Source organism: Oceanobacillus kimchii X50 (genome assembly GCF_000340475.1).
Lineage (GTDB): Bacteria > Bacillota > Bacilli > Bacillales > Amphibacillaceae > Oceanobacillus > Oceanobacillus kimchii.
Map to the genome: position 1 here is coordinate 1,427,014 of NZ_CM001792.1, position 115,343 is coordinate 1,542,356.

Below are 115,343 nucleotides of genomic sequence, written 5' to 3' on the forward strand. Positions count from 1 at the left end.
GCTGCGGGTACAATTATACTTATCTCTTATGGAGCATATTTAATATTAAATGATACCATAACAGTGGGTACATTTGTTTCTTTTGCTTTTTTTCTGGGAATGTTTTGGGAACCCATATCACGTCTTGGGCAGATGTATAATCAGCTCTTAATGGCAATGGCATCATCTGAGAGAATTTTTGAATTCCTGGATGAACGCCCTAATGTAGCAGAAAAGACCAATGCGTATAACATTGACGAGATGCATGGAGAAATCGAATTTGATGAAGTTGAGTTCTCTTACAATAAAGATAGAATTGCATTGAAAAAACTATCTATTCATATTAATGCTGGCGAGACCATTGCTTTAGTTGGTCATACAGGAAGCGGCAAGTCTACAATTGCCAATCTAATAAGTAGATTCTACGACCCTACTTCTGGAGCAGTAAAAATTGATGGAAGAGATTTACGAGATGTTACGATTGATAGTCTTCGTCAAAAAATTAGTGTAGTATTACAAGATACATTTATATTCTCTGGAACAATTATGGAAAATATACGTTTTGGAAGACCGACTGCAACCGACGAAGAAGTTATCGATGCTGCTAAAGTAGTAGGAGCGGACGACTTTATTCAACGTCTGGCAGATGGGTATCAGACAGAAGTGGAAGAGAGAGGAAATATTCTTTCAGCTGGTGAAAGACAGTTATTATCGTTTGCCAGAGCTTTGTTAGCAAATCCTAGTATTATTATCCTTGATGAAGCAACTGCCAGTATTGATACAGAATCAGAAGTGAAGATACAAAAAGCTTTAAAACGATTGTTAAAAGGAAGAACTTCTATCATTATTGCGCATAGGCTTTCTACAATTCGAGAAGCAGATAAAATATTTGTTCTTGAACAAGGAGAAATTTTGGAACAAGGAAATCATCAATCGTTAATACAACAAAGAGGAAAGTATTATGAACTAGTGAAGTCACAGTTTACCATGTTAGAAGCAATGTAAAGCAAATGGGGAGCAATTTTAAAATTAGTTGCTCCTTTTTTTATGTGCTAGTATGATAGTTGTAGTTTATAATTGGAGGCTATATAATGAATAAAGATTTTGCTGTAATTGGATTAGGTCGTTTTGGAGGAAGTATTTGTCGTGAGCTTAGTAAAGAAGGAATGCATGTATTAGCGATTGATTCAGATGAAGAAAGAATTAATGAGTATAAGAATATAGCCTATCATACAGTGCTAGCTGATTCAACAGATGAAGATGCGTTAAAACAAATAGGTATTAGTAATTTTGATCATGTAGTTGTAGCGATAGGAGAAAATATTCAAGCAAGTATACTTACAGCTGTAATTTTGACGGATATGGGAGTAAATAAAATAACCGTTAAAGCACAAAATGATTATCACGAAAAAATCTTAAATAAAATTGGAGTACATCAGGTTGTTCATCCTGAAAGAGATATGGGCAAGCGATTAGCACATAATTTTATTTCAAGTAACATTTTAGACTATCTAGAATTATCGGATGATCATAGTATTGTTGAAGTAAAAGCAGGGGAAAAAATGATTGGAAAGAGTTTGATTGAGCTTGATATCCGGGCTAATTTTGGTTGCAACATAGTAGCAATTAAAAAGGGGCATGATATTAATGTATCTCCAAGTGCTGAACAAGCACTACAAGAAGGGGACGTACTAATTGTCATTGGAGCGGATAAAGATATCACAAGATTTGAAAGAGAGCTTGTTATTGATTAACGAGGCCTTTTTCACATAAAAAAGAACTATCTTCAAGAGCGGTAATTAAAAACCCTTCAGAAGATAGTTCTTGTTTTTATTATATAGGAAATCTATTATTGATTTGTCAACCCACCGTGATTCCTTTATCTCAAAGGAAAAAGAGTTTGGGACAAAAGTATTTACGCGAAAGGTGCGAATGAATAAGTTTTGAAATCCCGCTTCAGAAATATACTCCGGTTATTCTAATTCGACTGGTCAGCCTCTGGCTCCGAATTCCGGGATCTCGCCTCGGCCTTCTTTCCACATGTCGCAATCTCATTTAAAAATACAGGCGCAAGCGCTTCGTTTCTAAACGAGCGCTTGCGCCTGTGTTCTTTAAACCTCCATGATAATTGGAAGTACCATCGGACGTCTTTTTGTTTTTTCATATAAGAATGGAGCAATCGTGTCAGTAATTTCATTTTTAATTTCCGACCATTGTGTTGTTTTGCGTTCCATTACTTTTTCTAAATGATTGGATACTAATTTTTGAGCTTGATTAATCAAGTCTTCAGACTCTCTCATATATACAAAACCTCGAGAGATAATATCTGGACCAGAAGCAATCTTGAAATCACTCATGTTAATGCTGACTACAACAATTACTAATCCTTCTTCAGATAAGATACGACGATCTCTTAGTACAATATTTCCTATATCACCAATTCCACTACCATCTACGTAAACGGAACCAGAAGGTATTTTTCCAGCGATAGCTGCATGGTCTTTACTTAGTGCAAGAACATCACCATTATCCATTACAAATGAATTCTCAGCTTCTACATCACAAAGTTCTCCTAATTTAACATGTTCTTTTAACATACGGTATTCTCCGTGTATTGGCATGAAAAATTTCGGACGAATTAAACGAAGCATTAGTTTTTGTTCTTCTTGACTTCCATGACCAGAGGTATGAATGTTACTCAACTTACCATGGATAACATCTGCACCTGCTCGATATAATTTATTAATGGTTCTGCTCACGCTGACAGTATTCCCCGGGATTGGAGAGGAAGAGAATACTACAGTGTCTCCTGGAATTAATTGAATTTGTCTATGTGTACCATTGGCAATACGAGACAATGCCGCCATTGTTTCACCTTGGGAACCAGTACAGAGGATCGTTACTTCGTTAGCTGGAAGACGATTAATCTGGTTACCTTCAATAAATGTATCCTTCGGAGCTTGGATATAACCCAATTCCAAACCAATGTTTATAGCAGATTCCATACTTCTACCAAATACAGCTACTTTACGATTGTGCTTAACAGCTGCTTCCACAACTTGTTGTAAACGATAGATGTTGGAAGCAAATGTTGCGAAGATCAATCTGCCATCGACTCTGCTGAATATATCGTGAATACTTTCTCCAACGACACGTTCGGACATTGTAAAACCAGGTACTTCACTATTTGTACTGTCTGATAGAAGGCATAATACACCTTCAGAACCAATCTCTGCCATTTTTGCAAGGTTAGCCGGTTCGCCAACAGGCGTGAAATCAAATTTGAAATCACCTGTATGAACAATGTTACCTGGTGGTGTTTTTACTACGACTCCATAAGAATCAGGAATACTATGTGTCGTACGGAAAAAGCTAACGGATGTTTTTCGGAATTTAATAATATCATCTTCTTGAATTGTAATTAGTTTTGCATTTCTTAGTAAGCCATGCTCTTCTAATTTATTGCGAATTAGTCCAATTGCTAATGGACCTGCGTAAATTGGCACATTAATCTCACGCAGTAAAAATGGAATACCACCAATGTGGTCTTCGTGACCATGGGTAATAATTAACCCTTTTATCTTATCTTCGTTTTGTACTAAATACGTATAATCAGGGATAACATAGTCAATTCCCAAAAGTTCATCTTCAGGAAATTTAATCCCAGCATCAATTAAAATAATTTCATCTTGAAATTGAATGGCATACGTATTTTTACCGATTTCACCTAGTCCACCTAGAGCGAAAACAGCAGCTTGATCATTTTTAACAAATTTCATGAGCTAGAGGTTCTCCAATTCTAATTTTCCAGTGTCTTTTTCATATTGGAGGTGTGCCTCATCCAACGGTTGAACAAATTCAATATTATAGTTATGGTCACTATTGCTTATTTTTTTACGGACTTCACGTATAGTTTCAGCTTCTACGTATAAGCTCTTGGTGCGTTCTCTTACTGGAACTTCGTTTGGAAGTTCCTGATATAAAACTTTAAAAATCATTTCATCTCTCCTAACATATAAAAAATTAATTTTATCTCTATGATATTACATTCCGTTATATTAGGTAAGTTTCCGTGGGCTTACCTAGTTTTGATAAATGGCAAATTGCATTGATTGGTAAACATAAAATGGTATTATCTAAAAGTAGTTGGTACACGTCCTTCTTTGCCTAAAAAATCTTTAAACCGTTTCTTCAGCTTTTCTTTTAGGCGCTTCAGCATGAGGACTCACGTCTCCTTCCAATATTTTACGAAAAGCAACATTAACCCTCTACCGTCCAATCCTCTTATCTATAGTATAGTACGAAATCGTAAATAATTAAATAAAAATCCATAAATTATAAAAAATAGTTTCATTATTTAACCATCTATTTAGTATGATTTACCAAAGTAACAAATCTATACGTGTGATGTAAATACTATGTTAGTGCTAATATCAAGCTAATATACAATGTTACAAGTTAATATGTACAATAATGAAAAATATAAATCCGAGAAATACGATTTTTAGTTCGCTATCTCGGATTAACGTAATTAATCCCTGAGTATAGGGTAGTAACAACCCGACACTAACTTACTCAATTGGAGAAGAATTTTCAGGGATGTTAAATGGATTTTCTTTATTGATCCGATCGAAAAACATAATTCCATTAATATGATCAATCTCATGTTGGAATACAACTGCTGGATATCCCTTTAGTCGTAATTTAACCGGCTGGTCATTGATATCGGTTGCTTTAATAGTAATCCTTGCATGGCGAGGAACGTAGCCTTCTACAGGGCGATCAACGGATAAACAACCTTCTCCACTCGATAAATAAGATTGTTCTACTGAATGGCTGATTATTCTAGGGTTTACTAATCCCATACTATACAATTTTCCATCTATGTCTTCAAAATGGATAGCGATAATCTGTTTTTCAATTCCCAATTGAGGAGCTGCTAAACCCACACCAGCTCGTAATCCGTATTTTTCTGCTATCTCTTCATCTTGACTATTTTTCAAGAATTGAATCATATCTTCTAGTAATTGTTTATCATCTTTTGATAATGGTACTTCTACAACTTCTGCATTTTTCGTTAAAGACGGGTGGCCTTCACGAACAATATCTTTCATTGTAATCATGATACTAACTCCTTTTCATGTGTAAATTAGTTTATAAATGGGTATTCATATATAATAATGAAAGTTACTTCATTTTTATACCTCTATCATTTTAACATAATCATATTCATTCCTTCATAGAATATACATATGATAGAGGTGAATTAAGGAAACTATTTACTTTTTCATCTAATTATTTATGGTATAATTTACAAAAATACTGTAAACATCGAAACAGAGATATAGGAGGAGTTATTAGTGTTTAAGAGGGGACTGCTAACGGTATTATCAATTATATTTATTCTAGTTATTACAGGTTGTAACAATGAAACTACTGAGGAAAAAATACATAGTCATTTAGAAGAGGCTGTTGCATTAGAAGAGGATTTTGAGAATCAACAAGAAGAGATTACGGAGTTAGAAGAAAAGGAACAAGAGATTTACAATCAAATTATCGATTTAGGCGTAGATGAAATTGATAAAATAAATGAACTGGCAAATGAGGCAATAACAGTTATTGAAGACAGAGAAGAAAAGATTACTGCTGAGAGGGGAAGTATTGAAGCATCAGAGGAAGAATTTAGCAATATTGAAGAACTAATTAATGATATTGATAAAGAAGAATCGTTAACAAATGCAGAAAATATGGTAGAAGTAATGAATCAACGTTATGAATCTTATTATACATTGAATGATGCATATATGAATTCATTAAGCTTAGAAAAGGAATTATACGAACTATTACAACAAGAAGATCTAGAGCAAGAAAAATTAACGGAACAAATAAATGCTGTAAACGATAGTTATGAAAAAGTAATCGAAGCGAATGAAGGATTTAATGAATTTACAGTTGAGTATAATGCTTTAAAACGAGAGTTTTATGAAAGTACGGATTTAAATGTAACATATGATGAAGAACCGGAAGCAGAACAAAAAGAGTAAATTAGATTTATAAAAACACGCGATAAACAAGTTTTATCGCGTGTTTTTTTGATGGGATATTTTACTTGAGTGATAGACCTTTCAAGATTAAAAAGCTTATACGAAGAGCATAATTGGAAGAAGAACTTCTCACTGAAATCAATTTCATTTATGATATATAAACTGTTTGAGTAGAACAATATGTTCTAAATGTTCCAAATAATGTCGACGCATAATAGAGTATCTGTATCTTTTTTATTAATACAGTTCTTATTCAATAATAATACAGTTTTACTGGAATGCTTTATTTGATGTAATGGGTTTTTTGAAATCGTTATTAAATGTGTTATTCTAAGAATACAAAGTGTTTGACCATAATAGGAAAATAAGATAATATATAGGAGACAAAAAATTGTATCATTATCTTTCTGGATATTTTTGTAACAGATTTCTTATGGAGAATGACATGATTATGATATTCTCAGAAAGGGTAGACGAATAATATGTAATTTTTTGCGATCTTGGGTAGGCTAGGAAAGAAAATAATAAAGCATATATGGAAAGGAAGAGGTGAACCATTTTGAAACAAGTACTTGAAAATATTGAGAGTCAGTTCGAAATGTTCCAAATTCTAGATGAAAATGGAAAAATAGTTAACAAAGATGATATGCCCGATCTATCTGATGATGAGCTTAAGGAGATTATGAAACGTATGGTATACACACGTATACTTGATCAACGTTCAACTGCCTTAAACCGTCAAGGGAGATTAGGTTTCTATGCACCAACTGCTGGACAAGAAGCTTCTCAACTTGGAAGCCAGTTCGCACTAGAAAAAGAAGACTTTATTTTACCGGGATATCGTGATGTTCCACAATTAATTTGGCAAGGTCTTCCGCTATATCAAGCATTCTTATTCTCTAAAGGACATTTTCACGGTAACCAATACCCTGATGAATTAAGAGCTCTTAGCCCACAAATTATTATTGGTGCACAGTATGTACAAACTGCTGGTGTAGCACTTGGAATTAAAAAACGTGGTAAGAAGAATGTAGCTATTACTTACACTGGTGATGGTGGTACTTCCCAAGGTGATTTCTATGAAGGTATTAATTTTGCTGGTGCATATAAAGCTCCTGCAATTTTCGTAGTTCAAAACAACCGTTTTGCTATTTCTGTACCAGTAGAAAAACAAACAAATGCTAAAACGTTAGCACAAAAAGCAGTTGCTGCCGGAATCGAAGGAATACAAGTTGATGGTATGGATGTTTTAGCAGTATATGCTGCAACTAAATTTGCTCGTGAACGTGCAATTAACGGTGAAGGTCCAACATTAATCGAAACATTAACGTATCGTTTTGGTCCACATACTTTATCTGGGGACGATCCTACTCGTTACCGTACGGAAGATATGGACAACGAATGGGAGAAAAAAGATCCAATCGTTCGTTTCCGTACGTACCTTGAAAGCAAAAAGCTTTGGTCAGAAGAAGACGAAAATAAGGCTATTGAGCAAGCAAAAGAAGATATTAAAAAAGCAATCAAACAAGCAGAAGAGCAACCTAAACAAAAAGTTACTGATTTAATTGCTAATATGTACGAAGAGCTACCAACTCATCTACAGGAGCAAAATGAAATTTATAAAGAAAAGGAGTCGAAGTAAATCATGGCACAAATGACAATGATTCAAGCTATCACTGATGCAATGCGCGTAGAATTGAAAAATGATGAAAACGTGCTTGTTTTTGGTGAAGACGTTGGACAAAATGGCGGAGTATTCCGTGCAACAGAAGGTCTTCAAGATGAATTTGGTGAAGATCGTGTGTTTGATACACCACTTGCTGAATCTGGAATCGGCGGACTTGCGATCGGTTTAGCATTAGAAGGATTTCGTCCAGTACCAGAAATTCAATTCTTCGGCTTCGTATATGAAGTAATGGATTCTATAAGTGGACAAATGGCGCGTATGCGTTATCGTTCTGGCGGTCATTATAATGCACCGATTACTGTTCGTGCACCATTTGGTGGAGGAGTCCATACGCCAGAATTACACGCTGATTCATTAGAAGGTCTAATGGCTCAACAACCAGGTTTAAAAGTCGTTATTCCTTCAACACCGTATGAAGCAAAAGGTCTATTGATTTCTGCTATTCGTGATAACGATCCGGTAGTATTCTTGGAGCATATGAAATTATATCGTTCTTTCCGTGGTGAAGTTCCTGAAGAAGACTATACTGTTGAAATTGGGAAAGCTGATGTAAAACGCGAAGGTTCTGATGTAACATTAGTATCCTATGGTGCAATGGTACATTCATCTTTGAAAGCTGCTGAAGAATTGGAAAAAGACGGAATTCAAGCAGAAGTAATTGACTTACGTACAGTTTCTCCAATTGACTACGAAACAATCCTAGCATCTGTAAAGAAAACAAATCGTGTAGTTGTTGTACAAGAAGCACAGCGTCAAGCAGGGGTTGCAGGTCAAGTTATTTCAGAAATTCAAGAAAGAGCAATTCTAGACTTAGAGGCACCAATTCTACGAGTTAGCGCTCCTGATACAGTTTATTCGTTCTCTGATGCAGAAGAAACATGGTTGCCAAACCATAAAGATATCGTAGAGAAAGTAAACGAAGTAATTAATTTCTAAAATAGTTTAGGAGGTTTCATAGCATGGCATTTAATTTTAAGTTACCGGATATTGGTGAAGGTATCCATGAAGGTGAAATAGTAAAGTGGTTCGTAAAAGAAGGCGACGAAGTAAAAGAAGATGATGTACTTTGTGAAGTACAAAACGACAAATCAGTTGTTGAAATTCCTTCTCAAGTAGATGGAAAAGTTACAAAGATTCACGTTGCTGAAGGCGATGTTGCAGTAGTAGGAGATACACTAATTTCTTTTGATGCAGAAGGTTATGATGATGAAGGTGATAGTGCTGATGATTCATCTTCTGAGCCTGAAGAAGAAAAATCTACAGATTCTAAAGAAGAAAAAGAAGCGCCAAAAGAAGAAGAGTCAAGCGAGCAATCTGATGATACTCGTGTAATTGCAATGCCTTCTGTACGTAAATTTGCACGTGATAACGACGTTAATATCAAAGAAGTAAACGGAACTGGTAAAAATGGTCGTATTCTTAAAGAAGATGTAGAAAGCTATCTAAGTGGTGACCAGCCATCTAGTGAAGTATCCGAGGACAAAGCTGAAGCTTCTTCTGAAGATAAACAAGAATCGAAAGCTGCACCTCAAGGTCAGTATCCAGAAACACGTGAGAAAATGACTGCAATCCGTAAATCTATTGCTAAATCAATGGTTAATTCGAAATCAAAAGCACCTCATGTTACACTTATGGATGAAATTGATGTAACAGAACTTGTTGCTCACCGTAAGAAATTCAAAGCAGTTGCTGCTGAGCAAGATATTAAATTAACTTATTTACCTTATGTAGTTAAAGCATTAGTATCTGCGTCCAAGAAGTTCCCAATCTTGAATTCTTATATTGATGAAAATACGGATGAGATTGTTGAGAAGCATTATTACAACATTGGAATTGCAGCAGACACTGATAGAGGTCTATTAGTTCCAGTTGTAAAAGATTCTGATAAGAAATCTATTTTCCAAATCTCTCAAGAAATCAATGAATTGGCAGGGAAAGCTCGAGATGGTAAACTTAAACCTGATGAGATGAAAGGTGCTTCTAACACTATTTCTAATATTGGTTCTGCTGGTGGACAGTGGTTTACTCCAGTATTAAACTACCCAGAAGCAGTTATTCTTGGTATTGGACGTATCGCTGATAAACCAGTTGTTCGTGATGGTGAAATTGTAGTAGCTCCAGTTCTCGCTGTATCCTTAAGCTTTGATCATCGTATCGTTGACGGCGCAACAGCACAACTTGCACTAAATCAAATTAAACGATTATTGAATGATCCACAATTAATTATGATGGAGGCGTAAGTAATGGTAGTAGGAGATTTTCCGGTAGAAGTAGATACTCTAGTCGTTGGGGCAGGACCTGGTGGCTATGTTGCGGCAATTCGTGCTGCACAACTAGGTCAAAAAGTAACAATCGTAGATAAAGGAGCTTTAGGTGGAGTTTGCTTAAATGTAGGCTGTATCCCTTCTAAAGCACTAATTGAAGCTGGCCATAAATATGAAAATGCTCATGGATCTGAAGATCTTGGAATTAAAACAGATAAAGTAGAAGTCGACTTTTCTAAAGTTCAAGACTGGAAGGGTTCTGTTGTTAACAAACTTACTTCAGGTGTTGAGAGTTTATTAAAAGGTAATAAAGTAGATATCGTAAAAGGTGAAGCATATTTCGTAGATGCAAATACTGCTAAAATTGCTGGAGAGAGTAGTTCTCAAACGTATAAATTTAAGCATTGTATCTTAGCAACTGGTTCTTCGCCAATTGAAATTCCATCATTTAAGTTCTCTGATCGCGTTCTTGATTCTACTGGCGCATTGAACTTAAAAGAAATACCGAAGAAGATGGTAGTTATTGGTTCTGGATATGTAGGTACAGAACTTGGTACAGCATATGCTAACTTTGGAACTGAAATTACTTTCTTAGAAGGTGCAAAAGACATCTTAGGCGGATTTGAGAAACAAATGACGCAAATTGTTAAAAAAGGCCTTAAGAAAAAAGGCGCTACAATCATCACAGAAGCAATGGCTAAAGGTGTGGAAGAAACAAAAGATGGCGTAAAAGTTTCTTATGAAGTGAATGGTAAAGAAGAAACAATTGAGGCAGATTATGTACTTGTAACTGTAGGACGTCGTCCGAACACTGAAGAGCTTGGTTTAGAACAAATGGGTGTTAAGGTGACAGATAGAGGCCATATTGAAATAGATAAGCAATGTAAAACAAGCGTTGATAATATCTATGCAATTGGTGATATTGTAGAAGGACCTGCACTTGCCCACAAAGCTTCTTATGAAGGTAAGATTGCTGCTGAAGCTATTAGCGGAGAAAAATCTGAAATCGACTACGTAGGTATTCCTGCAGTAGCATTTACAGAACCTGAATTAGCTACAGTTGGTATGTCTGAACAAGATGCAAAAGATGCTGGCTATGATGTGAAAGTGGGTAAATTCCCATTTGCTGCGAATGGCCGTGCACTTTCTTTAAATAACACAGATGGTTTCTTAAAACTAATCACTCGTAAAGATGATGGTTTAGTAATCGGTGGACAAATTGCTGGTCCAAATGCTAGTGATATGATTTCTGAGATCGGTTTAGCAATCGAAGCTGGTATGACTGCTGAAGATATTTCATTAACTATCCATGCTCATCCAACATTAGGTGAGATTACAATGGAAGCAGCAGAAGTAGCTTTAGGTACACCAATTCATACTATGTAATAAATAAAATAAAAGCTGCCAAGTAAATTGCTAATCAATTACTTGGCAGCTTTTTTCTTAATTTAAAGTAACGTTTCAATTTCTTGAACTATCTCTTCTTTCGTAATATCTCCGTTTAACTCATTTTTAATTTTACCGTCTTCAAGTATATACATGCTGCTTTCTGTACTTTCATGTTCTATGTTGTATTGGTTTAAATTATTATTCTTCGTTAATTTTTCAGCTGAAAAAGCGTAAGGATGTTTTTCTCTTAATTCAAAGATAGCATCTAAATATATATCAGGATTTTTTTTGGATTGTATATAAAGAACCTCATGATTTGTTAAATCGATAGAAATGACATCATATGGATTGGATTCTTTTTGACAAGCCGTAAGCAATGTAATAATTATAATGAAGAAAATAAATATAAAATATTTTTTCATGCTTATTCACGCCTCTCATAAATTTTACCTAATTATGAGTTTATCAAAGAAATATAAGTAAAAAGTCACTGTTAATAAAAAGTAAAATAAATGATACCGCTACAACATAATACGACAATTTATTGTTAATTTGTAAACATAATGTCAAATATCTTAGAAAAAAATTGTAGATTATTATAGTCAGTCATTATAGGTAAAAGTAAAATCCAATTAGTTTAACTTTTTTAATTCATTACACATATTAGTATTACGTGATTGATGAGAACAATGTATTATCCTATAATGAAACTAGTAATCTATTAAAATTCATCTTGGAGGTACTACATAATGAAAGTATCACGCTTTAATACTTATCTATACATGACATTGTTTTTTTGTATGGTATTGATAGCATGTAGTAATGATTCGGATTCTGTCGGAAAAGAAAAACCTAGTGAAGAAAATGAAACGAATGAAAGTGCCAATGCACAAGACAAGGAACAACCTGAGAATAATGATAAGGATCAAACGGAAGAAGAGAAAGAAGAAGAATTAGAGGAGCAAGAACCGGAATATTACATATCTGAAGAAACCGCAACAGTGTTACCACTGGATAATGCAAATGAAAATATAGTCCTTCTCACGATTGATGATGTTCCTGATGCAAATGCGGTAGAGATGGCACACACTTTAAAAGACTTAGGAGTAGGAGCTATTTTTTTTGTGAATGGGCATTTTATCAATGATGATGAGGGTGCAGAAAAACTAAAAGAAATTCATGACATGGGATTTTTAATTGGAAATCATACAAATACTCACCCAGTGCTTCCAGAGCTAACAAAAGAGGAACAAACTGAGGAGATTGTTTCTGTAAATAATCGTGTAGAAGAGATAATTGGAGAACGTCCAAAATTCTTTAGAGCTCCACATGGTATGAATTCAGACCATTCAAAGAATGTTGCCAAAGAAGAGAATATGGCTATAATGAATTGGACGTATGGTTATGATTATTTTGACGCTTATACGGAACCTAAAGCATTAACTGAAGCGATGATAACCGGTAAAGGACCTGAGGCAGGCGTGGATTATTCGTTACTAAAACCTGGAGCAAATTTGCTAATGCATGATCGTGATTGGACGAATAAGGCATTGAAGGATATAGTGGAAGGGTTACAAAATCAAGGATATGAAATAGTGGATCCACATTTAATAGAAACTTCATAATATATGATGAGAGTTAATAGGTTCAGATAACCAATTAACTCTTTTTTGTTTTATTGTGTCATACTAATTTATATTGACAGATTAATTATGTCATAATATAATGTGGATAGGACGACATAAACTGTAAAAGGAGATGACTTCATGGGTACAATAATATGCCAGGATTGTCAACATGTTATCGAACACTTTGAAGGGGAGAAGGTAACGACCTTGTATAGTACTTGTCCAACCTGTTCTTCAAAAAAACAACAGAAATAATATATATTTATGCAAAGTGGCTGGGACATAACAAAAAGATTTGATCAAAATACGGATGGTAACTAGATCAGCGTAAGAAATATACGGAGACTCCTGTGGGAATAAGGCCTAGGTGAGACCCTGGATTGCGTAGCAACCGGAGGTTATCAGCTACCCACGGAAAGCGGAGTATATTTCTGAAGTGGGTTTTCAAAAGCAAATCATTCGGATTTATCTTTTGATTAAATGCTTTTGTCCAGCCTTTTTTTGTGTAGGTTATTCAAGAAAGAATTAGCGTCTGCTGGTTTTTCATGATAGGATAATTTATATTGCTTTAATAAAGAGGTGTTAAGAAATGAGTTATCAATACCCAATGGACGAAACATGGTCAACGGAAGAAATTATTGATGTAGTAAACTTTTTTTCTTTAATTGAAAAAGCATATGAAAAACAAGTGGATCGAGAAGAAGTATTAGCTTTGTACAGAAGATTTAAACAAATAGTACCTTCTAAAAGTGAGGAGAAAAAATTATTCTCTCAATTTCAAGAGGCATCAGGGTATTCAAGCTACCACGTGGTTAAGCAAGCGAGAGAAACAAATGGATCCAGTATACGTATGTAATAGTAGGAGTCGACAAAAATGATTTGCAGAATGGCCGAACGATACTTAGTTGAAGAGTAATATATGTAACATCAGTATAATCAGACTTTTCTCTGTGAGTGTATAACTGTTTTTTGCAATATATGGATGACTGAGGGAAAAGGCATAGGTGAGCCGCTCAAGGAGCTTGAGCTACTTGGAGGTTCACCAGCCATTTTTTTAATGTAATATAATTTTGAAGTGGTTATCAAAAACACTATTGTACCCAATCTCATTTTACTTATTTTCTTTTATGCATCTCTAGAATCTATTGCTAATTGATATAATGGTAATAGATGATCGAATACATCCAAGGTCATTTGATATAGTTCTTCTCCGTTGGCAAGGATAGGATCTCCTTTTTTAATGTGTTTGCCAACTAGAAACTCTGCCTTTTTTACATCTCGAAATCGCTCGAGGTGACTTTTGTTTAAATCAGTTAACGGTATAGCTTCTTTTTTTGTGTGATCGAGGGAAACGACAAAAGTTGACGGAAGTTCCTTTATTTCATTAAAATGATCAATTAAAGCACTAGCTATTTTAGATTTGTTCGGTAATTCATATATAAATGCTAACCAAATAAATACATGATCATCAAATACACCTAATTGAAAATGAGGGTGTTTTTTGTATCCACGCTTATTATCAGCTATTGCAAGCCAAGTATCATTTGGTGGATTTACTGTACGACGTGCATGCTTTGCAATATGTAAGAACAGATCATTATTCGTTTTTTTTGATAAGTCTTCAGCAAGCGATTCTCCGATTTGTTGAAACTTTGGTTGTATCCTTGTTTGAATTGCTTCCATACGTTCGTCAAGACCGTTAATATTAAAGGTTTCAAAGTCTTTATTAGTAAAGCCGTTCATTAGTAAACATTCATCCTTTCATACGTCTAGATTATAATAATTATTATTAAGTAAATAGAAGAATAAGTCAAGTAAAGTAGTTTTATTAGGTTTGATGGCGGTTATTACAGGGAATAGAAACCTAAATATTTTCATTATTTTTGTTATTATGAAGAACAAATAATCGCTATACTCATAAAATAAAACAAATAAGTGACAGGCGTATTTAAATGATATGCCGTTAGCTAGGAGTGAGGGAATGAAGTACGTTATGGATGCTCTGCGAAGAAAAGAGGCCGAGGAAAAATTACCTGTCATTCGATTGGAAATAGATTATGAATTAGCTACTTTGTTTGAAGCACTACAAGAGAATGATACGGTACTTATTATAAAAACAAAGGAACGTTTAAAACAGTTGAGAAAGCAATGGTTAGATATTGAACAAGGAAATGTTATCTAAAAGAGGACCCTAGTATGAATTGAGAATAAATTTTTAATGCGTATTAGGGTCATTATGTTCATGAAAGGTATACTTTGATACAATATGTTTAAGCACTGTTTGGAGGGATTATATGGACTTACGTCACAGAGATACAATATACCAAAATGCTAAAGCATGGGTGTATGAAGCGGGAAAGATAATAAAAGAGCAGATGAATAACCCACTTAATATCGAAACAAAATCAGACGCGAATGATTTAGTTACAATTTTGGATAAACAAACAGAAAAATATTTTGTAGAAAAGATTAAGGATAAATATCCTGATCATCAAATAATTGGTGAAGAAGGTTACGGTGATCAACCAAAAGAATTGGATGGAACGATCTGGGTAATTGATCCAATTGATGGAACAATGAATTTTGTTCATCAAAAAAAATTCTTTGCAATATCAGTTGGTATTTTACATAATGGTGTTGGTGAAATTGGACTGATTTATGATGTGATGAATGATACATTGTATCATGTGAAAAGGGGAGAAGGAGCTTTTAGAGATAACCAACAACTAGCCAATCTATCAAAGGATAAGCAATTAAGTGAATCTATTATAGGTATGAATTATTTTTGGTTATGTGAAAACCGTCTTGTTGATTATCGAGTAATGCAAGATTTTATTCGAACAATTCGTGGAGCAAGAACTTACGGTTCAGCTGCATTAGAATTAGCATTTATAGCTGAAGGAACGCTGGATGGATATTTATCAATGAGGTTATCACCTTGGGATGTTGCGGCTGGAATTATCTTGTTGCAAGAAGTAGGTGGTGTTGTTAGTGATGTTGACGGAAATAAATGGGATCCATTAAATAAATCATCTATCGTGGCAAGCAATGCAGCCCTGCATAAAACAATTTTAGAGATAATTAAAAAAGGGAGAAAGTGATAAAAATCACTGTTTCCCTTTTTTTCTTGCCATGACGATGCCGAAGATGCCGAAGCCAATAAGTATAAATAATAGAATGAACCATATATTTCGAAAAGCAATTGATAAACCGACTAAAATAAACATTAAGACAACTAAGAACGCAAGTAATAACATTGGTAAGTTTATATTTTTCATGTTGACAACCCCTTCTTTATCTCCCTAGAATAGTATATCGAAAATTGGATAATACTTCAAAAATCAGACATAAAAAAATATATATTTCAGTGGTATCCATGATTTAGATTTAGTATGATAAATATAGTGTCAGGAAGAGGGTGGGGAAGAGTATGAGTTATGTGCATGAATTTATCCTTGATACGTTTGGGGTAGAAAATATCTTTTGGATTTTTTATGTAATCAATCTATTTTTATCAGCTATAGCGTACAAATTAGGGTTTGCAAAAAAGTTACCAATTGCAAAGAATATAATTGTATACATATTATTAATGATTGGAGTTTTTGTATTAACTATTTTCTCTACGGTTATGCGAATGCCTACAGTAGAGTGTTTGATAGTTATTATAGTGGTATTAGGTATATACCGTCTTCGATTACATAATGAAAGAAAAGATTAATCAAAAAAAGCTATCAAGATAATTGCAGTCAGTAACCAATTATCTTGATAGCTTTTTATATATAATAATTTATTGAAACACTCATAAAAAATCATCTACTTTTTTAGTTTCTTTATATAATTTAAACTTACCTGTAGATAAGCGTTTCTTTGTGTTTTTTTCAATACGATCATAGCAAGGCTCACAAAGGTGCATATTTTTTCTTCGATTTCGAAGTCGTTTTGCTTGTAAGGAATAATGTTCTATTTCTTCAACTTTGTCACAAATGGTGCACTTTACCTGCATATTTTCACCTCTATTTGGGAAAATTTATATTAGTTCAATATAAATAATAGTATAACATACAACTATTTGATGAAAAGTAAACTACATTTTTATCACGCATGCAACAGAAGTACTCCACTCTCGATGCGTCTATGAGGCTTGTCAAATAAGGTAAGCGGAGGATAAACTAACTGTAAAGGTTAGCCTCTGTTAATGAACCTTTAGGGAATGTACTTGTAGTACATGAATTTTTACTATATGTTTAATCACAAGAAATAAGGGGAAGTAAGTTAATTAAGTTACATGAAAAACACGTAACATTAATGAAAGGATGATTTCATGAAGAAACGTTATGTTCTATCAGCTGTTGGTGCAGTTGGAGCTGGAATTGCTAGCTACTATTTAGTCGATAGCAATAACCGTCATAAACTTAAAAAAATAGCGAAAAATTCCGCGAAAAAAGTGAATCGTGTATTTGAAAATGCTGGTGTACCTGATCAATCATCTGAACAAGAATTAGATCAATTAGAAAATTCAAAAATGGTATCTGAGGGTTCTCAATTTGGAGTACAATATTATAATGAAAAGAAAAAAGAAAATACCTCGAACCACCAACAAAATATACAATAAAAAAAGAAGAGGTTGGGGCACTTGTATTGAATCAAGAGATAATCCGCCTCTCGAGAAGAATCTTTTATTAAATCCCCAACCTCTTCAATTATTTATACTTAATCAATTACTATTTCTTTTATATATTTTACAGGGTTATCTTGATTGGAACCATCTCCATAATAGAAGTGAACGGGACCATCTTCTTTTAATGGTTTACCATTTTTAGAAAATAAAAAGTAACCATTAATTAGATTTTTATAAGTAATAGTTTCAAAAGAATCTTCAATTCCAGTAATTAATTTAGCTGTTGCCGCTTCATGGTTAGGTTCTGCGTTATTGATAAAATCTTTTAAAGGCATTACATAACTGTTTTTTAAAAATTCTTCACCCTCCATTTTAGATATACTCCTGTTTACTGGAGGTTTTTGAAAGCCAGTATAGTCATCTTGTTTATCTGCTTTTGATTCAAAAGCTTCTTCTAATTTAATTTTACGATCATCAAATATCCATACTGTTGGATCCAATGTTATTGGGTATTGAACATTCCCTTTTATCAAGACTATCATATTAAATATATCCCCCTATCTAGGTATTACTATTTAAGAATAGCAGACATCGCTTTCATTTTCATCTATTTGAATTGTAAGTTTTTTTTACTTTTATTTGCATTTTTTGGTTGCTAGCGATAATATAATATAAAGAAAGTCTTTTTTGTGGAGGGGATTTAAATTGATGCCTGATGTAATGATAGACCATCGTGAAAAAGCCCACGCCCTTCTTAAGGCTGATGCTGATAAAATTTTACGACTTATTGAAGTTCAGATAGAAAACTTAACCATGCCACAATGTCCTGTTTATGAGGATGTACTTGATACGCAAATGTATGGCTTATCACGTGAAATTGACTTTGCAGTGCGTCTTGAATTAATCAGTGAAGTAGAGGGAAAGGCGTTACTTGAAAACTTGGAGAAGAAGCTCAACATTCTACATGAGGCTTCACAAAATACATTGTGAGCGAGGTTCATGTATTGGCGTAGCGTACAAAAGCAAAAACTTTGCCAGCATAAACGGCAAGGTTTTTTTGTTTACATATTTGGGTATCTATAAAAAAGATAAAAAAGAGAATTAAATATAACACACTAATTAACAAAAGTGTTATACTAATATTAATCTCTTAATCTATTGTAGGGAGAAGCAATGATGCTAGATAAAATAAAAGATTATGATTACACACTTATGATTACACCTTTGCTATTAACAGGGTTTGGTATGGTTATGGTATATAGCGCAAGCATGGTGGTGGCTGTTGTAGATGGGATGGCAAGTAACCATTATCTCATAAGACAGTTAATATTTTTCGCTATATCGTCTATCGCGTTTGTATCCTGTTGTTTTTTACCATATCAAATCTATCAACGATTGATGAAGATAATTATTTTATCGTGTATAGTGTTATTAATTAGTGTATTGATTTTTGGAAGTGCTGCAAACAATGCAAGGTCTTGGTTTTCCATCGGCCCTTTAAGTATGCAACCGGCTGAATTTGCCAAGTTAGGGTTAATAATATATTTGGCAGCTATTTATTCAAAAAAACAATCCTACTTAAATGAATTTAAAAAAGGAGTACTTCCTCCGCTTATACTTACCATTATTTTATTAGGATTAATTGTTTTGCAACCTGATATCGGAACAGCTGCAATTATATTTTTAATGGCTTGTTCCGTGATATTTGCATCTGGTATAAAGTGGAAACATTTAACTATACTCGTTTTAATTGGTATTAGTTTAGTTATACTTGCAGCTCCTAATATGGTTACAGAAGAAAGATTATCACGTTTTACAGGAGCTTATCAGCCGTTTGAATCACCTGATTTAAATGGATACCAACTTATTCAATCCTACGTAGCAATTGGAGTTGGTGGTCTGACAGGGGAAGGGCTTGGACAAAGTGTTCAAAAACTTGGATTCCTAGATGAAGCACATACCGATTTTATCATGGCAGTCATTGCTGAAGAATTAGGGTTTTTAGGTGTTGTAATTGTGATTGGGTTACTTGCGACAATTGTTATACGAGGTTTGTATATAGCGAAAAAGTGTAAAGACAGCTTTGGCTCATTACTAGCTATTGGGATATCATCAATGGTTGGAATTCAAACATTTATTAATTTAGGAGCTATTAGTGGCATTTTACCGATTACAGGTGTGCCATTACCATTTGTGAGTTATGGAGGATCATCAATGTTAATCATGTTAATATCGATGGGAATCCTTAATAATATTGCAAAACAAGTTAATCAACAAGAGCAGGACAGAGAAGAGTTAGCACCAAAGCCTGCAATGCATAATCAAAACTCAACTAATATGTACAGAGGTGGTAAAAGATGGCAAAGTTAAACAAGATTAACAAAGTACTAGTAGCAAACCGAGGTGAAATTGCAATTCGCGTCTTCCGAGCATGTACGGAGTTAAATATACGCACTGTTGCTATTTATTCCAAAGAGGATTCTTCGTCTTTTCATCGATTCAAGGCAGATGAAGCTTATTTAATAGGTGAAGGGAAAAAACCAATTGATGCATACTTAGATATTGAAGGTATTATAGAACTTGCAAAAGAAGTTAATGTTGATGCAATTCATCCAGGGTATGGGTTTCTTTCTGAAAATATACAGTTTGCTAGACGATGTGAAGAAGAAGGAATTACTTTTATTGGGCCAACTAGTGAACACTTAAGTATGTTTGGTGATAAGGTTAAAGCGAGAGAACAAGCCGTAGCGGCTAATTTACCAATCATACCTGGTAGCGATGGTCCAGTAAAATCTTTAGAAGAAGTTCGAGACTTCTGTCAGAAACATGGTTACCCAATTATTATTAAAGCTTCCTTAGGCGGTGGCGGTCGAGGGATGCGTGTAGTTAAAGATGCTAATGAACTAGAGAGCGCTTATGATCGTGCGAAATCAGAAGCTAAAGCCGCTTTTGGAAATGATGAAATTTATGTAGAGAAATTAATCGAAAATCCCAAACATATAGAAGTCCAAATTTTAGGGGATAACGCAGGTAATATTATTCATTTATATGAAAGAGACTGTTCCGTTCAACGTCGTCACCAAAAATTAATTGAAATAGCACCGAGTTTATCATTGAAAGATAAATTACGGGAGGATATTTGTCAGGCAGCTGTAAACTTGATGAAAAATGTAGATTACTTAAATGCTGGTACAGTTGAATTTCTTGTTACAGATGACGAGTTCTTCTTTATCGAGGTTAATCCACGTGTACAAGTAGAACACACTATTACAGAGATGATTACTGGCATTGATATTGTACAATCGCAAATTAAAATAGCTGATGGATCTCAATTACACGATGAAACAGTGGGGATTCCAACGCAAGAACACATAAATACACAGGGGTATGCGATTCAATCAAGGGTAACAACAGAAGATCCATTAAATGATTTTATGCCAGATGCAGGAAAAATTAATGCATATCGTACTGGTGGTGGTTTCGGTGTCCGACTCGATGCAGGTAACGGCTACCAAGGTGCAATCATTTCTCCGCACTATGATTCTTTATTAGTAAAAGTATCTACATGGGCATTAACATTTGAACAAGCTGCAATAAAAATGGTCAGAAACTTAAAAGAATTCCGTATTAGAGGAATAAAAACGAATATTCCATTTTTAGAAAATGTGATGGTGCATCAAAAGTTTCTTTCTGGTGAATATGATACAACCTTTATTGATAAAACACCGGAGTTATTTATATTCCCGAAAAGAAAAGACCGTGGAACAAAAATGCTTACGTATATCGCAAACACTACATTAAACGGAGGGGAAGGTATATCTAATATTGAGAAACCTGATTTTAGACCACTAGATATTCCGACAACGACGCACCTTGACTCAACGTCATCTGGTACAAAACAAATCTTGGATGAGCATGGACCAGAAGGTGTAGCTAAATGGATGAAGGAACAAAAGGAAGTATTGTTAACAGACACGACCTTTAGAGATGCACATCAATCCTTATTTGCTACACGTGTTCGTACGAATGATTTGCTTCATATTGCAGAACCAACCGCTAAATTACTGCCAAATCTTTTCTCTGTTGAAATGTGGGGGGGAGCAACGTACGATGTAGCATATCGTTTTCTTAAAGAAGATCCTTGGACTAGACTGTTAAAATTACGTGAAGAAATGCCTAACGTTCTGTTCCAAATGTTATTACGAGCAAGTAATGCAGTAGGATATAAAAACTATCCAGATAATCTTATTGAAGAATTTGTAAAGAAAAGCGGTGAGGCGGGCATTGATGTATTCCGCATATTTGATAGTCTGAACTGGGTAGAAGGAATGAAATTGACAATCGATGCGGTACGAAATTCTAATAAAATTGCTGAAGCGGCTATTTGTTATACAGGTGATATTTTAGATACGGGTAGAAGTAAGTATGATGTATCTTACTATCAAATGATGGCAAAAGAATTAGAATCTGCAGGTGCGCATATTTTAGGAATTAAGGATATGGCTGGTTTATTAAAACCTGAGGCCGCTTATCAATTGATTCATAAATTAAAAGAGACGATTGATATACCAATTCATTTACACACCCATGATACGAGTGGAAATGGTGTATTCACATATGCTCGTGCTATTGAAGCTGGTGTAGATGCAGTAGATGTTGCTGTAGGATCAATGGCAGGTATGACTTCACAACCTAGTGCACAATCGCTTTATCATGCATTAGAAGGAACGCCATTCCAACCAAATATTAATATGGAAAACTATGAACGTATAGGTCATTATTGGGAAGGTATTCGTGATTATTACCAGGAGTTTGAAAGTGGTATGAAGGCACCTCATACTGAGATTTATCATCATGAAATGCCTGGAGGACAATATAGTAACCTTCAACAACAAGCAAAAGCGGTTGGACTAGGTAATCGTTGGAACGAAGTCAAAACCATGTTCCGTACGGTAAATGATATGTTTGGTGATATAGTCAAAGTAACTCCGTCATCTAAAGTTATCGGTGATATGACGTTATTTATGGTACAAAATGATTTAACAGAAGAAGATATCTATGAAAAAGGTGAATCTATTGATTTTCCAGATTCAGTAATAGAATTTGCTCAAGGTTACATTGGGCAGCCTTATCAAGGATTCCCAGAAAAACTTCAAAAAATCATTTTAAAAGATAAAAAACCGATAACCGTTCGTCCTGGTGAGCTATTAGAGCCAATAGACTTTAAGGTAATAAGAGATGAATTATATGAAAAGTTAAACCGTCCGGTTACTAGCTTTGATTTAATTTCATATGCATTGTATCCAAAAGTGTTTATGGATTATCAAGCATTTACAGAAGCATATGGTGATATTTCTGTACTTGATACACCAACTTTCTTCTACGGTATGAAATTAGGAGAAGTAATCGAAGTTGAAATCGAAAAAGGGAAGACGCTTATTGTTAAATTGGTGTCTATATCAGAGCCAAAAGAGGATGGTACACGGGTGGTTTACTTCGATTTAAACGGTCAGTCAAGAGAAATTACTATAAAGGATGAGAGTATTGAATCCTTGGTTGCTGTCAAACCACAAGTGGATAAAAATAATAAAAATCACTTAGGAGCAACTATGCCTGGTACTGTTTTAGAAGTAAATTGTAGTAAAGGTGATAAAGTCGTAAAAGGCCAGCACTTAATGACAAATGAAGCGATGAAAATGGAAACTTCGGTACAAGCACCATTTGACGGTGTTATAAAAGAGATTTATGTATCAAACGGCGATACGATTGCGGTTAATGATTTATTAGTAGAATTTGAATAATAGGAAGAAAAGCGTAAGCGCTCGTTTAGAACGTAGCGATTGCGCTCTTTTTTTAGGGGTGGTTCCAGCATGGTCGGACATCCTTTTCCGCCTAAGATAAAGGAATCACGGTGAATTGACGAACCGATGATAGCTTATACTCTAGAGTATAAGAGCGACTAAGCCTCATAAAATCTTCTTTATCGTTGGACGATTTCGTGAAATCGCCCTAGTTTCTGGGCGCTAGAGTTAGACGTAGCCGTTTCTGTCTATGAAAGATTGTAATACCAAATCTTTATATTTTCTTATCTTCAAAAAAAGGTTGAAGTGAAACAGTTTTTCACTTCAACCTTTTTATATAAAACAGGTGCTATTTGAATGTTTTAGTACGACTAATTTGTTTTTTTTCCCTACGTTTTGTTCGGAATGAAAGATGCATAAAAAATGATAACATTCCGAAATAGCAAGTAATAAATAATGCATGAAATAATGCCACCATTAGGTTAAGCGATGTAAAGATAATTAGTGCACCGAATAGGACTTGTAAAGTTATCAATCCTAAAGTAATCCACCAACTCCAATAGAATACTTTACTATTTTTATAGTGTTTCACCATACGTACCGTTAGGATGATGGTCCATATGAAAAGTAATCCAGCCGCTAGACGGTGCCCCATTTGTACCCATTGATAAAAGTTGTAATCAGAGATTCCGAATGAACTATTATTGACACACAGTGGCCAGTCACGACATGCTAAATTCGAATCTGTATGTCTTACTAATGCTCCAGAGTACACAACACACATTGTATAAATAGAGATTGCATAAATTTCAATTCTGTGATTTTTCTTAATATGTATATCTTCTGTATGTAATTTCTTATCTATTTCGAATAACTGAAGCATTAATAAAAAGACTGCTGCAAAACAAACTAATGATATTCCAAAATGAGTGGCTAAGGCAAAGTCTGATTGTCCCCATACTACAGCTGCTGCACCAATTAAGGCTTGAAGAATCATTAAAGAGAGAGCGGAAAATGCTAAAAACACGACCTCATTATTATGACGAAGTTCTTTCCATACTAGGTAAGTTAAATAAACAATTAATAACCCAACAATTCCAGTCACTCCTCGATGACTTAATTCTATAAACATCTCAAATGAAATCTCAGTCGGTAGAAATTGCCCTTCGCATAGTGGCCAACTATTTCCACAACCATCAGCAGAGCCGGTTTTGGTTACCAGAGCACCACCTAGTAACAGCGGAATCATACAGATCGTGGATATAACGGATAGAATTTTTAATTTTTTTGTCATAGAAGTAGCCTCGCTTTATATTTGTCTATCTATAAACATGATAATCGTAAAGAGATAGCGATTGCAATGAAATAGTTATGAACAAAATATGAACACTTTCATTGGACAGACAATTCTAATACTATCATGATTACGGAGTGTTTACATTAGCGTTTTCAAAAAAGACTTGCATATTTTAAATTTGTTTGCTAGAAATAGAGTAAGGAATAGCATGTTTGAAATCATGCCATAACATAGCATAGACAATTTTTGACGGATGGTACATAATAACGAGTATGTTCGGATTGTTTCACATTTTTGTCACATATTAATGTTCAATATGTTGTAAAATATTACATGGAAGTTCATTAGATTGTACGGATTATACGTGATACAATGAAAATGTAAGCAGAATAGGATAGAATAAAAAATAAATTCTTATTCTGGTTATTATTATGTCTTCTTACTGAACGTGAAGGGGGGATACAATGAAATGAATAAAGTAGAAATGACCTATTCTGAGTTAATAGGTAATACCTCTATCTCTAATAAACAAAAGGTAACCATGTTTATTTCAGAGGTGAAGGCATTAATAAAAATTGGGATTGTAAACTCAAACCTAATTACAACGATAGCAGGTTTTTTATTAGCTATATCGTTTACGAGTTCCTCCTTTATAAGTAATTGGGGCACATTTCTCCTTACAATTATAGGTAGTGCATTAGTAATTGCAGGAGGCTGTATCGTTAATAATTGGTACGATGTCGATATCGACCCGAAAATGTCGAGAACGAAAAATAGACCAACAGTAACCGGATTCTTTTCTCTAAAAACGGTTCTTACGATTGGTCTAGTAACAACAGCAATTGGGCTAGGATTGTTAATGTTTACAACATGGTATGCGACATTATTTGCTTTTATTGGATGGTTTGGCTATGTCGTTTTATACACAATGTGGTCAAAAAGACGGTATACGTTAAATACTGTCATAGGGAGCCTTTCAGGTGCGATGCCCCCATTAATTGGCTGGGCTGCAATTAGTCCTTCTTTCCATGTGGTACCATTTGTTATGTTCTTAATTATGTTCATATGGCAAACACCACACTTCTTAGCACTAGCAATGAAGAAACGAGATGAATATGAAGCGGCTGGAATACCAATGCTACCAGTAGTAAGGGGAATGGCAGTTACAAAAAGACAGATCATTGTCTATATAGCTTGTTTGCTTCCATTACCATTCTTTTTATTACCTACGATGGGTATTACATTTGCAGTAATTGCAACGCTCTTAAATCTTGGATGGTTGGCAATAGCCTTTACCGGACTATTTGTTGATGAAGATAAGAAATGGGCAAATACAATATTTATCTTCTCGCTGAATTATTTAATTATATTATTTCCGTTAATGATTATCGTTAAGTTACCTATATTTAACTAATGTTATGTTATTCCTTAAAAAACATATAAAAGGAAACAACAAGAAGAAAGAGAGGTATTCTTACATGAAAGGTTGGATGGGAAAATCGAAAGTTTTCTTCCTGATCTCAGCCATCGCACTGTTGATGGCTGGGTGTGGAAGAGAGAATCTAACTGCACTTGAACCGAAAGGATATGGGGCAGATCGTGCAATGGATTTAATCTTGCTAACAACTTTTATCATGATTGGTGTTTTTGCTGTTGTAATGGCAATCTATGTTATTACACTAGTTCGTTTCCGTAAGAAAAAGGGACAGGAAGACTATATTCCTGAACAAGTAGAAGGAAATCATAAACTAGAAGCAATTTGGACTATTATCCCAATCATACTCGTATTAGTTATTGCGGTTCCTACAGTGATGGGGACGTTTGATTTAGCAGATGATTCCAATGCAGATGAACATGTTAATATTGAAGTAACAGGAAATCAATATTGGTGGCATTTTAACTATGCAGGAGAAGAAGTAGTAACAAGTCAGGACTTATACATTCCTACTGGAGAGCGTGTGTATTTAAACATGTTATCCTCTGATGTTACGCATTCCTTCTGGATTCCATCTATCTCTGGAAAAATGGATGTTAACCCTGAAAACGTAAACACCATGTTTATAGAAGCACATGAAGAGGGCGTTTATTGGGGTAAATGTGCAGAACTTTGTGGCCCTTCCCACTCTTTAATGGACTTTAAAGTAATTGCAGTAAGTCCGGAAGAGTATGAACAGTGGATAGCGGATATGCAAAGTGTAGATCCAGAGGAAGTACCTGAAGATTCTGTAGCTCAAGAAGGTCAAGAACTTTTTGAAGCAAATAATTGCATGAACTGTCATGCTATTGGTTCTTCCCCAGCGGCAATAGGGCCTAACCTAACGAATTTTGGAGATCGTTCAACTATTGCAGGTATTTTAGAACCTACAAAAGAACATCTTGTTGAATGGTTAACAGACCCTGAATCCGTTAAACCTGGGAATAAAATGACCGATCAATATCCAGCTCTTAGTGAAGACGAAGCTGAAAGCATTGCAGAATACTTATTACAATTACAGCCTTCAGAGATTACTCCTGAAAGTGCTGGAAATTAAGACTTAGGATGGAAGACATGAAAGGGAGGTATAAGCATTGAGTGTTAACAGTGCTCAAAAGAGTGGTTTTGGTGCTACTTTATGGGATTGGCTTACTACCGTTGATCATAAGAAAATCGGTATTTTGTATCTCGCGGCAGGGGCATTTTTCTTCCTGTTAGGTGGACTAGAAGCGCTTATCATACGAATTCAGTTAATATCACCACAAAATGATTTCATTAGTGCTGGATTGTATAATGAAATGATTACTATGCATGGTACAACCATGATATTCTTTGCGGCAACGCCGTTACTCTTTGGATTAATGAACTATATTATGCCATTACAAATCGGGGCTCGCGATGTAGCGTTCCCATTCTTGAACTCTTTAGGTTTTTGGCTATTCTTCTTCGGAGGAATTATGTTGAATTTAAGTTGGTTCACCGGTGCTCCAGATGCAGGGTGGACAAACTACGCACCGCTTTCTTTACAATCACCTGGGCACGGGATAGATTTCTATGTAATGGGATTACAGCTATCCGGTGCAGGTACATTAATGAGTGGTATTAACTTCATCGTTACAATTGTACTTATGCGTGCACCAGGTATGACATACATGCGTATGCCATTATTTACTTGGACGACATTTGTAACAAGTATATTAGTATTATTTGCATTCCCAGCTTTAACAGTTGGATTATTTTTAATGATGTTTGACCGTATGTTTGGTACAGCATTTTTTGATGTTGCACTTGGTGGTAACTCCATTATCTGGCAGCATTTATTCTGGATATTTGGACACCCTGAGGTATATATCCTAATACTACCTGCCTTTGGTGTATTTAGTGAAATACTACCTACTTTTGCAAAAAAGCGTTTATTTGGATATACAGCAATGGTATTTGCTACATTTTTAATCGCTTTCTTAGGATTTATGGTATGGGCTCACCATATGTTTACTGTAGGACTTGGTCCCGTTGCTAACTCGATCTTTGCAGTTGCAACAATGGCAATCGCTGTTCCAACCGGTATAAAGATATTTAACTGGCTATTCACGCTATGGGGTGGAAGTATTACCATTAATTCAGCTATGTTATGGACACTTGCGTTTATACCTTCATTTACAATCGGTGGAATGACTGGTGTTATGCTTGCTTCTTCTGTAGCAGACTATCAGTATCATGATAGTTATTTCGTAGTTGGTCACTTCCACTATGTTATTGTCGGTGGGGTAGTATTTGCTTTACTTGCAGCAATGCATTACTGGTGGCCAAAAATGTTCGGTCGTTACTTACATGAAGGAATGGGTAAATTAGCGTTCTGGACATTCTTTATTGGTTTCCATTTAACATTCTTTATCCAACATTTCTTAGGTTTAATGGGAATGCCTCGTCGTTACTGGGTATTTTTAGAAGACCAAGGATTGGATACTGGAAATTTAATTAGTACAATTGGTGCTTTCTTTATGACATTTGGGGTATTGGTATTTGTTGTAAATATATTCTACACATGGAAAAAAGGTGAGAAAGCTCCTGCTGATGCTTGGGGTTCTGGTCGAACATTAGAATGGGCAACAGCTTCACCACCTATCCATTTTAACTTTAAGCAAATGCCACTCGTTCGTGGTTTAGATCCTCTTTGGATTGAGAAAATGGAAGGGAATAATAAGATGACTCCTGCTGAGCCTGTGGATGAAATTCACATGCCAAACGGATCTATTCTCCCACTTATTATGACAATCGGTTTCTTTATTGCATCCTACGGGTTTATTTATCAAGTTGATCATAAAGCTTGGTTGATCGCTGTTTATGTAGGTATGGCAATCGGGTTGGGCTGTATGCTAATTCGTTCTTTAAGAGACGATCACGGTTATCATATCCCTAAAGAAGAAGTAGAAAGGGAGGATGATTAATATGAGTCATCATGATCATTCCATTGATCCGAAGAATTTAACACAAGACCCATCAAAAGCAACGATGGAAGGGAAGCATAAGTTTCTTGGCTTGTGGATATTCTTAGGTGGAGAGACCGTCTTATTTGCTTGTTTATTCGGAACTTATCTTGCATTAAAAGACTCTACTGCTGGAGGACCTTCTACGCATGATTTATATGGTCTTGAGTTAGTCTTCTTAATGACAGTATTACTATTAACGAGCTCCTTAACAAGTGTATATGCTATATACCATATGAAAAATAACGACTTTAAGAAGATGCAATTATGGATGGGGATTACAGCAGTTTTAGGTCTTGCTTTCTTAGGATTTGAGATCTATGAGTTTGCACACTATATTCATGATTATGGATTTACATTCCGTTCTTCAGCATTTGGATCTGCGTTTTATGCCCTTGTTGGGTTTCACGGAGGTCACGTAGTTTTCGGACTTTCTTGGATTATTACATTAATGGTTCGAAATGCAAAACGCGGATTGAATCTTTATAATGCACCTAAATATAATACATTTGCATTATATTGGCACTTCATTGACGTTGTTTGGGTATTTATTTTTACAGTTGTTTATTTAATGGGGATGGTGAGTTAATTTATGACGGATAATATGAGTACCAGAAAAATTAATTCGTTCCAAAAAGCTAAAAATAAAGAAGAAATGAAAAAACAAATCGTTACATTTGCATTGATGATTTTCTTTACTCTAATTGCATTTTTTGCAGTAATGATGGAAATCGACAAGATGTTTGTAATTCCACTACTTCTCATATTGGCAGTGGTACAAATTGCATTTCAATTCTTTTATTTCATGCATATGAAAGATAAGGGACATGAAGTTCCATCACAAATCATTTATGGTGGAATATTCGTTACAATGTTAGTTATTTTAACTTTTACCGTTATCACTTGGTGGTAACATATTTAAAAAAGGTCGGGATGAAGTCATTTCCCGGCCTTTTTATGTTTTATCCCGCTTCTAGACGATGGGAGTAAATAAAATAGTAAAGTGGGGATATACTGTCCGATCTGTTTAACTATAATCCTCACTAAATAAAGTTTCGCTTTGTATTTATTTGTTTTAAAATCGTCACATGCAGTAGGAGAAATCTATTATAAATTAAGTTATAATAAGAAAAGTGGTACATAAATGGAGTGATATCGTATGTGGTTAGATATTCAAATTTTTGGTTTTCGTGCGCTATGGAGCCCATACTTTTTAATATTTGTTTTATTACTTGGTATTGCTTATTATCTCATTACAGGTCCATTGCGAAGTAAATTTGGGGATAATGATAAACCAACTGCAAAACAACAGATAATGTTTTATATATCATTACTGTTATTATATCTTGTAAAAGGTGCTCCTATTGATTTGCTTTCACATATAGCTCTAACTGCTCATATGATACAAATGGCTATATATTTACTTGTTTTCCCGATGCTTTTGATTAAAGGCATACCTGAGTGGATCTGGAAAAAACTGATGGCTACACCTGTAGTTGCACCTGTATTGAAGGTTTTAACAAAACCATTAATTTCACTATTATTGTTTAATGGGTTATTTTCTATTTATCATATTCCGGTAGTTTTTAACTTTGCAAAGTCATCACCTGGTATACATACGCTTATTTCGATTGTATTATTAATTTCGGCTTTTATTGTATGGATTCCATTACTAGCCCCAATTAAAGAATTGGACAGGCTTCAGCCATTGTTAAAGATCGGGTATATTTTTGCAAATAGTGTTTTGATTACTCCAGCATGCGTATTGATAATATTTGCATCTGAACCTCTATATGCAACTTATTCGCAAGGTGGAGCATGGTTACAAGCATTGAGCCTTTGTGTTCCACAAGATGTTTTACAAGGCCTTGCTCCTCAATTGTCTGGTCCAGAAACTTTTATTTCATTAAGTACAGTTTATGATCAGCAATTAGGTGGTATTATCATGAAAATCATGCAAGAAATTACTTATGGAATTTTATTAGGAACAATTATATTTTCTTGGTTTAAAGGTGAAAGTAATACCATTGATCCTTTGCCATCATCTTCAAAAACGTAACAAATCTTATTTTATTATTGGAGGATCTAAGAGATGCCGTTATTACCAACAATTAGTACATTTTTTATCATACTCAGTGCTGTTTTAGTTGCAATAGGTTGGATACTTATTGTGAAAGGAAAAGCAAGTGCACACAAAAAGGTAATGTTAGCTGCTGCAGTCAGTGCATTATTATTTTTTATCATCTATGTATCAAGAACAGTCTTCATTGGAAACACAAGTTTTGGTGGTCCAGATGAAGTAAAAACGTACTTTACTATTTTCCTTGTTTTTCATATAATTTTAGCAACCACTGGTGCTGTGTTTGGGATAGTAACATTAATTTTAGCATTAAAGCGGAATATTAATAAACACCAAAAAATTGGACCTGTTACAAGTATTATTTGGTTCTTTACAGCGATTACTGGGGTAATGGTGTATATATTCTTATATGTTATGTACGATCCAGGTGAAACTACAAGTATGATTAAAGCTATATTTGGATTTTAAAATGAAAATTATACTAGTGAGAATAATCTAGATAAAAATAAAAACCGAGCTATTCATTTGAGTCTCACTTGAATAATAGCTCGGTTTTTATATGTTCATTTTTGTTTGTTCGGAATTTTTTATACTTATTTTTTGTAGTATTGAAGCTCTTCTGAAACTTTTTTCAATAAGGTGTTTGCTCTCTCTACGATAGATTCTGGGAAGTCTTCGCCATCACCATATTCTACTCCATGAGGGTAATAATGTTTTCCGATTAGCGGTGGAAGTAATGTGACTACTGCACTTCTTTTATCAACATCGCCCTCTTTAGAGTGAGCCATAATACGAATGTAATATGTAACATTCTTTTCATTCGAACCAATTTTGTAATCATACGTTGCGCGCTCATAGTCCCACTGACCAGCACGAATAAATGCATGTTTTGCTGTAATATGGTCTAAAGATTGAATATCAATGACCGTATTTTCGATACCAGTGTTTTCTAGTTTCATCTATTTTTCACCTCATATATTAGTTCTACTTTTTTAAGCATAATACGAAAACGCTTCAGATGCAACGAAAAACCGATAGACGGATAAAAAATAAAGGTATACTATTATAAATAATAGGGTAAAGAGAATATATAGTAAATTTTTACATAGAATGTAGTAATTGTATATAGATGGGAGAATCAGTTATGCGTGTGATTCGTGGATTTTTAGCTATTACTATCTTAGCATTAGTCATTTTTGTTGTAATAGAACAAATTGATAACTCTCAAGAAGAAGTGATTACAGATGTAACCAATGTTGTAAAAGAAAGTAGTCATGTTCTCCAATCGAAAGTACAACCAGAGGAATCTCCATTGATTGAATTAGAAGGGGATATCTTTCAATGGATAGGAGAATCAGAAAACAAACTAAAAGAAGATTTGGGTGAACCAAACCGAGTCGACAAAAGTGCGTATGGCTATGAATGGCTCGTATATAATGGCTCAGAGAGTCAATATATTCAATTTGGTGTCGAAGAAGAGGAAATAATATCGGTTTATGCTACAGGTGATGATTTACAGATTGAACCTGTACAATCTGGGACAACATATGAGGAAGTTAACGATACGTTCAATTTTAATAATGAAATTAGTTATAATGAAGGGTTGTCTTCATACACTTTCCGACTAACGGAAGAAGACATGAAGACACGACCATTAGTAAAAGTGGATGATTCTGTATTTGTACAATTTTATTTTGATACATTTACTTCCTCTCTGTCATCTGTTCGAATATTAACTGCGAACACCTTATTATTACATCGGCCATATGAAATTGAGTATCGAGGAAATCTACCAGAACAACCAGAATTAACAGACGAACAATGGAATACAGTGCAGAAAGGCATGGAACAGCAGGTGTTTGATATTTCGAATGTCATTCGACATGTACATGAAAAAAGTCACTTAGAATGGGATGAGAACGTAAGTGAAGTCGCATACGAACATAGTAAAGATATGCATGATAATAATTATTTTTCTCATATTAGTTTAAATGGAGATGGACTAAAAGAAAGGTTAGAAGCTGGTGAAGTACTTTATGTATCTGCAGGTGAAAATATAGCAGCTCAGTATCCAGATGCAGCATCTGCAATGGAAGGTTGGTTAAATAGTGAAGGGCATCGTGAAGCTTTGTTAAGTGATGATTATAATCATTTGGGAGTAGGAGTTTATCGCTTTTACTATACACAAAATTTTTTAGGTAAAGCTTTATAAATAGTTCTTTTAAGAAGTGTATCCCTAATTTATTGAAAAAACTTTTTAGAATAACGTTGTCTTTGAAATCGAATGGTACATTGGATAATAATTCCAACGTATCATTCGATTTTTTGTTGGAAATTTTCTTCATTTTTTTGATATCCATTGCGAGAACAAATAGACACATATCAGTGAACTAGGCATAGGTTATAGTATGAATGAATGGGTAAGTGAGGTGATCAAAATGGGTAATCTAGATCCAAGTGTACAAGAGTTTAAAGACTTTGTTAATAAACATCCGAAGATCGTAAGAGAAATTAGGAAAAGCGGTCGTTCTTGGCAAGAGTATTATGAGAAATGGGCCTTGTTAGGAGAAAGTGATCCTTATTGGAATGAATTTACAGAAGCAGATACCACCGATAATCATAGCCAGCATAAATCTACTAATGAAAATGAAGAGAAAGATTTAATTAGCCAATTGATGAAATATACTCAAAAAATTGATGTAGATAAATTACAAGGACAAATTGATCAATTAAGTAAAGCGGTCGGTAGTGTTCAAGAAATGGTATCACAATTTAAAAGCACGGGTCCCAAAGAAAGTCCAAAAGATCCTTTCCACTGGATTAAAGACTAGAGGTGATGAAAAATGGACCCATCTGTACAAAAGTATTTAAAAGATAATCCTAAATTAGCAGAGTTTATTCGATATAATCCGATGTGGTATCGGTATTTAATGAGAGATCCAGCAAATATAGATAAAATGAAAAAAGAAGCAAAAAAATTTTACGGGAAAACATTTCCACAGCAAGTAAACACGATAAGTGGACAAATTCAAATGGCAAGGATGTTAGCGGAGATGGCGAAAGCGATGAAGGATTAGAAGTCATTCTATTTTCATTACATCAATAAAATGGTAGTATTAAAAGTGGAGGTGTAATGAATGATAGCTACGATGGAGTATGTCAATATTCTGGACGAATCCGAAAGATTAGGAAAGATGATTTTACAATCGGATATCATGCAGGATTACCAAACTACTCGTTCCATCATGGAAACGGATGATGAGGCACAGAAGTTGATTAGAGAATTCTCTGCAATGAAAGAGCATTACGATGATGTGCAGCGTTTTGGAAGATATCATCCCGATTACTATGACATCATGAAAAAAGTACGATCAACAAAAAGGGAAATGGATATGAATGATAAAGTAGCTGCATTCAAAATTGCAGAAAGAAATCTGCAAAAGCTTCTAGATGAAATTAGTAGTTTTGTTGCAAATAGTGTCAGCGAACAAGTGAAAGCTCCGAGAGACGGTGCAGCACTGACAGATAGTGGCTGTGGCTGTGGTAGCGGTGGTGCTTGTGGCTGTGCCTCCTAGACATATAAGGATTGGAGAAAGCTTCTTTAAAGAGAAGTTTTCCCCAGTCCATACATATAACTATTCAAAGGGGATAGATGAATGAGAGTGAACAGACAAGGAATCGTTGTCTGGTTTCAGCATATGAAAAACATAAAACAATTAAGAAAGCACGGTAATGTTATATATGCTTCTAAAACAAAGCGATATGCTGTGATTTATGTGAATCAGGACGAATTGGATGATGTAGAAATAAAAATAATAAATTACCCTTTCGTGTCTAAAGTGGAACGATCTCAAAAACCATTTGTCCGAACAGACTATGAAAATGCGAAACCAGATAAGGCAAAGCAATATGATTATAAAATGGGTATTTAATGATTTTGAATTATCCACTCAAGCTTTAGTGCTTAGTTTGTAAGAAGAAATTGAATATAGATAATAAAAAACCTGCAGAGATAACTCTGCAGGTCCCTCTGTTTTTCATATGAAAAACAAAAAGGCAAAGGGAGAGGAGAAACCGGAGGAAGAACTTATGGGGAAGTGTAAGTCTTCTTCCGTTTTACATCAACCAAACAATGTTTAGTTGAATCATTATGATATTATGGACATCGAAACGAATAATATACATTACTTATGAAAATGATTTTATTATTGATATTATTTATGGTAGGATAATGTCTGATAGTGGCAACTAATGAGGTGAAAGTATGCGAGTAATTGCAGGAATACATAAAGGAAGACAATTAAAGCCAGTACCTGGTCAACATACGAGACCGACAACTGACAAAGTTAAAGAAGCTATTTTTCAAGTGATCGGTCCTTTTTTTTCTGATGGACGAGTGTTGGACTTGTTTGCCGGAAGTGGCGGTTTAGGAATAGAAGCACTAAGTCGAGGTATGGATCAGGCCATTTTTGTTGATAAACATCCGAAGTCCATACATACTATTAGAGAAAATTTAAGGCAATTAAAGCTTGAAGATAGAGCAGAAGTATTTAGAACAGATGCTTTTCGAGCACTCAAAGCAGCAGCAAAGAGAGAACTATTATTTAATCTTGTTTTACTTGATCCACCGTATGGGAAGATAGATTACCTGGAACTAATGAATGAACTTGTCGATAATCACCTATTAGCGGATGATGCAATTGTCTATTGTGAACATGAAGATTCGCAGGATCTTCCTACCGAATATGGCCCATTCCAAGCAATAAAACAAGAAAACTATGGTGGACTAATTAATATCACCATTTATAAAGTTAATCGTGAAGGAGCGTAACTATGGGAAAGTTAGCAATATGTCCAGGAAGTTTTGATCCGATAACGAATGGACATTTAGATATCATCCAAAGGGGAGCAAATGTATTTGAGGAAGTAATTGTAACCGTTTTTAATAATCAATCAAAATCTCCGTTATTTTCAGTTGAAGAACGCATCGAGTTATTAAAGGAGTCAAGCAAACATATTCCGAATGTAACAGTTGATTCGTCTAGTCGATTATTAATGGATTATGCTAGAGAGAAGAAAGCACATGCGGTTATTCGTGGATTAAGGGCAGTAAGTGATTTCGAGTATGAGATGCAAATTACTTCTATGAACAGAAAATTAAATGAAGATATTGAAACATTGTTCATGATGACGAATAATCAATATTCTTTTTTGAGTTCAAGTATGGTGAAAGAAATAGCTAAATATGACGGAAATATAAGTGGTTTAGTACCTGAGCCGGTAGAAAAAGCATTAAAATCAAAATTTAATTATTTATAAGTGAATGACGAGTTGAACTTTAACTCGTCATTCTATTTTTTTCTTTTTTTATGGAGCAGAATACATGTTGCTATGAATATACTTATAATTGTAACCATCGGACCATAATCTTTCATCCAATAGAAGATAGACATCCAAATAGAACTATTTGGATCTAATTGAGAAACAGGAATTTCGTTTAAATTAATTGTTTTACGATCAAGATACAATGGTTGATATAGTATGATAGTCAAGATAACAGCAATACTTCCATGTAAAAGTCTGGCAAAGAAATATGGAGAGAAACGAATATCGGTTTTGGCAAGAATACTAGCAACTTGTGCATGAATAGATAGTCCGTTAAATCCTAATATAAAACTAACAATCACTGCTTTTTGTAATAGCGTGTCTGTAGTAACTTGAGAAATCATATTTGCACCTAGTGTAATTTCAAATAATCCAGAGATAAATGGCAGGCTAAGATCAACAGGTAAATGGAGTATTTGAAGTATGGATTGAAAAATAACTGCCACTGCTGGTGTTACATGAATTAAAAATAACAGTTTGATAAGAACAGAAAATAAGATGATGAATCCTCCAACCATAACTAGGGTCTTTATAGAGTTGATAACAGCATCTCCTAAAATTTCACCGAATGGCTTATCCTCTTTTAAACGATCTCGATGCATTTCTTGAAAAGCTTTTTTAAGTGAGAAGCGTTTAGTATCTTGCTTTCGAAATCGCTCTTGACGTGTACCATGGAATCTCATACAAATACCGACAATAGCATTACTCGTATAATGACAGACAGCCAATAAAAGTCCAAGTTTTAAGTCATGAAAAAAACCAGCTGATATAGCACCAAAGATAAATAAGGGGCTAGAATTATTCGTAAATGAAACTAACCTTTCAGCTTCTGTTTTACTTAATTGATTTTCTTCCCGTAATCTAGCTGTTATCTTTGCTCCTGTTGGATAACCACTTGCCATACCCATTATCCATCCGAAACTACCTGCTCCAGGTACATTAAACAAAGGACGCATGATTGGTTCGAATAAAACACCAATAAATTTTACAACTCCGAATGCCAATAGTAATTCTGCAGTAATAAAAAAGGGTAGCAATGATGGAAAAACAACTTCCCACCACATATTTAAGCCTCTAATTGCTGCTTCAAGTGCCTGATCAGGAAAAGCAATTAGTGATAGGGTGAGTAAGAGAGTAAGTCCAGAATAGACTAGAGTTTTCATTCTTTGATTCAATCGAATTTCCCCCTAAGTATGTGCTAGCTCTGTACAACTTATAATGTAAGTAGTAGAATTATGCTAGCTTGTCCTATTGAAAATGAGGCTAAGCTAAATAATGTATCTTAATACAATATACGCGACGACATAGGTGAAATATTCCATTCATATAATAGGATGGTGTATTAAGTGAAGTTAAAGGAGATGAAGGACTAGAATGCGGTTGTCCAAAAAGAATATTGCCATATTTATTGTTTTATTTATTGGAATTTATTTATTTGGTACATATAAAATGCCTTATTATATACAAAAGCCAGGTGGTGCAGATGCTTTAAATCCAATTGTGGAAGTTGAAGATGGTTTTGAAAGTACAGGAGATATGCATTTAGTAACCGTCAGTGGAATGCAAGCAACACCGTTGTTTTATATATTTGCCAAAATTATGCCTCATCAAGAAATTTTACCCATTGATCAAGTGTTTCCAGAAGGAATGAGCCAAGATGATTATATGCATGCGCAGTTACAGGTAATGGAAAGCTCTCAAGAAGCTGCTACTGTAGTTGCTTACGAAGCTGCTGGCGGGTCAATAGATATTTCCTATGAGGGAGTATACGTTGTTTCTGTTGTGGAGGATATGCCTGCGGAAGAGATATTACAAGCTGGAGATCGAATTATTGGCATTGATGGAAGAGATATAAAGGAATCCCAGGATTTAATTAATTATATTGATACTTTAACTGCTGGCGATACAGTAACTGTTGAAATCATAAGAGACGATGAAAATCTTTCAGAGGAGATTCAGTTACAACAGTTTTCTGATAACGATGAGAAAATAGGTTTAGGTATAAGTTTAGTAACGGATCGTGATGTAACTGTAGAGCCTAAAGTTAATTTTACAAGTGGGAATATTGGGGGACCAAGTGCTGGTTTAATGTTTTCTTTGGAAATTTATGATCAATTAACGGAAGAGGATATTACAAAAGGTAAACAAATAGGCGGTACAGGTGAAGTGGATTACGATGGAAATATCTATCGAATCGGTGGAATTGATAAAAAAGTGGTGGCATCGGATAAAGAAGGAGTAGATGTTTTCTTTGCTCCAAACGAAAACGGTTCGGAGGAATCTAATTATCAAGTTGCAGTTGATACTGCTGAAGAAATCGGCTCAACTATGGAAATTGTCCCAGTAGATACATTTGAAGATGCACTAGAGTATCTTCAACAGATGAATTAAATGCACAACAATAATATAATACAATAGCTAGTTGTAATTATTTTGACTGATTAAAAACGAACGAATAGGTGATGATGCATTCATCTAACAATCGTTCGTTTTTCAGTCTGATTCTTATAATTTATACGTGTGTAACGGAAGGTAATCACTGTACTTCAAAGCGATAAGGATAAATTGGGTAAGATAACCCGTAAATGTCCAGCTCTGTTCAGGTATGATTTAAATGATTATCGGAGGCTGTAATTCTTGTTTGAACATCCTTCTTTGTACATTAGCAGGAATAATACTGTAATATGCTTTTGTAGCTCGTTCTTCAATTGATAACATCGAATGATTCATATTAGCTAAACTAGTGATTATCGGTACATCAACATTCTTCTTATGGTGGTTAATATATTGTTGTCCTTGTTTATTCATAGCGAGTATACGAATATATGTTGGAGAGCAATCAACATAATCTTCATCTTTTTTTGTATTTGTAAGAATATGTATAAATATACGTTGTATTCTTGTCCATGTATAACGTTTGGTTTTAATTTTACGCATCCAATCTAAAAAAGATGTAGCGTCGTTTGCAGTTTGCTGAATTCGGAATTCTAATCCTTCAACAACTCCTTGAATATCTTGTAATTCTTTTATATTCATTGTTAAAACACGATAGCGAAGAAATGGGAAATACTTTTCAAAATCATGCCAAATAGATGTTTTTTCTTTGTAAGATTGTAGTTGCTCGAATGTCTCTATTGGAATTGCATTATGCACATCATTATCTATAGATTCTGATTGAAGCAACTGTTTGCGGATACTTGTCGCACTAGCTATACTGCCATTTATAGATTCATCATGAAAATCATTATTTTTTCTCTGAATCGTTAATGGTTTGATTGATGGTGCATATTCCTGGATAGCTTTAACATAACTAAAACCTAAAATATTATTTGGTTTTGATAAGTCCAAATTTCCTTTAGTTAGCCCTAAAGTTCCATAAGCAGCAGTTGCAGCATCAGGAAATGATAATCCCTCTGTTAAGTTGTGCTTTAACATTTTATCAAATGTCTGATTATTTTTCTTAATAGTTTTATGAGCAGTTAAAAAGGGGGATATGCTACCCGATTCACTTCCAAAACAGACGCTAGATACACCGAATTTATGTAATGTCTTAATTGCTCCGGAAGCAAAGCGATCACTATTTTGAACTGCAAAAGTATATGGCAATTCAATAATAATATCAGCTCCACCTTTAAGAGCAGCTTTTGCGCGATGAAATTTATCTATAATTGCGGGTTCTCCACGTTGAAGAAAGTTACCACTCATAATTGCAACAATACACGTTGACTGAGAAGCTTTTCTCGCTTGGCTAATATGATATTGATGTCCATTGTGGAACGGATTATATTCGACAATTACTCCACATGCGTCCATTTTTTTCACCCCTAATGTAATCAGTTAATGTTATTGTAGCAAATTTAACTATGTTTCACATCATATACTAGAGGTTAAACTAAAGTATAAAGGGAAGGATAACTGTAAAGAAAATATATTGACAAAAGTCCGTTTTTCTTTTAAAATAACTCTTGTTGCCTAGAGGTGATTTATATGAAATTGACAGTCAGTCAAATTAGAAAAGGTTCCGTTCATCAACCGTATTCTTTTGATGAACATGTAGATGTGAAAGAACTGGAATTAATGAATAACGACATTCGACGTATTGATCCTGTTCATGTTCATGGGCGTGTAGATGTACAAGGAGATCAATTCTTTGTAACATTTACCATCGAAGGAGAGATGATCCTTCCATGTGCTCGTACTTTATTAGATGTCCCATATCCTTTTCAAATTAACACAAATGAAGTGTTTTCTGATTCTGCTTACTATGGAAGAGAAGAAGAACTAGAAGAAATTCATCCAATAGATGGAGAAGTGCTTGACTTAATGCCATATATCAAGGAAAATATATTATTGGAAATTCCATTCCGAGTATTTTCTGATCAGGTAGATTCTGAAGAGGCAGCACCATCTGCTGGTGAAGGATGGGAATTAATTTCAGAGGAAAAGGAAGAGAAGTCTATTGATCCACGGATGAAGAAACTTGAATCTCTCCTTAAAAATAATCAGAAAGAAAAATAAGAATAGCTATTCAAGTTTTACTTTCATTTGAAGGAGGTGTAAGTCATGGCAGTACCTAAAAGAAGAACTTCCAAAAAAGTAAAGAACCAACGTCGTACGCATAAAAAACTACACGTACCTGGCATGGTAGAATGCTCCAATTGTGGAGAATTAACAAAACCACACCGTGTTTGCAAATCATGTGGACACTATGACGGGAAAGAAGTAGTAAATAGCTAATAGTGAACGAACAACAGATCACAATTTGTGATCTGTTTTATTTTTTCTAAGAAAACGATTCTAGCACCCCTATTTTTTGCATACATTGATAGCAAACATATTAGGAGGGGTGTTATGAACGAAACGAGACAAGATGCATGGACTGAGGATGAAGATAAAATACTTGCAGATACCGTTTTGAGGTTTATACGAGAAGGTCAAACACAACTTGAAGCTTTTAAGGAAGTAGCAAATACGTTATCACGTACATCTGCTGCTTGTGGTTTTCGTTGGAATGCAACCATTCGTAAACAGCATCATCAAGCCATTCAAAATGCGAAAGAACAACGAAAGAATGGATTTAAAAAACAAACCATCTTCGCTACTACTAGCCCAGGAGATTTTTCTCAATCACATACAATTGACACGGCGATAAAAATATTGGAAAGAATGCGTACTGAATATCCTCAAGAAAAGCAAAAAGAACAAGAGAAACTGTTAGAGCGAGTAATTAAAGAAAATGAACAACTCAAGTCAAAATTAGCAAAATATGATAGGGCTTGGGAAGAAGTGAATTCTGCATGGCTTCAGGTGAAGAATTGAATGTTTATAGAAGTATACTTACAAAAAAAGACATGAAGTTTTAACCCTTCATGTCCTTTTCTTTTACTCCTTCTGGTAACCATATTAACGGATTTTCTCCTAAATCTCTCTCCATTTCATAATGCGCTTTAATAAATCCCATTTTCTCCCAAAACCCATGTGAATTAATGCGTGGATTTGTTTTAATTGGTAATTCAAAGCTTTTTGCAAATTCCACTAAAACTTTTCCGTATCCTTTACCTTGATAATCAGGTAGAACTTCTAACTTCCACAATGTTAAATAGTCTTGGGATGGTTCAAAGTAATAATCATACGATTTGCTTACTTCATACAGGCTCATTCTAGCTATCAAGTTGTTCCCAAAATAAATACCATAAAATGGAGACTTACTATCATTTTCGATAATATTATTTTCTAAATCTTCCATCATAGTTAGTTCTTGATTACCATATTCACGAAACCGTTTAAACTTCTCCAAAGTCTTGTAATTTATTAGGAGATTTTCCACTTTAACATTTTCCATTCTGTTCTCCCCCTATTGAAACAAATAAAATAAATATTTATTAGAAAGATAACGCTTCCTATAAATTTAATTATAATACAAAAAAGATTATTTTGAAATTAAATATAACTTTTGATGTTCAGAAAAAGGAGCTAGTTATATAATGGAAAAAGGAACCAATAGTAAATGCGAATTCTTAACATAAATTTGTTTAATTGATATAAAGGGGGATATGATTATGAAGGATATTTTAATCTATACCTTTGCAACAGCGATTAGTTTTCCATTTATAGTAACAATAGGTATATATTGGATATCAAAATGGACAAGATCAAGTAATTGGAAGGCAATTCATGTAGCGGTTCATTGGTCCACTTTATTTTATATTATAGCGGTAAGTATTATATTAAATCTTTTATTACAACAATCATTTATTGGTTTTATTTTATTGTTCTTCTTAATCTTTTTAATGCTAATTATAATTTATCAAAGAAAAAAACAAACGGATGTAGAATTACTAAAAGCATTTAGAATTGTGTGGCGTGGAGCATTTTTATTGTTTTTTACATTATATTTTCTTTTAGGATGTATTTATATAGTAAATGGGGTTTGGGGAGGGTAACTATTTATCAATTGTATATTAATATATAAACAGATTAGTTTGATTAACGGATGTTTTTATGTACAATACTGATTGTACATAATTCGTAGAAGGAGAAATAGATTTATTATGAAGACTACTCCACTCTCTATACAAACAACAAATAAATTAGTGACACATTATAAAAACAATGATAAGTCTGTGATGAGATATTTTGATTACAGTTCTAATCAATATGAACAAAAACGATTAGAATACATAAATAATCGAACATATCAACGACAAAATTTTGTTGAAGCTGTTCATAAATTACATAAAAAATGGGGAGCTCCAGAAGCATCAATGGTACAACTAAATAAATTACTTGATGAACAAGCCGTTGCAGTAGTTGGAGGTCAACAAGCTGGTTTGTTAACAGGACCATTATATTCCATCCATAAAATTATATCCGTTATTCAGTTGGCAGAAGAACAAGAAAAGAAATTAGGAATTCCTGTAGTACCTATTTTCTGGATTGCTGGAGAAGATCATGATTTTGAAGAAATAAACCATACCTATGTACCAACAACAAATACGAAAATGAAAAAAATAAAACTACAGAATAAATCTATTGATGCAGGAAGAAAATCAGTATCGGATTTAGAATTTGAGAAAGATAAACTTCGTGAATGGATAGAGAATGTATTTCTTTCATTAAAAGAAACGGATTACACGCAAGACATATATTCTCTTGTACAAACAGTTTTATCTAATTCGAATTCTTATAGTGAATTCTTTGCTAAATTTATTTTTCAACTGTTTCCTAATCAAGGAATTATCTTGTTAGATTCACATGCTTCTGAAATCCGAGAGATTGAATCAGACTTTTTCCTAGAGATGATTCAACATCAACAGGAAATTAGTGCTTCAGTGAAAAGTACAATAGATAAGTTGAGAACAGAAGAGTATTCCATATCCTTAGATGCAACAGAGGATGACGCTCATCTATTTTATCACGATGAGCAACTAGGAAGAGTGTTATTACAGGTTGAAAAAGAGGGTGTTTGGGTTGATAAACAACATAATATAAGGTTAACTCTAGAAGAGCTTCAATCTATTGCAATAAATAGTCCGCATCTCTTGAGTAATAATGTTGTTACGCGACCAATGATGCAAGAAAAATTAATACCTACATTAGCGTTTGTAGGTGGACCGGGAGAAATAACATACTGGTCAGCATTAAAAGATGCATTTCATATACTAGAATTAGAAATGCCGCCTATTGTACCAAGAATTTCTTTTACTTATCTAGACCGTTATACGAGTAGACTTTTAGATAAGTATAACTTGGATTTACCTAAGATTTTAAATAGAGGAGTTAAAGAAGACAAGCAAAGGTTCTTAAATGAAAAAAATGATTATAATATTGACGAGGTAACCGAAGAGTTAAAAACTCAACTTAGTGATATCCATCAGCCTTTGAGAGATATAGCCGCTTCTTTGGGTGATGATATAAAAGCGTTGAGCGAGAGTAATTTGTCTTATCTCTTAAAAGATATTGAATTTTTAAGGAAACGTCTAAATAATGAAATTAAAAAAACCTATGCAATAGAGATAAGTGAATTTGACCGGCTGGAAATGATTCTAAGACCGAACAATGGATTACAAGAGCGAATTTGGAATCCGATATATGTTATGAATTGTTGTGGGGTAGATGTTTTCTCTAGATTGGTAAACAATCATTCCTTTGTTCATGAAGAACATTGGATGATCCATTTATAATCCCTCCACAATCCCCCACAAATAAATATATTGTATAGAAAAGCTGTCTAATCACTGATAAGACAGCTTTTTTATGTATGTTTTTATTCGATTGTTTTCTTGGCTAATGAAGAAATTTAATGATTTTTGATAAAAGTGGTGGAGGATAGTGGGGGAATGTGGTAATATAAAAAATATGAAAGTGGGGGGCGACTATATGTTTATGGGTGAATTCCTTCATAGCATTGATACAAAGGGAAGAATAATTGTTCCCTCCAAGTTCCGTGAAAATTTAGGGAACAGCTTTGTAGTCACCCGTGGACTAGATAAATGTCTTTTCGCCTACCCAATGGAAGAATGGAAGATTTTAGAAGATAAGTTAAAGCAACTCCCACTTACAAAGAAAGATGCACGAGCTTTTACTCGATTTTTCTTCTCAGGTGCCATTGAATGCGAAGTGGATAAACAGGGGAGAATAAATATTCCAGCAAATCTTCGTAGCTATGCAGGTCTTGAAAAAGAATGCAATGTTATCGGCGTATCTAATCGAGTGGAGATTTGGGCCAATGAAGCATGGGAAGATTATGTGGCGGAGTCTGAAGAATCATTTGCAGAAATTGCGGAAAACTTAATGGACTTTGATATTTAAAATTTCCAGTATAAGACAGAAGAATTAAAAGTGGGTGTTGATATGTTTGAGCATTACAGCGTATTAAAAGAAGAGTCGATTAAAGGACTAGCAATTAAGCCGGATGGAATTTATGTTGATTGTACAACTGGTGGTGGGGGACATTCTCTAGAAATTGCTTCTAGACTCAATGAGAATGGTCAGCTGTTCGCATTTGATCAAGATAAGGATGCGTTAGCTGCTGCGAGAGAAAGATTATCTACATATGCAGATAAAATTGTATTTGTGCAATCGAACTTTCGTGGATTAGAAGAACAGTTGAAAAAACATGGAATTGAACAAGTAGATGGTATTTTATTTGATTTAGGTGTTTCCTCGCCTCAATTGGATAGAGGAGAAAGAGGTTTCAGTTATAATCATGACGCTTTGTTAGATATGCGAATGGATCAATCACAGAATCTTTCTGCTTATGAAGTTGTCAATGAATGGCCATATGAACGTTTGGTTTCTATTTTCTTTTCATATGGGGAAGAGAAGTTTTCAAAACAAATCGCCAGAAAGATAGAAGCTTACCGTGTACAAAAAGAAATTAAAACTACACATCAATTAGTAGAAATAATAAAAGATGCTATACCAGCACCAGCTAGAAGAAAAGGGGGGCACCCTGCGAAACGCATATTTCAAGCATTGCGTATTGCTGTAAATGATGAGTTAGAGGTATTTAATAATGCCTTACATCAAGCAGCAAGGTTAACGGCGGTAAATGGCCGAATAGCTGTAATAACTTTCCACTCTTTAGAAGACCGAATATGTAAGCAAGCTTTTAAAAAATGGAGTACAGATAAACCTACACCTAGGCATTTACCAATAGTTCCTGAGTCGCATAAAGCACCATTTAAATTAGTGACAAGGAAACCTATCACAGCAGATACTTCCGAATTAGATGAAAACAGGAGATCACGTTCTGCGAAATTGAGAGTAATTGAAAAAGTAAATGAATGGGATCATGAATTTACGTATGAAGAAGGGTGGAGAAAATAATGAGTGTAAATCATGCACCGAAGTGGGAAACAAATACGCAGTATCATCCGGAAACACAGCCGAAAACCGTTGTTAAAAAAGTTAAACGAACAAGATGGATCACAAAAGGTGAAAAAGTGATTTACGCATTTGCAGGTGTTTTAATGCTCGCTTTTGCGGTTTATATGGTTTCGTTTTCTTCTTCAACGGATACCTTAAATCGTGAATTACAACAAATCGAACAAAGTGTAAACCAACAGAAGATTGCGAATGAAGGATTGAGTTTTGAAAAAGAAGAATTATCCCGCCCGGAACGTATTATTAACATTGCTGAAGAGAACGGTCTAAAAATTCAAAACACAGAAGTGAAACAAGTACAATCGTTCAACAACTAGGCAAGGGGAATACAAGATGAAAAAACATAGAACGACACATTTTATGTCTAGTATATATATGATCATTTTTGTAGCATTATTTTTAATAATTACAGGAAGATTCATGTATATTCAAGCGACTGGTGAAGTAAGTGGAGTGTCATTAGATGAATGGGCTGATAAACAACGAACTGCATCTTATACCATGAATTCAGAGAGAGGTAAGATTTATGATAAGAATGGTATGGTCCTTGCCTACGACCGCCCGACTTATCGAATGTACGCTATCCTAGATGAAGCTTATTCCGAAAATGCCGAGGAGCCATTGCATGTTTCAAACGCACAAGAAACCGCTGAGAAACTGGCTCCTCTTTTAGACGTTGAGGAGGAAGAGATACAAAAACCTTTACAAAACGGAATAGATAATAATCGATTTCAGGTAGAGTTTGGACAGATAGGCAAACAAATTTCCAAACAAACGAAAGATGAAATTGAAGATTTGAATATTCCGGGTATTAAATTTGAAGAAGAACCGATGCGCTATTATCCTAATGGAATGTTTGCATCCCATATTATCGGATTTGCACGGGAAGAAGAAAAGGAAACTGATGAAGGTATTGAGCATAACATAACAGGAGTTACTGGAATGGAAGATGTCATGAATGACATTTTAGGTGGGAAAGATGGTTATATTTCCTATCAAAGAGATATTTATAATAAAAAATTATTGGATCCTAGCGAAGTTATTCAACTACCAGAAGATGGAGACGATATTTATTTAACGATAGATCAAAAGATACAAACATTACTTGAAGATGTGATGACACAAGCAGATGAGAAGTATAATCCGACTAAAATGAATGCGATTATAATGGATCCTAAATCAGGAGAAATAGTTGCAATGAGTTCTCGGCCAAGTTATGACCCGAATAATCCAACTGATGTAGAAAATTGGTACAATGATCCAATATCTACACCGTTCGAACCAGGTTCTACCATGAAAATATTCACATGGGCAGCAGCAATCGAAGAAGGAGTATATAATGGCTCTGAAGGATTTAAATCAGGAACATACCAACCGAATGAAAAAATAAGACCAATAGGTGACCATAATAATGGTGAAGGATGGGGAACGATTTCTTATGATGAAGGATTTGAGCGTTCTTCGAATGTAGCAGCTTCGAAATTATTATGGGAAAAATTAGATACAGAATCATACTATGAATATCTTCAAGCATTTGGTTTTGAAGAACCAACTGGAATTGACCTTCCTGGGGAAGCTGTCGGAAAGATATCGTATAATTGGCCATCGGATAAACTACGTACAGCCTTTGGACAAAGTTCAACAGTAACCCCTATACAGCAAATGAAAGCAGCGTCTGCAATTGTTAATGGTGGAAAAATGGTTAAACCATACGTAGTAGATAAAGTAGTAGATTCATCATCAGGAGATACAATTTCAGAAACAGAACAAGAATATGTAGGTCAGCCTATATCTGAAGAAACAGCAGAGCAGATGAAGGAATTAATGTCATCTGTGGTAAATGGTGAACACGGAACAGGAAAACCATATCAATTAGAAGATTATATGGTTGGAGGTAAAACTGGTACTGCAGAGATTCCAAATCCTAATGGAGGTGGATATCTTCAAGGGAAAGAAAATTATGTGTTTTCTTTCCTAGGAATGGCGCCAATAGACGACCCTCAATTAATGGTTTATGTGTCTATCCAACAACCAGAATTAGAGCCGGATGAGTCTGGTTCAACACCACTCTCGTTTATATTTAAAAATGTAGTAGAGAATAGCTTGCATTACATGGATATTAATCCTGAAAAGAATGAAGCTCCAGATATAAATCAAATGGAGATGCCAGAGGTTGTTAATGAATCGACTTCCGAAGTGGAAAATGAAATGTCAGAAATCGGATTAAATACGGTTGTGATTGGGGAAGGTTCTAAAATACTCGCTAGTAGTATTGAAGCTGGATCATCCGTTCTTCCTAATGAAAAAGTTATTTTGGTAACAGATGAGCCCACTATGCCAGACATAAAAGGATGGTCTCTTCGTGAAGTAATGATTTTAGCTAATTTATTAGATTTACAAGTAGAAAGTTTTGGTTCAGGATATGTTACAACTCAAAATATCGATGTTGGAAATCCGTTGCGATCTGGAGATTATCTAGGAGTTGAATTAGAAGAGCCAAACTCTACTAGTGAAAATGAAGAACCTCAAGAAGAGGAAAATGAAGAAGAAACGGGAGAAGGCGAATCTGAGTAAACGATTGTAGGACAAACAGTGTTCTATTCAAAATTCTTTATTCATATAGTGGATACAAAGTAGCCTAAGAAGGAGTTGGCTTATGAAACGTGTATCTACTGTAACGATAAAGAAAAGAATAGTCACTGTTTTTCTTTTGGGAGCATTGATTATAGCGGTTATTATTGGTCGCTTAGCTTATGTACAATTTGTTCTCGGTGATGATTTAGCTGGACAAGCAAATGAATTATGGACAAGAGATATTACTTTTGCAGCGGAACGGGGGTATATACTTGATTCAGAAGGGGAGGTTTTGGCGGAGAATGTCACAGCCCCGACGGTGATAGTAATGCCAAGGCAAATAACAAATCCAGAACAAACAGCCACACAACTTGCAAAGATATTAGATGTACCTCAAGATCGTGTATTGGAAACAATCACCAAAAATACATCGAGTGTAATGATACGTCCAGAAGGTATTAAAATAACAGACAAACAAGAAAAAGCGATTCGTGAATTAGATTTATCTGGAGTTTATTTAGCGAAAGACTCGAAACGATATTATCCAAATGGCGATGATTTATCTCACGTACTAGGTTTTACTGGTATTGATAACCAAGGGCTAATGGGATTGGAATTGTCTTACGATGAAAAGTTAAAAGGGGAAAATGGCAGTCTATCACTTTATTCAGACGCGAAAGGAAGAAAATTAGATGATTTAGCAGATGAATATAATCCTCCTGTAGATGGGTTGAATTTACAGACTACTATTAATACTAAAGTGCAAACAATTATTGAGAGAGAGCTCGATAAAGCCACAATAAAATACAATCCGGATGGAGCATTAGCTATTGCGGTGAACCCGAAGACGGGTGGCATATTAGGAATGTCATCGAGACCAAATTTTGATCCGGAAAACTACCAAGATGTTGATGCTTCTATTTTTGGAAGAAACTTGCCAATTTGGAGCACTTATGAGCCTGGATCCACATTTAAAATTATTACATTAGCAGCAGCGTTGGAAGAAGGAGCTGTTGATTTAGAAGAAGATCGTTTTCATGATGATGGGGATATTGAAGTTGGTGGAGCTACGATTCATTGTTGGAAAAAAGGTGGACATGGCGACCAAAGTTATTTAGAAGTGGTACAAAACTCATGTAACCCAGGTTTTGTTAATCTTGGTCAAAGACTGGGGACAGAAAAATTATTTTCTTATATTGATGCTTTTGGATTTGGTAAGAAAACAGGAATAGACCTACAAGGAGAAGGAAACGGGATATTATTTCAACCTGAGAATGTAGGTCCTGTTGAGTTAGCGACTACGTCATTTGGACAAGGTGTTTCTGTTACACCGATTCAACAAGTAATGGCGGTGGCAGCTGCAGTTAATGGAGGATACTTATATAAGCCATATATTGCGGATGAATGGATAGATCCAGTGAATGGAGAAACTGTGGAAAAGTTTGAGCCACAATTACAAAATCGAGTTATTTCTAAGGATACTTCAGAAGAAATAAGATATGCATTGGAGAGCGTCGTCGCGCAAGGAACAGGACGTCCCGCATATGTTGATGGTTACCGAGTAGGTGGGAAAACTGGTACAGCCCAAAAGGTTGGCCCAAGTGGAGGTTATATGGAAAATAACTATATTGTCTCATTTATTGGTTTCGCTCCAGCAGATGATCCTGAAATTGTAGTATATGTGGCAGTTGATAATCCAAAAAATACCGTTCAATTTGGAGGTGTGGTAGCTGCTCCAATTGTAGGTACAATTATTGGTGATAGTTTGAGAGCAATGGAAGTTGAGCCTCGTACAGATGGATTAGCAAAGGAATATTCTTGGCCAGATCAACCGAAAGTAGAAGTTCCAGATTTGGTTGGAGAGTCTACACAAAAATTACCAGAGTATCTCGTTGATTTAAGTGTGGTTACTAGTGGAGAGGGAGATACGATTATAGAACAATCTCCGAAACCAGGTACCATGTTAGAATCTGGTTCCACTGTAAGAATCTATTTAAGTGATGAAAATGAATAATGAAAATCATCGTTAAACAAGAAAAAATTTGCTATAATAGGAAGGTCAATCGAAATGAAACAGGGGTATTTACATCCTCTCCCTATTAAAAAAATTGAAAATACCTAAATAGTATTAATTAGAAAAAAGGTGTATATGATGGAATTAAAAAAATTACTAGAAAGTCTTACATTTTATAATGTGAATGGTGAAGTGGAAAATTGTGAAATAACTTCACTAGAAATGGATTCGAGAAAAGTAACTAGCGGAAGTGCATTTGTATGTATTACAGGATTTACTGTAGATGGACATGATTATGTAGATCAAGCGGTGAAAAAAGGAGCATCTGCAGTTTTTACTAGTAAACCTCTAACGAAAGATTATGAGGTTCCAATCATTCAAGTGGAAGATACCAATAGAGCGTTAGCGATGCTTGCAGTGAAGTATTATGATTACCCAACAAAACATTTTCCACTTATTGGTGTAACCGGAACAAACGGAAAAACAACCGTTACTTATTTGTTAGATAAGATTTTTGAGTATCATCAAAAAAAAGCTGGAGTAATTGGGACAATTCAAGTGAAAATTGGGGAAGAAACTTTCCCTATTGTAAATACAACTCCAAACGCACTTGAACTACAAAAAACGTTTCATATGATGCGTGAAAAAGATGTAAAACAAGGTATAATGGAAGTTTCCTCTCACGCTCTAGATATGGGAAGAGTGTATGGGTGCGATTATGATATTGCAGTATTTACTAATCTATCACAAGACCATTTAGATTATCATCAAGATATCCAAGATTATTTACGTGCGAAGAGTTTGTTGTTTGCTCAACTTGGTAATGGTTATAATGGTGAAAAGGAAAAATATGCAATCATTAATGATGACGATTCATCAAGTCATTTATTAAAAAGAAGCACTGCACAACATGTAATAACATATAGCTGTAAAAAAGAAGCGACTATTATGGCAAAAGATATTGAACTCACAGCATCTGGTATTCGTTTTAAATTACATTCTCCTCTAGGTGAAATTGCGATTCAAAGTAGATTAATGGGAATGTTTAATGTTTATAATATGCTAGCGGCAAGTGCGGCAGCTATCGCATCGAAAGTTCCTTTGAAAGTAATTCAAGAAGCATTAGAGTCAATTGAGGGAGTTAATGGAAGATTTGAACCAATTGCAGAAGGACAAGATTATTCTGTAATAGTTGATTTTGCACATACGCCAGATTCTTTAGAAAACGTCCTACAGACAATAAAGGACTTTGCTAAACGAAATGTCTATGTGGTCGTTGGATGTGGTGGAGATCGAGACCGTAAGAAAAGACCACTGATGGCTGAAGTGGCTTTGAATTATGCTGATCATGCGGTGTTCACTTCGGATAATCCGCGTACAGAAGATCCTCAAGCGATTTTAGATGATATGACTGCTGAACTTGATTCAACAAGTGGTAGTTATGAAGTTGTGGTAGATCGAAAAGAAGGAATTGCTAAAGCAATTCAATCTGCTCAAAAAGATGATATTATTTTAATCGCTGGAAAAGGTCATGAGACATATCAAATTATTGGTCATACAAAATATGATTTCGATGATAGAGATGTTGCAAGGAATGCAATTAAGCAGAAAGGGGTGTAGACACCTTGTTATTCACAGCAAAGTGGTTGGCGGAATTATTTCCTAAGCATCAGGGGGAAATAAATACAACTATTTCTATCGAAGAAGTAACTCGAGATACGAGACAACCAAGTTCAAACGCCCTATATATACCTATTGTTGGAGAAAGATTTGATGGACATGATTTCATTTTTGAAGCAATCAGAAATGGTGCCGTCGCAACATTATGGGATAAGTCCATTAATTTACCAGAAGAATGGGACGATTCTTTTCCTGTATTTTTTGTAGATGATACTATTTTAGCTATTCAGCAGCTAGCTAAGTCCTATCGTCAACGTGTCAATCCTATTGTAATTGGTGTCACTGGTTCTAATGGTAAGACTACAACCAAAGATTTAATTACATCAGTGGTAAAAACAAGTTATAAAACAGCAGCTACACAAGGTAACTTAAATAACCATATAGGATTGCCGCTTACTATTTTATCGATGCAATCCGACACTCAGGCACTTGTCCTTGAGATGGGGATGAGTCAGTTTGGAGAAATTAAGTTATTAAGTAACATCGCGGAGCCGGATTACACGGTTATTACGAATATTGGCGAGTCCCATATTGAAAATTTAGGTTCTCGTCAAGGTATTGCAAAAGCAAAATTGGAAATAATTGAAGGAATGAAGTCAAAAGGTAAATTATTTATTGACGATGACGAACCTTTATTATCTAAAGAAAATATAGGTATCGATCATTCTCAAATAACCGGGATTGGTTTTACCAAACAAAGTGATATTTTTGTATCCAATGTAAAAGTGCATCCTAATCGAACTTCATTTCAAATAGCGGATGAGGCTTATTACGTTAATTTGCTTGGTAAACACCATGCAAAAAATGCAGCATTCGCTTACTCAATTGGAAAAGCATTGAATATTTCACATGAGAAGATGCAAATAGCTTTAAATAAGCTTGAAGTTACTGGAATGCGTTTTGAATTAAAACGTGGAAAAAATGGTGTCCATATCATAAATGATGCATATAATGCCTCTGCCACTTCCATGAAAGCGTCCATTCAAGTAGTAAAAGAAATGGAAGGTTTTCAAAGTAAGATATTAGTGTTGGGAGATATATTGGAATTAGGTACATATTCAGAACACTATCATCGTTCGGTTGTCGAGGTTATTGATCCCAGGATTTCAGAAATTTATACTTACGGAGAGCAAGCTTTTTATATTTATGATGAAATTGTTAAGCAACACCCTGAAGTAAATGTACATTATATAAAACAAAGAGAAGATGTCGTTCCCTTGTTACGTAAGCATTTAAATAATAAAACATTAATATTATTTAAAGCATCTCGAGGGATGAAATTTGAAATGTTTATTGAAGAATTACAGCAGTAATCGAACATCTAGTTACTTAGTTGGACGGTTTAATACGTGAGGAGGAAATGAAGTGGACTTAACTGGATTATTAATTACAATAGTTGTAGCATTTCTCATTACCGTTCTTCTATCTCCTATTTTTATACCATTTTTAAGAAGATTAAATTTTGGACAAAGCATTAGAGAAGAAGGACCACAGTCACATAAGAAAAAGACAGGGACACCTACGATGGGTGGACTGATGATTATATTTAGTATAATCATTACGTCACTTATAATGGCGAGTAGAATGGATGAAGGAATTAGTTACCAGGTATGGTTGTTAATTTTTGTGTTATTTGGGTACGGTTTATTAGGCTTCTTGGATGATTTTATAAAAGTTGCAATGAAAAGAAATCTTGGACTTACTTCTAAACAAAAATTACTTGGTCAAATAGTAATTGCACTTGTCTTTTATTTTATATTAAGAAATCAAGGGTTTTCGACGGTCATTTATGTCCCAGGGACTGAACTACAATTTGATATAGGTTGGTTTTATGCCGTATTAGTTATTTTTATGATGGTCGGAGCTTCCAATGCAGTAAACTTAACAGATGGATTAGATGGGTTATTAGCGGGAACCGCCGCTATTGCATTTGGAGCATTTGCTATCATTGCTTGGTATGGAACACCTGATCATGTAGTAGCTGTCTTTTCTTTAGCAGTAGTAGGAGCATTGCTTGGATTTTTAGTTTTCAATGCACATCCAGCAAAAGTATTTATGGGTGATACAGGCTCACTAGCCCTTGGGGGGGCAATTGCTGCCATTTCTATCTTATTGAAATTAGAAATTTTACTGATTATTATAGGCGGAGTTTTTGTAATTGAGACATTGTCAGTTATTATTCAAGTTATCTCATTTAAAACAACTGGTAAACGTGTATTCAAAATGAGCCCCTTACATCACCACTATGAACTATTAGGATGGTCAGAGTGGCGTGTAGTTACCACTTTTTGGTTAGTTGGTTTATTGTTTGCCATGCTCGGTGTTTATATTGAGGTGGGAATGTAATGAATGTACTTACAAATTTTCCTTATCAACATGTACTTGTATTAGGATTAGCTAAAAGTGGTACAGCAGCAGCAACTGTTTTATTGGAAAATCATATACAAGTTACAATTAATGATGGAATGGCAACATTAGAAGATTCATCCGTACAGAAATTACAAACAATGGGAGCGGAATTAGTATTAGGATCGCATCCACTTTCTGTGCTTGATGAAAAAGATATCATCGTGAAAAATCCTGGTATTCGTTATGATAATGTAATTGTAGAAGAAGCCGAGCGACGAGGGATACCAGTTATATCGGAGGTTGAACTAGTTCATTACTTAACAAATCAGCCTGTAATTGGGATAACCGGATCAAATGGAAAAACTACTACGACAACATTAATTACAGAAATGCTTCGCCAAAGTAATGTTTCTGTAAAGGTGGCAGGAAATATTGGAGTAGTTGCAACAGAAGTAGCTTCTTCATTACAACCTGAAGAAAAGATGGTTATGGAACTATCTTCTTTTCAGTTACAAGGGACGAATCAATTACAATTTTCAACTGCTGTCCTTTTAAATTTATTCGAAGCACATTTAGATTATCATGGTTCCTTTGATAATTACGTCCAAGCAAAATGTAATATATTTAAAAATCAAAACGAACATGATTATTTAATTTATAATGCAGATGATGATAATGTTTCTGCTGTAGTTAAAACCGCAAGAGCGACAAAAGTACCGTTTTCTAGTTCTCGTCCATTTACTGATGGCGCATGGATGGATGATGAGTTTCTGTATTTTAAGGATGAGAAAATCATTGCTATTCGAGAAATTGTACTTGTAGGTAAACATAATATGGAAAACATTTTAGCTGCAATTGCTACTGCAAAATTAAATGGTGCTTCTAATGAAGGGATTTATCAAGTGTTAACAACATTTTCAGGAGTAAAGCATCGGTTAGAGTTTGTTGGTGTAATAAATGGGCGTTATATTTATAACGATTCAAAAGCGACAAATATATTAGCTACCAAAAAAGCGTTAGCAGCTTTTAACAAGAATGTTGTATTACTGGCCGGGGGATTAGACAGAGGAAATACATTTGAAGAATTAATTCCTTATTTACATCATGTGAAAGCAATGGTCGTATTTGGCGAGACAGCAAATAAACTTAAAGATGCTGGTGTTGCTGCAAACGTACCAGTTATTGAGAAAGCATTTGATGTTCAACAAGCTGTAGAGGTAGCATTTCCTCTAACGGATGAACAGGATACCTTACTGTTGTCTCCAGCTTGTGCAAGTTGGGATCAGTACAAAACTTTTGAAGAAAGAGGAGACATGTTTATACAAGCCGTGCATAGACTGAAGTAAGGGGCTTGTACACATGAATTTCCGATTAATGTTGCACCCCTTATTCTTAAGTAAAGATTAGGGGTGTTTTTCTTTGTTTAATAAACTAAAAGAGCAGCAAAAGCCAGATTATATACTATTAATTATTTTATCATTACTACTAATAGCTGGAATTGTAATGGTCTTTAGTTCTTCTTATATATGGTCAGAGTATAAATTTAACGATGCCTTCTACTATTTAAAGCGACAAGCGCTATTCGCTGGTGCTGGAGTTGCTGCAATGATATTTTTTATGTTTATTCCATATTATACGTGGAAAAAATATGCAAAAATGATTTTATTCATTTGTTTCGTACTATTATTGCTTGTATTAATTCCAGGAGTGGGAATGGTTCGTGGTGGTGCGCAAAGCTGGATTGGCATAGGGGCATTTAGTATTCAGCCTTCTGAATTCATGAAATTAGGATTGATTATTTTCTTGGCATCTTTACTTTCGGAATATCAAAAGTATATTACTTCTTTAAAAAAAGGTTTCTTACCATGTTTATTATTAATTTTTACAGCGTTTGGATTAATTATGTTACAACCAGATTTAGGAACAGGCATGGTTCTCGTTTTAACTTGCATGATTATGTTGTTCGTAGCTGGTGCAAAGTTAAGTCATTTTTTCGGATTAGCAGGAATTGGCGTCATTGGTTTTATAGGTTTAATTGCTTCCGCACCATATCGAATTAATCGGATTACTGCCTTCTTAAATCCATGGGAAGATCCACTAGGGCATGGATTTCAGATTATACAATCTTTATATGCAATTGGTCCTGGTGGATTGATGGGGTTAGGTTTAGGAAATAGCTTACAAAAATATTTTTATTTACCTGAGCCGCAGACGGACTTTATATTTGCGATTATTGGAGAAGAATTAGGATTTATTGGAGGAGCAATGATAATTATATTGTTTTTCCTTCTGCTGTGGAGAGGAATTAAAATTTCACTTGAGGCTCCTGATTTATTTAGTCGATTATTAGTAGTGGGAATATCTTCTATGTTAGCATTGCAAGCTATGATTAATATAAGCGTAGTTATAGGATTGATCCCAGTAACTGGCATTACCTTACCCTTCTTGAGTTATGGTGGTTCATCACTTACGTTAACGCTATGTTCGGTAGGAATTCTATTAAATATAAGTAAGTACTCCAAAAGTATGGAAAGTAAATAGTCGGTAGAAAGTAGCTTTTATTGAAAAACTTCATATTCTATGTGATGTACACTACATCTAATGGTAGGTTTTGTGATATAATTTCTGTAAATAGAAGAAATGGCACATAACCTACCATTTCTATATTTAAAATGTTGATAAAGGAAGAAATGGAGATGAGTGACAAAAATGTAGTTTCAATAGAGGATCGTATTCCGAAATTGAAACATGCAAGAAAAAAGAAAGCGAATAGGCGTCTTATATTCTATCTATCTATCTTTTTTCTTCTAATAGCTATTGTTGTTTACTTGCAATCTCCATTAAGTCATATAAGGACGATTGAAGTAAATGGAAATACATTTCTAAATGAAGAAAAAATTATTAAATATAGTGAATTAACAACCGATACGAATATATGGACAATTAATACGAAATCTATTGAACAAGCTATTGCGAAAGATCCAGTCATTAAAAACATCCAAGTAAACAGAAATTTCCCCTCTACAGTAACGATGGAAGTAGAGGAACAACCAGTAATTGGTTATATTAATGTAGATTCGGATTATGTTCCAGTATTAGGAAATGGTGAGGTTTTGTCTGGTAATAATCAAGGTTTTACTGGTAATGCACCCTTTTTACATGGGTTTAATGAAGAACAATTAAAGCAATTAGCAACAGAAATGAAAGATGTCCCACAGAGTATTATGAGTCTAATTTCTGAAATTCATTGGGTCGAAACTGACGAAGATATTAATAAAATTATGCTATATATGAATGATGGGTATACCGTTTTAGGATCCTTAAGGGAAATAAGTAATAAAATTTCTGTATATCCTTCCATTGTCTCACAGTTAGAACCAGAAGATGAGGGAGTTATTCATATAGGTGTGGGTGTATATTTTGAATCATATCATGATGACGAAGATGTTACCGAACTAGAAGTTGATGAAACATCAGAGAATGATTCGGAAGATGGAGCCGAAGAGGATTAACATCAAAATAAAGTCACATAATTGTTTTTATCTACGAAAACTATATTATGTACCATTTTTTTGGTAAGTGAAAAAGGGTTATGACCTATTTATGTTGAATAACCTATATATATTTTATTTTTTCATTGAAATCTTTTAAAATAGTAGACTCTACAATGAATGGATAACGTAGTTTTAAGAAACATACTGAATGTTTCTGTAGGAGGTGCCTTTAATTGGATAATAGTGAAATTTTAGTAAGCCTAGATATTGGAACGACAATGATTAAAGTTATTATTGGAGAAGTACAATCAGATTCTCTAAATATTATTGGAGTAGGAACAGCAAAGTCAAATGGTATGAAGAAAGGTGCAATTGTTGATATTGATCAAACTGTGCATTCCATTCGAAATGCTGTAGAACAAGCAGAACGTATGGTTGGCATGCATATTGAACGAGTGGTGGTAGGTGTTAATGGCAGTCACATTCAACTACAGCCTTGTCATGGTGTAGTTGCGGTCCAAAGTGAGAATCGTGAAATTGGAGATGAAGACGTTACGAGAGTCATTGATGGCGCACAAGTAATTTCTATACCACCAGAACGTGAAATAATTGATGTCATACCTCGACAATTTATTGTAGATGGATTGGATGAAATAACAGATCCGCGAGGAATGATTGGTGTTCGTCTTGAAATGGAAGGCACGATTATTACTTGTTCTAAGACAGTTCTACATAATATATTAAAGTGTGTGGAGCGTGCTAATTTAGAGGTATCTGATATTTGTCTTCAGCCTCTAGCTGCTGGTACAATAGCACTGTCAAAAGATGAAATGAATATGGGAGCAGCTTTAATTGACATAGGCGGAGGTTGTACGACTGTATCTGTTTTTGAAAATGATCATTTAGTCTCTTCAAGTGTAATTAGTCTTGGTGGAGATAATATTACGAAAGACCTTTCCATTGGTCTACGAACCTCTACGGAGGAAGCGGAAGATATTAAGATGAATTATGGACACGCATTTTATGATGATGCTCAAGAAGATGAAACATTTGAAATATCAACAATTGGAAGTAATCAAAAACAAATATTTAATCAATTACAAATAGCAGATATGATTGAAGCGCGACTAGAAGAAATCTATGCTTATGTAGAAAGAGAAATTCGTAAAATGGGTTATAGAGAACTTCCAGGAGGGTATGTATTAACCGGTGGTACAATTGCAATGCTAGGAAGTCTAGAGTTAGCACAGGATTTATTTTACTCAAATGTACGAGTTGCAATTCCTGATTATATTGGAGTAAGAGAACCGCAATTTACTTCTGGAATTGGAATTCTTCAATTTGCTTATCGTAATGCGAAGATACAAGGTAAAGATTTATATCCATCAGTCGTCTTGGATACAGCTAGCCCACAAAAACCTAAAAAACAAGCAAAACCATCCAAAGAGAAAAAAGAAAAAAATGAAAGTAAAAAGAAAGAGTCAGGCTTTGCAAATCTATTTAAATATTTCTTTGACTAATAGATTTTAAAGTTACAAATTGATTTCGTTTAACATGTAATCTGGATATTAGGAGGAACGTACTATGTTGGATTTTGATACAAATATGGAAGAACTTGCAACGATTAAAGTAATTGGAGTAGGTGGAGGCGGAAATAACGCCGTAAACCGAATGATTGAGCATGGTGTTGAAGGCGTTGAATTTATTGCTGTAAATACAGATGCACAAGCATTAAACTTGTCAAAAGCTGAATCCAAAATTCAAATTGGAGGTAAGCTAACAAGAGGATTGGGTGCTGGAGCAAATCCAGAAGTAGGAAAAAAAGCTGCGGAAGAAAGTAAAGAACAGTTGGAAGAAGTACTAAAAGGTGCGGATATGGTATTTGTTACTGCCGGAATGGGTGGTGGAACTGGAACGGGTGCTGCCCCTGTCATTGCACAAGTAGCTAAAGACATAGGTGCATTAACAGTTGGCGTCGTTACTCGTCCGTTTAGCTTTGAAGGAAGAAGGCGTTCTACACAAGCAGTCTCTGGTATTGATACGTTAAAAGGAGCTGTAGATACACTAATCGTTATTCCTAACGATCGTTTACTTGAAATTGTTGATAAGAACACACCAATGCTCGAAGCTTTCCGTGAAGCAGATAATGTACTACGCCAAGGTGTACAAGGTATTTCTGATTTAATTGCAAAACCAGGACTTATTAATGTTGACTTTGCTGACGTGAAAACAATTATGTTTGATAAAGGTTCTGCTCTAATGGGAATTGGTATTGCTACAGGAGAAACAAGAGCAACAGAAGCAGCGAAAAAAGCTATTTCTTCCCCGCTATTAGAAACATCTATTGATGGTGCGCATGGAATTCTTATGAATATAACAGGTGGAACAAACTTAAGCTTATATGAAGTTCAAGAAGCTGCTGATCTAGTAACTTCTGCTGCTGACCAAGAAGTAAATGTTATCTTTGGTTCAGTAATCAATGAAAACTTAAACGACGAAATTGTTGTCACTGTTATTGCTACTGGTTTTGATGAAAATGCTAAAAAAGTTGATACAAGACAAAAACAGCAACGAACAAACATTGGTCAGTCACAACAAACTGCTACTAAAGATATGAATGAAGCTGCAAGTACTAGAGAATCACAACAACACCCGCAGCAGCCGCAAACTCAATCTCGTCCACGTCAGGATGAGGAAGAATTGGACATTCCAACATTCTTAAGAAATCGTAATAGAAATCGATAGGATGTAAATAAGCTAAATATAAAAATTCCAGCTATTAGATAGCTGGAATTTTTTTGTTCGTATTACAGCAAAAACGTGGGTTTTATTGGAATGAAAGATGACGGTTCCTTCTCAGGTTTGTATTTACCTGAAAAAATGTTCTTCTTTTTAAGTTAGCTAAAAACCTTGTCTTGTAAAAAGCATCCGTTTGTAATGAAAATCAAAACAGCGAACGTTCGGATTTCAAACGAAATATCTTATTAATTGAATACGATTTTCTCACCACCTATTAATATAATAAAACGAACCTTCGACATATTCTTTATAAGAATTCGTGAATTTAATTATAGTATTTATAGAACATACTCCAAATTTTACTTATATAGCTTGTGTTCCCATTGACAGGATTAGGTATAAAAAGTGTAAATTAGCTTATTTATGCATACAAGAAATGACAGACTTTGCTTAGCTCGTCATCTATACTTTTCATTAATTCCATTTCATTACTAATCTATGTTTTTCACACACTACCATTTGCATCAGGGAAGGAAGAGAGTTATTGACTATTTACCTCGATGCTGTCTGGATGCTGAATTTTTTGATTGATCTTATGTTACTTATGTTAGTAAAACTACTTGCAAGAGATTCTGTGAATATGTTGAGGCTTTTATTTGGGGCATTAATTGCATCTTTCATTGTACCGATAACCATTTTTTATCCAGAGTCTTTTATTAATGGAGCTAGTGGGAAGCTCCTTTATTCCGTATTGATTATATTTAGTGCCTTCGGATGGAAAGGTACATATCAGACATTGAAATTATGTTTATTGTTTTATTTTGTATCATTTGCTATTGGTGGAGGATTAACAGCTATACATTTTATGCTGTCAAGTCCTGTTTCTATGACAGCAAATGGTATGATCACATTCAATAAAGGATTTGGAGACCCAATTAGCTGGTTATTTATTTTTATTGGATTTCCAATTATCTGGTACTTCACAAAGAGACGTATGGACGAGCATGCTGGGGAACAAATTAAGTATGATCAAATGTGTGAAGTCTCGTTAACTCTAAATCAAAAAATACGACAAACGACCGGTTACATTGATAGTGGAAACCAATTGATTGATCCGTTGACAAAAAGACCAGTTATTATTTGTGATCGAACGTTTTTAAGTGAATGGTTCACAGAAAATGAATGGTTTCAACTGGAAAATGCAAAAAATAACTTAGAAATGGATGAAATTCCAAAACGTTGGCAGGATAAGATACAAATTATTCCCTATCAAGGTGTAGATGGTGGAAGTTCAATGATGATTGGTATTCGACCAGAAAGAGTGATAGTTAATTATAATGATCAGCAATTACTTGCTACAAATGTGATCATAGGAATTCAATTTGGAAATTTAGTGCGAGATAATAGCTATCACTGTTTATTACATCCACAAATTATGAAACAGTCAATTATACATTCAGCATAAAGGAGTGAAGGTTGTGCGCGTTTGGAAAGTTAAACTAAAATTGCGTTGGTATCAGCTGTTAATGAAATTAGGTTTAAAGTCAACTGAAATTTATTATATTGGAGGAAGTGAAGCACTACCACCGCCTCTTTCCAAACAGGAGGAACAAGAACTGTTAATTCGTTTGCCTAAAGGAGACAAGGCAGCTAGGGCGATGTTAATCGAGCGAAACTTACGATTAGTCGTTTACATTGCAAGAAAATTCGAAAATACCGGCATAAATATTGAGGATTTAATCAGTATTGGTACGATTGGATTAATAAAAGCAGTGAATACATTTAACCCCGAGAAAAAAATTAAACTAGCTACGTATGCATCACGTTGTATAGAAAACGAAATATTAATGTATTTACGTCGAAACAATAAGCTGAAATCTGAAGTTTCATTTGATGAACCATTAAATATTGACTGGGATGGAAATGAGTTACTATTATCAGACGTAATGGGTACAGAAGAGGATATAATCACGAAAAATTTGGAATCGACCGTAGATAAAACTTTATTAAAATCCGCATTAGAAAAGCTCAATGCACGAGAAAAACAAATAATGGAATTGCGCTTTGGACTCATAGGCGAAGAAGAAAAAACACAAAAAGATGTAGCTGATATGTTAGGAATTTCTCAGTCTTATATATCTCGTTTAGAGAAAAAAATAATTCGTCGATTAAAAAAAGAATTTAATAAAATGGTATAGCTTGATGTAATAAGGATTTTTCCATTTTTTATAATAGGGGGTCCATTTGTCGGTTGCATAAAAAATCCTTCCAGGGGAGATACTGTCCATGAACAGCATCATCGACTGGGAGGGTTGACTATAATGACAAGACATAAAGTAGAAATATGTGGGGTTGATACATCAAAGCTACCCGTACTTAAGAACGACGAAATGAAGAAACTATTTGTTCGAATGCAAGAAGAAGGAGACCTTACTGCACGAGAGGAATTAGTAAATGGTAATCTACGTCTCGTGTTGAGTGTTATACAACGATTTAATAATCGTGGTGAATATGTAGATGATTTGTTCCAAGTAGGTTGTATTGGCCTAATGAAATCTATTGATAACTTTGATTTATCACACAATGTGCGTTTTTCCACGTATGCTGTTCCAATGATTATTGGTGAAATAAGACGTTATCTTCGTGATAATAATCCAATTCGAGTGTCACGTTCTTTACGAGATATTGCATATAAAGCATTGCAAGTTCGTGAAAAATTAATTAGTAAAACTTCAAAAGAACCATCTCCGGCAGATATTGCGAAGGAAATGGATATACCTCAAACAGATGTTGTATTTGCTTTAGATGCTATACAAGACCCCGTTTCACTTTTTGAACCAATTTACAATGATGGAGGAGATCCAATCTTTGTTATGGACCAAATTAGTGATGAAAAAGATAAAGACTCAAGCTGGGTAGATAAACTATCTTTGAAAGAAGGTATGCATCAACTCAATGAGCGTGAAAAAATGATATTAAACAAACGTTTCTTTCAAGGAAAAACTCAGATGGAAGTAGCAGATGAAATTGGTATCTCACAAGCTCAAGTATCTCGCTTAGAAAAAGCAGCAATAAGTCAAATGAATAAGCAAATGTTCGAATAAGAAATAGGCGATGTTACAGTTAGAAAACCTGACCGCGGTAGATAGGTCAGGTTTTTTTGTATTGAAAACTTATTTTACGAAAAAATTAGGCTTGCTTGCATATATTGTATAAAGAAAGGATGATAGCTATGGTTAAATTATCGGAACTACAGATGAAAGAAATTATAGCAGTAGATGATGGGAGTAGGTTAGGTCATATAATTGATTTAGAAATAGACGGGAATAATGGGAGGATTCTTGCGATCATTGTAGAAGGCAAAGAAAAAAAACAAGGAATGTTTGCAAAAGCAGATGAACTTTTGATTGCTTGGGAAAAGATCGTTCGGATTGGTGAGGAAGTAATTTTAGTAAAAGAGATTTACGGACCTGGTATCTATGGTAGTGCATAAGGAAAATATTTCATAAATATGATACCATTATGACAAGATGAAATAGTATTTTCCGGGGGGATATGAGAGTGAAAGATATATTTATACAAAAAGAAGCGAGTTATTTTCATGTGGAAGAGTGGGAAAGAGAATATCCTGGACTATTGGTAGGCTTTACTACGAAAAATGGTGGTACAAGTATAGATGAATACAGTTCTTTAAATATGGGATTTCATGTAAATGATGACGAGAGTAATGTACTACAAAATAGAAAAGTACTGAGTAACCAATTGCAAGTAAATTTATCTAATTGGGTAGCTGGTGAACAAGTACATGATACGAAGGTGGCACTTATCCAGCCAAAAGATGTTGGTTGTGGAAGTAATACAAATAAAACATCATTATCTGGGGTAGATGGATTAATTATCCCTGCTAATGTAAATGCCTTAGCTGTATCACTATATGCTGATTGTGTTCCATTGTATTTTTTTGATCCGGTGACGAAATTTGTTGGAATTGCGCATGCAGGTTGGAAAGGTACAGTAGGGAGAATTGCAACTGAAATGGTACAGCCATTTGTAAACCTAGGATCTGATAAGAAAAATATTAAAGTAATTATTGGACCATCGATTTCAGTGGAGAATTACCAAGTGGATCTAAATGTTATTGAGCATTTAACTGAAACGGAAATGCAAATATGTACGAAACAAGTATCCGATAATCAATTTTTATTAGATTTAAAGGAGTTAAATAGAGAAATTCTTTTACAATCTGGTATTTTTCGTCATAATATAGAAGTAACCAAATATTGTACATATCGAGACGAAACGCTATTTTTCTCTCATCGTCGCGATAAAGGGAAAACAGGTAGAATGCTGGGATTTATAGGATATAATGTGTAAAAAGGGTGGAGAACGACAAAATGGTAGATGTAGCAACGAATTTATCTAATATAGAAGAGAACATTAGACAAGCTTGTGAAAATGTAAACCGTGATCCTGAAGATATTCATCTTATTGCTGTGACAAAATATGTTACAATTGAACGAACCAAGGAAGCAATCAATGCAGGAATTAACAATCTCGGTGAAAATCGAAACGAAGGTTTTTTAGAAAAATATAATGAAATTCAAAATCAAGTCCAGTGGCATTTCATTGGATCTCTACAATCACGTAAAGTTAAGGATATCATTAATCAAGTAGATTTTATACATTCTTTGGATCGATTATCATTGGCTAAAGAAATAAATAAACGAGCTGCTCATCCAGTTAACTGTTTTATTCAAGTAAATGTGAGTGGGGAAGAGTCGAAACATGGCATTTCTCCAGAAGAAGTAATTACATTTATCGAGCAGTTATCGATATACGAAAATATTAAAGTAGTTGGTCTAATGACAATGGCACCACATGTGGATGATCCAGAAAATGTGAGACCTGTATTTAAAAAATTGAAAAATCTCCGTGATGATGTAACAAAAAAAAGTTTACCACACGCACCTTGTAAATGGCTTTCAATGGGAATGAGTAATGATTATCACATTGCGATTGAAGAAGGAGCCACACATGTACGTATTGGGTCAAAACTCGTTGGATAGAATTTTTAACAAGAGAGGTGAGGGAGATGAGCTTTAAAAATAAATTAAAAGATTACTTCATGGGTGAAGAATATGAGTATGAATATGTTGATGATGATGATGATAAGACTCAAGAACCAAAACAGAAAGATTCTAAAGCGAGCACAAAAAATGTAGTTAATTTATCTAGCGTGCAGCATAGTAACTCTCGAGTAGTGTTAATTGAACCACGTAATTACAATGAAGCACAAGAAATTGCGGACAATATTGTTAATCGCCGTGCGGTAATTATTAATCTGCAAAGGGTAGATCATCAACAAGCAAAACGAATTGTTGATTTCTTAAGTGGTACTGTATATGCTGTCAATGGTGATATCCAGAAATTAGGAGCAGAAACATTTTTATGCACACCAGATAATGTAGAGGTATCAGGTACAATCTCTGAGATGTTGTACGAACAGGAAGAATATGATAAAGGATGGTAACAGCGTATGATGCAAATTTTAAATCTTATTAGTATGGGTATCACAATATATAGCTTTGCTCTATTTGTTTATATTATGATGTCTTGGTTTCCAGGAGCAAGAGAATCCTCATTTGGAGAACTGCTTACAAAAATTTGTGAACCTTATTTAGAAATATTTCGTAAGTTCATCCCACCACTAGGTATGATTGATTTATCTCCAATCGTAGCTATTATAGTACTTAATCTTGCACGTGCAGGAATTTTTGAGTTTTTCCGAATGTTTATGTATTAAAGAAAGGAATTATCATGGAAGTTTATCAACATTTTCGAAAAGAAGAACAGCCTTTTATTGATCAAGTACTTTCGTGGAAAGAACAAGTAGAACGTTCTTTTATTCCGAAGCTAACGGATTTTCTCGACCCTCGTGAGCAAGAAATAGTCATAATGTTGATGGGGGAACAAAATGAGGAGCTTCAGGTAAAAAGTTTTGGCGGTGATAATAATAGTGAGAGAAGGAGAATGCTATTAGCTCCAAAATATGAAGGAATAACAGAGGATATGTTTCAAATTGAACTACTCGAAGCAAATTTCCAACCAAAATTTGTAACGATAGACCATCCAGATGTAATGGGAGCTTTTTTATCACAAGGAATTAAGCGGAAAAAACTGGGTGATATTATCATTTCGGATGGGAAGATACAAATTATTGCGGCCTCAGAAATTTCTCCATTTGTACAAATGAATCTAACATCGATTAAAAAATCATCTGTTCATTTTGAACAGCAGGATTTACAATTACTGATAAAAAAGAATGAAAGCTGGATTGAGCATGATCGAACCGTGTCCTCACTGCGTTTGGATACGATAATTAAAGAAATTTATCCAATTTCAAGAAAAGAAGCCACTACTTTTATCCAAAAAGGATTAGTAAAAGTAAATTATAAAATAGTTGATGACAATAAATTTCAATTGCAGGAAAAGGACATGATTTCGATTCGAGGTCATGGAAGAAGTAGGCTTACTACTATAAGAGGAAAATCAAAAAAAGATAAAGTGAAAATTACAATTGCTACACTGAAATAATGGTATAATTAATGCAGGAATAATTATTTATTTGTCGAATTAATGTGTAATAAGGATTTTTAAGTATTTATATCGCTTAAGGAGGTGACGATGGTGGCATTATCACCATTGGACATTCATAATAAAGAGTTTGCAAAAGGATTTCGCGGATATGATGAAGATGATGTAAATGAATTTTTAGATCAAATTATTAAAGATTATGAGCTAGTTATTCGTGAAAAGAAAGAGTTAGAAGAGGAAGTTAGACAATTACGTGAGCGTTTAGGCCATTTTACTAATATTGAAGAAACATTAAACAAGTCTATTCTCGTTGCACAAGAAACAGCAGAAGAAGTAAAAGGAAATGCTTCAAAAGAATCGAAACTAATTATAAAAGAAGCAGAAAAGAATGCTGACCGTATTGTAAATGAGGCACTTAGCAAAGCGCGTAAAATTTCTTTAGATGTGGAAGAGTTGAAAAAGCAAGCGAAAGTATTCCGCACTCGAATGCGTATGTTAGTACAAGCGCAATTAGAAATGTTGGGTACGGATGATTGGGAAGAGTTGTTTGATACAGAGATCGATGAAGAATTAGAGCTTTTAGAACAACAATCATAGTGACTTGACGTTTATGTGAAAATTACATATAATTCTATAAAATATATAGAAATATGAACAGGTAAAAGCAATGAAAGAGACAGTATAGAAGTAGAACCGATACAGCGAATTGAGGATGGTGTGAGCTCAGTATGGTAAGCTTTTAGAAGATCACTCTTGAGTTTTCATTACGAAATAAGTAGTAATGAACGGTTCATCTCCGTTATCGGTTTTAAAGTGAATGTAATGTATCAACATTAGATTTATAAGGGTGGTACCGCGAGTCTTCTCGTCCCTTTTGGGATTAGAAGGCTTTTTTTGTTATAAATAGGAGGTTTTATTGTAATGGATTACAAACAGACATTATTAATGCCAAAAACTGCATTTCCGATGCGTGGAAATCTACCAAACAAAGAACCAGAACGACAAAAACAGTGGGAAGAAACGAATCAGTACGGAAAAAATTTAGAACGTACAAAAGGTCGACCTTTATTTATTTTACATGACGGTCCTCCTTATGCTAATGGAGATATCCATATTGGGCATGCGTTAAATAAAGTGTTAAAGGACTTTATTGTTCGATATAAATCAATGACCGGATATCATGCACCATATATTCCTGGATGGGATACACATGGTTTACCAATTGAGACGGCATTAACAAAGAAGAAAAAAGTGAAACGTAAAGAAATGGATGTAGCTGCTTTTCGTAAGTTATGTGAAGAATATGCACTTGGACAAATTGATAATCAACGCCAACAATTTAAACAATTAGGAGTTCGAGGTGATTGGGATAATCCTTATATCACACTGACAAAAGATTATGAGGCATCACAAATTAAGGTTTTTGGAGATATGGCGAGAAAAGGATATATTTATAAAGGCTTAAAACCAGTCTATTGGTCTCCTTCATCTGAGTCTGCATTGGCAGAAGCGGAGATTGAGTATCAAGATAAGCGCTCACCATCGATTTATGTAGCCTTTGAAGTGAAAGATGGGCAAGCTTTATTATCCGGTGGAGAGAAATTTATTATTTGGACTACGACACCGTGGACATTACCTGCAAACTTAGGAATCAGTCTACATGCTGATTTAACATATATCGTTGTCCAAGTAGAAGATGAAAAGTATATTATTGCAGAAGCTTTGTTTGATGATGTAAGAGAATCACTGGGTTGGGAGAACCCTCAGGTGTTACAAAGCTTTAAAGGTAAAGAAGCAGAAAGAGTAGAAGCAAAACATCCATTTTACGATCGAACATCACTAGTAATGTTAGGAGAGCATGTTACAACAGACGCTGGTACAGGATGCGTTCATACAGCACCTGGACATGGGGAAGATGACTTTTATGTCTCCCGTAGCTATAGAATAGATGCTTTCTGCCCGGTAGATGAGAAAGGTGTGTTTACCCAGGAAGCACCAGGATTTGAAGGTTTATTCTATGATGAGGCTAATAAAATAATCACAGAGAAATTAGATGCAAGCGGTGCTTTGCTCAAGTTAGAATTTATTACACACTCCTATCCGCATGACTGGCGAACGAAAAAACCGACTATTTTTCGTGCAACAGCACAATGGTTTGCCTCGATTAAAGATTTTAGAGTAGATATTCTGGAGGAAATTAAACAAGTGAATTGGTATCCTCATTGGGGCGAAACGCGATTATATAACATGGTTCGAGACCGAGAAGATTGGTGTATCTCTAGACAACGTGCTTGGGGTGTCCCTATTCCAGTGTTTTACGAAGAAGATGGCACACCAATTATTACAGATGAAACGATCAATCACGTCTCGGAATTATTCCGTGAACACGGTTCAAATATTTGGTTTGAAAAAGAAGCTAAAGACTTATTACCAGAAGGGTTTACTTCCGAGCATAGTCCAAATGGTAATTTTACGAAAGAAACAGATATTATGGATGTTTGGTTCGATTCTGGATCTTCGCACGAAGGTGTTTTGCTAAACAGAGAAGATCATCAACGTCCAGCTAATGTATATCTCGAAGGAAGTGATCAATACCGTGGCTGGTTTAACTCATCTTTATCTACCTCAGTTGCAGTAACTGGAAAAGCTCCATATAAAACAGTAATCAGCCATGGTTTTGTTTTAGATGGTAATGGTAGAAAGATGAGTAAGTCGTTAGGAAATGTCATCGTACCATCAAAAGTACAAAAACAATTAGGTTCTGATATTTTAAGACTATGGGTATCTAGTGTTGATTATCAGGCAGATGTTCGTATCTCTGATGATATTTTGAAGCAAACGTCGGAAAGCTATCGTAAAATCAGAAATACGTTTCGATTCCTATTAGCAAACCTTGCTGATTTTGATCCTAAAACTGATCGTGTAAAAGAAGAGGACCTGGAAGAAGTAGACCGTTATATGATCCACCGTTTGCAGAATGTACTAGCGGAGGCACACAAAAACTATAATCAGTATGAATTTGCTCCTGTCTTCCAACAAATTCATCATTTTTGTTCCGTTGATTTAAGTTCATTTTATCTTGATTTTGCGAAGGATATTCTTTACATTGAAGCGAAAGACCATCCTCGCAGACGTAGTATTCAAACGGGATATTATGAAGTGCTAACTAGTTTAGTGAAACTAATTGCCCCAATTATTCCGCATACTGCAGAAGAAGTTTGGGAATACATCCCAGGAGCGGAAGCAGAAAGTGTTCATTTAACGGATATTCCAGAAGCACGGCAAGTTGTAATTAATGGACAAACGGTGGATAAATGGAATCACTTTATGAAAATCCGAGATGATGTATTAAAAGCTTTAGAAGAATCTCGGAGTGAGAAAGTTATTGGTAAATCATTAGAAGCAAAGATATTTATTGCAGCTAAAGATGAAGAGACTAAAAAAGTATTAGAACAAATGGAGCACTTACATCAATATTTTATTGTCTCAGAAGCAGTAGTTGTTGATAAGTTAATAGATGCAAAAGAAGGTAACTATGTAAATGTATTGGTTGAGGTACACCCTGGAGACACGTGTGAACGCTGTTGGGTCTCTTCAGAAACAGTAGGTGAAAATAAAAACCACCCATCTTTATGTAACCGATGTGCTGATGTAGTGACCAAACATTATGCTGAATGAAAATGTATTACCATATAATATAATTTAAATTAAGGCAGATGATTTCTGTGGGAACGAATGTATAACTTGGAGAAACAATAATATTTCTAAGTTAACGTTGTTCAGCACCAGCTGTTACCCAGGAATCGCTGCCTTTTAAAATTAAAACAATGTATTTCTGTTAAGTAAGAAAAGCCCACTGCCTTGATGAATATCTTTGTATTTTTCCCTCAAAATTATTTTCTACAGTTCCATCCATTTCCTATGTTTTTCTTCACTTACTTTAATGTGATTATTGGGGTTGAAGGAAATCATTCATCCTAAAGATTTTTTCTCAATATTCTACCTATGCTTTTTGATAACTTGTATGATTTTGAACTACGTTTGTTCTTGAAAATGTTTGAGCACCGGTATAAGATAGAAAGAGTTCGATTAGAATCGAGGGATAAAATAAATGATTATGTATTATTTAATTGCTATTGTGCTCGTTATTATTGACCAGCTAACGAAATGGTTGGTAGTTTCACGTATGGAGTTAGGGGAATCAATACCTGTTATTGATAATTTCTTCTATATAACTTCACATCGAAACACAGGAGCAGCCTGGGGAATATTAGAAGGACAAATGCTCTTATTTTATATAATTACTACTATAGTCATTGTTGGGATTATTTATTTGTTACATACACATGCGAAAGGTGATCGAATATTATCCGTTGCGCTTGTGGTAATCTTAGGTGGAGCGATAGGTAATTTTATTGATCGTATATTTAGACAAGAAGTAGTTGATTTTGCAAACTTTTACATCTTTGATTATAATTTTCCGATTTTTAATGTTGCAGACTCGTCATTAACCATCGGTGTAATTATATTTATCATAGCTACAATTCTGGAAGAAAAGCGTCAGAAAGGAAAATCAAAATCATGACAAAGAGTCAACACATCGTGACAGAACAACAAGGAAAAACTAGAGTAGATAAACTATTATCGCAATTGCTTACGGATCAATCACGTTCACAAATCCAAGGATGGATTGATGAAGGATTAGTGGAAGTAAATGGTGTTTCTGTAAAAGCAAATTATAAGTGTGTAGAAGGTGATACACTTACATGGGAAATACCTGAAACGAAACCATTAATATTAGAACCGGAAAATATTCCATTAGATGTTATTTATGAAGATTCAGATGTCATTGTTATCAATAAACCAAAAGGGATGGTGGTACACCCTTCTGCCGGGCATCAATCTGGTACACTTGTACATGCTTTGTTGTATCATTGTGATGATTTATCTGGGATTAATGGTATAGAACGCCCTGGTATTGTACACCGAATAGACAAAGATACAAGTGGGTTATTAGTGGTTGCAAAAAATGATATAGCACATCAAAAACTATCTGAACAATTACAACAAAAACAATTGAAGCGTAAATATGTGGCTATTGTTCACGGTGAAATTGGACATGATACAGGCTTGATTGATGCTCCAATCGGTCGTGATCCTAAAGATAGGCAAAAAATGGCAGTTGTAGATAATGGGAAATCTGCTGTTACACATTTTCGTGTAATAGAACGATTTCCTGACTACACGATTGTGGAGTGTCAGCTAGAAACTGGAAGAACCCATCAAATTCGTGTGCATATGCAGTATATCGGTTTTCCGTTAGTAGGAGACCCAAAATATGGTCAACGTAAAACAATGAATGTAGATGGTCAAGCATTACATGCAAAAGAAATTGGTTTTTATCATCCACAAACAGGTGAGTGGCTTGAGTTTGACGCAAACCCACCAGAAATATTTACAGATGCGCTCAGCTTTATTCGTAAAATGTATTGACAGTTCGAGAATCTTTTGGAATAATACAAGAAGAATAGTTGAATAGAACCTTTAAAAAATAGTCCAGAGAGGCTAAAAAGGGAACGCATATTATTTGTATAAGTATGCCCTTTTTCCTTTCTTGGAAAAGGGCATTTTTAGATTGAGGTGAGATATGCAGATGAAAAAGAAAACGGAAATACTGGATGCAGCATCCATACAACGAGCATTAACAAGAATGTCTCATGAAATATTGGAAAAAAATAAAGGTGGAGAAAATCTTGTCTTGATTGGAATAAAAACAAGAGGTGTCCCACTAGCAAAGCGTATCCAGCAGAAAATTAAGCAAATCGAATCTATTGAAGTTCCATTAGGTGAACTAGATATTACCATGTATCGAGATGATCTTGATAAAGTATCTGAACAAGAGGGACCGAAGATTAACTCTGTTTCGATTGGAATGGATATAACTGATAAGAATGTCATTTTGATTGATGATGTATTATTTACTGGAAGAACAGTTCGAGCAGCAATGGATGCTGTTATGGACGTCGGTCGCCCATCTACAATACAGCTTGGTTCACTCGTGGATAGAGGGCATCGTGAATTACCGATTCGTGCTGATTATGTTGGTAAAAATATTCCGACATCGGATCGAGAAATTGTTGTTGTCCAATTAAGTGAGCAAGATCAAGAAGATCTTGTATCCTTATATGAAAAATAAATATGTTCAGCTTTTAATCAAATCCCGTGAGGTTTGAAAGGTTGTTTTTTGACTACGTATACTTTGGATACCTATATATTCCAGGATACGTATAGCTCTCTGCAACCTTCTTGCAGAGAGCTTTTTTTATAACTAAATCTTCGTAATTGCGGATACATGAAGGAGGAAATCGATGAGACATTTTATTTCTGTTAATCAATTGGAAGCCGATGAAATGTATCAAATAATACGAAAAGCAAATGAGTTAAGAGATCGACCAAACCAATTAAATCGCCAATTATTTGCTGGCAATCTATTTTTTGAACCGAGTACTCGAACAAAAATGAGTTTTACAGTTGCAGAACGAAAATTAGGTGTGGAGATATTGGATTTCCATATAGAAGCATCGAGTTTGGCAAAAGGTGAATCGTTATATGACACAGCAAAAACATTTGAAGCCATCGGTGCTAATTTCTTAGTAATTAGACATCCTTCAGATCAATGGATAAGTGAATTGGAACAGGAAGGAAAATTAAACATTCCAGTCATTAATGCTGGTTCTGGCAAAGAAGAACATCCAACTCAATGCATGCTCGATTTACTAACGATGTATCAAGAGTTTGGTTCCATTAAAGGATTAAAGGTTGTGATTGCTGGAGATATAAAACATAGTCGGGTAGCTAGATCGAATGCAAAGGCGCTTACTAAGTTAGGCGCAAAAGTAATCTTTAGTGCCGCACCAGGATTTGAAGACCGTTCGTTAGAGTATCCATATCTGACCATGGATGAAGCCATAGAAGAAGCTGACGTCTTAATGTTACTGAGAATCCAACATGAAAGACATCTTCATAAAGCAGAGACTTCTGATTATCTATCACTGTATGGATTAACGAAAGAAAGATATAAAAAATTACAAGACCGTGCAATTATTATGCATCCTGCTCCAATAAATCGTGGGGTAGAAATAGATACAAGTTTAGTAGAAAGTGAGAAATCAAGAATTTTTAAACAAATGGACAATGGGGTCTACGTACGAATGGCAATTATCATGCACGTATTATCAGAATGGGGGATTATTCATGAAAACAATCTTATTAAACGCAACTCGCTTACTGCCATCTAATGAATTAGAGAAAGTAGAAGTACTTATTGAAGACAATAAAATAACAAAAATTGCATCGCAGATTCCTGATGAGGCAGAAAACTATATTGATATAGAAGGAAAGTTGCTACTTCCTGGACTAATTGATGTCCATATTCATTTACGTGAACCTGGTGGAGAACATAAGGAAACAATAGAAACGGGAACGATGGCAGCTGCAAGGGGTGGATTTACAACCGTATGTGCAATGCCAAATACGAATCCAGTTCCTGATCATCAAGACGCTTTAACGAGTTTACTTTCCAAAATAGCAGATGTTGCACATATACGTGTATTACCATATGCATCAATTACCAAGGGTTTGAATGGAAAAGAAAGAACGGATATTCAATCATTGCTCGATGCTGGTGCATTTGCATTTACAGATGATGGCGTGGGTATACAGACGGCAGATCAAATGTATCAAGCAATGAAAGATGCAGCACGTCATAACACTACGATTGTGGCACATTGTGAAGATAATAGTCTTGTATATGGCGGCGTGTTGCATGAAGGAGAAGTAAGTGAACGTTTAAACTTACCAGGAATTCCTTCTTTAAGCGAGTCGGTACAGATTGCGAGAGATGTATTATTAGCAGAAGCGACAGGTTGTCACTATCATGTCTGTCATGTTAGTACAAAAGAATCGGTACGTGTGATTCGCGATGCGAAGAGAGCAGGCATTCATGTAACAGCAGAGGTTTCCCCGCATCATCTATTACTTAATGAAACGAATATTCCAGAAGATAATGCAGACTGGAAGATGAACCCTCCATTGCGTTCAAAGGAAGATCAAGAAGCACTATTCGAAGGGTTAATGGATGGAACCCTTGATTTAATTGCAACCGATCATGCGCCTCATGCAGCGGAAGAGAAAGCGCTTGGATTCAAAGAAGCACCTTTTGGCATCGTAGGATTAGAAACAGCATTCCCGCTTCTATATACACATCTGGTTTTAAAAGGAAAAATGACGCTATATCAGTTAGTAGAAAGAATGACCGAAAAACCAGCAGCGACGTTTCAACTTCCTTATGGAAAATTAGAAGAAGGTAGTGTAGCTGATGTTACTGTCATTGATTTAGAAAAAGAAGAAACAATTCATCGTGAAACTTTTTATTCAAAAGGTAAAAACACACCTTTCGATAATTGGACAGTAAAAGGAATTCCTGTACTTACAATGGTAGATGGAATAGTCGTATATGAGGAGGCTAAACAACATGAAAAAGCGTAAATTAATTCTTGAAGATGGAACAGTTTTTAATGGAACAGCTTTTGGCAGTGATTCCGAATCTAGTGGAGAGATTGTATTTAATACAGGAATGACAGGTTATCAAGAAGTCATAACCGACCCTAGTTATTGTGGTCAATTCGTTACATTAACCTATCCTCTAATTGGAAATTATGGTATTAATCGAGATGACTTTGAAACAGTGACACCATTTATTCATGGTCTTGTTGTAAAAGAGTTTTGTGAATCTCCATCTAATTTCCGAAATGAGGAGACTTTAGATACTTTTTTAAAGGCGCATAATATTCCTGGGATTGCAAATATCGATACTCGGAAGCTTACTCGAATCATTCGAAAGCATGGTACAATGCGAGCCGTCATGGTCGATGAGGAGAAAAATGAGTATAAGGTTATAGATCAATTAAGACATGCTGAAATGCCTCGAGACCAAGTGAAACGAACATCAACAAGTAAACCATATGTTGTACCAGGAAGAGGGCTACGAGTGGTAATGGTAGACTTCGGTGCAAAGCACGGAATCTTGAGAGAATTAACAAAGCGAGATTGTCATATCACTGTTGTCCCTCATAACTATAGTGCGGAAGCAATTTTACGATTAAAACCAGATGGAATAATGTTGACGAATGGACCTGGGGATCCAAAGGATGTTCCAGAAGCAATTGACATGATAAAACAACTTCTTGGCCAAATCCCTATCTTTGGTATTTGCCTTGGACATCAATTACTGGCACTTGCTTGTGGAGCAAATACGGAAAAAATGAAATTCGGACACCGGGGAGCGAATCATCCAGTAAAAGATTTAATAGCTGGAAAAACCTATTTAACATCACAAAACCATAGCTATGCAGTTAATGCCTCATCACTATTAGAAACAGAACTCGAACTAACTCAGATTGCATTAAATGATGAAACGGTAGAAGGGATTCGCCATACTACATTTCCTGCCTTTTCTGTTCAATATCATCCAGAAGCTTCACCAGGACCAGAGGATACCAATTACTTATTTGACGAGTTTTTAAACCTGATTAAGACCAGCACAGTGAAACAAGGAGGAGAAGTATATGCCTAAACGTACAGACATCAACAAAATTCTTGTAATCGGATCAGGACCAATCATTATTGGTCAAGCTGCGGAATTTGATTACTCAGGCACGCAAGCTTGTCAGGCTTTGAAAGAGGAAGGATATACTGTAATTTTAGCTAACTCTAATCCTGCGACCATTATGACCGATCATACTGTAGCAGATAAAGTGTATATGGAGCCATTAACAGAAGAGTTCTTGACTAAAATTATTCGTAAAGAACATCCTGATGCCATTTTACCTACATTAGGAGGACAAACAGGTCTGAATTTAGCAATGGAACTGTTTCACAAAGGAATCTTGGAAGACCATCAAGTTCAACTGTTGGGATCAGCACCAGCTTCGATTGAAAAAGCAGAAGACCGGGAGCTATTCCGTAAATTAATGAATGAGTTAGGCGAGCCAGTTCCGGAAAGTGAGATTGTACATACGGTAGAAGAAGCGTTCGATTTTGCTCATACTATCGGCTTCCCACTAATTGTACGTCCTGCTTACACACTGGGGGGAACTGGTGGTGGAATGTGTTATAACGAGGAAGATTTAAAAGAAATTACGAAAAATGGCTTATCCTTATCTCCAGTGAATCAGTGTTTGATCGAACGAAACATTGCGGGATTTAAAGAAATTGAATATGAAGTAATGCGGGATAAGAATGACCAAGCTATTGTAGTGTGTAATATGGAGAATATTGATCCAGTTGGAATTCATACCGGTGATTCAATTGTAGTAGCTCCATCGCAAACTTTGAGTGATCGTGAGTATCATCTGCTGAGGAATGCTTCGTTAAAAATTATTCGAGCATTAGAAATTGAAGGTGGATGTAACGTACAGTTAGCTCTAGACCCGAATAGTTTTCATTATTATATAATCGAAGTTAACCCGCGAGTGAGTAGATCGTCTGCCCTTGCATCCAAGGCAACTGGATATCCCATTGCAAAAATTGCTGCAAAAATTGCAGTCGGCTATTCCTTGGATGAAATTATTAATCCAATTACAGGTAAAACTTATTCAATGTTTGAGCCTGCGCTAGATTATGTGGTTACAAAGTTTCCACGCTTTCCATTTGATAAGTTTACGGCAGGAGATCGCCGCCTTGGAACACAAATGAAAGCAACCGGAGAAGTGATGGCAATAGGGAGGAATCTGGAAGAATCTCTATTAAAAGGGGTACGATCGTTAGAAATAGGTACAGAAGAGCTATTTTTGAAAAAAGCAGTAAATATCACGGAAGACGAGTTAGTAAAACGATTAACTCGAGCAGATGATGAACGCATCTTCCTAGTTGCAGAAGCGCTCCGTCAAGGATATTCTGTTGAGTGGATTTTCAACCATACGAAAATCGATCCTTTCTTCTTACATGCCATTGAACGAGTTGTAAATATGGAAAACGAATTGAAAAACGATGTTGGTAATTTAGAAAAATTAACAAAAGCAAAGCAATGGGGACTGTCCGATTCTGAAATTGCACGACTATGGGAAATGGCTGTCGATGATATTTATCAGATTCGCAAAGAAAATCAAATTGTGCCCGTGTTTAAGATGGTAGACACCTGTGCAGCAGAATTTGCATCAGAAACACCATATTTCTATAGTACTTATGAAGAAGAAAATGAATCGATTGTTACGGATCGAAAGAAAATATTAGTTTTAGGTTCAGGACCGATTCGAATAGGTCAGGGAATTGAATTTGATTATGCAACCGTACATTCTGTTTATGCGATTAAGGAAATGGGTTACGAAGCGATCATTATGAACAATAATCCAGAAACTGTATCTACTGATTTTACAATTTCCGATAAACTATACTTTGAACCATTAACTTTAGAAGATGTTATGCATGTTGTCGATTTAGAACAACCAGAGGGAGTTATTGTTCAATTTGGAGGACAGACAGCAATAAATCTGGCAGAAGGGTTAGAAAGAAGAGGTGTTCGCATCCTTGGAACAGGATTAGACGATATTGATCGTGCAGAGGATCGTGATAAATTTGAAGTTTTATTAGATGAATTAGATATACTTCGACCAAAAGGGAAGGCTGTACCTCGATTAGATCAAGCAATTGACACAGCAAATGCAATTGGCTACCCGGTACTTGTTCGACCTTCCTACGTAATCGGTGGAAGCAGAATGGAAATTGTATATAATGAACAAGAATTAGAAAATTATCTAAAAAAATCCAGTCATATCGATTCTGCACACCCAATTTTAATTGATAAATATTTAACGGGTATGGAAGTAGAAGTTGATGCGATTAGTGATGGTGAAACAACGATTATTCCAGGCATCATGGAGCATATCGAACGTGCAGGTGTCCATTCCGGAGATTCGATGGCGGTCTACCCACCACAACGGTTATCAACTACTGTTAAAGAAAAATGCTTAGATGCTGCGATAAAAATTTCAAAAGCGCTTCAAGTGAAAGGCTTAATAAATATTCAATTTATTATCCGCGAAGAAGACGTGTATGTTCTGGAAGTAAACCCTCGGGCAAGTCGAACGATTCCTTTCTTAAGTAAGATTACGGGGGTTACAATGGCAAATATCGCAACAAGATGTATTCTTGGTGAGAAACTAGCAGAACAAGGTTATGAAACTGGAATTCTACCAGAGCAGGATCAAGTATCAGTAAAGATACCCGTATTTTCTTTTGAAAAATTACGTAGCGTAGACACCATTCTTGGACCAGAAATGAAATCGACTGGTGAAGCGATAGGCTATGACAGAACGTTAGAAAAAGCACTTTATAAAGGATTGATTGCTGCAGGTCTGACTGTACCTCAAGAAGGAGGAGTACTTCTCACTGTAGCTGATAAAGATAAATCAGAGATGTTAGAAGTAGCGGAACATTTTCACCAACTAGGTTTTGTACTATATGCAACAGAAGGTACAGCAGAATATGTAAAACATGAAGGGAATTTACCGGTAGTTCCTGTTGCTAAGATTGGAGCAGAAGAACCAAATGTACTCTCAATAATAGAATCGGGGCAAGTCCAGTTTGTAATTAACACCTTAAATTCTGGCCAAAAACCTCGTTCTGATGGATTTTTAATCCGAAGAGAAGCAGTAGAACATGGAATTGCTTGTTTGACAAATATGGATACAGTAAACGCCATATTACGTGTTATAGATGCCACAACATTTAGTGCGAAACCGATTGGATTAGAAAAGGTGGTCATGTCATGAGAAAGCGTGAGACAATGTCTGTTCTATCAGTAACACAAATTGCTACAGACACCTTTGAGATGATAGCGGAAAATAGTAGAATTAGTGAACAGGCAAAACCAGGACAATTTGTACACATTTACATTCCTGGACATACGTTAAGACGTCCGATCTCTATTGCAGCAGTGGATCCTTCCACTGCTAGCGTATCGCTTGTATTTAAAGCAATTGGAGAAGGAACCAAACAATTATCAAACTATCAATCGGGAATGCAAATTGATGTGTTTGGACCGAATGGGAATGGTTTTTCTATAGATATTTCTGAAGATGAACGGGTACTGTTAATTGGTGGAGGGGTAGGTGTTCCGCCTATGTATCACTTGGCAAAACGGTTATCGGAAGAAACTTCTATAGATATTGTCTCGGTACTTGGCTTTCAGACAAAAAATGCTGTTTTTTACGAGGAAGAATTTAACCGGATCGGTGAAACGTATATTGTAACCGATGACGGTTCTTATGGGACACATGGTGTTGTTACGGATATAGTAGGACAATTTAAAGATCGTACACAATACTTTAGCTGTGGTCCATTACCAATGTTAAGAGCGGTGAAAAGTAAGCTCAGTCATATCCCTGGAAAGGTTTCTTTAGAGGAAAGAATGGGATGTGGAGTAGGTGCATGTATGGCCTGTGTGCTGCCTACCGTGGATAATCATTATAAGAAAATCTGTAGTGAAGGACCAGTATTTGTTGCTGAGGAGGTTGTCCTATGAATCTATCAGTAAAATTACCAGGATTAAACTTAAAAAATCCCATCATGCCAGCATCTGGTTGCTTTGGGTTTGGGAAAGAGTACAGTGAGTATTATGACTTAAGCCTTTTAGGTGGAGTAATGATGAAAGCAGCCACTCAATTTGAAAGATTAGGTAATCCAACTCCGCGTGTAGCAGAAACTAGTGCAGGAATGTTAAATGCAATTGGTCTTCAGAATCCGGGAGTCCAACAAATAATTGACCAAGAAGTTCCTCGACTTGCAAAATATGATACATCTATTATTGCAAATATTGCAGGTAGTTCTATCGAAGAATATGAGTTTGTAGCGGCTTCGTTTAATCAAACAGAAGATGTACATGCACTCGAATTAAATATTTCTTGTCCAAATGTTAAACAAGGTGGAATCCAATTTGGTACTGACCCTACCATGGCAAAAAAAGTAACGGGTGTAGTAAAGAAAGTGAGTAACAAACCTGTTTATGTAAAACTTTCGCCGAATGTGCATAACATTGTTCAGATGGCAAAAGCAGTGGAAGAAGCTGGTGCAGATGGGTTATCGATGATCAACACATTAACTGGAATGAAGATTCATCTGCCATCACGAAAACCGTTAATCGCCAATAAAACCGGGGGGCTGTCTGGTCCTGCAATAAAGCCTGTTGCTATTCGTATGATTTATGAAGTAAGACAACAAGTTTCGATTCCAATTATTGGGATGGGAGGAATCTCTAACGCAGAAGATGTTTTGGAGTTTCTAATAGCTGGTGCAGATGCTGTCGCAGTTGGCACTGCGAATTTTCAAAATCCATTTGCTTGTGTAGATATCATAAACGAGTTACCAGTAGTATTGGAGCGGTATGGGTTTCACTCAATTGAAGATGTTATTGAGACAAGGGGGATAACGGTATGACGATGTTTGTAGCACTTGATTTTCCTAATTGGAAACAAACAGAAGCATTTTTAAATAACAATGCGTTACAAGGAGTTCCTGTTAAAGTTGGTATGGAACTATTCTATAAAGAAGGTCCTAAGGTAATCGAAAAATTAAAAAAGAATAATCATTCGATATTTTTGGATCTGAAATTACATGACATACCAAATACAGTTCATCGAGCAATGAAAAATATAGCTTCTCTAGGTGTTGATTTAGTTACAACACATACACTTGGCGGAAGTGAAATGATTGCTCAAGCAAAGCTTGGACTTGAACAATCACATACAAAACTGATTGCAGTAACTCTATTAACATCAGTAGATGAAGAAGTTGTTCAACAACAATTACGATTACCTGGTAATGTACCGGCTAATGTTAATCACTTAGCTAGAATAGCAAAAGATGCTGGAGCGGATGGGGTAGTTAGCTCTGTCCATGAAGTAGCATCTATCAAAAAAGTATGTGATACATCTTTTTTAACACTAACTCCAGGAATAAGGCTTGACAGTTCACATGTTCATGATCAAAAACGTGTTGCAACACCAGAACTGGCAAATCAAGTCGGAAGTGACTTTATTGTAGTAGGTAGAGCGATAACGCAATCTGATCATCCATACGAAACATATATGGAAGTAAAGAAACGATGGGAGGAAGAATAGTATGAAAAAACAAATTACAAAGGAACTATTGGATATAGGAGCAGTACAAATAAATTTAGATACATATTTTACTTGGACATCAGGATTAAAATCCCCCATCTATTGTGATAATCGTTTAACAATGAGTTATCCCAAAGTGCGAAAAAAAATTGCTCAAGCATTTATTCATATGTTAGAAGAAGAGAGCATTAAACCTGATGTGATAGCAGGATGTGCTACAGCTGGCATACCACATGCAGCATGGTTATCTGATCTTTTGAATTTACCTATGGTATATGTAAGATCAAAACCGAAAGTACATGGAAAAGGAAATCAAATAGAAGGTGCTAGTGTAGAAGGAAAAACAGTACTAGTAATTGAGGATTTAATCTCTACTGGTGGTTCGTCTATTGAAGCAGCAAAGGCACTACAACAAGCAGGAGCAAATATTTTAGCCGTCTATTCAATTTTTACATATGGGCTGAATAAATCAAAAGAAGCTTTTTCTCAAGCAAATATCGCTTACAAATCCATTACAGGTTTTGATGATTTAATTCAAGAACTAATTAGTTCTGGTGAGTTATTAGAAGAAGAAAAAATTGAATTATTGACTTTTAGAGATAGTTTGTAAAGGTGTTAAAACATAAGTTATGAGTTGAGGTTAGAAAAAAACATCCGTCCAGAAATATAATAAAAAAAGGGCTAGGTGAGTTTCCAATGATAAAGATACAGAGGACTCACCAGCTGCCTTGTAAAACGAAAAACCTTAAATTTATTTCTAGCGTTAAACTTTTAAAGTGTTTTTCGATTTAATTAATCTCCTTTCTGATACATTACCATCCATTCATCAATTGAAAATGATAGAAGTTGCTCTTTTTGTTGCTTAACATCAAAATAAGCTTTTACTCTAGTATTAGCATCTAAAAGATAAGATTCCACAGCATTTTTCTGTTTTGGATCTTCAACAGTACGATTAACCCAATCTTGGAAGGGGAGTATTTTCTTTTGAAGTTGCTCTTTTCTAATAGATAAAGGGTAGGTAGAAATAATTTGTTTCCATTCAGAAACCTTTAACGATCGCATATGACTAGGATCACGTAATTTTTCTAATTCGTTTACATAGAGGTCAAGTTCGTTGTCCTCACTGGAAATATTATCAACGAAAATAAATGTACCTTTTGGTTTTAGTACTCGATTTGTTTCTTCTATAAATTTTGTAGGATTTGGGAAATGATGAGCTGCAATTCGGCAACTTACGATATCAAAAGTTTGATCTAAAAACGGCAAGTTCTCTGCATCAACAACGACATATTGGATATTTGTATAGTTTATTAAATGATAACGTGTTTCTTGAAGCATTTCAGGAGTTAAATCAGTTGCTATCACATTTTTTACATGGGGAGAAAATTGCTTCGCTACATGTCCACCACCTGTTGCAATATCTAACATAACCATTTCCTTATTCGGTGCTGTCCATGCGATCATCTTTTCCAATTCTTTTTCATTCGCGTGAGTTTTACTTGTTATATACGCATTACTATTCTTAGCGAATGCCTTCTTTACTAACGATTTTTCATCCATCAACATCTTCCTTTTCCATTTAATTTTAGAATTTCATTTACTATTAGTTTATGTGGTATGATGTAATAAGTAAAATACAATAAATTGATTGGTATTGATAACATATACTTATATGAGGTGTTTTAAATGAGGATGGATGATTATGAATTATTAATACGTTTAAATGAAATTGGTACCATTCGTGGAACGGCAAAGGCTGTTTTAATTTCCCAACCAGCTGTTACTCAACGTTTAAAATATATGGAAGACTATTTTGGTGAAGCAATATTTATTCGAACTTCTAAACGTCTACTACCAACTCCTGCTGGTGAGATTATTATTCAACATGCAAAGCGAGTCATTTATCAAGAAAAAGTCTTAAAGAACCGATTAGCAGAGACCGGTGAAGAAATCCAAGGAACCCTCTCTATTGCTTGCTCTACTTTAATTAGCCAGCGATTTTTACCGAGTATCTTAGGTGAATTTACAGCTAATTATCCGAAAGTAACAATTGATTTAGTTACAGGTATTAGTGAAGATATTAGACGAAACCACAAAAAATATCATATTTGTATCATAAGAGGCGAGAAATTAAAGGAAACGACTTCTGTTCATTTATTTGATGATCCACTGTATATGTTTGATACAGAACATTTTCCATCTAATCAAGTAAAGGAAAGGCCGTTAATTTCTTTTAAAAGTGATGATAGTATGCATGAACTTGTTGATAACTGGTTATATCATCAACAAGAATCTATTAATCCCGTAAAAACATTAACCGTAGATCAAATCGAAACTTGTAAACAATTTATGAAACAAGGAATTGGAATGGCAGTTTTACCTGAAAGTGTTTCTGATCATCTAAAAGAAGAATATCCTCATATTGCGCTTGAAATTAATGGAAAGCCGGTAACACGCGATACGTGGGTATGTTATCAAGAAGGCATCCGCAAATTACCACAGGTAGATCATTTTCTAGAATTATTACAGAAAACTACTTTTTAAAATTTTTATGTTTACAAATTATATTTAACGGAAATATAAGAACTATACGTTAAATTAATAAGGAGTAGTGATCGTATGAGTGATATTCTATTTACTTCAACAGCTACAGCAAAAAATGGTAGAGACGGACATGTGAAATCAGATGATGGGATTATTGATGTAGATTTAGTTAACCCAGCTGGAGGTAAATCCGATAAAAAAGGATCTAATCCAGAGCAACTATTTGCTGCAGGATATTCTGCTTGTTACGATGGTGCTCTAAATCATGTTGCATCTGAAAAAGGGAAGAAAATAAGTTCTGAGACAACTGCAGATGTCCATTTTATGAAAGATACTTCTGATGGCGGCTTTAAGATTGGAGCTACACTCCATATTAAAATAGAAGGCGTTAGCCAAGATGAAGCGCAAGAATTAGCAGAAGCAGCACACGACTTCTGTCCTTATTCAAAGGCAACGCGAGGCAATATCGAAGTAACTTTAAAACCAGAAGCTGTTTAACATCTAAACAATAAAAGGTTCAAACCAATTCAGGTTTGAACCTTTTTTATAAGCAAAATCTCACTTTATCCTTTTCTTAATCGATCGACAATTTCTTTAGACGGCGTTACATAAATAGTTTTTTGATTATCATAAATGACATAACCTGGTTTGGCGCCGTTTGGTTTTCTGACATGACGAATGGAAGTATAATCCACCGGAACCGAGGACGATTGCTGAGATTTGCTAAAATAAGCAGCTAATTGAGCAGCTTCTTTTATCGTTTGTTCACTAGCTTGTTTATCTCGGATAATCACATGAGATCCGGGGATATCTTTTGTATGCAACCAAATATCATCTCGATTTGCTAAACGCATCGTTGCATATTCATTTTGTTTATTGTTTTTGCCGACAAGGATCGTAGTACCTTCGGAAGAAATGTACTCTTCAGGTGCTGGTTGTTGCGGCTTCTTTTTCTTCTTCGTCTGTCGTTGTTTTTTTAAATAACCTTCTTCTCTTAACTCTTCACGTATTTCCTCGATATCCTCTGTACTAGCAACATCTAATTGTTGTAATAACTGATCTAAATATTGAATTTCCAAGTCTGTACGTTTAATTTCTGATTGCATAATTTGCCTTGATTTTTTTAATTTAGCATAAGTTTTAAAATAACTTTGTGCATTTTCACTTGGTGATTTTTGAGGGTTTAGTTTGATTAATACTTTTTTTTGGTCAGGATCATAATAATCAACAACCTCTACCTGCTTATCACCAAATTGAACTTCATGCATATGAGCAGTTAAGAGTTCTCCTAATCGCTGGTATTCATCGGCGTGTTCTGATTTTTGTATGGTTTGTTGATGTTTTTTTAGTTTTCGTTCATTTTTCTGCTTTTCATTTTTTATAAATCGATATAAATCTTTTGCTTGTTGCTTTACTCTATCACGTTCCGCTTTTCCTGAGTAGAACGTATCTAACATTTGATTTACTGATTCAAATGGTTCTTTCTCAGCATTGCTTTTTGATGTTAATGGAAGTACGTGAAAATCTTCTTTTCCATTTCGGTAGATTGTTGGAGTATATTCATGTGCATCTAATCGACGTTGAACTTTTTCAAACATGGATTGATATTGTTCATTTGTACCTAAAGCTACTTTTGATGCAAAATCTTTCGTAATCAATGGTGAAAAACCTTCCAGTATTTGTAGCATCTGCTGATCAATTTTGCCGGAATTAAAATCAAGCTTTTGAATAAATTGGTCACTTGAAAGTTCTAATGGATGAAACTTTTGTTGATCTGGTGGAGATTGATATGATTGTCCAGGAAGTATGGAACGATGTCTATTTTGTGAATAAGAAATATGTTTTAAGCTATCAATGATTACACCTTTTTCTTGATCGACTAAAATAAGGTTACTATGTTTTCCCATTAGTTCCATTATTAATTGTTTATAGCTTATATCACCAATTTCATTCCTTGTACGTATTGAAAATATTACAATTCGTTCCATACCTTTTTGTTCGATTTTTTCAACAATAGCTCCAGATAAATGCTTTCGTAATACCATACAAAACATCGGAGGCTCTTTTGGATTCATATAAGTATCATTTGTTATATGGAATCTAGCATATGTTGGATGTATCGAAAATAACAAAGACTGATTAACAGAGTTGTTCCTTACTGTCATGACAATTTCACTATCAGTTGGTTGATAGATTTTTGCAATTTTACCACGAACTATTTTATTTTCTAATTCTTCGGTTATGGCTCTAGTAACAATACCATCAAATGGCATAATAAATCACCTCTTGCGACATTATAGCATTTTTTTGTTAAGAACGGCATAGATATGGATTAAGAGCTTGTACAATCTATACATTGTCGGAGGAATGCTGATGAAATGGTATCAATTAGATGTAGAAAAAGTAGAGCAGAAGCTCCAAGTAATTTCAAATCGCGGTCTAAATAACAAACAAGCAGTGGAAAGAAGAAAACAACATGGTGAAAACATATTAGAATCTAAAAAGCAAGTTTCAAACTGGATTCTATTTTTCAAGCAATTTCAAGATTTTATGGTGTTGGTTTTGTTAGCCGCAACATTAATCGCTGGTTTACTTGGAGAATATATTGATGCAATCGCAATTATGGTGATTGTATTAATAAATGGATGCATTGGTTTTTTTCAAGAACAAAAAGCAGAAAATTCACTAGAAAAATTAAAAGAGCTTTCTGCACCAATTGCTAGTGTATTACGTGAAAAACAATGGGAAAAAATATCTTCTCGGGATATTGTTGTCGGAGATGTAGTACGCATTAATAGTGGAGATCGCATTCCAGCTGATATTCGTATTATTAAGTCTAATGGTTTGGAGACCGAGGAATCTGCATTAACTGGAGAGTCACTACCCGTAAGCAAGCATGCTACAGCAATAACTGCTGAGAACTTAGATGTTCAAGATCAAACGAATATGGGGTTTATGGGGACAATGGTCACTCGTGGTTCTGGAACTGGTGTTGTTGTTGGTACAGGCATGAAGACAGTGATGGGCCAGATAGCATCTCTCATTGAAGGAACGAAAAAAACCGTAACCCCACTTGAAATGAAATTGGCAGAATTAGGGAAAATCTTAATTGTAGTTGCTCTCTTATTGACGGTTCTTGTAGTTGGAGTAGGGGTAGTACAAGGCCATCCTATGTACGAAATGTTTCTTGCAGGTGTCTCACTAGCAGTAGCAGCTATTCCTGAAGGACTACCCGCAATCGTGACAGTTGCATTGTCTCTTGGAGTACAACGAATGATACGAAAGAAAGCAATTGTACGCAAATTATCTGCCGTAGAAACCTTAGGATGCGCATCAGTTGTTTGTTCTGACAAAACAGGAACCATGACAGAAAATCAAATGACCGTTAAAGAAATGTATTTGAATGGTGAATATTTATATGTAACTGGAGATGGATACCAAACACAAGGTGATTTCTTTTTAAACAAAAATAAAGTAGAACGAACGCATCCTAATTTGGAAACGATGCTTCTATATGGGATGATATGTAATCATTCTCAGTTGATGGTTAAAAAAGGAAAGAACTTTATTGACGGAGATCCAACGGATGGTGCTTTATTAGTTGCGGCACGAAAATTAGGTTTACATGCTGATAGGAAAGAAGATTATCATGTTATTAAAGAATTACCATTTGATTCTGATCGCAAACGAATGAGCATAATTGTTGAAGACAAGAATGGAATGAAGATGATTATTACTAAAGGTGCTCCTGATGTTTTATTACCTCGATCCACCTATTATTTAGATGAAAATGGAAGGTCACTATTAAAAAAAGAAGATACTAAAGAGATTGAAAATGCAGTGTATCATATGGCTGGAAAAGCTCTCCGTACGATTGCGATTGGAGTTCGTATTTTACCAAATAATATGGATATAGATAGTACAATAATCGAAAATGAACTAACATTTATCGGATTGTATGGATTAATGGATCCACCTAGGAAAGAAGTGAAGTCAGCGATACGGGAATGTAAAGAAGCAGGAATTAAAACAGTAATGATAACAGGAGATCATGCACATACTGCTCGAGCAATTGCAAGTCATTTACAATTGTTACCTGAAAACGGATTACTATTTGAAGGAAAACAATTAAACAACATGTCAGATCAGGAATTGGAAAATGTAATTGAAGACGCATATGTTTTTGCTAGAGTTACTCCTGAACATAAATTGAGAATAGTAAAAGCTTTTCAAAATAAGGGGCATATAGTTGCTATGACAGGAGATGGAGTTAATGACGCTCCAGCTATCAAAGCAAGTGATATTGGAATAAGTATGGGGATTAATGGTACAGATGTAACAAAAGAAGCTTCATCCCTCGTATTAATGGATGATAATTTTGCAACTATTAAATCAGCAATAAATGAAGGCAGAAACATCTATGAAAATATAAGGAAATTTATACGATATCTTCTAGCTTCTAATGTTGGAGAAATATTAGTTATGTTATTTGCTATGTTACTAGCATTACCGCTACCACTTGTTCCGGTACAAATACTTTGGGTGAATTTAGTGACGGATGGATTACCTGCAATGGCGCTTGGTGTGGATAAAGCAGAAAGCGATGTAATGAAGCGTGGACCAAGGAATCCAAGAGAAGGTATTTTTTCAAGAGGATTGGGATATAAAATTGTATCAAGAGGAATATTGATAGGTATTGTTACATTAATTGCTTTTATGGTAACGTATCAAAATAATACTGAACACCTAATTTATGCACAGACTACTGCTTTTGCTACATTAGTAGTTGCACAGTTGATTCATGTTTTTGATTGTCGTAGTGAACATTCCGTTTTTGCAAGAAATCCATTTGGAAATATGTACCTTGTTTATGCGGTAATTTCCTCCTTACTATTGTTATTTGTTGTAATTTATTGGGAACCGCTTCAACCGATCTTCCATACAACTTCTCTTAGCATAATAGATTGGTTGTTAGTTGTTGGATTAGGAGCAATACCAACTGTACTCTTCGGTTACTCAAAAAAATAACCGAACTTTTAAGAAATGAGATCATTAATTTCCCGGATTTTTACGCGTCTGAGAGTAAGTACCGTAAAAGTTCGGGTATTTTGTTATAACTAAAAACCCCTCTTGATCAGGTTAGTTGTTCCTCATTATCTAAAGTTACTATAGATTCTATATTTGGTTTGCTAAATTTTTTTTCTCTTCTAACTCTTCTACACGTATTGTGTCTAGCAAATTTATGGTATAAAATTCGATAAAGATAAAGTATAATGTTACTATTAGAGGAGAATAATCAGAGAAAAAAGTAGTTGTAATATGATTGAGGGGGAAGTAAGTTGAATTTAAGTCTAATAAATATTGGTTTCGGTAACGTTGTTTCTGCCAATCGAATAATTTCAATTGTTTCACCGGAGTCTGCACCTATTAAACGTATTATAACCGTTGCTAGAGATAATAATAAACTAGTGGATGCTACATATGGTAGACGTACAAGAGCAGTTATTATTACAGACAGTGACCATGTTGTTCTTTCTGCTGTTCAGCCAGAAACTGTTGGTCAGCGAGTAATTAGTAATGATGAAATTTCAGATGAGTAGAATCACATAGTAGGAGGAAATAAGTTGATAAAAGAGAAAGGCATTTTATTTATTCTATCTGGTCCATCCGGAGTTGGAAAAGGGACGGTAAGAAAAAAACTATTTGAAGAAGAAACGGATTTACAATACTCTATTTCTATGACAACTAGAGATAGACGACCTGGTGAAGTAGACGGTGTTGATTATTTTTATAAAACAAAAGAAGAATTTGAGCAATTAATTAAGGATGGCCAGCTTTTAGAATATGCTCAATATGTCAATAATTATTATGGAACACCTCGTAACTATGTGGAAGAAACGTTAGAAAAAGGACAAGATGTATTCTTAGAAATAGAAGTGCAAGGTGCATTACAAGTAAAAGAAAATTTCCCAGAAGGCGTGTTTATATTCTTGTTTCCACCAAGTCTTGATGAGTTAAAAAACCGCATTGTAAGTCGAGGAACAGAATCTCAAGAATTGGTTTTAAATCGATTAAAGGAAGCGCGTAACGAAATCGAGATGATGGATGCTTATGATTATGTAGTGGTTAATGATGAAGTACAGCATGCGGTAGATAAAGTAAAAACAATAATTAAAAGTGAGCATTTGAAACGAGAGCGAATTGCAAAACAATATAAAAAGATATTGGAGGATGAGTTATCATGATGTTAGAACCTTCTATTGATGCTTTACAAAAACGAATTAAATCCAAGTACAGCCTAGTAACACTATCTGCAAGAAGAGCGAGACAACTGAGTGAATCTAAACAACCATTGGTTGAAAAGTCAAAATCTCATAAGTTTGTTGGTATGGCTCTTGAAGAGATTGAAGCAGGAAAATTATATATCGAGAATTAATATGAACCCTCTGCCACACTGCGGAGGGTTTTTCGTTGTTGTATAGGAATTATAAAATTAGTGTGTGGTGGATAATTAAATAACTGAACCAGCCACGTCCGGCGCTTCGCCTTTGTTCTGATAGATCGTTAATACTTTTCAAAAGCGATTGTTCTCATAATATGTTATAAATAAGTTAGAATGATCGGATAGTTGAAGGGGGTAGAATCATGCTAAAAAACAAGAAAATTTTACTTGGTGTTTCTGGTGGAATAGCTGTATATAAAGCATGTGGTCTGGCAAGTAAACTAACTCAAGTAGGTGCAGAGGTCAGAGTAATAATGACAGAAAGTGCTCGTGAATTTGTTTCACCACTTACTTTTCAAGCATTAACTAGAAATCCAGTATATACAGATACATTTGATGAAAAAAACCCAAAGAAAATAGCGCATATTGATATAGCAGATTGGGCAGATATTGCCATTATTGCTCCTGCTACAGCAAATATTATTGGTAAACTGGCTAGTGGACAAGCAGATGATATGCTCTCAACTACGATGTTAGCGACACAAGCGGAAGTCTATATAGCGCCTGCAATGAATGTACATATGTATGCTCATCCAGCCGTGATTAAAAATATGAAACAACTTGAATCTTGGGGTTATCACTTTATTGAACCTGGTGCAGGTTATTTAGCATGTGGTTATGTCGGAAAAGGAAGACTGGAAGAACCTGAAGAGATTGTTTCCGTCATCCAAAGACATGTTTCACAACAACAATATTTACATGGGAAAAAAATCCTGATTTCTGCAGGTCCTACTCGAGAAATCGTAGATCCTGTTCGCTTTTTCTCTAATCGTTCATCAGGAAAAATGGGATTCGCCTTGGCAGAGGCAGCGGCAAATCTAGGAGCGGAAGTTACACTTGTTTCAGGTCCGGTTAATTTACAAATAAATCATCCCAATATTAGACGAATCGATATAACCTCTGCTGAAGAGATGTTTGATGTGATCACAGATCATTTTGATCAACAGGATATAGTGATTAAATCTGCAGCAGTTGCTGATTATCGTCCTAAATTCATTCATCAAGGAAAAATGAAGAAAAAGGACGGAAATTACACAATTGAAATGGAAAGAACAAAAGATATATTAGCAACACTAGGTGAAAAGAAGAAACATCAATTTTTAGTGGGATTTGCAGCTGAAACAGATACTCCGATTGAATACGGATTAGGAAAATTAGATCATAAAAATCTAGATGCAATTGTTGTAAATGATATTAGTTCAGATGGTGCAGGCTTTGAGGGAGACACGAATATCGTTACGTATATAAATAAGAAAAAACAACAAGAATCAATTCATCAAGCAACAAAGACAGATATAGCTTATAAACTATTTGAATGGATTATCCGAGACTTAAAGGATGATGACCGTTGAATATAGCTAGTGTTATCGTGGATGTACCATCTAGTTCAACAAATCAGACATTTGATTATCTTATTCCTGAGCAGTTTCAGGGAGTTATTCAAAAAGGTATGAGGGTAATTGTACCCTTTGGACCAAGAAAAATTATGGGATTTGTGACAGGAGTTAAAGATGATACTTCGTTATCAAAGGTAAAAGAAATTATAGATGTCTTGGATATAAGTCCAGTTTTAACAGAAGAGTTATTAAGTTTAGGTAAATGGGTTTCTGAAAAAACATTAAGTCTATCCATTACTGTTCTACAAACGATGCTTCCACAAGTTTTAAAATCTCAGTATAGTAAAGATTTAGTAAGAGAGACAGAGGCGCAATTGCCAGATGAACTTGAGGCATTATTTGCTGGACGTGAATCCATTGACTTTGATGAGATTGGAAAATCAACTATCTCATATAGAATAATTAAAAATCATATTGATTCTGGTGATTTATCCGTGTCATATCATGTACAATCTAGAATCACGAAGAAATATCAAACGATGGTAATCCCTTCAAAACCTCCAATTCAGCTAGAAGAAGAGATAATGAGTTTATCGAAGAATGCGAGTAAACAAAAGCAATTATTATCTTATCTTGCAGATCATCAAAGTGAAGTAGAAAAGAAACATCTATTACAAATAACCAATGCTTCTGCACAAACACTAAAGGCAATTGAAGAAAAGGGAATTGTTCAAACCTATCAAAAAGAAGTTTTTCGTGATCCATACAAAGATCAATTTATCGAAGCTACTTCTCCTCTATCTTTAACAATGGAGCAAACTCAAGCCATTGAACCAATAAAAAAGAGTATGGAAAACCATACCAGTGAAACTTTCTTATTACATGGGGTAACTGGTAGTGGGAAAACAGAGATCTATTTACAAGCAATTCAACAAGTCATTGAAGAAGGTAAAGAAGCTATTGTGCTTGTACCGGAAATTTCTCTTACCCCTCAAATGGTAAAAAGATTTAAAGGGAGATTCGGTAGTAAAGTAGCGGTCATGCATAGTGGATTATCTTCCGGAGAGAAGTACGATGAATGGAGAAAAATTCATGGTCAAGAAGTTCAAGTAGTAGTAGGCGCTCGATCAGCGATATTTGCACCTTTTGAAAATCTAGGAATTATTATTATAGATGAAGAGCATGAAACAACATATAAACAAGAGGATCAACCGCGTTATCATGCAAGAGATGTCGCGATAGAGAGGGCAGAGTATCATCAATGTCCGGTTGTACTTGGGAGTGCCACTCCATCCCTTGAATCCTTTGCTAGAGCATCCAAAAATGTATACACATTATTAACATTACAGGAACGAACCAACCGTCAAACCATGCCCAAGGTTGATATTGTAGATATGCGTAATGAATTACATGCGGGTAATCGATCCATGTTTTCTCGTCCATTAATGGAACAAATAGATGAAAGGTTACGTCGCGGAGAACAAATTGTACTTCTATTAAATCGACGTGGATATTCTACATTTGTCATGTGCAGAGACTGTGGTCATGTATGTGAATGTCCCCATTGCGATATCGCATTAACATACCACAAAAATGCACAACGTTTAAAATGTCATTATTGTTCTTATGAACAAGCGGTGCCACAAATTTGCCCTGAGTGTGAAAGTGATTTGATACGATATTTTGGTACAGGTACACAGAAAGTAGAAGAAGAATTAGCAAAACAGATACCTGATGCTAGAGTAATTAGGATGGATGTCGATACTACAAGAAGAAAAGGTTCCCACGAAAAACTCTTGAAACAGTTTTCCGAAAAAAAGGCAGATATATTATTAGGAACACAAATGATTGCTAAAGGTCTTGATTTTGCTAATGTAACATTAGTGGGTGTACTTTCTGCAGACTCTATGTTGCATATCCCAGACTTTCGATCATCTGAACGAACCTTCCAATTACTAACACAGGTTAGTGGAAGAGCTGGGAGACATGAACTTCCAGGGGAAGTAATAGTTCAAACGTATACTCCAGAACATTATAGTATTGAGTTTGCATCTGAGTATGATTATGATAACTTTTATCGGAAAGAAATGGCGATGAGAAAGGCGTTTCAATATCCACCTTATGTATTTTTAGGGCTAATTACAGTAGCCCACGAAAATCATGCGAGAGCAATTCAAGTTACCCAGGAAATTGTACAGATGCTCTCCAATATTGTGGAGAAAAGAACAACCGTATTAGGGCCAACCCCATCTCCTGTACCTAGGATCAAAGATAGATATCGTTATCAATGCATGATAAAATACAAAAATGAGCCAAATCTGCATGAATATCTTGGTCATATACAGGATCATTTTTCTGATGAAATTAGAAAACAGCAATTACAATTAACAATTGATATGCAACCTTATTATATGATGTAAATAAAGCGTACAATGAAAGAAGGTATAAGTAATGAAACGAATTGTATTTATGGGTACCCCAGATTTTGCTGTACCAGTATTGCAGAAGTTACTAGAATTAAATTATGACATTGTGTTAGTGGTTACCCAACCCGATCGTCCCAAAGGTAGAAAAAAAGTAATCACACCACCACCAGTCAAAGAAGAAGCGATCAAACACAATTTAGAAGTATTTCAACCAGAAAAACTACGAGACGATTTCAAAATGATTATAGATTTAAAACCTGATTTAATAGTAACAGCAGCATATGGACAAATATTGCCAAGAGAGATATTAGAAAGTCCATCATATGGTTGTATTAATGTACATGCTTCACTTCTCCCAGAATTACGCGGCGGTGCACCAATCCATTACGCAATTATGCAGGGGAAAGACGTGACAGGCGTTACGATTATGTATATGGCAGAAAAATTAGATGCAGGAGATATTTTGACGCAGGTTGAAGTTCCGATTGAACAAGATGATCATGTCGGAACGATGCATGATAAATTATCGCAAGCTGGTGCTAACCTACTTATCGAAACACTTCCTTCATTATTTAATAATGAAATAACACCAAGGAAGCAGGATGAAAGCTTAGTTACTTTTGCTTCTAATATTAAAAGAGAAGAAGAACGGATTGATTGGTCAAAATCAGCTAAAGAAATCGTAAATCATATCAGAGGCTTACATCCATGGCCAGTAGCGTTTACAACCTATGAAGGGCAAGTAATGAAAATATGGTGGGGAGAAGAAACGTCCCCATTAAACAAATCTGGTAATATTGGTGAGATTATTGAAAAAGATTCAAATGGGTTCTATGTACAATGTGGTAATAAGTCAATCGTAAAAATCAGTGAAATCCAACCTGCTGGAAAAAAACGTATGTTGGTTGAAGATTATTTAAAAGGTTCTCAAGATCGAATAAAATTAGGAGTTAAATTAGGTGATTAAAGATGAAGTATCAACTACGTAATACGATGCTCGATATATTAATTCGTATTGAAAAAGATCATGGTTTTAGTAATTTACTTCTAAACCATGAATTAAAACAACGACAATTTAATGAAAAGGATGAACGTTTACTTACAGAAGTAGTGTATGGAAGTTTACAGCATCAGATGACATTGGATTATTATTTATCTAAATTTATTAAATCAAAGAAAAAGTTAGATGTTTGGGTTCAACCCTTATTAAGAATGTCATTTTATCAAATGATTTATTTAGAAAAAGTTCCTGACCATGCGGTAATTCATGAGTCTGTGGAAATTGCAAAACAGCGTGGTCATCAAGGAATAGCATCTTTTGTGAACGGAGTATTACGTAGTTTACAACGCCAGGGAGTACCATCTTTAACAGATATTAAAGATCCAATAGAACGTATAGCGATTGAGACGAGTCATCCAGAATGGTTAGTAAAACGGTGGGCGGAAATGTATGGTATGGAAACTACTGCGAAGATGTGTAGAAATAATTTAGAACATCATCCACTTTCCATCCGTATCCAACCTTTGCGAACTTGTAGAGAAGAAGTAATGCAAGAGTTGAAAGAATCAGGTATTGAGTCTCGCCCCTCTATATTTTCTAACCAAGGGATTATTATTGAAAAAGGTAATATTTTTAGAACAAACCTTTTAAAAGAAGGAAAAATCACTATACAAGATCAAAGTTCTATGCTTGTTGGGGAAATGTTAGCAGTGGAATCAGGAATGCATGTATTGGATAGTTGTAGTGCCCCTGGAGGAAAAGTGACACATGTAGCTGAGAAGATGCAAGATCAGGGTATTATCCATGCTTTTGATTTACATGCCAAAAAAATTAAATTAATTGATGAAAAAGCATCTACGTTGCATCTCACTTCTATCCATGCACAAAAAGGAGATGCAAGGAAACTAGCAAGTAAATATGAGAAGGAATCATTTGATCGCATTGTTGTCGATGCACCTTGTTCTGGGTTAGGAGTAATTAATGGAAAACCTGAAATTAAATATGAGAAATCCAAAGAAGATATACAACGCTTAGCAAAAATTCAACAAGATATCTTAAACGAAGTGATTCCATTATTAAAAGAAAATGGACTATTAATTTATAGTACATGTACGGTTGATAAAGAGGAAAATAATCAAGTCGTTCGTCAAGTCATTGAGAATCACCAAGATATCTACATTGATTTCAGCTTTCGTGATGAATTACCTAAAGAATTACAAGATGCTCCTGGATGGTCAGGAGAAGGCTTGCAATTATTCCCTCAAGATTTTCATACAGATGGTTTCTTCTTAACGAGATTAAAAAAAATCCGATAATTTCGTTTTGTTATTGGTAAAATTGTGCAATACTTGATGTAAAGGTAGTTAATTATGATTATAATGAAATAAAATCGGAGATAGGGGGGGAACAAGTGGAAGGACATTTTCTAACGGATCGCGGTAAGGTACGAAATCATAATGAAGATGCTGGTGGATTATTTTACAATAAGAGTAACCAACTAATTGCAATTATTGCTGATGGTATGGGCGGTCACCAAGCAGGTGATGTAGCTAGTAAGTTAGCAACCGAAAGTATTAAACAAAAATGGTTAGATACCGACCGCTTGGAAGGACCAGAACAAGTGGAAGCTTGGTTAAAAGAAGCAGTTCAACAATCAAACCAACATATCTTTCAAAAGTCACAGGAAGATAAGCGTTGTGAAGGAATGGGGACGACAGTAGTCATTGCTGTTGCTTTAGAGGAATACGTAACAATTGCTCATGTTGGAGATAGTCGCTGTTATCTACTAAACGAAGATGGCTTCCAACAAGTAACTGAGGATCATTCTTTTGTAAATGAATTAGTTCGTATCGGACAAATATCTGAAGATGATGCTGAAATACACCCTCGTAAAAATGTGATTTTGCGTGCGTTAGGAACGGATAATCAGGTTAATGTAGATTTAAAAACGTTAACATGGCAAAAAAATGATCGATTATTATTATGCTCGGATGGGTTATCGGATAAGGTAACTGAACACGAACTTGCGGACTTTACAGATTCTACTAAGGATATTGAAGCAATTGGTAGTGAACTGATTCAGTTAGCAAATAATCGGGGAGGAGAAGATAATATTTCTCTGATATTAATTGTCCATGCTGATAATTCTGTGGAGGCAGGTGATCCTGTTGAATAAAGGAGAACTGCTAAATGAACGGTATAAGATAATAAAGAAAATTGGCGGAGGCGGCATGGCTAATGTCTATCTTGCTAGAGATACGATTTTAGAACGCGATGTTGCTGTGAAAGCCCTTCGCATGGAATATATACATGATCAAGAGTTTATCGCTCGATTTGATCGTGAAGCGCAATCAGCAACGAGCTTATCTCATCCTAATATAGTAAATATATTTGATGTTGGCGAAGAAGATCAACTATTGTATATGGTGATGGAATATGTAGATGGAATGACGTTAAAAGAATACATACATCAACATGGGCCAATTGATGTGCCAGAGGCATTAGATATTATGAAGCAATTAACATCAGCAATAGCTCATGCACATGCAAATGAAATTGTTCATCGTGATATAAAACCACAAAATATCTTAATTAACAGTATTGGACAAGCCAAAGTTACCGATTTTGGCATTGCAATGGCGTTAAGTGCTACTGCTTTGACCCAAACTAATTCTATTTTAGGTTCTGTACATTACCTTTCTCCTGAACAAGCACGCGGGGGAATGGCAACGAAAAAATCTGATATTTATTCAATGGGGATTGTTTTATATGAATTATTAACGGGAAAGTTACCTTTTTCGGGACAATCACCTGTGTCTATCGCACTTAAACATTTGCAGAATAATACACCGTCTGTGAAAAAAGCGAATCCTTCTATCCCACAAAGTGTGGAAAATATTGTGCTACAGGCAACGGCAAAAGATCCATTTCATCGATATAATAGTATTTATGAATTAGAAGAAGCATTAGAAACTGCGTTGGATCCAAGTCGATTGGATGAGGAACCATTTACATTACCAGATGAAGTTGGTGATGAAACAAAAGCGATTCCAATCATTACTGATCAAGATAGTGTAGTCGATAATAATGAGGATACCATTATCCATTCGGCAAATCAGAGTACGAAAAATTATCCAGAAGAAACTCACTCTAAAGATAATAAAAAGAAGAAAAAAGTAAAAGTGAAAAAAGAAAAGGCGAAATCCAAGAATAAAAAACCAAAATCAAAAAAGAAAAAAGTATTTTGGATTGTATTTTCGATTCTACTTCTAGCACTATTGATAACTGGTATTACTGTATTTGCAACACAACCGAAGGATATTCCTATGCCGGACGTAATTGAGATGGATTCTGAAGAGGCAAAACAGATACTTGAAGAGAACAATTTAGAAGTAGAAGAAGAGGAAGTATTCTCAGATGAAATTGAAAATGGACTTGTTGTACGTACTGACCCGAATGCCGGAAGAACAGTCAAAGAAGGTTCATCCGTTACCATCTTTGTAAGTCAAGGGCAAGAAAGAGTGGAATTTGAAGATTATGAAGGGCAAGATTTTGAGCAAGTAAAAGAGCTACTAGAAGAAGAAGGATTTACCGATATTACCTCTTATGAAAAAACATCTGATGAGCCAGTAGGTGAAATTATTTCTCAAATACAACCAGAAGCGGGTAGTGAAGTAGTTCCTGGAGAAACAAAGGTAATTTTTGAGATTAGCTCTGGACCAGAACTGGTTAGTTTAAATAATTTAACTGGTATGACAAAAGAAGAAGTACAGGATTATATCGATCGCAATGAATTAACGATGAATTCTCATGAAGAATACTCTGACAACGTGGATGAAGGTAGAGTAATAAGGCAAGATCCACCTTCTGGAACGGATTTAGAGAAGGGCTCAAGCGTTGATGTATATTTTTCAATGGGTCCAGAAGAAATACCTCCTCGTTCGCATACGGTTTCTTTCACAGTAAATTATGAGCCTCAGGAAGATGGAGGTTCGGAGAATGAAGAAGGTAATGAGGGAGAGCCGCCAGTAGAACAAATAGTTCGAGTGTATATTGGGGATGCCAATAATGACATTTCGGATGTTTACGAAGAAAGATCGATTACAGAGGAGGAAGAATTCACCTTTACCTTAATGGTTCCGCCAGATTCAGAGGCAGAGTATAAAGTTACAAGGGATGACGAGGTAATAAGAGAAAGAAGTGTTTCTTATGAAGGAGAAGAAGATTAGATGGCTGAAGGAAGGATTATAAAAGCACTGAGTGGCTTTTATTATGTACAATCAGATAATCAACAATACGTGTGTAAAGGGAGAGGGTTATTTCGAAATAAAAAAATAACCCCTTTAGTTGGTGATTATGTTGAATTTGAGCCAAAAGATGGTAATGAAGGGTATATAATGGAAATCAAAGAGAGGTCGAATGAATTAATTCGACCTCCAATTGCTAATATCGATCAAGCAATTATTGTAAGTTCTGCGGTTGATCCTGATTTTAGTACGTTACTGCTGGATCGATTTCTAGTATTAATTGAATCCAAACACATTGAACCGATAATATTAATCACAAAAGTAGATTTATTAAACGAAGATCAGCTTGAAAACATCAAGGCATATAAACACCAATATGAACAAATTGGATATCGAGTAGAATTAGTTTCTTCTAAGAATCAGGATCTATTGCCTGAATTAGAACCTTATTTTGATGGAAAAGTATCTGTTTTTGCAGGACAATCAGGAGTAGGAAAATCATCCTTAATCAATGTGTTAGATCCTTCTTTATTATTAGAAACTGCTGAAATCTCTAAAAGTCTAGGTAGAGGTAAACACACTACTCGACATGTCGAATTAATGAAGATAGGGAATGGTCTAATTGCTGACACACCAGGTTTTAGCGTATTAGAGTTTCGCGAGATTGAAGCCGAGGAATTAGCTGATAGTTTTCCTGAATTCAGTGCACGAATGCATTTATGTAAATTTAGAGGGTGTATGCATGATAAAGAGCCGAAGTGTGCGGTGAAAGAAGCTGTAGAAAATGAGGAAATAGCCGTTTTCCGTTACAAACATTATTTACGTTTCTTAGAAGAAATACAGACAAGAAAGCCGAGGTATTAGTATGACAAAAATAGCACCATCAATATTATCAGCGGATTTTGCAAAACTAGGAGAAGAAATTAAGGAAGTGGAAGATGCAGGTGCAGATTACATCCATGTTGATGTGATGGATGGACATTTCGTTCCTAATATAACAATTGGTCCTTTAGTTGTAGAAGCAATCAGACCAATCACGAACTTACCTTTAGATGTCCACCTAATGATTAAAAATCCAGACGCATATATTTCTTCGTTTGCAGAAGCAGGTGCATCTATTATTACTGTACATCAGGAAGCATGCCTGCATCTACATCGCACTCTACAATTAATTCGTTCATACGGTGTAAAACCAGGGGTGGTTATTAATCCAGCAACACCAGTAGAAACGATTAAACCGATTCTTACAGAAGTAGATCTTATATTAATAATGACAGTTAATCCTGGTTTTGGTGGGCAATCATTTATACAAGAGACAACTTCAAAAATAAAACAATTAGCAGATTGGCGAAAAGAGTATAAACTATCCTATGAAATCGAAGTGGATGGTGGAGTGAATGAAAAAACAGCTGGGATATGTACAGCTAGTGGTGCAGATGTATTAGTAGCTGGGAGTGCAATATTTAATAAGGAAGATCGACAAAAAGCAATCGAAACGTTAAGAGAAAAGGCTAGAGGTTAATGAAAACCATTGGCATAATTGGTAATGGCCCAAAAAATATGCTTCCCGATCTAACTCAATATAATCATGAAATAGATTCATGGATAGGTGCAGATCGTGGAGCACTTTATTTGGCGCAGTCTAATATTCATATGGATATTGCACTTGGCGATTTTGACTCAGTTTCTAACGAAGAAAGACAAACGATAAATAAACATGCCAAGGACGTATTGACTTATTCTCCCGAAAAAAACTATACTGATCTAGAAATTGCCATTCAAATAGCTAGTGAACAGCAGGTGGATCGTATATTACTATTTGGTGTTACTGGTGGCAGACTCGATCATGAGCTGATGAATATTCAATTATTATATCAGTTGCTTCAAAACGATGTTGAGGGAAGAATTGTTGATAAAACCAACCAGATTCAAATGATAGAATCAGGAGAATATACTATCGAAAGTCATGGCTATACCTACATATCTTTTATTGCTTTTACAAATAAAGTAGAAGGATTGACTTTAGAAGGTTTTGAATATCCTTTAACAGAACAAACAATTGAATGGGGATCCTCTTTATGTATTTCAAACAAGCTTAGTCAAAAAAAAGGTACTTTTTCTTTTCGGGCAGGCATACTATTACTAATAAAGAGTTGTGATACGATCCAGTAACCTTATAGATACTGGATGGTAAAACAGGAGGGGTCCTTATTCATGAAATTTTATACGATTAAGCTTCCTAAGTTTGTTGGTGGATTTGTGAAGGTTGTCATAGGTATTTTTAAAAAAGATAAGTGATAAGTAAACAGGCTTTTGTCATTGATGGCAGAAGCATTTTTTTTCATAAAAGTGCAACTTCATTCCGTGTGGGTGTTCTACCTCTAAGGAATATTAGTTGAACGTACTTCAAGAAATCCACATAAAAAACCTTATGCCTTTGGGGCATAAGGTTTTTTGATCATACGATTATCATTGTATATTAGACGCGCTCAACCTTACCTGATTTTAGGGCGCGAGCGGATACATAAACTTTTTTCGGTTTACCGTCTACCATGATACGTACTTTTTGTACATTAGCTTTCCAATTACGCTTGTTGGAATTCATAGCGTGAGAGCGTTGGTTACCACTACGAGTTTGACGTCCAGTTACAACACATTTTCTAGCCATGTTATTCCCTCCTTACTCTATAACTGTCTCAGTATTACTAATTTAATTTACCATATGTAACCTAATAATGCAATTGAATCTTTCACAGATAGGGATTTAACTTACTCTAGTTATCCGGAATATGGGGTAACCAAATTATGGGATAAAGAAAAAAGACTTGACAGATTAAGGTATTTCGTCCATTGTATAAAGGGGAAATTTTGTAAGCACTTATACTTAATCTTAGTACTTGCTTTTAAATTTATTAACGTTGTAGTATAATTTATTCAACTGTCTATCGTTATTATATGTATTTATCTTTAATAATGTCGAATGATAAGAAAAATCGAAATATATCGCTAGAGAATAGGTATAAATTGCCTCCAATTCTAGTTAAGACAATGTAGAAATAACAAGTAAACAACTAAAATTAATTGATTTTTAGCTTAACCATTTATAGGGTGTAGACTACCAACTTCTATATGAAAGCACGGATTTATAGATAACTATAAAGGAGGAACTATCAATGTCCATTGAATTAAACACAAATGACGGCCAAATAACGATTACAACTGATGTAATAGCAACAATTGCTGGGGGAACGGCAGTTGAATGTTATGGAATCGTAGGAATGGCTTCAAAAAGTCAAATAAAAGACGGAATTGCTGAAATGTTACGTAAAGAAAATTATTCACGTGGAATAGTTGTCCGTCAAGAAAAAGATAAGTTACATATTGACATGTATATAATTGTGAGTTATGGAACAAAAATTTCTGAAGTTGCTAATAATGTGCAGTCACAGGTGAAATATACATTAAGCCAATCATTGGGATTATCAATTGACTCTGTCAATATTTTTATTCAAGGAGTTCGTGTAGCGAAAGATTAATTGCTACAGTTTATGAGGAGGAAATAGAGTGGCGATTGAAAAAATAGATGGCACAATGTTATCACAAATGGTGCTTTCCGGAGCACATCATCTTTCAAATAACGCTAAGAAAATAGATGCTTTAAATGTATTTCCTGTACCAGATGGAGATACGGGCACGAATATGAATTTGTCGATAACTTCTGGCGCTAATGAAGTAAAAAAACAAGAAACCAATCATGCATCTGATATTGCTAATGCATTTGCAAAAGGATTACTGATGGGTGCGCGCGGAAATTCTGGAGTTATATTATCGCAAATTTTTCGTGGCTTTGCGAAAGGAATGGAAACCAAAGAAACATTATCTGTTAAAGATTTAGCGAAAGCGTTTGACGGTGGAGTTGCAACTGCGTATAAAGCAGTTATGAAACCGGTAGAAGGTACGATTCTAACAGTAGCAAAAGATTCTGGAGAGAAAGCAATGGATATTGCAGATCAATATACGGATATCATCGAGTTTATGGAAGAAGTATTAAAAGAAGCTAAAGCGTCATTAAAACGTACACCAGATTTATTACCTGTTTTAAAAGAAGTTGGTGTCGTAGATTCAGGTGGACAAGGACTAGTAACGATTTATGAAGGGTTCTTAGCTTCATTAAAGGGTGAGGAACTTCCAGAAGATGATGCTTCTAATGTGAATATGGATGAAATGGTAAATGCGGAACATCATAAAGTCACACAAGACTTTATGGATACGTCTGAAATAATTTATGGATATTGTACAGAGTTTATGGTTAAGTTTGAAGACGATAAACTAAAGCAAAATCCATTTAACGAAGATGACTTCCGTAATGAACTTAGTGAGTTAGGTGATTCATTACTCGTTGTTTCAGATGATGAAATCGTAAAGGTACACGTTCACTCTGAAACACCAGGGACTTGTATGAACTTAGGGCAACGATATGGTAGTTTGATCAATATGAAAATTGAAAACATGCGTGAACAGCATACTGCCATTGTTGGTGATAAGAAAAAAGAAAAGCCAAAAGAAAAAATAGAATTTGCTATTGTAACGGTCGCAATGGGTAGTGGGTTAAAAACATTATTTGAGAGTCTTGGTGTAGCGGTAGTTATTGAAGGTGGACAAACGATGAACCCAAGTACGCAAGATATAAATGAGGCAATTAATCAAACTAATGCTAAAAATGTAATTGTTTTACCAAATAATAAAAATATATTAATGGCAGCAGAACAAGCAGCAGAAATTGCTGATGTAAATGTCCGTGTAGTCCCAACAAAAACAATTCCTCAAGGAATTAGTGCGGTATTATCATTCCATCCGGAAGTAGATATTGATGAAAACAAAGCAGTGATGGAAGAAGCTAGTCTACAAGTAAAAACAGGGCAAATTACGTATGCAGTTAGAGATACAAAAATTGATGGTTTGACGATAGAAAAAGGTAGCTTCATGGGGCTTAATGAAGGAAAAATTGTGAACACAAACAAAGATCAGTTAGAGTCAGCAAAATCATTAATAGAAAAATTGGTAACAGAAGAAGATGAATTATTAACTATTCTTTATGGAGAAGATGTTGATGAAGCAGAAGTTGAGAAATTAACAGCTTTCATTGAAGATACCTACGATCTTGAAGTAGAGATTCATGATGGAAAACAACCTATATACTCTTATATCTTTTCTGTAGAATAATATTTAAAAACAGGCGATGGGAAATATCCTTCACCTGTTTTTATTATGAATTTGTGTTAATAATAAAATAAGCTGCTGATACATACAGCAGCTTATTTTTATAATTAAATACCTATTACTTTTAATGCAAACTCCAAGAAAAATAATCCTGAAATAATTAGCAATGGTTTTGAAATTTCTTCTTTTTTACCTAAAGCCCATTTTACAATCGGGTAAGCAATAAACCCAAAAGCCATTCCATCCCCAATACTATAAGTAAAAGGTATCATGACAACAATTAACAGAGCTGGAATACAATCTGCAAGTTGCTGTAAAGGTAAATGCTTTATATTCTGTGCCATAAGAAAGCCGACAATAATCAAAATAGGACTAATTGCTGTATTAGGAACTAAAGATATCCAAGGGATGAATATAATCGTAGCCAGGAACAATATTCCTGCAGTGATTGCCGCTGTCCCTGTTTTTCCTCCTGATGCAATTACCGCAGCATTCTCAGCACTCGAGACCGTTGGAGATGTTCCAAACAAAGCAGATGTCAGTGAAGATGTTGCTGTAATTCGAAATGCTTTTTTATACCCTTTTTGTTTATCCAACATATCGAGTTGACCGTTTAATATCCCCATATTCTCAAATATAAGAATTAGTGATAGCGTAAATATAGCCAGCCAGAAGGATATATCTCCAATAGCTTGAAAAGAAGGTATAAACACCAATTCGCTTAGTTGGAAATTAATCGAACTAGCCTGTCTCGTTTCAACGCCAGTTACTAACGCAATCACAGTACCGATTACCATTGTTATTAAAAAATTAGCTGGAACATTTTTAACAAACAGGAAAATAGCAATAAATAAGGTAACTAAACCAGTAATCACTGTAGGTGATGTAAAATCTCCAATCGCAATTACGGTGCTATCTCCACTAATGACAATCCCGCTTTTTTCTAAACCGATAAGAATTAAGAAAAATCCTAATCCGACAGTAATAGCATGTTTTAATGAGTCGGGAATTGCTTCCTTTAGGATACTCCCTAAACGAGTAAATGCGGTAATGACAAATATAAGACCGGCAATCCAAACAACGGCTAAGCCTTCTTGAAATGAGAAGTTGTTATTACCGATAATAGAATATGCAAATAATGCATTTATACCCATTCCAGGAATAAGTATAAGAGGAAGTTTACCAAATATCCCCATTATCATCGTTCCAACAAAACTGGCCATGATTGTAGCAATCATTCCAGTTTCTAAAGAAACTCCTGCCTCACTTAAGATAGACCCATTCACAATAACGATATAAACAGTTGTAAAAAAGCCAATTACTCCAGCAATGATTTCCTTTCTTAATAAATCATGTTGCTCCATAATAAACCTCTGCAATCATGCTGTCCCTCTCCCGCCCGATAAAGACCATATGCTTTATCCACAAAGAAATATTATAGTGACAGAAAGAAGGAAAGTCAAATTTACCTTAGTATTAGAAAGTATGTTCGTTTTGATTCATGAATAATATAGGGATTTTTGTTATAATGTTGATGTAAGAAGAGCTTAATAAAGTAAAAATAGGCGGTGACAACACATGAAATATAATTCAGTGTTTGATATAATCGGCCCGGTTATGGTTGGGCCATCTAGTTCACATACGGCAGGTGCTGCTCGAATAGGGAAAGCTGCGAGGAACCTTTTTGGAAAACAGCCAAAATGGGCGAAAATTCATCTATATGAATCTTTTGCAAAAACGTATCGTGGTCATGGAACTGATTTTGCATTAGCCGGAGGATTATTAGGATTTGAAACAGATGATCCTCGTATGAATGACGCGTTAAAAATTGCAAAAGATCAAGGGTTAGATATCGAATTTATAGAAGATAGTGCTTCAGCAGATCATCCCAATACTGCTCGTCTTATAATTGGTGATGAAAATGACCAACAAGAACTAATGGGAATTTCAATTGGTGGAGGAAAAGTTGAAATTACTGAATTAAATGGTTTTGAATTGCGATTGTCTGGAAATCATCCTGCAATTTTAATTATGCATAATGATCGATTTGGTGCAATCGCTTCAGTTACAAGGATACTTGCAAAACACGAAATAAACATTGGACATATGGAAGTTAACCGGAAAGATATTGGAAAAGAAGCTTTAATGGTAATTGAAGTCGATCAAAATATAGAAGATCCAATACTAAAAGAATTAAAAGCAGCAGATCATATTATTTCAATTTCAAAAATTGTAAGTTAAGTTTGGATGAATGGATTTCAAAGGAGGGTTTGACGATGTTTCGAACAGTTAAAGAATTAGTTGATATAGCAAACGAAAAACAAATACCGATATCAGAAGTAATGATTTTGCAAGAGATGGAAGTAAAAGAACAATCGAGAGACCAAGTCATGGCTGAAATGGAAAAGAATCTCCAAGTTATGGAAAATGCGATTGATGATGCGTTAAAAGGTGTAGAATCTGTAACAGGATTAACAGGTGGAGACGCTGTTAAAGTACAAAAATATATGAAAGAAAAAACACCTTTATCTGGAAATTTAATGATGGATGCGGTAAGTAAGGCAATGGGAACCAATGAAGTGAATGCGGCAATGGGAATAATTTGTGCGACACCAACTGCAGGTAGTGCAGGGTGTGTGCCAGGTACACTATTTGCGGTAAAAGAACAGCTCAATCCTAGTCGCGAGGAAATGATCCGTTATTTATTTACCTCGGGAGCATTTGGTTTTGTTGTAGCAAATAATGCATTTATTTCGGGCGCAGCTGGAGGCTGTCAAGCAGAAGTAGGTTCAGCTGGTGCGATGGCATCTGCTGCTATAGTCGAAATGGCTGGAGGAACACCAGAACAATCTTCACATGCATTTGCAATGACATTAAAAAACATGCTGGGATTAGTTTGCGACCCTGTAGCAGGTCTGGTAGAAGTTCCTTGTGTTAAACGTAATGCAGGCGGATCTTCATTAGCAATAGTATCTGCTGATTTAGCTTTAGCAGGTGTAGAAAGTAGAATTCCTTGTGATGAGGTTATTGGAGCGATGTACCGTATTGGAAAACAAATGCCATCTAGTTTACGTGAAACGGGAGAAGGTGGGTTAGCTGATACACCAACTGGTCGTTTATTAAAAGAGAAAATATTTGGGGTATCCGTGTAAAGAGAGTGTGATTTAAGTGGTACAAAAACCTGTAACAGAAGTAAAAGGAATTGGAGAAAAAGTTGCCGAGCAATTAGCGACGATGAATATTTTTACTGTAAAAGATATGTTGGAATATTTTCCGTATCGATACGATATTTTCGAAAAAAAACCGCTACATGAGTTAATTCATGATGATAAAGTAACGATAGAAGGGAAAGTGGTCCATGACCCTTCCCTTACTTTTTATGGTAGAAAAAAATCTAGACTTTCCTTTACCGTAGAAGTTGATGGTGTAGCTGTAAAAGCTGTCATGTTTAATCGTTCATTTGCTAAAAAACAAATAACACAGCAAAGTTGGATTACCTTAACTGGGAAATGGGATGCGCACCGTCTGCAAATAACGGTCAGTAACTATCAATTAGGAAGAATGGAAGAAAAAAGCTCTATTAAACCAATTTATTCCGTTAAAGGTGATTTTACATCATATAAACTTCAAAAACTTATCCATCGTACATTAGAAGATTCTCTAACAGAAATTAAAGAAATACTCCCGGCTAAGTATTTAGATCAATACAAATTACCCAGTCGTGAGAATGCGGTTAAAACAATGCATTTTCCAAAAAATCGTGTGGAGTTGAAGCATGCCAGAAGGAGATTTATATATGAAGAATTTTTGCTTTTTCAATTAAAAATGCAACTATTTCGTAAGAAACAGCGTGAATCTACAACTGGTAATCGTCAAGATTTTGATCATGAGAAATTGATATCTTTTATAAAGAGCTTTCCGTTCGAATTGACCCACGCACAAAATCGAGCGCTTAAGCAAATATTAAATGATATGAAAGATCCATATCGGATGAATCGTTTGCTTCAAGGGGATGTTGGTTCAGGAAAAACGGCTGTTGCTGCAATTTGTTTGTACGCATCCGTGACATCTGGTCAACAAGGGGCGTTGATGGTGCCTACAGAAATATTAGCAGAGCAACATTTTCAATCCCTTCAGCAAATGTTTGGAGTTAGAGCTAAAATTGCTCTATTAACTGGTTCTGTAAAAGGAAAAAAGAGAAAAGAACTGACTGAAAAAATTGAAAATCAAAAGATAGATATTGTTATAGGTACACATGCATTAATTCAAGACGATGTTTTTTTTAAAAACTTAGGATTAGTAATTGTAGATGAGCAGCATCGTTTCGGTGTAGAACAAAGGCGGGTGTTACGCGACAAAGGTTTATACCCAGATGTTTTATTTATGACAGCCACGCCAATTCCTAGAACACTCGCAATAACAGCTTTTGGTGATATGGATGTATCAGTAATTGATCAACTTCCTTCAGGACGAAAAGAAATAGAAACGTTATGGGTTAAAGCCAATACCTTTGATCGTATATTAGACTTTGTGAGAAAGCGTGTGGATGAAGGCGAGCAAGCATATGTAATAAGTCCGCTCATTGAAGAATCAGATAAACTAGATATACAGAACGCAGTAGAATTATATCATCAGCTCGAAGCTTATTACTCTGGAGATGTTCAAATTGGATTAATGCATGGGCGATTAGCCACAAATGAAAAAGAAGAAGTTATGCGTCAATTCGCGGAAAATAAAACTCAAGTACTTGTCTCTACAACGGTAGTCGAAGTGGGTGTGAATGTTCCGAATGCGACAATAATGATTATTTATGATGCAGAGCGTTTTGGATTGTCGCAACTACACCAATTAAGAGGAAGAGTAGGCCGTGGAGAGAAACAAAGTTATTGTATTCTTATTGCTGAACCAAAAGGAGAAATTGGAAAAGAACGTATGCGAATTATGACAGAGACTACAGATGGATTCGAGTTGTCAGAACAGGATTTACAGTTACGAGGGCCTGGGGATTTTTTTGGGAAAAAACAAAGTGGTATGCCGGAGTTTAAAGTAGCTGATATGGTGCACGATTATCGAGCGCTAGAGACGGCGAGGGAGGATGCATCGATAATTATTGAAAATGACCTTTTAGAGGAGAAAAGTTATCAAGATATTCGTTCCCTTTTAGAAGAAGAAATAGATCGAATGGAAAAATTGGATTAATAGATAGCTTGCATAAATAAGCTGGCTATTATATATTACTATTAGTACCAAGTCTTAAATTTGAATGAAAGATAGTTGATGCAGATGAAAAGATCGAAAGTTGAACGTCAGAATATGCTTAAAGAAAAAATAGAATTAACTCCTTTTGTAACGGATGAGCAATTAGCAAAAGAATTCCAAGTAAGCATTCAGACGATTCGTCTGGATCGGATGGAATTAGCTATTCCAGAGCTAAGAGAGAGAATAAAACACGTGGCCACCAATCAATGGAATGAAACAGTTAAGGCTTTGCCTTTAGAGGAAGTCATTGGAGAAGTGATTGATTTAGAGCTAGATGAACGTGCTATATCGATTATGGATATTACGCCAGATTTAGTATTTTCTAGAAATAAAATAGCTCGTGGACATCATTTATTTGCCCAAGCAAATTCACTTGCAGTCGCTGTTATCAATGATGAACTTGCTTTAACAGCAAAATCAAATCTTAAATTTACGAGACAGGTAAATGAAGGTGAACGTGTTATTGCAAAAGCTATCGTAAAAGGAAAAGACACTCGAGATCGGACAATTGTAGAAGTGAATAGCTACGTAGAAAATGAACTTGTATTTACAGGTGAATTTTTTATGTTCCATTCTAGTAATGAAAAAGGAGAAATTTAACATGCGCTTAGCGATAGATGCGATGGGTGGAGACCATGCGCCAAAAGAAATTGTTCTTGGTGCAATGGATGCTGTAAAGGAATTAGATGTTGAAATCACTTTATATGGTGATAAAGATCAAATTACTCCCCATCTAACAAATGATAAAAATATTACAATTGTACATACAGAAGAAGTAATTACGAGTGAAGATGAGCCAGTCCGTGCAGTTCGGAGAAAGAAAAATGCTTCGCTAGTATTAATGGCAAATGCAGTTAAAGAAAAAGAAGCTGAGGCGTGTATATCTGCTGGGAATACTGGGGCCTTAATGAGCGCAGGGCTATTTGTAGTTGGAAGAATTCCTGGTATCGATCGACCAGCTCTTAGTCCAACATTACCAACGGTTGACGGTAAAGGGTTTTTAATGCTTGATGTCGGAGCAAATGTAGAAGCTAAACCAGATCACTTATTGCAATACGCAATTATGGGCTCCATTTATTCTGAAAAGGTAAGAAAGATCCAACAGCCAAGAGTAGGGCTTCTAAATGTAGGAACAGAAGACGGTAAAGGTAATGAACTTACAAAGAAAGCATTTGAATTATTGCAATCTGCACCAATTAATTTTGTGGGGAATGTAGAATCGAGAGATATTTTAAGCGGCGTTGCTGATGTAGTAGTAACCGATGGATTTAGCGGAAATATTGCGCTAAAAACGATTGAAGGAACAGCGGAAACAATTTTCACCCTCTTAAAAGGAACGTTAATGTCTTCTACCAAAACAAAATTAGCTGCCGCATTAGTGAAGAAGGATTTGGGAGGACTAAAAGATAAGCTTGATTACTCTGAATATGGAGGCGCGGGCTTATTTGGACTTGCTGCTCCGGTAATTAAAGCACATGGTTCTTCCAATGCAAGAGCAATCTATAATGCTATTAAGCAAGCAAAACATATGGTGGAATTTAATGTAACACCAACGATAGCAACTACAATTGAATCTATTGGGAATGTAGAGGAGGAATAAATTTGAAAAAAGTAGCATTCATGTTTCCTGGCCAAGGATCACAAACTGTCGGGATGGGTAAGGAATTATACGATGCAAATCCAAAGCTCCAAGAACTTTATTTAGAAGCAAACCAAATATTAGGTAAAGATATTCAACAATTAATGTTTGAAGGTCCTGAAAATGAGTTAACTCAGACAGAAAATGCACAACCAGCTCTATTACTTACGAGTGTAGCTATTCAAAAGTTACTTGAGGATCGCGGTGTAACTCCTGTAATGACAGTTGGGCATAGTTTAGGAGAATATAGTGCACTAGTTGCTTCAGGGGCATTTACTTGGCAAGATGCCTTGTCATTGGTTCAAATTAGAGGTCGTTTAATGGAAGCAGCATTTCCAAAAGGACAGGGAACGATGGCTGCAGTACTAGGTCTTGATGCAACTACAATTGAAGCTGCTTTATTAGAAATTACAGATCAAGTGGTTGATATTGCTAACTTAAATTGTCCTGGACAAGTTGTTATTTCTGGATCTATTGAAGGTGTAGAACAGGCAACTATTCTCTTAAAAGATAAAGGGGCAAAACGAGTACTTCCCTTAAATGTAAGTGGACCATTTCATTCTAAGCTAATGAAAGCAGCAAATGATGAATTTGCTACTTATTTAGATAAAGTGGAAATAAGTGATGCAAAACCACCAGTATATGCAAATGTATCAGCAAGTGCTACTTCAAGTAGTGGAGAATTAAAAGGGTTACTGTTAAAACAACTATATTCACCAGTTAGATTTGAAGAGTCAATAAATCAAATGATTGAAAACGGTGTAGATGCTTTTGTAGAAGTTGGGACAGGGAAAGTATTATCGGGTTTAGTGAAAAAAATTAATCGTAGAATGCCTACATTTGCAATTCAAGATCAGGCATCACTCGATAAATTTATGGAATGGTATGAGGAGGATGCATAAATGCTACAAGGAAAAAATGCGATTGTAACAGGAGCTTCTCGAGGCATAGGTAGATCTATTGCACTGGAACTTGCAAAACAAGGTGCAAATGTAGTGGTGAATTATGCAGGAAGTGAAGCTAAAGCAGAAGAGGTAGTTCAAGAAGCAATAAGTTTTGGTGTCCGTTCTTTCAAAGTTCAGACAGATATCTCAAACGAATCAGAAGTAAAGGAAATGATGAAGTCTGTTACCAACGAATTGGGTTCTATTGATATTCTTGTGAACAATGCTGGAATCACAAAAGATAATCTTTTGATGCGGATGAAAGAAGATGAATTCGATCAAGTAGTACAAACAAACTTAAAAGGTACGTTTTTATGTACAAAGGCAGTAACGCGTCAAATGATGAAACAAAAGTCTGGCAGAATTATAAATGTAGCTTCTATAGTAGGAGTGAGTGGGAATCCAGGACAAGCAAATTATGTTGCTGCAAAAGCAGGAGTAATTGGATTAACAAAAACAACAGCAAAAGAATTAGCGTCTCGAAATATTTTAGTGAATGCAGTAGCTCCAGGATTTATTTCTACGGATATGACTGATCGATTAAGTGAAGAACAACAAGATTCACTCTTAAATCTTGTGCCATTAGAACGCTTTGGTAAACCGGAAGATGTAGCAAGAGTTGTTCGTTTCTTAGCAACAGAAGATGCCAATTATATTACTGGTCAAACCATTCATATTGACGGTGGTATGGTGATGTAATACAATGACATAGCTAAAGTTTTAGCTATAGTATGAGGTATATGTATAATCTTTGAAAGGGGGTGAAGGAAGTGGCAGACGTATTTGATCGAGTAAAAGAAATTATAATTGATCGCCTTGATGTGGAAGAAGCTAAAGTAACCATGGAAGCATCTTTTAAAGAAGATCTAGATGCAGATTCTCTAGATGTGGTGGAGCTTGTTATGGAATTAGAAGATGAATTCGATATGGAAATCGCAGATGAGGATGCTGAAAAAATAAATACAGTAGGTGATGCTGTAGATTACATAAACAGCAAAGCTTAAGTGAATATTTGTTTACTCAGAGGTTGGGATATAATAAAGAGATTTAGTTTAAAGGCGAACAATCGTATAGCATAACGAAA

The 115,343-nt window shown here is 35.1% G+C and carries 115 protein-coding genes and 1 other annotated feature (1 of these 116 running past the window's edge); of the genes, 98 read left to right on the forward strand and 17 right to left on the reverse strand.

Features of this window, described 5'->3' with window-relative positions; translation table 11 throughout:
• On the forward strand, nt 1-984 hold the 3' portion of the coding sequence (locus C794_RS07565) for an ABC transporter ATP-binding protein (RefSeq protein ID WP_017796529.1). Its footprint begins 849 nt before the window's first position; only the last 984 of its 1,833 coding nucleotides appear in the window; its start codon lies beyond the left edge, outside the window; it ends in the stop codon at nt 982-984.
• An 86-nt stretch (nt 985-1,070) separates the two neighbouring features.
• Nucleotides 1,071-1,733, forward strand: a complete 663-nt coding sequence (locus C794_RS07570; protein ID WP_017796530.1) for a potassium channel family protein — start codon at nt 1,071-1,073, stop codon at nt 1,731-1,733.
• 357 nt (nt 1,734-2,090) lie between these two features.
• Here C794_RS07570 and rnjA read toward each other — a convergent pair whose 3' ends face one another.
• From rnjA to def, 3 genes are all read right to left on the reverse strand, one after another.
• Nucleotides 2,091-3,758 carry a ribonuclease J1 gene (rnjA, locus tag C794_RS07575; protein ID WP_017796531.1) on the reverse strand — a complete coding sequence of 556 codons (1,668 nt, stop codon included), beginning with the start codon at nt 3,756-3,758 and terminating at the stop codon, nt 2,091-2,093.
• 3 nt (nt 3,759-3,761) lie between these two features.
• The gene (locus tag C794_RS07580) at nt 3,762-3,977 is read right to left on the reverse strand and encodes a DNA-dependent RNA polymerase subunit epsilon (RefSeq protein WP_017796532.1); all 216 of its coding nucleotides are present in this window, start codon (nt 3,975-3,977) and stop codon (nt 3,762-3,764) included.
• A 573-nt stretch (nt 3,978-4,550) separates the two neighbouring features.
• A complete protein-coding gene (gene def, locus C794_RS07590) occupies nt 4,551-5,102 on the reverse strand; it encodes a peptide deformylase (protein WP_017796533.1) in 552 nt (183 codons plus the stop codon).
• A 237-nt stretch (nt 5,103-5,339) separates the two neighbouring features.
• On the opposite strand from def, the gene C794_RS07595 reads away from it, so the two are divergent.
• From C794_RS07595 to lpdA, 5 genes are all read left to right on the forward strand, one after another.
• On the forward strand, nt 5,340-6,023 hold the full coding sequence (locus C794_RS07595; protein WP_017796534.1) for a YkyA family protein: 684 nt from the start codon (nt 5,340-5,342) through the stop codon (nt 6,021-6,023).
• Nucleotides 6,024-6,582: 559 nt separating this feature from the next.
• Nucleotides 6,583-7,665, forward strand: a complete 1,083-nt coding sequence (gene pdhA / locus C794_RS07600; RefSeq protein WP_017796535.1) for a pyruvate dehydrogenase (acetyl-transferring) E1 component subunit alpha — start codon at nt 6,583-6,585, stop codon at nt 7,663-7,665.
• Between the two features lie 3 nt (nt 7,666-7,668).
• Entirely contained in the window at nt 7,669-8,646 is a 978-nt protein-coding gene (locus C794_RS07605; protein WP_017796536.1) for an alpha-ketoacid dehydrogenase subunit beta, read from the forward strand.
• 23 nt (nt 8,647-8,669) lie between these two features.
• Nucleotides 8,670-9,950 carry a dihydrolipoamide acetyltransferase family protein gene (locus C794_RS07610; protein WP_017796537.1) on the forward strand — a complete coding sequence of 427 codons (1,281 nt, stop codon included), beginning with the start codon at nt 8,670-8,672 and terminating at the stop codon, nt 9,948-9,950.
• A 3-nt stretch (nt 9,951-9,953) separates the two neighbouring features.
• Nucleotides 9,954-11,360, forward strand: coding sequence for a dihydrolipoyl dehydrogenase (lpdA, locus tag C794_RS07615; protein ID WP_017796538.1), 1,407 nt, complete (start codon nt 9,954-9,956; stop codon nt 11,358-11,360).
• 62 nt (nt 11,361-11,422) lie between these two features.
• Here lpdA and C794_RS07620 read toward each other — a convergent pair whose 3' ends face one another.
• Nucleotides 11,423-11,785: a hypothetical protein gene (locus C794_RS07620; RefSeq protein WP_017796539.1), complete on the reverse strand. Its 363-nt coding sequence runs from the start codon at nt 11,783-11,785 to the stop codon at nt 11,423-11,425.
• Nucleotides 11,786-12,112: 327 nt separating this feature from the next.
• Here C794_RS07620 and C794_RS07625 point away from each other — a divergent pair, with 327 nt between their 5' ends.
• From C794_RS07625 to C794_RS07635, 3 genes are all read left to right on the forward strand, one after another.
• On the forward strand, nt 12,113-12,988 hold the full coding sequence (locus C794_RS07625; protein ID WP_017796540.1) for a polysaccharide deacetylase family protein: 876 nt from the start codon (nt 12,113-12,115) through the stop codon (nt 12,986-12,988).
• A gap of 141 nt (nt 12,989-13,129) precedes the next feature.
• Nucleotides 13,130-13,246 carry a GapA-binding peptide SR1P gene (locus tag C794_RS20410; RefSeq protein WP_017796541.1) on the forward strand — a complete coding sequence of 39 codons (117 nt, stop codon included), beginning with the start codon at nt 13,130-13,132 and terminating at the stop codon, nt 13,244-13,246.
• Between the two features lie 334 nt (nt 13,247-13,580).
• Complete coding sequence (locus tag C794_RS07635) at nt 13,581-13,847, forward strand: UPF0223 family protein (protein WP_017796542.1); 267 nt, start codon at nt 13,581-13,583, stop codon at nt 13,845-13,847.
• A 269-nt stretch (nt 13,848-14,116) separates the two neighbouring features.
• Here the strand turns inward: C794_RS07635 and C794_RS07640 are convergent, their stop codons facing one another.
• Entirely contained in the window at nt 14,117-14,734 is a 618-nt protein-coding gene (locus C794_RS07640; protein ID WP_017796543.1) for a YktB family protein, read from the reverse strand.
• A gap of 238 nt (nt 14,735-14,972) precedes the next feature.
• On the opposite strand from C794_RS07640, the gene C794_RS07645 reads away from it, so the two are divergent.
• Both C794_RS07645 and C794_RS07650 read left to right on the forward strand, forming a co-directional pair.
• Complete coding sequence (locus tag C794_RS07645) at nt 14,973-15,173, forward strand: hypothetical protein (RefSeq protein ID WP_017796544.1); 201 nt, start codon at nt 14,973-14,975, stop codon at nt 15,171-15,173.
• Between the two features lie 112 nt (nt 15,174-15,285).
• Nucleotides 15,286-16,092: an inositol monophosphatase family protein gene (locus C794_RS07650; RefSeq protein WP_017796545.1), complete on the forward strand. Its 807-nt coding sequence runs from the start codon at nt 15,286-15,288 to the stop codon at nt 16,090-16,092.
• Between the two features lie 6 nt (nt 16,093-16,098).
• Here the strand turns inward: C794_RS07650 and C794_RS20830 are convergent, their stop codons facing one another.
• Nucleotides 16,099-16,269 (reverse strand): DUF5325 family protein, encoded by a 171-nt coding sequence (locus C794_RS20830; protein WP_017796546.1) that lies wholly within the window; start codon nt 16,267-16,269, stop codon nt 16,099-16,101.
• A 152-nt stretch (nt 16,270-16,421) separates the two neighbouring features.
• Between C794_RS20830 and C794_RS07660 the strand changes: the two genes are divergently transcribed.
• On the forward strand, nt 16,422-16,709 hold the full coding sequence (locus tag C794_RS07660) for a YlaH-like family protein (protein WP_017796547.1): 288 nt from the start codon (nt 16,422-16,424) through the stop codon (nt 16,707-16,709).
• Nucleotides 16,710-16,790: 81 nt separating this feature from the next.
• Here the strand turns inward: C794_RS07660 and C794_RS07665 are convergent, their stop codons facing one another.
• Nucleotides 16,791-16,994, reverse strand: coding sequence for a YlaI family protein (locus C794_RS07665; RefSeq protein ID WP_017796548.1), 204 nt, complete (start codon nt 16,992-16,994; stop codon nt 16,791-16,793).
• Between the two features lie 318 nt (nt 16,995-17,312).
• On the opposite strand from C794_RS07665, the gene C794_RS07670 reads away from it, so the two are divergent.
• Nucleotides 17,313-17,603: a hypothetical protein gene (locus C794_RS07670; protein WP_017796549.1), complete on the forward strand. Its 291-nt coding sequence runs from the start codon at nt 17,313-17,315 to the stop codon at nt 17,601-17,603.
• Between the two features lie 98 nt (nt 17,604-17,701).
• Here C794_RS07670 and C794_RS07675 read toward each other — a convergent pair whose 3' ends face one another.
• Nucleotides 17,702-18,151, reverse strand: coding sequence for a hypothetical protein (locus C794_RS07675; protein WP_017796550.1), 450 nt, complete (start codon nt 18,149-18,151; stop codon nt 17,702-17,704).
• Nucleotides 18,152-18,317: 166 nt separating this feature from the next.
• On the opposite strand from C794_RS07675, the gene C794_RS07680 reads away from it, so the two are divergent.
• From C794_RS07680 to pyc, 3 genes are all read left to right on the forward strand, one after another.
• Nucleotides 18,318-18,599, forward strand: a complete 282-nt coding sequence (locus C794_RS07680) for an Fpa/YlaN family protein (RefSeq protein WP_017796551.1) — start codon at nt 18,318-18,320, stop codon at nt 18,597-18,599.
• 186 nt (nt 18,600-18,785) lie between these two features.
• The gene (gene ftsW / locus C794_RS07685; RefSeq protein ID WP_017796552.1) at nt 18,786-19,979 is read left to right on the forward strand and encodes a putative lipid II flippase FtsW; all 1,194 of its coding nucleotides are present in this window, start codon (nt 18,786-18,788) and stop codon (nt 19,977-19,979) included.
• Nucleotides 19,967-23,410, forward strand: coding sequence for a pyruvate carboxylase (gene pyc / locus C794_RS07690; RefSeq protein ID WP_017796553.1), 3,444 nt, complete (start codon nt 19,967-19,969; stop codon nt 23,408-23,410). Before ftsW ends, pyc begins: the two co-directional genes overlap by 13 nt.
• A gap of 349 nt (nt 23,411-23,759) precedes the next feature.
• On the opposite strand, the gene C794_RS07695 is transcribed toward pyc, so the two are convergent.
• Nucleotides 23,760-24,704 carry a COX15/CtaA family protein gene (locus C794_RS07695; protein ID WP_017796554.1) on the reverse strand — a complete coding sequence of 315 codons (945 nt, stop codon included), beginning with the start codon at nt 24,702-24,704 and terminating at the stop codon, nt 23,760-23,762.
• A gap of 472 nt (nt 24,705-25,176) precedes the next feature.
• Between C794_RS07695 and cyoE the strand changes: the two genes are divergently transcribed.
• The 7 genes from cyoE (at nt 25,177) to C794_RS07730 (ending at nt 31,716) form a co-directional block, all read left to right on the forward strand.
• Entirely contained in the window at nt 25,177-26,121 is a 945-nt protein-coding gene (cyoE, locus tag C794_RS07700) for a heme o synthase (RefSeq protein WP_017796555.1), read from the forward strand.
• Nucleotides 26,122-26,185: 64 nt separating this feature from the next.
• Nucleotides 26,186-27,238, forward strand: coding sequence for a cytochrome c oxidase subunit II (coxB, locus tag C794_RS07705; protein ID WP_017796556.1), 1,053 nt, complete (start codon nt 26,186-26,188; stop codon nt 27,236-27,238).
• 37 nt (nt 27,239-27,275) lie between these two features.
• Nucleotides 27,276-29,129, forward strand: a complete 1,854-nt coding sequence (ctaD, locus tag C794_RS07710; RefSeq protein WP_017796557.1) for a cytochrome c oxidase subunit I — start codon at nt 27,276-27,278, stop codon at nt 29,127-29,129.
• Between the two features lies 1 nt (nt 29,130).
• Nucleotides 29,131-29,757: a cytochrome (ubi)quinol oxidase subunit III gene (locus C794_RS07715; RefSeq protein ID WP_017796558.1), complete on the forward strand. Its 627-nt coding sequence runs from the start codon at nt 29,131-29,133 to the stop codon at nt 29,755-29,757.
• Nucleotides 29,758-29,760: 3 nt separating this feature from the next.
• Nucleotides 29,761-30,081 carry a cytochrome c oxidase subunit IVB gene (ctaF, locus tag C794_RS07720; RefSeq protein WP_017796559.1) on the forward strand — a complete coding sequence of 107 codons (321 nt, stop codon included), beginning with the start codon at nt 29,761-29,763 and terminating at the stop codon, nt 30,079-30,081.
• Between the two features lie 246 nt (nt 30,082-30,327).
• Entirely contained in the window at nt 30,328-31,227 is a 900-nt protein-coding gene (ctaG, locus tag C794_RS07725; RefSeq protein WP_017796560.1) for a cytochrome c oxidase assembly factor CtaG, read from the forward strand.
• A gap of 33 nt (nt 31,228-31,260) precedes the next feature.
• Complete coding sequence (locus C794_RS07730) at nt 31,261-31,716, forward strand: DUF420 domain-containing protein (protein WP_017796561.1); 456 nt, start codon at nt 31,261-31,263, stop codon at nt 31,714-31,716.
• Between the two features lie 125 nt (nt 31,717-31,841).
• On the opposite strand, the gene C794_RS07735 is transcribed toward C794_RS07730, so the two are convergent.
• Entirely contained in the window at nt 31,842-32,207 is a 366-nt protein-coding gene (locus C794_RS07735; RefSeq protein ID WP_017796562.1) for a YugN family protein, read from the reverse strand.
• Between the two features lie 185 nt (nt 32,208-32,392).
• On the opposite strand from C794_RS07735, the gene C794_RS07740 reads away from it, so the two are divergent.
• The 7 genes from C794_RS07740 (at nt 32,393) to coaD (ending at nt 36,567) form a co-directional block, all read left to right on the forward strand.
• A complete protein-coding gene (locus tag C794_RS07740; protein ID WP_017796563.1) occupies nt 32,393-33,460 on the forward strand; it encodes a CAP domain-containing protein in 1,068 nt (355 codons plus the stop codon).
• Between the two features lie 226 nt (nt 33,461-33,686).
• Nucleotides 33,687-34,079 carry a YlbD family protein gene (gene ylbD, locus C794_RS07745; RefSeq protein ID WP_017796564.1) on the forward strand — a complete coding sequence of 131 codons (393 nt, stop codon included), beginning with the start codon at nt 33,687-33,689 and terminating at the stop codon, nt 34,077-34,079.
• 12 nt (nt 34,080-34,091) lie between these two features.
• Complete coding sequence (locus C794_RS07750; protein WP_017796565.1) at nt 34,092-34,325, forward strand: YlbE-like family protein; 234 nt, start codon at nt 34,092-34,094, stop codon at nt 34,323-34,325.
• 60 nt (nt 34,326-34,385) lie between these two features.
• The gene (locus C794_RS07755; protein ID WP_017796566.1) at nt 34,386-34,823 is read left to right on the forward strand and encodes a YlbF/YmcA family competence regulator; all 438 of its coding nucleotides are present in this window, start codon (nt 34,386-34,388) and stop codon (nt 34,821-34,823) included.
• 81 nt (nt 34,824-34,904) lie between these two features.
• A complete protein-coding gene (locus C794_RS07760) occupies nt 34,905-35,180 on the forward strand; it encodes a YlbG family protein (RefSeq protein WP_017796567.1) in 276 nt (91 codons plus the stop codon).
• A 332-nt stretch (nt 35,181-35,512) separates the two neighbouring features.
• On the forward strand, nt 35,513-36,079 hold the full coding sequence (rsmD, locus tag C794_RS07765; protein ID WP_017796568.1) for a 16S rRNA (guanine(966)-N(2))-methyltransferase RsmD: 567 nt from the start codon (nt 35,513-35,515) through the stop codon (nt 36,077-36,079).
• Nucleotides 36,080-36,081: 2 nt separating this feature from the next.
• Complete coding sequence (gene coaD, locus C794_RS07770) at nt 36,082-36,567, forward strand: pantetheine-phosphate adenylyltransferase (RefSeq protein WP_017796569.1); 486 nt, start codon at nt 36,082-36,084, stop codon at nt 36,565-36,567.
• 32 nt (nt 36,568-36,599) lie between these two features.
• Here the strand turns inward: coaD and ylbJ are convergent, their stop codons facing one another.
• Complete coding sequence (gene ylbJ, locus C794_RS07775) at nt 36,600-37,808, reverse strand: sporulation integral membrane protein YlbJ (RefSeq protein ID WP_017796570.1); 1,209 nt, start codon at nt 37,806-37,808, stop codon at nt 36,600-36,602.
• 199 nt (nt 37,809-38,007) lie between these two features.
• On the opposite strand from ylbJ, the gene C794_RS07780 reads away from it, so the two are divergent.
• Entirely contained in the window at nt 38,008-39,024 is a 1,017-nt protein-coding gene (locus C794_RS07780) for a SepM family pheromone-processing serine protease (protein ID WP_017796571.1), read from the forward strand.
• Nucleotides 39,025-39,243: 219 nt separating this feature from the next.
• On the opposite strand, the gene C794_RS07785 is transcribed toward C794_RS07780, so the two are convergent.
• On the reverse strand, nt 39,244-40,446 hold the full coding sequence (locus C794_RS07785; RefSeq protein WP_017796572.1) for a nucleotidyltransferase: 1,203 nt from the start codon (nt 40,444-40,446) through the stop codon (nt 39,244-39,246).
• Nucleotides 40,447-40,620: 174 nt separating this feature from the next.
• Here C794_RS07785 and C794_RS07790 point away from each other — a divergent pair, with 174 nt between their 5' ends.
• The 3 genes from C794_RS07790 (at nt 40,621) to C794_RS07800 (ending at nt 41,952) form a co-directional block, all read left to right on the forward strand.
• Nucleotides 40,621-41,151, forward strand: a complete 531-nt coding sequence (locus C794_RS07790) for a YceD family protein (protein ID WP_017796573.1) — start codon at nt 40,621-40,623, stop codon at nt 41,149-41,151.
• Between the two features lie 45 nt (nt 41,152-41,196).
• Nucleotides 41,197-41,370 (forward strand): 50S ribosomal protein L32, encoded by a 174-nt coding sequence (rpmF, locus tag C794_RS07795; RefSeq protein WP_017796574.1) that lies wholly within the window; start codon nt 41,197-41,199, stop codon nt 41,368-41,370.
• Between the two features lie 114 nt (nt 41,371-41,484).
• Entirely contained in the window at nt 41,485-41,952 is a 468-nt protein-coding gene (locus tag C794_RS07800; protein WP_017796575.1) for an RsfA family transcriptional regulator, read from the forward strand.
• 40 nt (nt 41,953-41,992) lie between these two features.
• Here the strand turns inward: C794_RS07800 and C794_RS07805 are convergent, their stop codons facing one another.
• A complete protein-coding gene (locus tag C794_RS07805; protein ID WP_017796576.1) occupies nt 41,993-42,475 on the reverse strand; it encodes an N-acetyltransferase in 483 nt (160 codons plus the stop codon).
• Between the two features lie 217 nt (nt 42,476-42,692).
• On the opposite strand from C794_RS07805, the gene C794_RS07810 reads away from it, so the two are divergent.
• The 37 genes from C794_RS07810 (at nt 42,693) to pyrE (ending at nt 83,751) form a co-directional block, all read left to right on the forward strand.
• Nucleotides 42,693-43,076, forward strand: a complete 384-nt coding sequence (locus tag C794_RS07810; RefSeq protein WP_017796577.1) for a DUF3397 family protein — start codon at nt 42,693-42,695, stop codon at nt 43,074-43,076.
• A gap of 108 nt (nt 43,077-43,184) precedes the next feature.
• Nucleotides 43,185-44,816, forward strand: a complete 1,632-nt coding sequence (gene bshC, locus C794_RS07815) for a bacillithiol biosynthesis cysteine-adding enzyme BshC (RefSeq protein WP_017796578.1) — start codon at nt 43,185-43,187, stop codon at nt 44,814-44,816.
• Nucleotides 44,817-45,012: 196 nt separating this feature from the next.
• Nucleotides 45,013-45,444, forward strand: coding sequence for a division/cell wall cluster transcriptional repressor MraZ (gene mraZ / locus C794_RS07820; protein WP_017796579.1), 432 nt, complete (start codon nt 45,013-45,015; stop codon nt 45,442-45,444).
• A gap of 42 nt (nt 45,445-45,486) precedes the next feature.
• Nucleotides 45,487-46,464 carry a 16S rRNA (cytosine(1402)-N(4))-methyltransferase RsmH gene (rsmH, locus tag C794_RS07825; RefSeq protein WP_026133758.1) on the forward strand — a complete coding sequence of 326 codons (978 nt, stop codon included), beginning with the start codon at nt 45,487-45,489 and terminating at the stop codon, nt 46,462-46,464.
• Nucleotides 46,464-46,838 (forward strand): cell division protein FtsL, encoded by a 375-nt coding sequence (gene ftsL, locus C794_RS07830; RefSeq protein WP_017796581.1) that lies wholly within the window; start codon nt 46,464-46,466, stop codon nt 46,836-46,838. Before rsmH ends, ftsL begins: the two co-directional genes overlap by 1 nt.
• A gap of 16 nt (nt 46,839-46,854) precedes the next feature.
• A complete protein-coding gene (locus C794_RS07835; RefSeq protein ID WP_017796582.1) occupies nt 46,855-49,095 on the forward strand; it encodes a penicillin-binding protein in 2,241 nt (746 codons plus the stop codon).
• A gap of 82 nt (nt 49,096-49,177) precedes the next feature.
• Nucleotides 49,178-51,109 (forward strand): stage V sporulation protein D, encoded by a 1,932-nt coding sequence (locus tag C794_RS07840; RefSeq protein ID WP_017796583.1) that lies wholly within the window; start codon nt 49,178-49,180, stop codon nt 51,107-51,109.
• Between the two features lie 138 nt (nt 51,110-51,247).
• On the forward strand, nt 51,248-52,729 hold the full coding sequence (locus C794_RS07845) for a UDP-N-acetylmuramoyl-L-alanyl-D-glutamate--2,6-diaminopimelate ligase (protein ID WP_017796584.1): 1,482 nt from the start codon (nt 51,248-51,250) through the stop codon (nt 52,727-52,729).
• Between the two features lie 5 nt (nt 52,730-52,734).
• Entirely contained in the window at nt 52,735-54,102 is a 1,368-nt protein-coding gene (locus tag C794_RS07850; protein ID WP_017796585.1) for a UDP-N-acetylmuramoyl-tripeptide--D-alanyl-D-alanine ligase, read from the forward strand.
• A gap of 52 nt (nt 54,103-54,154) precedes the next feature.
• A complete protein-coding gene (gene mraY / locus C794_RS07855; RefSeq protein ID WP_017796586.1) occupies nt 54,155-55,135 on the forward strand; it encodes a phospho-N-acetylmuramoyl-pentapeptide-transferase in 981 nt (326 codons plus the stop codon).
• Nucleotides 55,135-56,484, forward strand: a complete 1,350-nt coding sequence (gene murD / locus C794_RS07860) for a UDP-N-acetylmuramoyl-L-alanine--D-glutamate ligase (RefSeq protein WP_017796587.1) — start codon at nt 55,135-55,137, stop codon at nt 56,482-56,484. The genes mraY and murD overlap by 1 nt, the downstream gene beginning before the upstream one ends.
• A 73-nt stretch (nt 56,485-56,557) precedes the next feature.
• Nucleotides 56,558-57,679, forward strand: a complete 1,122-nt coding sequence (gene spoVE, locus C794_RS07865; RefSeq protein WP_017796588.1) for a stage V sporulation protein E — start codon at nt 56,558-56,560, stop codon at nt 57,677-57,679.
• Between the two features lie 155 nt (nt 57,680-57,834).
• Nucleotides 57,835-58,650: a cell division protein FtsQ/DivIB gene (locus C794_RS07870; protein WP_017796589.1), complete on the forward strand. Its 816-nt coding sequence runs from the start codon at nt 57,835-57,837 to the stop codon at nt 58,648-58,650.
• Between the two features lie 215 nt (nt 58,651-58,865).
• Nucleotides 58,866-60,152, forward strand: coding sequence for a cell division protein FtsA (gene ftsA / locus C794_RS07875; protein WP_017796590.1), 1,287 nt, complete (start codon nt 58,866-58,868; stop codon nt 60,150-60,152).
• Between the two features lie 64 nt (nt 60,153-60,216).
• Nucleotides 60,217-61,377 carry a cell division protein FtsZ gene (ftsZ, locus tag C794_RS07880; protein ID WP_017796591.1) on the forward strand — a complete coding sequence of 387 codons (1,161 nt, stop codon included), beginning with the start codon at nt 60,217-60,219 and terminating at the stop codon, nt 61,375-61,377.
• Nucleotides 61,378-61,915: 538 nt separating this feature from the next.
• On the forward strand, nt 61,916-62,836 hold the full coding sequence (gene spoIIGA / locus C794_RS07885; protein ID WP_017796592.1) for a sigma-E processing peptidase SpoIIGA: 921 nt from the start codon (nt 61,916-61,918) through the stop codon (nt 62,834-62,836).
• 13 nt (nt 62,837-62,849) lie between these two features.
• Nucleotides 62,850-63,569, forward strand: coding sequence for an RNA polymerase sporulation sigma factor SigE (gene sigE / locus C794_RS07890; protein WP_011065876.1), 720 nt, complete (start codon nt 62,850-62,852; stop codon nt 63,567-63,569).
• Between the two features lie 123 nt (nt 63,570-63,692).
• Nucleotides 63,693-64,475 carry an RNA polymerase sporulation sigma factor SigG gene (gene sigG / locus C794_RS07895; protein WP_017796593.1) on the forward strand — a complete coding sequence of 261 codons (783 nt, stop codon included), beginning with the start codon at nt 63,693-63,695 and terminating at the stop codon, nt 64,473-64,475.
• 128 nt (nt 64,476-64,603) lie between these two features.
• Nucleotides 64,604-64,864 (forward strand): YlmC/YmxH family sporulation protein, encoded by a 261-nt coding sequence (locus C794_RS07900; protein ID WP_017796594.1) that lies wholly within the window; start codon nt 64,604-64,606, stop codon nt 64,862-64,864.
• 62 nt (nt 64,865-64,926) lie between these two features.
• A complete protein-coding gene (pgeF, locus tag C794_RS07905) occupies nt 64,927-65,745 on the forward strand; it encodes a peptidoglycan editing factor PgeF (protein ID WP_420872746.1) in 819 nt (272 codons plus the stop codon).
• Between the two features lie 20 nt (nt 65,746-65,765).
• Nucleotides 65,766-66,437 carry a YggS family pyridoxal phosphate-dependent enzyme gene (locus C794_RS07910; RefSeq protein ID WP_017796596.1) on the forward strand — a complete coding sequence of 224 codons (672 nt, stop codon included), beginning with the start codon at nt 65,766-65,768 and terminating at the stop codon, nt 66,435-66,437.
• A 26-nt stretch (nt 66,438-66,463) separates the two neighbouring features.
• Nucleotides 66,464-66,901, forward strand: a complete 438-nt coding sequence (locus C794_RS07915) for a cell division protein SepF (protein WP_017796597.1) — start codon at nt 66,464-66,466, stop codon at nt 66,899-66,901.
• A gap of 6 nt (nt 66,902-66,907) precedes the next feature.
• Nucleotides 66,908-67,174, forward strand: coding sequence for a YggT family protein (locus tag C794_RS07920; RefSeq protein ID WP_017796598.1), 267 nt, complete (start codon nt 66,908-66,910; stop codon nt 67,172-67,174).
• Nucleotides 67,175-67,188: 14 nt separating this feature from the next.
• Nucleotides 67,189-67,965: a YlmH family RNA-binding protein gene (locus tag C794_RS07925; RefSeq protein ID WP_017796599.1), complete on the forward strand. Its 777-nt coding sequence runs from the start codon at nt 67,189-67,191 to the stop codon at nt 67,963-67,965.
• Nucleotides 67,966-68,058: 93 nt separating this feature from the next.
• Complete coding sequence (locus tag C794_RS07930; protein WP_026133759.1) at nt 68,059-68,562, forward strand: DivIVA domain-containing protein; 504 nt, start codon at nt 68,059-68,061, stop codon at nt 68,560-68,562.
• Between the two features lie 61 nt (nt 68,563-68,623).
• Nucleotides 68,624-68,841: a binding site (T-box leader), on the forward strand.
• Nucleotides 68,842-68,886: 45 nt separating this feature from the next.
• Nucleotides 68,887-71,643: an isoleucine--tRNA ligase gene (gene ileS / locus C794_RS07935; RefSeq protein WP_017796601.1), complete on the forward strand. Its 2,757-nt coding sequence runs from the start codon at nt 68,887-68,889 to the stop codon at nt 71,641-71,643.
• Nucleotides 71,644-72,076: 433 nt separating this feature from the next.
• Nucleotides 72,077-72,550, forward strand: a complete 474-nt coding sequence (gene lspA / locus C794_RS07940) for a signal peptidase II (protein WP_017796602.1) — start codon at nt 72,077-72,079, stop codon at nt 72,548-72,550.
• Nucleotides 72,547-73,458 (forward strand): RluA family pseudouridine synthase, encoded by a 912-nt coding sequence (locus tag C794_RS07945; protein ID WP_017796603.1) that lies wholly within the window; start codon nt 72,547-72,549, stop codon nt 73,456-73,458. The genes lspA and C794_RS07945 overlap by 4 nt, the downstream gene beginning before the upstream one ends.
• 160 nt (nt 73,459-73,618) lie before the next feature.
• Nucleotides 73,619-74,161, forward strand: a complete 543-nt coding sequence (gene pyrR, locus C794_RS07950) for a bifunctional pyr operon transcriptional regulator/uracil phosphoribosyltransferase PyrR (RefSeq protein ID WP_017796604.1) — start codon at nt 73,619-73,621, stop codon at nt 74,159-74,161.
• A gap of 172 nt (nt 74,162-74,333) precedes the next feature.
• On the forward strand, nt 74,334-75,263 hold the full coding sequence (locus C794_RS07955) for an aspartate carbamoyltransferase catalytic subunit (RefSeq protein ID WP_017796605.1): 930 nt from the start codon (nt 74,334-74,336) through the stop codon (nt 75,261-75,263).
• Nucleotides 75,220-76,512, forward strand: a complete 1,293-nt coding sequence (locus C794_RS07960; protein WP_017796606.1) for a dihydroorotase — start codon at nt 75,220-75,222, stop codon at nt 76,510-76,512. The genes C794_RS07955 and C794_RS07960 overlap by 44 nt, the downstream gene beginning before the upstream one ends.
• Nucleotides 76,499-77,599 carry a carbamoyl phosphate synthase small subunit gene (locus tag C794_RS07965; RefSeq protein WP_017796607.1) on the forward strand — a complete coding sequence of 367 codons (1,101 nt, stop codon included), beginning with the start codon at nt 76,499-76,501 and terminating at the stop codon, nt 77,597-77,599. Before C794_RS07960 ends, C794_RS07965 begins: the two co-directional genes overlap by 14 nt.
• Complete coding sequence (gene carB, locus C794_RS07970) at nt 77,592-80,795, forward strand: carbamoyl-phosphate synthase large subunit (RefSeq protein WP_017796608.1); 3,204 nt, start codon at nt 77,592-77,594, stop codon at nt 80,793-80,795. Before C794_RS07965 ends, carB begins: the two co-directional genes overlap by 8 nt.
• A complete protein-coding gene (locus C794_RS07975; protein ID WP_017796609.1) occupies nt 80,792-81,547 on the forward strand; it encodes a dihydroorotate dehydrogenase electron transfer subunit in 756 nt (251 codons plus the stop codon). The genes carB and C794_RS07975 overlap by 4 nt, the downstream gene beginning before the upstream one ends.
• A complete protein-coding gene (locus C794_RS07980) occupies nt 81,544-82,458 on the forward strand; it encodes a dihydroorotate dehydrogenase (protein WP_017796610.1) in 915 nt (304 codons plus the stop codon). The genes C794_RS07975 and C794_RS07980 overlap by 4 nt, the downstream gene beginning before the upstream one ends.
• A complete protein-coding gene (gene pyrF, locus C794_RS07985) occupies nt 82,455-83,141 on the forward strand; it encodes an orotidine-5'-phosphate decarboxylase (protein ID WP_017796611.1) in 687 nt (228 codons plus the stop codon). Before C794_RS07980 ends, pyrF begins: the two co-directional genes overlap by 4 nt.
• 1 nt (nt 83,142) lies before the next feature.
• Nucleotides 83,143-83,751, forward strand: a complete 609-nt coding sequence (gene pyrE / locus C794_RS07990) for an orotate phosphoribosyltransferase (RefSeq protein WP_017796612.1) — start codon at nt 83,143-83,145, stop codon at nt 83,749-83,751.
• A 182-nt stretch (nt 83,752-83,933) separates the two neighbouring features.
• Here pyrE and C794_RS07995 read toward each other — a convergent pair whose 3' ends face one another.
• The gene (locus C794_RS07995; protein WP_017796613.1) at nt 83,934-84,701 is read right to left on the reverse strand and encodes a class I SAM-dependent methyltransferase; all 768 of its coding nucleotides are present in this window, start codon (nt 84,699-84,701) and stop codon (nt 83,934-83,936) included.
• Nucleotides 84,702-84,827: 126 nt separating this feature from the next.
• Between C794_RS07995 and C794_RS08000 the strand changes: the two genes are divergently transcribed.
• Nucleotides 84,828-85,685 (forward strand): LysR family transcriptional regulator, encoded by an 858-nt coding sequence (locus C794_RS08000; RefSeq protein WP_017796614.1) that lies wholly within the window; start codon nt 84,828-84,830, stop codon nt 85,683-85,685.
• A 75-nt stretch (nt 85,686-85,760) separates the two neighbouring features.
• A complete protein-coding gene (locus C794_RS08005; protein ID WP_017796615.1) occupies nt 85,761-86,183 on the forward strand; it encodes an organic hydroperoxide resistance protein in 423 nt (140 codons plus the stop codon).
• A gap of 65 nt (nt 86,184-86,248) precedes the next feature.
• On the opposite strand, the gene C794_RS08010 is transcribed toward C794_RS08005, so the two are convergent.
• Nucleotides 86,249-87,958, reverse strand: coding sequence for an Rqc2 family fibronectin-binding protein (locus C794_RS08010; RefSeq protein WP_017796616.1), 1,710 nt, complete (start codon nt 87,956-87,958; stop codon nt 86,249-86,251).
• 100 nt (nt 87,959-88,058) lie between these two features.
• Here C794_RS08010 and C794_RS08015 point away from each other — a divergent pair, with 100 nt between their 5' ends.
• From C794_RS08015 to spoVM, 14 genes are all read left to right on the forward strand, one after another.
• On the forward strand, nt 88,059-90,713 hold the full coding sequence (locus tag C794_RS08015) for a cation-translocating P-type ATPase (RefSeq protein WP_017796617.1): 2,655 nt from the start codon (nt 88,059-88,061) through the stop codon (nt 90,711-90,713).
• A gap of 311 nt (nt 90,714-91,024) precedes the next feature.
• Nucleotides 91,025-91,285, forward strand: a complete 261-nt coding sequence (gene remA / locus C794_RS08020) for an extracellular matrix/biofilm regulator RemA (protein ID WP_011065902.1) — start codon at nt 91,025-91,027, stop codon at nt 91,283-91,285.
• A 24-nt stretch (nt 91,286-91,309) separates the two neighbouring features.
• Entirely contained in the window at nt 91,310-91,930 is a 621-nt protein-coding gene (gene gmk, locus C794_RS08025) for a guanylate kinase (protein WP_017796618.1), read from the forward strand.
• Nucleotides 91,927-92,121: a DNA-directed RNA polymerase subunit omega gene (gene rpoZ, locus C794_RS08030; RefSeq protein WP_017796619.1), complete on the forward strand. Its 195-nt coding sequence runs from the start codon at nt 91,927-91,929 to the stop codon at nt 92,119-92,121. The genes gmk and rpoZ overlap by 4 nt, the downstream gene beginning before the upstream one ends.
• 209 nt (nt 92,122-92,330) lie before the next feature.
• Nucleotides 92,331-93,539, forward strand: a complete 1,209-nt coding sequence (coaBC, locus tag C794_RS08035; protein WP_017796620.1) for a bifunctional phosphopantothenoylcysteine decarboxylase/phosphopantothenate--cysteine ligase CoaBC — start codon at nt 92,331-92,333, stop codon at nt 93,537-93,539.
• Nucleotides 93,536-95,944: a primosomal protein N' gene (priA, locus tag C794_RS08040; protein ID WP_017796621.1), complete on the forward strand. Its 2,409-nt coding sequence runs from the start codon at nt 93,536-93,538 to the stop codon at nt 95,942-95,944. Before coaBC ends, priA begins: the two co-directional genes overlap by 4 nt.
• 31 nt (nt 95,945-95,975) lie before the next feature.
• The gene (gene fmt, locus C794_RS08045) at nt 95,976-96,917 is read left to right on the forward strand and encodes a methionyl-tRNA formyltransferase (RefSeq protein WP_017796622.1); all 942 of its coding nucleotides are present in this window, start codon (nt 95,976-95,978) and stop codon (nt 96,915-96,917) included.
• Nucleotides 96,918-96,919: 2 nt separating this feature from the next.
• On the forward strand, nt 96,920-98,266 hold the full coding sequence (gene rsmB / locus C794_RS08050; protein ID WP_017796623.1) for a 16S rRNA (cytosine(967)-C(5))-methyltransferase RsmB: 1,347 nt from the start codon (nt 96,920-96,922) through the stop codon (nt 98,264-98,266).
• A 95-nt stretch (nt 98,267-98,361) separates the two neighbouring features.
• Complete coding sequence (locus tag C794_RS08055; protein ID WP_017796624.1) at nt 98,362-99,126, forward strand: Stp1/IreP family PP2C-type Ser/Thr phosphatase; 765 nt, start codon at nt 98,362-98,364, stop codon at nt 99,124-99,126.
• On the forward strand, nt 99,119-101,179 hold the full coding sequence (gene pknB, locus C794_RS08060) for a Stk1 family PASTA domain-containing Ser/Thr kinase (protein ID WP_017796625.1): 2,061 nt from the start codon (nt 99,119-99,121) through the stop codon (nt 101,177-101,179). Before C794_RS08055 ends, pknB begins: the two co-directional genes overlap by 8 nt.
• On the forward strand, nt 101,180-102,061 hold the full coding sequence (rsgA, locus tag C794_RS08065) for a ribosome small subunit-dependent GTPase A (RefSeq protein WP_017796626.1): 882 nt from the start codon (nt 101,180-101,182) through the stop codon (nt 102,059-102,061).
• A gap of 1 nt (nt 102,062) precedes the next feature.
• Nucleotides 102,063-102,719 (forward strand): ribulose-phosphate 3-epimerase, encoded by a 657-nt coding sequence (gene rpe / locus C794_RS08070; protein WP_017796627.1) that lies wholly within the window; start codon nt 102,063-102,065, stop codon nt 102,717-102,719.
• Nucleotides 102,719-103,369, forward strand: coding sequence for a thiamine diphosphokinase (locus C794_RS08075; RefSeq protein ID WP_017796628.1), 651 nt, complete (start codon nt 102,719-102,721; stop codon nt 103,367-103,369). Before rpe ends, C794_RS08075 begins: the two co-directional genes overlap by 1 nt.
• Nucleotides 103,370-103,411: 42 nt before the next feature.
• Complete coding sequence (gene spoVM / locus C794_RS19795; protein ID WP_011065914.1) at nt 103,412-103,495, forward strand: stage V sporulation protein SpoVM; 84 nt, start codon at nt 103,412-103,414, stop codon at nt 103,493-103,495.
• Between the two features lie 181 nt (nt 103,496-103,676).
• On the opposite strand, the gene rpmB is transcribed toward spoVM, so the two are convergent.
• Nucleotides 103,677-103,865, reverse strand: coding sequence for a 50S ribosomal protein L28 (gene rpmB, locus C794_RS08085; RefSeq protein ID WP_010649390.1), 189 nt, complete (start codon nt 103,863-103,865; stop codon nt 103,677-103,679).
• A 505-nt stretch (nt 103,866-104,370) separates the two neighbouring features.
• On the opposite strand from rpmB, the gene C794_RS08090 reads away from it, so the two are divergent.
• A complete protein-coding gene (locus C794_RS08090) occupies nt 104,371-104,733 on the forward strand; it encodes an Asp23/Gls24 family envelope stress response protein (RefSeq protein ID WP_017796629.1) in 363 nt (120 codons plus the stop codon).
• A 28-nt stretch (nt 104,734-104,761) separates the two neighbouring features.
• Complete coding sequence (locus tag C794_RS08095) at nt 104,762-106,420, forward strand: DAK2 domain-containing protein (RefSeq protein WP_017796630.1); 1,659 nt, start codon at nt 104,762-104,764, stop codon at nt 106,418-106,420.
• 104 nt (nt 106,421-106,524) lie between these two features.
• On the opposite strand, the gene C794_RS08100 is transcribed toward C794_RS08095, so the two are convergent.
• Entirely contained in the window at nt 106,525-107,781 is a 1,257-nt protein-coding gene (locus C794_RS08100) for an NCS2 family permease (protein ID WP_017796631.1), read from the reverse strand.
• 214 nt (nt 107,782-107,995) lie between these two features.
• Here C794_RS08100 and sdaAB point away from each other — a divergent pair, with 214 nt between their 5' ends.
• From sdaAB to acpP, 8 genes are all read left to right on the forward strand, one after another.
• Nucleotides 107,996-108,658, forward strand: a complete 663-nt coding sequence (gene sdaAB, locus C794_RS08105; protein ID WP_017796632.1) for an L-serine ammonia-lyase, iron-sulfur-dependent subunit beta — start codon at nt 107,996-107,998, stop codon at nt 108,656-108,658.
• Nucleotides 108,659-108,693: 35 nt separating this feature from the next.
• Nucleotides 108,694-109,569, forward strand: a complete 876-nt coding sequence (gene sdaAA / locus C794_RS08110; RefSeq protein ID WP_017796633.1) for an L-serine ammonia-lyase, iron-sulfur-dependent, subunit alpha — start codon at nt 108,694-108,696, stop codon at nt 109,567-109,569.
• 16 nt (nt 109,570-109,585) lie between these two features.
• Nucleotides 109,586-111,616 (forward strand): ATP-dependent DNA helicase RecG, encoded by a 2,031-nt coding sequence (gene recG / locus C794_RS08115; protein WP_017796634.1) that lies wholly within the window; start codon nt 109,586-109,588, stop codon nt 111,614-111,616.
• Between the two features lie 84 nt (nt 111,617-111,700).
• Complete coding sequence (gene fapR, locus C794_RS08120; protein ID WP_026133763.1) at nt 111,701-112,276, forward strand: transcription factor FapR; 576 nt, start codon at nt 111,701-111,703, stop codon at nt 112,274-112,276.
• Nucleotide 112,277: 1 nt separating this feature from the next.
• Nucleotides 112,278-113,276, forward strand: coding sequence for a phosphate acyltransferase PlsX (gene plsX / locus C794_RS08125; RefSeq protein WP_017796636.1), 999 nt, complete (start codon nt 112,278-112,280; stop codon nt 113,274-113,276).
• A 2-nt stretch (nt 113,277-113,278) separates the two neighbouring features.
• The gene (gene fabD / locus C794_RS08130; RefSeq protein ID WP_017796637.1) at nt 113,279-114,217 is read left to right on the forward strand and encodes an ACP S-malonyltransferase; all 939 of its coding nucleotides are present in this window, start codon (nt 113,279-113,281) and stop codon (nt 114,215-114,217) included.
• Entirely contained in the window at nt 114,218-114,958 is a 741-nt protein-coding gene (gene fabG, locus C794_RS08135; RefSeq protein WP_017796638.1) for a 3-oxoacyl-[acyl-carrier-protein] reductase, read from the forward strand.
• A gap of 71 nt (nt 114,959-115,029) precedes the next feature.
• Nucleotides 115,030-115,263 carry an acyl carrier protein gene (acpP, locus tag C794_RS08140; protein ID WP_017796639.1) on the forward strand — a complete coding sequence of 78 codons (234 nt, stop codon included), beginning with the start codon at nt 115,030-115,032 and terminating at the stop codon, nt 115,261-115,263.
• Nucleotides 115,264-115,343 lie beyond the last annotated feature (80 nt).

Bases quoted from the DNA above. Each gene is read 5' to 3' on its own strand.
- coaD (WP_017796569.1), top strand. From the start codon at position 36,082: ATGGGAAAGTTAGCAATATGTCCAGGAAGTTTTGATCCGATAACGAAT.
- C794_RS08000 (WP_017796614.1), top strand. From the start codon at position 84,828: ATGAGGATGGATGATTATGAATTATTAATACGTTTAAATGAAATTGGT.
- C794_RS07900 (WP_017796594.1), top strand. From the start codon at position 64,604: ATGGTTAAATTATCGGAACTACAGATGAAAGAAATTATAGCAGTAGAT.
- C794_RS08005 (WP_017796615.1), top strand. From the start codon at position 85,761: ATGAGTGATATTCTATTTACTTCAACAGCTACAGCAAAAAATGGTAGA.
- sigG (WP_017796593.1), top strand. From the start codon at position 63,693: ATGACAAGACATAAAGTAGAAATATGTGGGGTTGATACATCAAAGCTA.
- coxB (WP_017796556.1), top strand. From the start codon at position 26,186: ATGAAAGGTTGGATGGGAAAATCGAAAGTTTTCTTCCTGATCTCAGCC.
- pyrR (WP_017796604.1), top strand. From the start codon at position 73,619: ATGAAAAAGAAAACGGAAATACTGGATGCAGCATCCATACAACGAGCA.
- ftsL (WP_017796581.1), top strand. From the start codon at position 46,464: ATGAGTGTAAATCATGCACCGAAGTGGGAAACAAATACGCAGTATCAT.
- rsmD (WP_017796568.1), top strand. From the start codon at position 35,513: ATGCGAGTAATTGCAGGAATACATAAAGGAAGACAATTAAAGCCAGTA.
- coaBC (WP_017796620.1), top strand. From the start codon at position 92,331: ATGCTAAAAAACAAGAAAATTTTACTTGGTGTTTCTGGTGGAATAGCT.
- C794_RS07740 (WP_017796563.1), top strand. From the start codon at position 32,393: ATGCGTGTGATTCGTGGATTTTTAGCTATTACTATCTTAGCATTAGTC.
- C794_RS07580 (WP_017796532.1), bottom strand. From the start codon at position 3,977: ATGATTTTTAAAGTTTTATATCAGGAACTTCCAAACGAAGTTCCAGTA.
- rpoZ (WP_017796619.1), top strand. From the start codon at position 91,927: ATGATGTTAGAACCTTCTATTGATGCTTTACAAAAACGAATTAAATCC.
- ctaG (WP_017796560.1), top strand. From the start codon at position 30,328: ATGTGGTTAGATATTCAAATTTTTGGTTTTCGTGCGCTATGGAGCCCA.
- C794_RS07760 (WP_017796567.1), top strand. From the start codon at position 34,905: ATGAGAGTGAACAGACAAGGAATCGTTGTCTGGTTTCAGCATATGAAA.
- C794_RS07840 (WP_017796583.1), top strand. From the start codon at position 49,178: ATGAAACGTGTATCTACTGTAACGATAAAGAAAAGAATAGTCACTGTT.
- C794_RS07810 (WP_017796577.1), top strand. From the start codon at position 42,693: ATGAAGGATATTTTAATCTATACCTTTGCAACAGCGATTAGTTTTCCA.
- C794_RS07870 (WP_017796589.1), top strand. From the start codon at position 57,835: ATGAGTGACAAAAATGTAGTTTCAATAGAGGATCGTATTCCGAAATTG.
- C794_RS07960 (WP_017796606.1), top strand. From the start codon at position 75,220: ATGAAAACAATCTTATTAAACGCAACTCGCTTACTGCCATCTAATGAA.
- C794_RS08015 (WP_017796617.1), top strand. From the start codon at position 88,059: ATGAAATGGTATCAATTAGATGTAGAAAAAGTAGAGCAGAAGCTCCAA.
- C794_RS07755 (WP_017796566.1), top strand. From the start codon at position 34,386: ATGATAGCTACGATGGAGTATGTCAATATTCTGGACGAATCCGAAAGA.
- fabG (WP_017796638.1), top strand. From the start codon at position 114,218: ATGCTACAAGGAAAAAATGCGATTGTAACAGGAGCTTCTCGAGGCATA.
- ileS (WP_017796601.1), top strand. From the start codon at position 68,887: ATGGATTACAAACAGACATTATTAATGCCAAAAACTGCATTTCCGATG.
- C794_RS07785 (WP_017796572.1), bottom strand. From the start codon at position 40,446: ATGGACGCATGTGGAGTAATTGTCGAATATAATCCGTTCCACAATGGA.
- C794_RS07645 (WP_017796544.1), top strand. From the start codon at position 14,973: ATGAAGTACGTTATGGATGCTCTGCGAAGAAAAGAGGCCGAGGAAAAA.
- C794_RS07665 (WP_017796548.1), bottom strand. From the start codon at position 16,994: ATGCAGGTAAAGTGCACCATTTGTGACAAAGTTGAAGAAATAGAACAT.
- C794_RS07680 (WP_017796551.1), top strand. From the start codon at position 18,318: ATGCCTGATGTAATGATAGACCATCGTGAAAAAGCCCACGCCCTTCTT.
- ftsZ (WP_017796591.1), top strand. From the start codon at position 60,217: ATGTTGGATTTTGATACAAATATGGAAGAACTTGCAACGATTAAAGTA.
- C794_RS07625 (WP_017796540.1), top strand. From the start codon at position 12,113: ATGAAAGTATCACGCTTTAATACTTATCTATACATGACATTGTTTTTT.
- rsgA (WP_017796626.1), top strand. From the start codon at position 101,180: ATGGCTGAAGGAAGGATTATAAAAGCACTGAGTGGCTTTTATTATGTA.
- ftsW (WP_017796552.1), top strand. From the start codon at position 18,786: ATGCTAGATAAAATAAAAGATTATGATTACACACTTATGATTACACCT.
- pgeF (WP_420872746.1), top strand. From the start codon at position 64,927: ATGAGAGTGAAAGATATATTTATACAAAAAGAAGCGAGTTATTTTCAT.
- C794_RS07800 (WP_017796575.1), top strand. From the start codon at position 41,485: ATGAACGAAACGAGACAAGATGCATGGACTGAGGATGAAGATAAAATA.
- C794_RS07605 (WP_017796536.1), top strand. From the start codon at position 7,669: ATGGCACAAATGACAATGATTCAAGCTATCACTGATGCAATGCGCGTA.
- C794_RS07610 (WP_017796537.1), top strand. From the start codon at position 8,670: ATGGCATTTAATTTTAAGTTACCGGATATTGGTGAAGGTATCCATGAA.
- C794_RS07845 (WP_017796584.1), top strand. From the start codon at position 51,248: ATGGAATTAAAAAAATTACTAGAAAGTCTTACATTTTATAATGTGAAT.
- C794_RS07570 (WP_017796530.1), top strand. From the start codon at position 1,071: ATGAATAAAGATTTTGCTGTAATTGGATTAGGTCGTTTTGGAGGAAGT.
- C794_RS07635 (WP_017796542.1), top strand. From the start codon at position 13,581: ATGAGTTATCAATACCCAATGGACGAAACATGGTCAACGGAAGAAATT.
- C794_RS07925 (WP_017796599.1), top strand. From the start codon at position 67,189: ATGGAAGTTTATCAACATTTTCGAAAAGAAGAACAGCCTTTTATTGAT.
- C794_RS07805 (WP_017796576.1), bottom strand. From the start codon at position 42,475: ATGGAAAATGTTAAAGTGGAAAATCTCCTAATAAATTACAAGACTTTG.
- lspA (WP_017796602.1), top strand. From the start codon at position 72,077: ATGATTATGTATTATTTAATTGCTATTGTGCTCGTTATTATTGACCAG.
- C794_RS07975 (WP_017796609.1), top strand. From the start codon at position 80,792: ATGAGAAAGCGTGAGACAATGTCTGTTCTATCAGTAACACAAATTGCT.
- C794_RS08100 (WP_017796631.1), bottom strand. From the start codon at position 107,781: ATGGAGCAACATGATTTATTAAGAAAGGAAATCATTGCTGGAGTAATT.
- pyc (WP_017796553.1), top strand. From the start codon at position 19,967: ATGGCAAAGTTAAACAAGATTAACAAAGTACTAGTAGCAAACCGAGGT.
- carB (WP_017796608.1), top strand. From the start codon at position 77,592: ATGCCTAAACGTACAGACATCAACAAAATTCTTGTAATCGGATCAGGA.
- rsmH (WP_026133758.1), top strand. From the start codon at position 45,487: ATGTTTGAGCATTACAGCGTATTAAAAGAAGAGTCGATTAAAGGACTA.
- C794_RS07670 (WP_017796549.1), top strand. From the start codon at position 17,313: ATGAAGAAACGTTATGTTCTATCAGCTGTTGGTGCAGTTGGAGCTGGA.
- C794_RS07910 (WP_017796596.1), top strand. From the start codon at position 65,766: ATGGTAGATGTAGCAACGAATTTATCTAATATAGAAGAGAACATTAGA.
- ylbD (WP_017796564.1), top strand. From the start codon at position 33,687: ATGGGTAATCTAGATCCAAGTGTACAAGAGTTTAAAGACTTTGTTAAT.
- bshC (WP_017796578.1), top strand. From the start codon at position 43,185: ATGAAGACTACTCCACTCTCTATACAAACAACAAATAAATTAGTGACA.
- C794_RS20830 (WP_017796546.1), bottom strand. From the start codon at position 16,269: ATGAAAAATATAAACTTACCAATGTTATTACTTGCGTTCTTAGTTGTC.
- rsmB (WP_017796623.1), top strand. From the start codon at position 96,920: ATGAAGTATCAACTACGTAATACGATGCTCGATATATTAATTCGTATT.
- spoVM (WP_011065914.1), top strand. From the start codon at position 103,412: ATGAAATTTTATACGATTAAGCTTCCTAAGTTTGTTGGTGGATTTGTG.
- murD (WP_017796587.1), top strand. From the start codon at position 55,135: ATGAATGTACTTACAAATTTTCCTTATCAACATGTACTTGTATTAGGA.
- rpmB (WP_010649390.1), bottom strand. From the start codon at position 103,865: ATGGCTAGAAAATGTGTTGTAACTGGACGTCAAACTCGTAGTGGTAAC.
- C794_RS07790 (WP_017796573.1), top strand. From the start codon at position 40,621: ATGAAATTGACAGTCAGTCAAATTAGAAAAGGTTCCGTTCATCAACCG.
- pyrE (WP_017796612.1), top strand. From the start codon at position 83,143: ATGAAAAAACAAATTACAAAGGAACTATTGGATATAGGAGCAGTACAA.
- C794_RS07640 (WP_017796543.1), bottom strand. From the start codon at position 14,734: ATGAACGGCTTTACTAATAAAGACTTTGAAACCTTTAATATTAACGGT.
- rpe (WP_017796627.1), top strand. From the start codon at position 102,063: ATGACAAAAATAGCACCATCAATATTATCAGCGGATTTTGCAAAACTA.
- C794_RS07915 (WP_017796597.1), top strand. From the start codon at position 66,464: ATGAGCTTTAAAAATAAATTAAAAGATTACTTCATGGGTGAAGAATAT.
- C794_RS07920 (WP_017796598.1), top strand. From the start codon at position 66,908: ATGATGCAAATTTTAAATCTTATTAGTATGGGTATCACAATATATAGC.
- C794_RS07675 (WP_017796550.1), bottom strand. From the start codon at position 18,151: ATGATAGTCTTGATAAAAGGGAATGTTCAATACCCAATAACATTGGAT.
- C794_RS07780 (WP_017796571.1), top strand. From the start codon at position 38,008: ATGCGGTTGTCCAAAAAGAATATTGCCATATTTATTGTTTTATTTATT.
- C794_RS08075 (WP_017796628.1), top strand. From the start codon at position 102,719: ATGAAAACCATTGGCATAATTGGTAATGGCCCAAAAAATATGCTTCCC.
- rpmF (WP_017796574.1), top strand. From the start codon at position 41,197: ATGGCAGTACCTAAAAGAAGAACTTCCAAAAAAGTAAAGAACCAACGT.
- C794_RS07955 (WP_017796605.1), top strand. From the start codon at position 74,334: ATGAGACATTTTATTTCTGTTAATCAATTGGAAGCCGATGAAATGTAT.
- C794_RS07835 (WP_017796582.1), top strand. From the start codon at position 46,855: ATGAAAAAACATAGAACGACACATTTTATGTCTAGTATATATATGATC.
- C794_RS07995 (WP_017796613.1), bottom strand. From the start codon at position 84,701: ATGGATGAAAAATCGTTAGTAAAGAAGGCATTCGCTAAGAATAGTAAT.
- C794_RS07965 (WP_017796607.1), top strand. From the start codon at position 76,499: ATGAAAAAGCGTAAATTAATTCTTGAAGATGGAACAGTTTTTAATGGA.
- lpdA (WP_017796538.1), top strand. From the start codon at position 9,954: ATGGTAGTAGGAGATTTTCCGGTAGAAGTAGATACTCTAGTCGTTGGG.
- pyrF (WP_017796611.1), top strand. From the start codon at position 82,455: ATGACGATGTTTGTAGCACTTGATTTTCCTAATTGGAAACAAACAGAA.
- sdaAA (WP_017796633.1), top strand. From the start codon at position 108,694: ATGTTTCGAACAGTTAAAGAATTAGTTGATATAGCAAACGAAAAACAA.
- C794_RS07945 (WP_017796603.1), top strand. From the start codon at position 72,547: ATGACAAAGAGTCAACACATCGTGACAGAACAACAAGGAAAAACTAGA.
- sdaAB (WP_017796632.1), top strand. From the start codon at position 107,996: ATGAAATATAATTCAGTGTTTGATATAATCGGCCCGGTTATGGTTGGG.
- mraZ (WP_017796579.1), top strand. From the start codon at position 45,013: ATGTTTATGGGTGAATTCCTTCATAGCATTGATACAAAGGGAAGAATA.
- C794_RS08090 (WP_017796629.1), top strand. From the start codon at position 104,371: ATGTCCATTGAATTAAACACAAATGACGGCCAAATAACGATTACAACT.
- plsX (WP_017796636.1), top strand. From the start codon at position 112,278: ATGCGCTTAGCGATAGATGCGATGGGTGGAGACCATGCGCCAAAAGAA.
- C794_RS07620 (WP_017796539.1), bottom strand. From the start codon at position 11,785: ATGAAAAAATATTTTATATTTATTTTCTTCATTATAATTATTACATTG.
- C794_RS07695 (WP_017796554.1), bottom strand. From the start codon at position 24,704: ATGACAAAAAAATTAAAAATTCTATCCGTTATATCCACGATCTGTATG.
- C794_RS07730 (WP_017796561.1), top strand. From the start codon at position 31,261: ATGCCGTTATTACCAACAATTAGTACATTTTTTATCATACTCAGTGCT.
- C794_RS20410 (WP_017796541.1), top strand. From the start codon at position 13,130: ATGGGTACAATAATATGCCAGGATTGTCAACATGTTATCGAACACTTT.
- C794_RS07735 (WP_017796562.1), bottom strand. From the start codon at position 32,207: ATGAAACTAGAAAACACTGGTATCGAAAATACGGTCATTGATATTCAA.
- C794_RS07715 (WP_017796558.1), top strand. From the start codon at position 29,131: ATGAGTCATCATGATCATTCCATTGATCCGAAGAATTTAACACAAGAC.
- C794_RS07660 (WP_017796547.1), top strand. From the start codon at position 16,422: ATGAGTTATGTGCATGAATTTATCCTTGATACGTTTGGGGTAGAAAAT.
- rnjA (WP_017796531.1), bottom strand. From the start codon at position 3,758: ATGAAATTTGTTAAAAATGATCAAGCTGCTGTTTTCGCTCTAGGTGGA.
- fapR (WP_026133763.1), top strand. From the start codon at position 111,701: ATGAAAAGATCGAAAGTTGAACGTCAGAATATGCTTAAAGAAAAAATA.
- cyoE (WP_017796555.1), top strand. From the start codon at position 25,177: ATGAATAAAGTAGAAATGACCTATTCTGAGTTAATAGGTAATACCTCT.
- C794_RS07750 (WP_017796565.1), top strand. From the start codon at position 34,092: ATGGACCCATCTGTACAAAAGTATTTAAAAGATAATCCTAAATTAGCA.
- def (WP_017796533.1), bottom strand. From the start codon at position 5,102: ATGATTACAATGAAAGATATTGTTCGTGAAGGCCACCCGTCTTTAACG.
- C794_RS08010 (WP_017796616.1), bottom strand. From the start codon at position 87,958: ATGCCATTTGATGGTATTGTTACTAGAGCCATAACCGAAGAATTAGAA.
- fmt (WP_017796622.1), top strand. From the start codon at position 95,976: ATGAAACGAATTGTATTTATGGGTACCCCAGATTTTGCTGTACCAGTA.
- C794_RS07650 (WP_017796545.1), top strand. From the start codon at position 15,286: ATGGACTTACGTCACAGAGATACAATATACCAAAATGCTAAAGCATGG.
- C794_RS07980 (WP_017796610.1), top strand. From the start codon at position 81,544: ATGAATCTATCAGTAAAATTACCAGGATTAAACTTAAAAAATCCCATC.
- ctaF (WP_017796559.1), top strand. From the start codon at position 29,761: ATGACGGATAATATGAGTACCAGAAAAATTAATTCGTTCCAAAAAGCT.